Origin of the sequence: Pseudomonas sp. B21-035 (assembly GCF_024748945.1) — a bacterium.
In the GTDB taxonomy this organism is placed as follows: domain Bacteria; phylum Pseudomonadota; class Gammaproteobacteria; order Pseudomonadales; family Pseudomonadaceae; genus Aquipseudomonas.
Map to the genome: position 1 here is coordinate 5,731,616 of NZ_CP087179.1, position 112,587 is coordinate 5,844,202.

The following is a 112,587-nucleotide window of genomic DNA, read 5'->3' on the forward strand; positions in this document are numbered from 1 at the left end:
GCCCGGCTTTCGCCCAGGCGGCTGCGCTGAGTGTGTGCACCGAAGCCAGCCCCGAAGGCTTCGACGTGGTCCAGTACAACTCGCTGACCACCACCAATGCCTCGGCCGACGTACTGATGAACCGCCTGGTTGAGTTCGATGCGCGCCAGGGTCAGGTGGTGCCGAGCCTGGCCGAAAGCTGGACGGTTTCGCCAGACGGCCTGATCTATGAGTTCAAGTTGCGCCCGGGGGTAAAGTTCCATAGCACCGGCTACTTCAAGCCCGGGCGCACGCTGGATGCCGACGACGTGCTGTTCAGTTTTCAGCGCATGCTCTACCCCGCCCATTCCTGGCACAAGATCGCCCAGAGCGGCTATCCGCACGCCCAGTCGCTGCAGCTACCCAGCCTGATCAAGCAGATCGAGGCCGTCGACCCGCTGACCGTGCGCTTTACCCTCGACCATCCCGACGCCACGTTCCTGGCCACCCTGAGCATGGGCTTTGCCTCGATCTATTCTGCCGAGTATGCCGACCAGTTGCTCAAGGCCGGCACCCCGGAGAAACTCAACAGCCAGCCGATCGGCACCGGGCCGTTTGTGTTCAATCGTTTCCAGAAGGACGCGGTGATCCGCTACCGCGCTAACCCGGACTACTTTGCCGGCAAGCCGGGCGTCGACCCGCTGATCTTCGCCATCACCCCCGATGCCAACGTGCGCCTGCAAAAGCTCAAGCGCAATGAATGCCAGATCGCCCTGTCGCCGAAACCGCTGGATATCGCCGCGGCCAGCGAGGATCCGACCCTCAAGGTGGAAAAGACCGAAGCCTTCATGACCGCTTTCGTCGCCATCAATAGCCAGCACGCACCGCTGGACAAGCCGGAAGTACGCCAGGCCATCAACCTCGCCTTCGACAAGGCCAGCTACCTCAAGGCCGTGTTCGTAGGCACCGCCGTCGCCGCCAATGGCCCGTATCCGCCCAACACCTGGAGCTACGCCAAGGACCTGCCAGGCTATCCGGCCAACCTCGACAAGGCTCGGGCCCTGCTGGCCAAGGCCGGCCTCAAGGACGGCTTCAGCACCACCATCTGGACCCGCCCGCAAGGCAGCCTGCTCAACCCCAACCCCAGCCTCGGCGCGCAATTGCTGCAGGCCGACCTGGGCAAGATCGGCATCAAGGCTGAAATCCGCGTGATCGAATGGGGCGAGCTGATCCGCCGGGCCAAGGCTGGCGAGCACGACCTGCTGTTCATGGGCTGGGCCGGTGACAACGGCGATCCGGACAACTTCCTCAGCCCGCAGTTTTCCTGCGCGGCGGTCAAGTCCGGGACCAACTTCGCCCGTTACTGCGATCAGCGCCTCGACCAGTTGATCAGCGCCGGCAAGACCACCAATGACCAGAGCGTGCGCAGCCGTCTGTACCAACAGGCGCAGACGCTGATTCAGCAGCAGGCCTTGTGGCTGCCCCTGGCCCACCCGACCGCCGCCGTACTGGCGCGCCAGGATGTCCAGGGTTACCAGGTCAGCCCGTTCGGTCGCCAGGACTTCGCCGGGGTCAGCACCTCGCGCTAGAGCCAGCCGTGCTCGGCCATCGACAGTGGCTCGCCGTCGCCGATGACGAAGTGGTCGAGCACGCGCACTTCGATCATGTCCAGCGCCTTGGTCAGGCGCCGGGTCAGGACCAGGTCGGCATCGCTGGGCTCGCTCACGCCTGAAGGATGGTTGTGGCAGAGGATCAACGCCGCGGCGTTATGGGCCAGGGCGCGCTTGATCACCTGCCGCGGATAGACGCTGGCGCTGTTGATCGAGCCCTGGAACAGCGCCTCGAAGGCCAGCACCCGGTGCTTGCTGTCGAGAAACAGGCAACCGAAGACCTCATGCGGCTCGTGGCGCAGGCGCGCCTTGAGGTAGTCCTTGACCGCCTGCGGGCTCTGCAGGGCTGAATCGCGCCGCAGGCCCTCGGCCAGGTGGCGCCGGGACATTTCCAGCACGGCCTGCAACTGGGCGAACTTTGCCGGGCCCAGGCCGAGCTCGCCATTGAAGCTGCGGCTGTCTGCCTCCAGCAGCCCGCGCAGGCTGCCGAAGCGCCCGAGCAGATGCCTGGCCAGGTCGACCGCGCTACGCCCACGCACCCCGGTGCGCAAAAAAATCGCCAGCAGCTCGGCATCCGACAGGTTACCCGCCCCCGACTCCAGCAGTTTTTCCCGCGGGCGCTCCGCCGCAGGCCAATCCCTGATACTCATGACAATTCCCTCTGTCTTTCGGTTACTGCTCCCGGTTTGAGCCCTGTGCTACATTAGCCGCTCATTTTTACGCGACGAACCGGCCTGGGGAGGCGTCGTCGCCGCGTGCAATCACTGAGCAAAAGGCAAGCCTATGCAGCGGCTGTATCGGAAGCGCATCGTTCTCGGCGTCGGCGGCGGCATTGCCGCCTACAAGAGTGCCGAGCTGGTTCGCCGACTCCTGGAACACGGCGCCCAAGTGCGCGTCGTCATGACCCGTGGCGGGGCCGAATTCATCACCCCGCTGACCATGCAGGCCCTGTCCGGCCACCCGGTGCACATGGACCTATTGGACCCTGCTGCCGAAGCGGCGATGGGCCATATCGAGCTGGCCAAGTGGGCCGACCTGGTACTGATTGCCCCAGCCACCGCCGACCTGCTCGCGCGCCTGGCCCAGGGTGTCGCCGATGACCTGCTGACCACCCTGGTGCTGGCTACCGATGCCACCGTGGCCGTGGCCCCGGCGATGAACCAGGCAATGTGGCGCGACCCGGCCACCCAGGCCAACCTTGAGCTGCTGCAAAGCCGCAATATCCAGGTGTTCGGCCCGGCTTCCGGCAGCCAGGCCTGTGGCGACGTCGGCCTGGGCCGCATGCTCGAAGCCACCGACCTGGCCTGGTGCGCCGCCGAGACTTTCAAGCGCGAGTCGCTGACCGGCAAGCACGTGTTGATCACTGCCGGCCCGACCCAGGAAAACATCGACCCGGTGCGCTACATCACCAACCACAGCTCGGGGAAAATGGGCTTTGCCCTGGCTGAAGCCGCCGTGGAAGCTGGCGCCAAGGTGACCCTGGTGACCGGCCCGGTGAATCTGCCGACACCCGACCGCGTCACCCGCATCGACGTGGTCAGCGCCCGCGACATGCTTGCCGCCTGTGAAGCCGCCATCCCCTGCGATGTGTTCATCGCCTCGGCAGCAGTCGCAGACTACCGCCCAGAAGTGGTAGCCCCGCAAAAACTCAAGAAAGACCCTACGACAGGTGACGGCCTGCTGCTGCAGATGGTCCGCAACCCGGACATTCTTGCCAGCATCTCCACCCGTCCTGACCGCCCGTTCAGCGTCGGCTTTGCCGCCGAGACCGAACACTTGCTCGATTACGCCGCGCGCAAGCTCAAGGACAAGAACCTCGACCTGATTGTCGCCAACGATGTGGCCAACCCCAGCATCGGCTTCAACAGCGAGGAGAACGCCTGCAGCGTCATCGACCGTCAACTTCACGCAACAGTTTTCGCGCAGACCAGCAAGGGCAAGATCGCCCGCCAGCTGGTAGCCTTCATTGCCGAACGTCTCAACCAGGTTTAATTTCGCATGCACGCTCTACAAGCCAAGATTCTCGATCCACGCATCGGCAGCGAGTTCCCGCTGCCGCAGTACGCCACCCCGGGTTCGGCCGGCCTTGACCTGCGCGCCATGCTCAAGCAAGACACCGTCCTCGAGCCAGGCCAGACCCTGCTGATCCCTACCGGCCTGTCGGTGTACATCGGCGATCCGGGCCTGGCGGCGCTGATCCTGCCGCGCTCGGGCCTTGGCCATAAACATGGCATCGTCCTCGGCAACCTGGTCGGCCTGATCGACTCCGACTACCAGGGCGAGCTGATGGTCTCGTGCTGGAACCGCGGCCAGACCCCATTCACCATCGCCATCGGCGAGCGCATTGCGCAGCTGGTGCTGGTACCCGTGGTACAGGCGCACTTCGATATCGTCGAAACCTTCGACGAAAGCCAGCGTGGCGCTGGCGGCTTCGGTCATTCCGGTAGCCATTGAGGCGCTTCCAGCAGGTGCTGCCGGGGCTATTGATAGCCCTGGCTGGCCTGCTTGCGGGCGTACTACTGACTTGGTTCACCGCAGTACTGACTGGCCAGCGTGAGCACCGCAACAACCTGGCTTACGCCCAGGCCGGTGCACTCGTATCGCGCCTGGACGCCTCGATCATTGCCGTCAGCAACGAAGTGAACGCCCTGGCGAGAAGCCCGGCGGTACTGGCATTGGTTCAATCACCTGACCCAAAAAAGCTGCTTGGCGCATTCGCCCACCTCGACGGCCTGGTGGCGGCACAGTTGCTCAAACCTGGACAGGCCGCCTCGAGCCCACCCATGAGCGAGCCCGTGCTCGACATGATCCGGCGCGCCGAGCGCGGCGTTCCACCTGCCCTTGAAGCCTATCCTGAGGCTGGACAGCAACGGGTTTTCAGCGTCACCGCACTGCGTGAGTCTGCTGACGCCCCCGTACAGGCCATTCTGGTGCTCACATTCGCGCTCTCACGCTTCACTGACCCACTGCAGCGCGATGCGGGTACGATTGGTCAGATGCGACTGACACAATTGGTGTTCAACGACCCGCCCGTCGAGCTTTTCAGCCACGGCCACAGCCAGGCGCCGGCATTGCACCAGTTGGGCACTGCCAACGCCACCTGGGCCTTGGGGTTTCAGCCCGGCCCCTTGATCGAGAACGCCTCGGCATACAGGTTCAACCCCTGGCTGCTGCTCGCCGCCTTTCTAGCGTTGTCCGGCCTGTTCGGCGGCTTTTGGTTAACCGCCAGACGCTCCCAGAATGGGGCCGTAAACATCAGCTGAATGTAGACAGAACAGACTTTACCGGCGAACTCTGTCGCGAAAATGCCGTCAAAGGCGGACATATTGACTCGCGCAGTGGCTGCCGCTGACGCTCTCAGCAACCCTTTTAGATTGGAGTTTCCCAGGTGACCAGCATGGAACGAGTGACCCCGAACCTTCCCGCCAGCATCTTCCGCGCCTACGATATCCGTGGCGTGGTCGGTGACACCCTGACCGCCGAAACCGCTTATTGGATCGGCCGCGCCATCGGCGCCCAGACGCTGGCCCAGGGTGAGCCGAACATCTCGGTCGGCCGCGACGGGCGCCTGTCGGGGCCAATGCTGGTCGAGCAACTGATCAAGGGCCTGGTCGAAGCCGGCTGCAAGGTCAGTGACGTCGGCCTGGTGCCGACCCCAGCCCTCTACTACGCCGCCAACGTACTGGCCGGCAAGTCCGGAGTGATGCTCACCGGCAGCCACAACCCGCCGAACTACAACGGCTTCAAGATCGTCATCGCCGGCGACACCCTGGCCAACGAGCAGATCCAGGCTCTGTTGATCCGCCTGCAAACCAACGACCTGAGCCGCGGCGAAGGCAGCGTCGAGAAAGTCGAAATCCTCGAGCGCTATTTCAAACAGATCGCCGGCGATATCAAGCTGGCGAAGAAGCTCAAGGTGGTGGTGGACTGCGGCAACGGTGCGGCTGGCGTGATTGCCCCGCAGCTGATCGAAGCCCTGGGCTGCGAAATGATCCCGCTGTTCTGCGAGGTCGATGGCAACTTCCCCAACCACCACCCGGACCCGGGCAAGCCTGAGAACCTGGTCGACCTGATCGCCAAGGTCAAGGAAACCGGCGCCGACCTGGGCCTGGCCTTCGATGGCGATGGCGACCGCGTCGGCGTGGTCACCAACACCGGCAACATCGTCTACCCCGACCGCCTGCTGATGCTGTTCGCCCAGGACGTGCTGGAGCGCAATCCGGGCGCCGAGATCATCTTCGACGTCAAATGCACCCGCCGCCTGACCCCGCTGATCGAGCAGTACGGCGGCCGCGCGCTAATGTGGAAAACCGGTCACTCGTTGATCAAGAAGAAGATGAAACAGACCGGCGCCCTGCTCGCCGGTGAAATGAGCGGCCATATTTTCATCAAGGAACGCTGGTACGGTTTTGACGATGGTATTTACAGTGCCGCGCGCCTGCTGGAGATCCTCAGCAAGGCCAAAACCGATGCCGAACAGCTGTTCGCGGCGTTCCCGAACGATATTTCCACGCCGGAAATCAACATTGATGTGACCGACGAGGGTAAATTCAGCATCATTGATGCACTGCAACGCAACGCCGACTGGGGCAACGACGCCAACCTGACCACCATCGATGGTGTGCGGGTCGACTACCCACAAGGCTGGGGCCTGGTTCGCGCCTCCAACACCACGCCGGTGCTGGTATTGCGCTTCGAGGCCGACACTGACGCCGAACTGCAGCGTATCCAAGAGGTATTCCGCGCCCAGCTAAAGCGCGTTGCCCCTGACCTGCAACCCGAGTTCTGACCGACTATCTGTTCCAACTGGAGCCCTGCATGACCCTCGATCGCGATGCCGCCACCCATGTCGCCCAGGTTTTGTCCGAAGCGCTGCCTTATATCCGCCGCTTTGTCGGCAAGACCCTGGTGATCAAATACGGCGGCAACGCGATGGAGAGCGAAGAGCTCAAAACCGGTTTTGCCCGCGACGTGGTGCTGATGAAAGCGGTCGGCATCAACCCGGTGGTCGTGCACGGTGGCGGCCCGCAGATCGGTGACCTGCTCAAGCGCCTGTCGATCGAAAGCCACTTCATCGACGGCATGCGCGTTACCGACGCGCAAACCATGGACGTGGTGGAGATGGTCCTCGGCGGCCAGGTCAACAAGGACATCGTCAACCTGATCAACCGTCATGGCGGCAGCGCCATCGGCCTGACCGGCAAGGATGCCGAGCTGATTCGCGCGAAGAAGCTCACCGTCAGCCGCCAGACGCCAGAGATGACCACCCCGGAAATCATCGACATCGGTCATGTGGGCGAAGTGGTCGGGGTGAACACCGACCTGCTCAACATGCTGGTCAAAGGTGACTTCATTCCGGTGATCGCGCCGATCGGCGTGGGCGCCAACGGCGAGTCGTACAACATCAACGCCGACCTGGTGGCCGGTAAGGTTGCCGAAGCACTGAAAGCTGAAAAGCTGATGCTGCTGACCAACATCGCCGGCCTGATGGACAAGCAAGGCACCGTGCTCACCGGCCTGACCACCGAGCAGGTCAACGAACTGATCGCCGACGGCACCATTTACGGCGGCATGCTGCCGAAAATCCGCTGCGCCCTTGAAGCGGTGCAAGGCGGGGTCAACAGCTCGCACATCATCGATGGCCGGGTGCCGAACGCGGTACTGCTGGAGATCTTCACCGACAGCGGCGTAGGCACCCTGATTACCAACCACAAGCCGCGCTAAGGCACAAAAAAGGCGACCCTCGGGTCGCCTTTTTGTTTGCCTCAGATACCGTACTGAGCCCGGTAGGCCTCGACGGCCGGCAAGTGCTGCTTGAGCGCCGGGTCGTCGGCGAGGAACTCCAGCACCTGGGTCAGCGAGACGATGCTCACCACCGGAATGCCGAAGTCGCGCTCCACTTCCTGGATCGCCGACAGCTCGCCGTTGCCGCGCTCCTGGCGGTTCAGCGCGATCAACACGCCAGCAGCCTTGGCTTGCTGGCCCTGGATGATCTGCATGACTTCGCGGATGGCGGTACCGGCAGTGATCACGTCGTCGATGATCAGCACATCGCCGGTCAGCGGTGCGCCGACCAGGCTGCCGCCTTCACCGTGGGCCTTGGCCTCTTTGCGGTTGAAGCACCACGGCAGGTCGAGGTCATGGTGCTCGGCCAGGGCCACGGCAGTGGCTGCCGCCAGGGGGATACCCTTGTAGGCCGGGCCGAACAGCACGTCGAACGGGATCTTGCTGTCGACGATTGCCGCAGCATAGAAACGCCCGAGCTGAGCCAGGGCCGAACCGCTGTTGAACAGGCCGGCGTTGAAGAAGTACGGGCTGGTGCGCCCGGACTTGAGGGTGAACTCACCGAAGCGCAGAACCCCGCGGTCGATGGCAAAACGAATGAAGTCGCGCTGATACGGCTGCATGAAGAGTCCCGGATACCACGGATTTAGCTAATTGAGTACAGCTCGGGTATCATACACGCACGAGATTTTTGGGGCCATTTATGCGGATCATCAGTGTGAACGTTAATGGCATTCAGGCTGCCGTTGAGCGTGGTTTGCTCAGCTGGCTACAAGCCCAGAATGCTGACGTCATCTGCCTTCAGGATACCCGCGCCTCGGCCTTTGAACTCGACGACCCAGCTTTCCAGCTCGATGGCTACTTCCTTTATGCCTGCGACGCAGAAGTTCCCGCCCAAGGCGGCGTGGCACTTTATTCGCGGTTGCAGCCCAAGGCAGTCATCAGCGGCCTGGGCTTCGAGACAGCCGACCGCTACGGACGTTACCTGCAGGCCGATTTCGACAAGGTAAGTATTGCAACCCTGTTGCTACCTTCGGGAATGAACGGCGATGAAGACTTGAACCAGAAGTTCAAGTTGATGGACGACTTCGCCAAGTACCTGGACAAGCAGCGGCGCAAGCGTCGCGAGTACATCTATTGCGGCTCGTTGTACGTGGCGCAGCAGAAGCTCGACGTCAAGAACTGGCGCGATGGCCAGCAGTCTCCAGGCTTCCTGGCGCCGGAACGCGCCTGGATGGACGAGATTGTCGGCAACATGGGCTATGTCGATGCCCTGCGCGAAGTCAGCCGTGAAGGCGACCAGTACAGCTGGTGGCCAGACAACGAGCAGGCCGAGATGCTCAACCTGGGCTGGCGCTTCGACTACCAGTTGCTGACCCCGGGCCTGCGCCGCTTTGTTCGCAGCGCACGCCTGCCACGCCAGCCGCGCTTCTCCCAGCACGCGCCGCTGATCGTGGATTACGACTGGACGCTGACCATCTAAGTCGTGCAGCCACAAAAAAACCGACTTCATGTCGGTTTTTTTGTGGCTTCAGCTTTTATCAGATCATTATTTGATCGGCCGCCAGGTCAGCGGGTAGCGATAGGGCTGGCCTTCGTTGGCCTTGACCCCGGCAATGATGGTCAGGATCAGCACGGCGATCATCAGCATGCCAAACAGCACGATGCCGATCAGGACAAACATCAGCAGCCCACAGATGATTCCGGCGATGAATACTGTGATCTGGAAGTTCAGTGCCTCCTTGCCCTGGGCATCGACGAACGGGTCGACGTCCTTTTTCCAGATCCACATCGCCAGCGGCCCCAACAGGCTACCGAAGGGGAAGACCAGGCCGAGCAAGGCAGCCAGGTGACAGAACATCGCCCATTGCCGGACTTCGGCGTTGGGAGTGGGCAACTGCAAGGGCTGCTCGGTCATGCTCTGCTCCTGGGCTTGGGTGTATCAGTCAGCCAGCGAGGCCTGCTGCAGTTCGAACAGGTCAACCATGCCTTTTTGCGCCAGTGCCAACATGGCGTTGAGCTCTTGCGGCTGGAATGGCGCGCCTTCGGCAGTGCCTTGTACTTCGATGAAGCCGCCTGCGCTGGTCATCACCACGTTCAGGTCGGTCTCGGCGGCCGAGTCTTCGAGGTAGTCCAGATCGAGCACCGGCTCACCCTGGTACATGCCTACCGAGACGGCTGCGATCATGTGCTTGAGCGGGTCACCGCCCTTCAGGCCGCCGCGCTTCTTGACCACGCGCAGGGCATCAACCAGGGCAACCATGGCGCCGGTGATCGAAGCGGTGCGGGTGCCGCCGTCGGCCTGAATCACGTCGCAGTCGACGTACAGGGTGATGTCGCCCAGCTTGCTCATGTCCAGCGCAGCGCGCAGGGAGCGGCCAATCAGGCGCTGGATTTCGAGGGTGCGACCGCCTTGCTTGCCACGGCTGGCTTCGCGCTGGTTACGCTCGCCGGTAGAACGCGGCAGCATGCCGTATTCGGCCGTCAGCCAGCCCTGGCCCTGGCCTTTGAGGAAGCGCGGGACACCGTTCTCGACACTGACGGTACAGATGACTTTGGTGTCACCGAACTCGACCAGTACTGACCCCTCGGCGTGTTTGGTGTAGTTGCGGGTGATGCGGATCGAGCGGAGCTGATCGGCAGCGCGACCACTTGGACGTTTCATTTGGGATACCTGTACTGGACTTGAATCTGCCCAGCATTATAGAGCGCGCCGGGCGATGAGGACACGCCTATTGTCGCAGGCCCCGAAACAGACGGCCCAGGGCCGCAGGTCGGGTTTTTCCGGGAACCGCGTGAGGGTTTGTAACATCAGTTGATTGGGAGCCAGCGCCGCACTGCGCTACAATCCTGCGCCTTCAGCCGCTTGGCTTTCCTTCATCTTTTGCGCGAGGTACTTCCCATGGTGCACAGCATGACCGCTTTTGCTCGCGTCGAGCGCGCCGGTAGCCAGGGCACCCTGATCTGGGAACTGCGCTCAGTCAATCATCGTTACCTGGAGCCGCACCTGCGCCTGCCAGAAGCCTTCCGCGACCTCGAGGGCGCCGTGCGCGAAAGCCTGCGCCAGGGCCTGTCGCGCGGCAAGGTCGAATGCACCCTGCGCTTCAACGAAGAAAACAACGGCAAGGCCCTGCAGGTTGATCGCGAGCGCGCCGCGCAACTGGTTGCCGCCGCCGAGACAGTCGCCAGCCTGATCAAGCAGCCGGCGCCGCTCAACCCGCTCGAGGTTCTGGCCTGGCCCGGCGTGCTGGTGGCCGATGCCGCCGACCCGCAGGCGCTCAACAGCGAGGCCATGGCCCTGTTCGAAGAGGCCCTGAACGAGCTGAAGAACGGCCGCAACCGCGAAGGCGCAGAACTCGCGCGACTGATCAACGAGCGCCTGGACAACATGGCCAGCGAGGTCACCACCTTGCGCGCCCTGGTGCCGCAGATGCTCGCGGCGCAACGGCAGAAGATCCTCGACCGCTTCAGCGACATGCAGGCCGAGCTCGACCCGCAGCGCCTGGAGCAAGAGATGGTCATGCTCGCGCAAAAGAGCGACGTCGCCGAAGAACTCGACCGCTTGAGCACCCACGTCACCGAAGTGCGCCGCGTGCTCAAGTCCGGCGGTGCCGCCGGCCGGCGCCTGGACTTCCTGATGCAGGAGCTCAACCGCGAAGCCAATACCCTGGGCTCCAAAGCCTTCGACCCACGCAGCACCCAGTCCGCGGTCAACCTCAAGGTACTGATCGAGCAGATGCGTGAACAAGTACAGAACATTGAGTAAGGCCACCCCGACCATGAATCACAGCAGCGGCACCCTTTACATCGTTTCGGCCCCCTCCGGCGCCGGCAAGACCAGCCTGGTCAAAGCCCTGATCGATGCTGACAACAGCATCCAGGTGTCGGTCTCACACACCACCCGGGCCATGCGCCCGGGCGAAGTGCACGGCGTGAACTATCACTTCGTCGAGCACACCGAGTTCAAGCTGATGATCGAGCAAGGCGACTTCCTCGAGCAGGCCGAGGTCTTCGGTAACTTCTACGGGACTTCGCGCAGCGCGCTGCAACAGGCGCTCGACCAGGGCCAGGACCTGATCCTCGAGATCGACTGGCAAGGCGCCCAGCAGGTGCGCACGCTGATGCCCGAGGCGCGCTCGATCTTCATCCTGCCGCCGACCCAGGAAGCCCTGCGCCAGCGCCTGACCAACCGCGGCCAGGACAGCGACGAGATCATCGAAGGACGGATGCGTGAAGCAGTGAGCGAGATGAGTCACTACGACGAGTATGACTTTGTCATCATCAACGATGACTTCGCCACGGCACTGGAAGACCTCAAGGCGGTGTTCCGCGCCAATCGCCTGCTGCAAGCCAACCAGCAGCAGCGTCATGGCCAGTTGCTCAAGCAATTGCTTGCCTGAGCAACCTGCCGCTCCAGCCGCTTAGCGGCGGCTGGAGACCGTGGCGTGACGATGCAGGGTCATGCCCAGGAAGAACGCCGGCGCACGCAGACGCGACAGCATCATCAGCACCAGGCCGAGTACGGTGATGATCATTGCGATCACGAACACCAGGCCCAACCCGCCCACATGCGAACCGCTGCCGAACGACGGCGAAGCGCTGTCGATGGCTGTCTGCAGGAAAATCACCGAAAGGATGCCACCGCCAAGCAGCGGGCACAGGCCGCGCATCAGGAAATGCCGCACGCTGTCGAACAGGCTGTGGCGGAAGTACCAGACGCAAGCATAGGCAGTCAGCGAATAGTAGAAGCAGATCATCATGCCCAGGGCGGTGATGGTGTCTGCCAGGACGTTTTCGCTCAAGGTACGCATGGTCACGTAGAACACACCTGCCGCCATGCCGGCGCAGATGGTGGCGTAGCGCGGGGTTTTCGAGCGCGGGCAGATGCTGGCGAAACGCTCGGGCACAGCGCCGTAGTAACCCATGGCCAGCAACGTGCGCGCCGGCGATACGAAAGTGGACTGCAGCGAGGCGGCAGTGCTGGCCAGCACCGCGATCGACATCAGGATAGCCAGCGGCCCCATGACCGGGCCGGCCAGGTGAGCGAAGACGTTTTCCTGGATGCGCGGGTTGTTCAGGCCCAGGCCAATGTCACCGATACCGGCGAATTGCAGGGTAGCGATTGCTGTGACCAGGTACAGGCCAAGAATCAGCAGCACCGTCAGGGTCGCCGCACGGCCAGGGGTATCACCGCTGCCGACCGATTCTTCACTGATGCTCAGGCACACGTCCCAGCCCCAGAAAATGAAAATCGACAGCGACAGGCCGGCGGTAAAGGCCGAGAACGACTCAACGCCGAAGGGGTTGAACCAGTCCAGGTCGAACGCCAACGGTGGCGTCGCCGACGACTCGCCAAACGCAGCCATGGCAAAGCCCACCAGCACCACCAGTTGCAAGGCCACCAGGCCGTACTGCACGGTCATGGTCGTGGCGATGCCGCGACAGCAGATCCACACCGCCATGGCGATGAACACGCAACAGGTGACGACATTGACCAACAGGTTGTCGCTGAGCGCAGCCACCTCGTGGCTGCCGGTGATCTGCCCAAGGAATAGATAGAAGAAGTCGACGGCCACCCCGGCCAGGTTGGACAGCACGATGGTGGTTGCGGTAACCAGCCCCCAGCCGCCAATCCAGCCGATCATCGGGCCGAACGCCCGTGCCGACCAGGTAAAGGAAGTACCGCTGTCCGGCTCGGCCGCATTCAGTTCGCGGTAACCCAGGGCCACCAGCAGCATCGGCAGGAAGCCAACGATGAATACCGCCGGCAGATGAGCCCCGACTTCACGCACGGTCGGGCCCAACGCACCAGTCAGGGTGTAGACCGGAGCGATGGTGGAAATGCCCAGCACGATGCTGGCCAGCAGTCCGAGCCGGCCCTTGGCCAGCCCCTTGGATCGCCCGCCCTCACCTGGGGACAGGCCTGCTTTGTGTTCACTCATGAGTAGTTGCCGCCAATATTGGTATTGTTTTTCAGGACGCCCCGCGGGGTGTCCGCTTTCACTCATTGAAACCTGTTGCGTGGTACTTCAAGCCCGGATCAACCGGCTGACCTCATAGGATCTTCTCCCGGATCCGCTCGCCCATGGCACGGGTCAGGCATGCCTCACGAAACGCCTGGAACAGGCGCAGCGAGACCGGGTTGTCGGCAAAACGGTACTCGGGGTGCCATTGCACGCCGACCACAAAGCCTGGGGCGTCTTGCATCGACACCGCTTCGATCAGCCCGTCGGGGGCCAATGCCTCGGCGCGCAAGCCGCCAGCCAGGCGATCGATACCCTGGCTGTGCAGCGAATTGACCATGAAGCTGTGCTCCATCCCCAGGCGTTCGAACAACCCGCCGGGCTGGACAGTGACCAGGTGACGGGGGCTGTACTGTTCTTCCAGCGGGGCGTCCTGCGGCTCGCGATGATCCAGGTAACCCGGCAGTTCCTGCACCCGCTGGTGCAGGGTGCCACCGAGGGCCACGTTGAGTTCCTGGAAACCACGGCAGATGCAGAACACCGGCACGCCGTCGGCAATCGCCGCCTGCAGCAGCGGCAGGGTCAGTCGATCGCGAAACACGTCGTGCTGGGTCCCTTCCACGCTGGGGGCGCCATTGTAATGATGCGGCTCGACATTTGAAGGCGAACCGGTAAAAAGAATGCCATCGAGCCGCTCCAGTACGCGGCGCGGGTCGCTGGGCTCGGCCCTGGCCGGGAGGATCAGGGGGATCCCGGCAAAGCCTGCGGCCTCGACATATTTGTCGCCCACGGTGTGCGACGAGTTCTTGCCCAGTTGCTGGCGGCAAGCGGAAACGCCAATCAAAGGCGGCATTGCTGCGGTAGTTTGCATGGGTTCACCCTCCCTTACAGCTTGATCCAGGTCGCCTTGAGTTCGGTGTATTTGTCGAAAGCGTGCAACGATTTGTCCCGGCCATTACCCGACTGCTTGAAGCCGCCAAACGGTGCGGTCATGTCGCCGCCGTCGTACTGGTTGACCCAGACACTGCCAGCACGCAGGGCGCGAGCGGTGTTGTGGGCACGGGAAATGTTGCTGGTCCACACCGCCGCCGCCAGGCCGAAGGGCGAATCGTTGGCAATGTCGATGGCTTGTTCGGCGCTATCGAAGGTGATCACCGACAGCACCGGGCCGAAGATTTCTTCGCGGGCGATACGCATGGCATTGGTCACGCCATCGAAGATCGCTGGCTGCACGTAAACACCGCAGGTGTCTTCCAGCACCCGCTCGCCACCGGTGAGCAGGGTGGCGCCGTCTGCCTTGCCGGCTTCGATGTAACCGAGCACGGTGTCCAGTTGGGTGGTGTCGACCAGGGCGCCGACGCGGGTGTCCGGGTCCAGCGCATGGCCAGGCTTCCAGGCCTTGAGGGCCTCGACCACCATCGGCAGGAACTGGTCCTTGATCGAGCGTTCAACCAACAGGCGCGAACCGGCAATGCACACTTCGCCCTGGTTGAAGGCGATAGCGCTGGCCGCAGCTTCGGCGGCGGCCTGCAGGTCCGGGGCGTCGGCGAAGACGATATTCGGGCTCTTGCCACCGGCTTCGAGCCAGACGCGCTTCATGTTCGACTCGCCGGCGTAGACCATCAGCTGCTTGGCGATGCGGGTGGAACCGGTGAACACCAGGGTATCGACGTCCATGTGCAGGGCCAGGGCCTTGCCGACGGTGTGGCCGTAACCTGGCAGCACGTTGAGGACACCCGCCGGCAAACCGGCTTCGATCGCCAGTTGAGCGATACGAATGGCGGTCAGCGGCGATTTTTCGGACGGCTTGAGGATCACCGAGTTACCGGTGGCCAGGGCCGGGCCGAGCTTCCAGCAGGCCATCATCAGTGGAAAGTTCCACGGAACAATGGCCGCGACCACGCCGACCGGCGAGCGGGTGACCAAACCCAGCTGGTCGGACGGGGTCGCAGCAACTTCATCGTAAATCTTGTCGATGGCTTCAGCGTTCCAGCGGATGGCGTTGGCCGCCGCCGGAATGTCGATGCTCAGGGCATCGGCAATCGGCTTGCCCATGTCCAGGGTCTCGAGCAATGCCAGTTCTTCGGCATTGGCCAGAAGCAAATCTGCAAAAGCAATCAGCACCCGCTTGCGCTGGGCCGGCGCCTGGTTGGCCCAGACGCCACTGTCGAAACTGCGCCGGGCCGCAGCGACCGCGCGTTCGGCATCGGCGCTGTCACAGCTGGCGATCTGCGCCAGCTGGCGGCCGTCGACCGGGCTTGAACACTCGAAAGTCTCGTCGGACACACTGGCGCAGTACTGGCCGTCGATAAAGGCGCGGCCTTCGATGTTCAGGCCCTGGAAAAGCTGTTCCCAGTGTTGGCGTGGTGCTGTTGTCATTGTTGTTTTCTCCGGCGTCACACCGTGTGCAGGTACCAGTTGTATTCGAGGTCGGAAATCGACACTTCGAACTCGGCCATCTCGCTTTCCTTGCAGGCGACAAAAATATCGATGTAGTCGGGGCTGATGTACTTGTTCAGCACTTCACTGTCATCGAGCTCACGCAGCGCATCGCGCAGGTTGTTCGGCAGGCTCTGCTCCAACTGCTCGTAGGAGTTGCCCTCGATAGGCGCTCCCGGCTCGATCTGGTTGGTCAGGCCATGGTGGATGCCGGCGAGAATGGCCGCCATCATCAAGTACGGGTTGGCATCGGCGCCGGCAACCCGGTGCTCGATTCGCACGGCATCGCTGCTGCCGGTCGGCACGCGGACCGCTACGGTGCGGTTGTCCAGCCCCCAGCTCGGCGCGTTGGGCACGTAGAACTGAGCACCGAAACGCCGGTAGGAGTTGATGTTCGGGCACAGGAAGGCCATTGACGCTGGCATGGTCTCGAGCACGCCACCAATGGCGTGGCGCAGGGTTTCGCTTTGCTCGGGGTCTTCGCTGGTGAAGATGTTCTTGCCGGTTTTTTTGTCCAGCAACGAGATATGCACGTGCAGGCCGTTACCGGCCTGGCCCGGATAGGGCTTGGCCATGAAAGTGGAGTCCATTTCATGGTCGTAGGCGATGTTCTTGATCAGGCGCTTGAGCAACACCGCGTAGTCGCAGGCCTTCATCGGGTCGGCAACGTGGTGCAGGTTGACCTCGAACTGCGCCGGGGCGCTTTCCTTGACGATCGCATCCGCCGGGATGCCCTGCTCCTTGGCGGCTTCAAGCATGTCCTGCAGGCAATCGACGTATTCGTCGAGATCGTCGATCAGGTACACCTGGGTCGACTGCGGGCGCTTGCCGGAGATCGGCGAACGCGGCGGTTGCGGGCGGCCGTTGAGGTTGTCCTGGTCGATCAGGTAGAACTCAAGCTCAAACGCCGCGCAAATATCCAGGCCCAGCGCATCGAACTTCTCCACCACGCTGCGCAGCACTTCCCGCGGGTCGGCGAAGAATGGCGTGCCGTCCAGTTCATGCATGGTCATCAGCAATTGCGCGGTCGGACGCTTCTGCCACGGCTCGTAGGCCAAGGTACCGGGGATCGGGAAGCAGATGCGGTCGGCATCGCCGATGTCCAGGCCCAGGCCGGTGCTTTCGACGGTCGAGCCGTTGATGTCCAGGGCAAACAGCGAAGCCGGCAGGTTGATGCCTTTTTCGTAGACTTTAACCAGGCTTGCACGCTCGATGCGCTTGCCACGCACCACGCCGTTCATGTCTGCAATCAGCAGATCGACAAATTGCACCTCAGGGTGGGCCTGGAGAAATTCGCCCATCTCATCGAGAGGGATGGCGCACGGGGAGACCGACGTCATGGCTAGGCATCCTTTGATTTTTTATCGAACGACATGGAGGAGGTACTACTGCGCTATCGAGAGCGGCGATGGTTTCATTTGTTCTTTTTAAGTGGTCCCATCGTGGGGAACAGCTGAACGCCGTGGGTTCGCACGGACGTTCCAGATTTTTCTGACAACGTCGCGACTTGATTCACGACTGCCGCCTCACTATAGAATGGCCCCCACGCAACAGACATTGGCATTTAGGCAAGTAAAGAGTGCATCCATGCAATATCAGATCAGCCACGCCGACCTTTCCCTGGTGCTTGCACTGGTCCGCGGCCGCTCCCTGGCCAAGGCCGCCGAGCTGCTGAAGGTCGATGTATCGACTGTTTTTCGTTCGATCCGGCGCATGGAAGCCGCCCTGGGTACCGCGTTGTTCGTCAAAAGCCGCAAAGGCTACATCCCCACCGGTACCGCCCAGGCCCTGGCCGAGCAGGCCGAACGCGCCGAGCAGGCACTGGATGCCGCGCGGGTGGCGCTGGAACTCGGTGAGCAGGTGGTCAGCGGCACGGTGCGCCTGACCTGCACCGACGCCGTGCTGCACAGCCTGTTGCTGCCAGCGCTGGCCGAGTTCATGCCGGCGTATCCGGCGCTGTCGCTGGAGCTGGCGACCTCCAACACCTTTGCCAACCTCAGCCGGCGCGATGCCGACCTGGCCCTGCGCCTGACCAACACCCCGCCGGAGCACCTGGTCGGGCGCTGCCTGGGATCGGCGTCCTATGTGGTGTGCGGCCGCGAAGAGTTTCGCGACAAGCTCAAGGACGCGCCGGCGGCGCTGCCGTGGATAGCCCCGGACGACACCATGCAGGACCACCCCACCGTGGTCTGGCGCAGCGAACACCTGCCCGGGGTCACGCCGCGCTACCGTTGCAGCAGCATCTCGGCGATTGCCCAGCTGGTAACCGCCGGCCTGGGCGTGGCGGCCCTGCCAGACTACATGGCCCATACCCTGCCCGGCGTCGAATCGCTGAGCGCTGCCCTGCCCGGCTGCGACACCGAAGTCTGGCTGCTGACCCGCCCCGATTGCCGCGCCTTGCGTTCAGTGCAGACGCTGTTCGACGAATTGACCCCGCGCCTGCGCGATGCCTTGGGTCGCCAGTGAAATCGTCCTCGCGGGGCAAGCCCGCTGCCACAGAACCTCTGTAGGAGCGGGCTTGCCGCGCGATGCTATTGAATTGAGCACGCATACAAGACAGTTGTGCTAGAGCCCTGCAAGTAGGTATCGTCGAGGTATCAAGGGCTCGAAATGAAATCAGCGCTTCCCTAAAGGCTGGTGATTTTTTAAACTATCGAGTCCGCTCGCCCTTTCGGGCTGAACTCCGCATTTGCTACTTGAGGAAGACCATGGCCCGCGTAACCGTTGAAGACTGCCTAGAACACGTGGCTAACCGTTTTGAGCTGGTCATGCTCTCCACCAAACGTGCCCGTCAACTGGCCACCGGCGGCAAAGAGCCGAAGCTGCCATGGGAAAACGACAAACCTACCGTCATGGCCCTGCGCGAAATCGCTGAAGGCATCTGCACTGATGAGTTCATGGCTGCAGAGTCGATCCAGACTCAAGTTGAGCCAATGTTCGCGTTCGGCGAGGGTGACGAGACCAACGAGGCGGTCTAAGCCCATGCCTGGTCGACGTAGTACGGCACCGGTCATCGTCCCTTGGCAAGAGGTCATCCCATGCCGAGCATAGACGCCCTCGCCGATCGCTTGTCGACCTACCTCGGCGCCGACCAGGTCAACCTGGTGCGCCGGGCGTATTTCTACGCCGAACAAGCCCACGACGGCCAGCGCCGTCGCAGCGGCGAAGCCTACGTCACGCACCCGCTGGCGGTGGCAAGCATCCTTGCCGACATGCACATGGACCATCAGAGCCTGATGGCCGCCATGCTTCATGACGTGATCGAAGACACCGGCATCGCCAAGGAAGCACTCAGCTCGCAATTTGGCGAAACCGTGGCCGAACTGGTCGACGGCGTCAGCAAGCTGACCCAGATGAACTTCGAGACCAAGGCCGAAGCCCAGGCGGAAAACTTCCAGAAAATGGCCATGGCCATGGCCCGGGATATCCGCGTGATCCTGGTCAAGCTGGCCGACCGCCTGCACAACATGCGCACCCTCGAAGTGCTGTCCGGCGAAAAGCGCCGGCGCATCGCCAAAGAAACCCTGGAAATCTACGCCCCCATCGCCAACCGCCTGGGCATGCACAGTGTGCGCGTAGAGTTCGAAGACCTCGGCTTCAAGGCCATGCACCCGATGCGCTCGGCGCGCATCTACCAGGCGGTCAAGCGCGCCCGCGGCAACCGCAAGGAAATCGTCAACAAGATCGAAGAGTCGCTGGCCCACTGCCTGGCGGTCGACGGTATCGAAGGCGAAGTCAGCGGCCGGCAGAAGCACCTCTATGGCATCTACAAGAAGATGCGCGGCAAACGCCGGGCCTTCAACGAGATCATGGACGTCTACGCGTTCCGCATCATCGTCGACAAGGTCGACACCTGCTACCGCGTGCTGGGCGCCGTGCACAACCTGTACAAGCCGCTGCCGGGGCGCTTCAAGGATTACATCGCAATCCCCAAGGCCAACGGCTACCAGTCGCTGCATACCACGCTGTTCGGCATGCACGGGGTCCCGATCGAGATCCAGATCCGCACCCGCGAAATGGAAGAGATGGCCAACAACGGCATCGCCGCCCACTGGCTGTACAAGTCCAGTGACGACGAGCAGCCCAAGGGCACCCATGCCCGGGCGCGCCAATGGGTCAAAGGCGTGCTGGAAATGCAGCAACGCGCGGGCAACTCCCTTGAATTCATCGAGAGCGTGAAGATCGACCTGTTCCCGGACGAGGTCTATGTGTTCACGCCCAAGGGCCGGATCATGGAGCTGCCCAAAGGCTCCACGGCGGTCGACTTCGCCTACGCGGTGCACACCGACGTCGGCAACAGCTGCATTGCCTGCCGCATCAACCGCCGCCTGGCGCCGCTGTCCGAACCGCTGCAGAGCGGCTCGACGGTCGAGATCGTCAGCGCCCCGGGGGCGCGACCGAACCCGGCCTGGCTCAACTTCGTGGTGACCGGCAAGGCCCGTACGCACATCCGCCATGCGCTCAAACTGCAGCGCCGCTCGGAATCCATCAGCCTCGGCGAACGTCTGCTGAACAAGGTTCTCAACGGCTTCGACAGCGCCCTGGACAAGATCCCCCAGGAGCGCATCCAGGCCATGCTCGGCGAATACCGCCTGGAGCTGATCGAAGACCTGCTCGAAGACATCGGCTTGGGCAACCGCATGGCCTATGTGGTGGCCCGCCGCCTGCTGTCCACCGAGGGCGAGCAACTGCCAAGCCCGGAAGGCCCGCTGGCCATTCGCGGCACCGAAGGCCTGGTGTTGAGCTACGCCAAATGCTGCACGCCGATCCCGGGCGACCCGATTGTCGGTCACCTGTCGGCGGGCAAAGGCATGGTGGTACACCTGGAAAACTGCCGCAACATCAGCGAAATCCGCCACAACCCGGAAAAATGCATCCAGCTGTCCTGGGCCAAGGATGTCACCGGCGAATTCAACGTCGAGCTACGCGTCGAGCTTGAGCACCAGCGCGGCCTGATCGCGCTGCTGGCCAGCAGCGTCAACGCCGCCGACGGCAATATCGAGAAAATCAGCATGGATGAACGCGATGGTCGCATCAGCGTGGTCCAACTGGTGGTCAGCGTGCACGACCGTGTGCACCTGGCACGCGTGATCAAGAAACTGCGCGCCCTGACCGGGGTGATCCGAATCACCCGCATGCGTGCGTAGCCCAATAACAGCAAGGAGTCATCATGACCAAGACCGTCATCACCAGTGACAAGGCCCCAGCCGCCATCGGCACCTATTCCCAGGCGATCAAGGCCGGCAACACGGTGTACATGTCCGGGCAGATCCCGCTGGACCCGAAAACCATGGAACTGGTCGAAGGCTTCGAAGCCCAGACCGTCCAGGTCTTCGAAAACCTCAAAGCCGTTGCTGAAGCCGCTGGCGGTTCGTTCAAGGACATCGTCAAGCTGAACATCTTCCTCACCGACCTCAGCCACTTCGCCAAGGTCAACGAGATCATGGGCAAGTACTTCGACCAGCCGTACCCGGCCCGCGCCGCCATTGGCGTTGCTGCCCTGCCGAAAGGCTCGCAGGTTGAAATGGATGCCATCCTGGTCATCGAGTAACACCCCCGAGGGCGCGCCGCCCGGTGCGCCCTCATCCCCCGCCCCTGCAAGGACCCCCGCCATGCGCTACGCGCTCGCCCTGTCGCTGCTCGCCACCCTGTTGAGCGGCTGCGCCAGCCACAGCCCGGAAGACCTCAACGGTACCTGGATCAACCAGAACGCCATCGACGCTGCCGCCAAAGGCTCCAACCTGCGCCAGGCCCTGCTCGCCAACGGCCCGAACCTTGAGTGGAAGGTCAACGTTGCCGCCAGCCAGGCCACCTTCAGCAATGGCTTTGAAGCGGGCGACGGCAAGCTCAAGGCGCTCAAAGATGGCCAGTGGGAAGTCGATTTCTACGGTAACTACGCCGAGACGCTGAGCCTGGACGGCGACGAACTGGTTCAAGCGGCCAGTGACGCCAACCCGCAGCAGAGCTTCCAGCGCGCCGAAACCCCGGCACCCATTGATGCGCCAGCTGGCACCACCTTTGAAACCGAGCTGTACAAGGCTTACATGGGTGGCGACTGGAAGATTGTCGAGGGCCCGGGACAGGGTGCAGTGGCGCATTTTCGCGCCAACGGCAGCCTCGACGGCCTGCCCGGCCTGGATCGCTACGCGCTGTGCCTGGCTGGTGATTGCGCGGCCATGAGCGGCGAGCACGACAGCCTGTGGCTGGAACGCAACCAGCAGGGCAACCCGTGGATCTTCAAGCGTGACGGCAAACAGCTGGAAATCTTCCAGGCCGTCAACAAGGCCCAGGCCGACGAGATGCCCGATCTGCAACCTGGCCCTCGTCGCTGGCTGCTTGAGCGTCAGTAAGGGTTAATTGCTACCGGCAAGGATGGCCGCATAGCCTTCCTTGTAGCTTGGGTACTGTGGCGCCCAGCCCAGTGCCCGGGCCCGGGCGTTGCTGCAGCGCTTGCTGCCGGCACGGCGCACCCGCTCCTGTTCCGACCACTGGGTAACGCCCATGTACTCGCGCAGCCAGGCAACCACGTCAAACAGCGGCGCCGGCGCGTCATCGACACCGATGTAGCAGTCGTCCACAGCCTTGCCTTGCTGATCGCTCTTGAGCAAGAACGCCAGCAGCCCGGCGGCATCTTCAGCGTGAATGCGGTTGCCGTACAGCGGCGGCTCCTCGGTTACTCGATAACCCTGGCGGACCTGGCTGAGCAGCCATTCGCGACCCGGGCCGTAGATGCCCGTAAGGCGCACGATGGTCGCCGGGATGCCGCTGGCCAGGGCCAGTTGCTCGGCTTCGAGCATGACCTTGCCCGAATAGCCTTCAGGCGCCACGGCAGCAGTTTCGTCAATCCACTCGCCGTCCTTCTGCGCATACACGCTGCTGCTCGAGACAAACAGCAGGCGCCGCGGCTTTTGCCCGCGCTCGGCCAGCCAGGCCAGCACGTTGCGCAGGCCCTCGACATAAGCGGCCTGATAACCGGCTTCGTCATGCTGGCTGGCGGCAACGCTGTAGACCAGGTAATCCGGAGCGTCAACCGGCCAGTCGGCCGGGCAACGCGAGTCATTCAAGTCGGCAGCGATCGCCGTCACCCCCTCTGGCAATTGGCCAACACTGCGGCGCAAGCCGCTCACCGGCCAGCCAGAGGCCAGCAATTGCTTGGCCAGACGGCCACCGACATCGCCACAACCGACGATCAGAACTGAGGGCGCAGACATCCTGAAACTCCGCAAATCAAAGGCCCAGCCTATCCAAATAAATCGATAGGCGGCTAGCTATGATGGAAAAAAAGTAACTTTATTACTTCTGCTAACAAGAATTACTTGCAATAATGGCCACCCAATTTTGTTCTCGGCCTGTCTCGAGGCCTGGAAGGACAACCACCTCTTTCTTCTTCATCAGGTCAGGCCAGCATGACACGTATCCAACCTTCCGCTTCGCCAACCACGTCGCGCGCATGGCGCGCCGTTGCCGCGCTGATGCTCAGCCTGGTGATGGCACCCGCCGCCCTGGCCGATGAGCCGACCACCGCACCCGCCACTCCAGCCGCCGCCGTTGCACCGGCCGCACCGGGTGCCGAACAGGCTGCTGCGCCGACCGATCCGGCTGCCGCGCCTGCTGTTGCTCCGGTTGATGGCCAGGCCGCCAGCCCGGCTGACGAAAGCGTTGAAGCACTGGTTGAAGATACCAGCCTGGGCATGGCCCACGACCTGTCGCCATGGGGCATGTACAAGAACGCCGACATCGTGGTGAAGATCGTCATGATCGGCCTGGCCATCGCCTCGATCATTACCTGGACCATCTGGATCGCCAAAGGCTTCGAGCTGCTGGGCGCCAAGCGTCGCCTGCGTGGCGAGATCGCCGCCCTCAAGCGTGCCACCACCCTCAAGGAAGCCAGCGACAGCGCCAACAAAGAAGGCACCCTGGCCCACATCCTGGTCCACGATGCCCTGGATGAAATGCGCTTGTCGGCCAATACCCGTGAGAAAGAAGGCATCAAGGAGCGCGTCAGCTTCCGCCTTGAGCGCCTGGTAGCTGCCAGCGGCCGCAACATGAGCAGCGGCACCGGCGTCCTCGCCACCATCGGTTCCACCGCGCCGTTCGTCGGTCTGTTCGGTACCGTCTGGGGCATCATGAACAGCTTCATCGGCATCGCCAAGACCCAGACCACCAACCTCGCCGTGGTTGCCCCGGGTATCGCCGAAGCCCTGCTGGCCACCGCCCTGGGCCTGGTCGCAGCGATCCCTGCGGTGGTCATTTACAACGTCTTCGCCCGCTCCATTGCCGGTTACAAGGCGCAGGTGTCCGATGCCTCGGCCGAAGTCCTGCTGCTGGTCAGCCGCGACCTGGACCACCAGCCAGGCGATCGCGCCGCGGCACCTCACATGGTTAAAGTGGGCTAAGCCATGGGCCTGCATCTTAACGAAGGTGGCGACGACCTCGCCGAAAACCACGAAATCAACGTCACGCCGTTCATCGACGTCATGTTGGTCCTGCTGATCATCTTCATGGTGGCAGCGCCGCTGGCAACCGTCGACATCAAGGTCGACCTGCCAGCCTCGACCGCAAAACCTGCGCCGAGGCCCGAGAAGCCGGTGTTCCTCAGCGTCAAGGCTGACCAGAACCTGTACGTCGGTGACGAGCAGGTCCAGCGTGACCAGCTCGGCGCGATTCTCGACGCCAAGACCAAGGGCGACAAGGACACCACGATCTTCTTCCAGGCCGATAAAGGTGTCGATTACGGCGATCTGATGGAAGTCATGAACACGCTGCGCGCGGCCGGTTACCTGAAAGTCGGTCTGGTCGGCCTTGAGACGGCAGCCAAGAAATGATCAAGACGCGGCATAAGCTGGCGCGTTACAGCAGTAGTCTGGCGATTGTGCTGGGTATCCATGCCGTTGCCGTGTTGCTGACGCTCAATTGGTCGGTGCCCCAAGCGATCGAGTTGCCGCCTGCGGCAATGATGATCGAAATGGCCCCGATGCCCGAACCGGCCCCGCCACCTCCACCCAAGGTGGTCACCCCGCCACAGCCGCCAGCGCCGGTCGAAGAACCGCCGCTGCCGAAACTGGCCGAGGCGCCGAAACCGAAAATCGCCATTGCCAAGCAGGTCAAGCCAAAGGCCAAACCGCAGCCGCCCAAGCCCGAGAAAAAGCCTGAGCCGCCGCAGGAAAAGCCGGCCGACGAGGAAGTGGTCGATACACCGCCAACCACCGCACCGTCGCAGAAATCGGCGGCTCCGGCGCCGAGCATCGCCACCAACAGCAATGCCCTGCCGACCTGGCAGAGCGATCTGCTGCGACACCTGGCGAAGTACAAGCGCTACCCGGAAAACGCCCGGCGCATGCGTATGGAAGGCATCAACCGCCTGCGCTTCGTGGTCGATGGCGAGGGCAAGATCCTCTCCTATGCCCTGGCTGGTGGATCGGGCAGCGCGGCACTGGATCGGGCGACCCTGGAGATGATCCGTCGCGCGCAACCGGTGCCACCGCCGCCTAAAGAACTGCTCAACAACGGCAGCATTGAAGTGATCGCGCCTTTCGTCTACTCGCTGGACAAACGCTAACGCTTTGTTTCTGTCACAAACGAGCAAGTCTGATAACGTGCGTCTATCGATTGCAGCCGCTATGCTGGGGCCGCAACTTCATGGACGCACGTTATGACCCTCACAGAATTGCGCTACATCGTCACCCTCGCCCAGGAGCAGCACTTCGGCCACGCCGCCGAACGCTGCCACGTCAGCCAGCCGACCCTGTCGGTCGGCGTCAAGAAGCTTGAGGACGAGCTGGGTGTACTGATCTTCGAGCGCAGCAAAAGCGCGGTACGCCTGACCCCGGTCGGCGAAGGCATCGTTGCCCAGGCGCAAAAGGTACTCGAGCAGGCCCAGGGCATTCGCGAGCTGGCCCAGGCCGGCAAGAACCAGCTGACCGCCCCGCTGAAAGTCGGCGCGATCTACACCGTCGGCCCCTACCTGTTCCCGCACCTGATCCCGCAACTGCACCGGGTCGCCCCGCAGATGCCGTTGTACATCGAAGAGAACTTCACCCACATCCTGCGCGACAAGCTGCGCAATGGCGAGCTGGACGCAGTGATCATCGCCCTGCCGTTCAACGAAGCCGACGTACTGACCCTGCCGCTGTACGACGAGCCGTTCTACGTGCTGATGCCCAGCGAGCATCCATGGACCCAGAAAGAAACCATCGACGCCAGCCTGCTCAACGACAAGAGCCTGCTGCTGCTCGGTGAAGGCCACTGCTTCCGTGACCAGGTGCTCGAGGCATGCCCGACCCTGGCCAAAGGCAGCGACGGCGCCAAGCACACCACGGTCGAGTCCAGCTCGCTGGAAACCATTCGCCACATGGTCGCTTCGGGCCTGGGCGTATCGATCCTGCCGCTGTCGGCAGTGCACAGCCACCATTACGCCCCGGGCGTGATCGAAGTGCGCCCGCTGAGCCCACCGGCGCCGTTTCGCACCGTGGCCATCGCCTGGCGCGCCAGCTTCCCGCGGCCCAAGGCCATCGAGATCCTTGCTGACTCGATCCGCCTGTGCTCGGTCGCCAAACCCGCCGCGAGCCAGTAGGAAAGCACCATGCCGGAGTTGTCCCAGGTCTCGGTGACCGCGCTCAAGGGAGTCGGCGAGGCCATGGCCGAAAAACTCGCCAAGGTCGGCCTGGAGAACCTCCAGGACGTGCTGTTCCACCTGCCGCTGCGCTATCAGGACCGCACCCGCGTGGTGCCCATCGGCGCCCTGCGCCCGGGCCAGGATGCAGTGATCGAAGGCGTGGTCAGTGGCACCGACGTGGTCATGGGCAAGCGCCGCAGCCTGCTGGTGCGCCTGGGCGACGGCAGCGGCGTTCTGAGCCTGCGCTTCTACCACTTCAGCAACGCGCAGAAGGAAGGCCTCAAGCGCGGCACCCACCTGCGCTGCTACGGTGAAGCGCGCCCGGGTGCTTCCGGGCTGGAAATCTACCACCCGGAATACCGCGCGCTGACCGGCGACGAGCCGGCCCCGGTGGAGCAGACCCTGACCCCGATCTACCCGACCACCGAAGGCCTGACCCAGCAGCGCCTGCGCCAGCTGTGCCAGCAGAGCCTGGCCCTGCTCGGCCCGCGCAGCCTGCCGGACTGGCTACCGGACGAACTGGCCCGGGATTACCAACTGGCGCCGCTGGACGATGCGATCCGCTACCTGCACCACCCACCGGCCGATGCCGACGTCGATGAGCTCGCCGAAGGCCACCATTGGGCCCAGCACCGCCTGGCGTTCGAAGAGCTGCTGACCCACCAGCTGTCCCAGCAGCGCCTGCGCGAAAGCCTGCGCGCCCAGCGTGCGCCGGTATTGCCCAAGGCCAGCCGCTTGCCCCAGCAGTACCTGGCCAACCTCGGCTTTGCACCAACCGGTGCCCAGCAACGCGTGGGCAACGAGATCGCCTACGACCTCAGCCAGCCAGAGCCGATGCTGCGCCTGGTGCAAGGCGATGTCGGCGCCGGCAAGACCGTGGTCGCTGCCCTCGCTGCCCTGCAAGCGCTGGAAGCCGGTTACCAGGTGGCGCTGATGGCACCCACTGAGATCCTCGCCGAGCAGCATTTCATCACCTTCAAGCGCTGGCTGGAGCCGCTGGGCATCGAAGTCGCCTGGCTGGCCGGCAAGCTCAAGGGCAAGGCACGCAGCAGCGCCCTGGAACAGATCGCCGCCGGCGCCCCGATGGTGGTTGGCACCCATGCCCTGTTCCAGGAAGAAGTGAAGTTCAAGAACCTGGCCCTGGCGATCATCGACGAACAGCACCGCTTCGGCGTGCAGCAGCGCCTGGCCCTGCGCCAGAAAGGCGTGGGCGGTCAACTGTGCCCGCACCAGCTGATCATGACCGCCACGCCGATCCCGCGCACCCTGGCCATGAGCGCCTATGCCGACCTGGACACCTCGATCCTCGACGAATTGCCGCCAGGCCGCACCCCGGTCAACACCGTGCTGGTAACCGACAGCCGGCGCTTCGAAGTGGTCGAGCGGGTGCGCGCGGCCTGCGCCGAAGGGCGCCAGACCTACTGGGTCTGCACCCTGATCGAAGAATCTGAAGAGCTCACCTGCCAGGCCGCCGAAACCACTTACGAGGAACTTAGCAGCGCCTTGGGCGAGTTGCGTGTCGGCCTGATTCACGGGCGCATGAAACCTGCGGAGAAAGCCGCGGTGATGGCCGAATTCAAGCAGGGCAATTTGCAGCTGCTGGTGGCAACCACGGTGATCGAGGTTGGTGTCGACGTGCCCAATGCCAGCCTGATGATCATCGAGAACCCCGAGCGTCTGGGCCTGGCCCAATTGCACCAGCTGCGCGGCCGGGTTGGCCGGGGCAGCGCGGTGAGCCATTGCGTGCTGCTGTATCACCCGCCGCTCTCGCAGATCGGCCGCGAACGCCTGAGGATCATGCGCGAGACCAACGACGGCTTCATCATCGCCGAGAAAGACCTGGAGCTGCGCGGCCCGGGTGAAATGCTCGGCACCCGCCAGACCGGCCTGCTGCAATTCAAGGTCGCCGACCTGATGCGCGACGCTGACCTGCTGCCCGCCGTGCGCGACGCCGCCCAGGCCCTGCTAGCCCGCTGGCCGTCACACGTCAGCCCCTTGCTGGAACGCTGGCTGCGCCATGGCCAGCAATACGGCCAAGTGTGACGCCCGTCCCAGATTGCGGCCAGCCCGGGGTTCAAGCTGGTTATACTCATGCGATTGAAAAAATTTTGGATACAGACCATGACTGAAGTTGCTCTGGACACCGCAACCCCCCACGCTCCGTCTGTTATCCGGTTGCTGCTCGACAAGCTCGGCATCGCCTACCGCGAAGTGACCGACCATCCGCAGCTGCCGGCCGCCGCCAAAGTGCAGGCCGTACTGCTGGACGACGAAGTCGGCGCGTTGATGGTGCTGTTCCCGCAAAACCAGTTGCTCGACCTCAGCCGCCTGACCGAGCTGACCGGCCGCAAGCTGGCTGCGGTACCGCTGGAACGCCTGCGCCACATGCTGGAAAAGCACGGCCTGAAGATCCTCCCGGGGATTCCGGCGCTGACCAGCTCACCGTGCCTGTACGAAGAAAGCCTGCTGCGTCCCGAGCGCCTGCTGATTCATTCCGGTGAAGCCGGGCTGTTGCTGGAGATCGAGCGCGACGACTTCAAGAAGATGCTCAGCAAGGCCAGCGCCGGCAACTTCGGTGAACTGCTGACCAGCATCCGCCCAAATCTCGACCGCCCCCACGACGACCGCGAAGAAATTTCCCAGGCCGTCCAGGCATTCACCGCCCGGCGCATCCAGCAGCGCCTGGAAAGCACCATCGAGATCCCGCCGCTGGCGGAAACCGCGCAAAAAATCATCAAGCTGCGGGTCGACCCCAACGCCACCATCGATGACATCACCGGCGTGGTCGAAACCGACCCGGCCCTTGCTGCGCAAGTGGTCAGCTGGGCGGCTTCGCCCTACTACGCCTCACCGGGCAAGATCCGCTCGGTGGAAGACGCCATCGTTCGCGTACTCGGCTTTGACCTGGTGATCAACCTGGCCCTGGGCCTGGCGCTGGGCAAAACCCTGAGCTTGCCCAAGGACCACCCGCAACAGACCACGCCGTACTGGCAGCAATCGATCTACACCGCTGCGGTGATCGAGGGCCTGACCCGGGCCATGCCACGGGCCGAGCGCCCGGAATCGGGCCTGACCTACCTGGCCGGGCTGCTGCACAACTTCGGCTACCTGTTGCTGGCGCATGTGTTCCCGCCGCATTTCTCGCTGATCTGCCGGCACCTGGAGGTCAACCCGCACCTGTGCCACAGCTACGTCGAGCAACACCTGCTGGGCATCAGCCGCGAGCAGATCGGCGCCTGGCTGATGCGCTACTGGGACATGCCGGATGAGCTGTCCACCGCCCTGCGCTTCCAGCACGACCCGACCTATGCCGGCGACTGCGCCGCCTTCCCCAACCTGGTGTGCCTGGCGGTACGCCTGCTGCGCTCGCGCGGAATCGGCTCGGGGCCGCAGGAAAGCATCCCCGACGAGCTGCTCGAGCGTCTGAACCTGACCCGCGAAAAAGCCGAGGACGTGGTCAACAAGGTGCTGGAAGCCGAAGCCATGCTGCGTGAGCTGGCCTCGCAATTCAGCCAGCACTGAGGCGTAAGCCTGACCTTGGCGGTCAGGCCTTCTTTTTCGGTTTCAGGTACTTCATCAGGCCCTGGAACCAGATCACCAGCGCCGGGTTGCCCTTGATCTGGATGCTTTTGTCCTGAATCCCCTGCATGAAGGCCAGTTGCTTGTTCTTGGCCTGCAGGGTGGCAAAACCGAACGCGGCATCCTTGAAGGCGATAGCGAAAGCTGGCGCAGGGTGAGTGCCGGATTTGCTGCTGATTCGCAGATCCTTGACGATGAAATGGCGCGCCGCCTTGCCATCGAGGGTCTGCAGCTGGAACACCAGGTCCTTGTCGGCCAGTTGCTGCTGAAAGGCAGGGTTGTTGCGGCTGGCTTTGGCCATCAGCAGGCCCATGGCCCAAAGGAGAAAGCGAAACTTCATGTGCACGCCTCGGCTAAAAAGTGACTGGCGAAGCAGTTTATAGTCTCGCTACAAAAACGCCATAGTTCTCTACGCTTTACCCGATGATAGCCGCCGTTGGCCTTGTAACCGGGTTATTCACTGACGCCTGAACCTGCTCAACGCGTACAGAATCAACTGGTTCGCGCCGACAGCCGCCAGTGCCGTAGACAACCCCAGCACGCTGCAAAACATTGCGCGCAGCGGATGCTGGGGCAACAGGTAGAGCAGGATTGCGGCAGGAATGGCCGCCGCCAGCAGCAACCGCCACTTGAGCCGCGGCACCAGCGCGATCGCCAGGTTCATCAACACCACGAAGTAGAAGATCAGGTACATGCCCATGCCGATCGCGACGCCGCGCGACATCAGCCCGCCGGCCATCTGCCGGTACATTGTCATGCCAGTGTTGTGCAGCCACAGGTAAGTGACAATGGCCAACAGGTGCACAACCAGAGCGATTGCCAGGCGGTAAGGGCGAGTTACAAGCATTTCTGTGTCTCGTCTTCGACCACGCCTTTGTCGCTCAGGCGCTTGATACCGTCCACGGCGCTGTCGCGGTAACCGCTGGCCTCCAGTGCCGCTTGCTGGTAGCAAGCCATGGCGCGGTCATTGTCCTGCTGGCCAAGCTTGCCTGCCTCGTAGGCAAAGCCAAGCTCCACCAGCCCCCGCGGCGACTCCAGCTTCGCCGATTGGCGCAAGGCTTGAAGCGCTTTGCCCGGGTCCTGGCAGACCCGGTCCTCGGCATACTCTTCGCCGTAGCAAACGAAGTGCGCCAGCATGGCCCCAGCGTCCCGTTCAGTGACCATAGCCGCCTCCAGGAGCTGCACGATGGTCGAGTCCGGCAGTCGTTCGGCATCCCCTGAAAAAATCAGGATGACCGCCTGGACTGCGGCCTCGTTGTTGCCCTTGGTAGCGGCACTGAGCAGACTGTTGAGGGCGGCGTTCATCAGTTGCCCAGGGTTGTCGTAGAGCCCTGCCCTGCCCAGATTCTCATAGAGCCTGGCGCGCTCGACATCCAGCTCGCCGGCAACCTTCTCCTGGCGCCCGGTAAAGAAGCCCGCCAGCGACCAGTCATCGATCCGCTGTAACACCCAGCATTGGCCGCGGGTAAAGGTATAGACCTTGAGCAGTTCGCCCTTGGTGTCGTGCAACACCACTTGCCGGCTACCCTCCTGCTCGACCACCAGCCCCAGCGCGGCACGCTTGGCCGGCTGTAGCAAGGCCAGCGACGGGCGCTGCTCCGGGGCCAGCTTGCGGATCGCCACACGCGGTTGCTTGCGACCGGGGTAGATCCGCTGCTCGATCAGCGGGTCAGCCACCAGCGACTGCTGCAGCGCTTCGCTCTGGGCAAAAGCGGCGAAAAAGGCGCCAAAATCGTTGTCGGAGCAGTCCGGCATGTCCGCCGGGGCACCAGCGCAGGTTGTCGCCCCGGCCAGCAGCAGGAACGAGCAGAACCACTGCCGCCACGTCGTCGCAAAGCCTTTCATGGTTTGCCTCTGTCGATCAGCTGTTGAGTGGGAGTACACCAGTAGTCACTGAAACCCAGCCAGTAACCCAGCACATCGCGGATAAAGCGCAGGGCGTTTTCCGGCTTGCGGCAATCGGCCTGCTCGTCGGCCACGTCATAGGGCGTATTGCTGATGAAGTAGTTGAGCCAATGGGGCTTCCAGTTGGGTATGGCGATCTCGATATGCCCATCAGCCTTGTACAAGCTGATCCAGACGATGCCGACAGTGCCGTTGTCTTCGTAATCGCGCATGTCCAAAGAGGTCTGCGAGAACAGCGGCGTGCGGTAAACCTGCTTTTGATTGCTGCGGTCAATGAAACGCAGGTAGGCCAGGTCATCGAAAGGCACCAGCAAGCCACCAACCGGCACATTCTCCATGAGATAACGGCCCGATTCGCTGACCACCCTGACTTCGCCTGGCCGGTCGATCAATACCTGGATGTTGTGTCCCACCCAAAGTACCAATGCCCCAACCATCGCCAGGGCAAAATAGTGCCTACGTTTCAAGACTGATCCTTGTTGAATACATTCAGCCGGCCCAACCAGTGGGCAAGCATTATCGCCAGGAAAGTCAGACCACCGGCCAGCGGGCTGAAAAACATCGTACGCACCGGGTGATCCGGCATCAGCCAGTAGATGATCAACGCCACCAGCGCGCCATTGATCATGAGTTTGTGCTTGAGCCGCGGCACGAAAACGATCACCAGGCTGAAGATCACCATCACATCGAACACCAGCCAGAAAATGGCGCCAGACGCCACGCCGCGGGCGGTGAAGCCGCCGTAGATCTGCTTGTAGTAATGAACCCCGATGTCGTTGAGCACCAGGAACAGGAAGCAAGCCAGCGCATGCACGGCCAGGGCGATCAGCCAGCGTTTGATCATCGGGAGTTTCCTTGCAAAGCCTGGCACCAGCTGCGCACATCGTTCCTGTCGAAGCCCGGGCAGTTGTTGTCGCGGGGGATATAGCGATAGGGGTGCGCGGCTTCGTAGGTGAAGTGGTAGTAGTTGTGCTTGTCCTGGCCGTACAGCCAGTAGGACGAGGAGCCCTGGGAAATCTGGTAGGGCTCGAAGGTCAGCATTGAGGATTCGGCGGGGATGAAGTTGTCAGGCTCCATCCACAGCAGCAGCGCGTTCGAATACAACGGCGTGGTCACGCCTGGCAGCAGCAGGAGTACCAGCAACGCCAAGGCCAACCCTTTGCCTTTGCTCATGCCGGCGGCAGGTTCGCATAGTAGGAACCCACCAGTTCCATGACCACCACGGTGGTCAGGCAAATGAACGTCAGCAGGCGATGCCAGAGCTGGTCACGCCAGCGTCGGTGCAGGCTGGTGAGTATCAATATCAGGCAGACAAAGGCCAGGCTGCCGAACAGGTCGCTGTCGGCAACGCCCGCCAGGTAGTTGGGCAAGGTCAAGCCGTCATACATGGCGTTGCCCTGCGCTAGCGGTTAGTGCAAATCCTTCGGTCTTCATCACGGCCCTCCCTGGACACTTCCCCGTCCTTGCGACGGCGGCCGCGTATGCTAGCCAGATGCCAGGGCGGCGGCAATAAAAAACGGGCACCTTGTGCGGTGCCCGTTTTTCACTGCAATCGATCTGTGCGAGGCATCACGGATTGACGCTGTCCTTCAGGGATTTGCCTGGTTTGAAAGCAACGGTGTTGCTGGCCTTGATCTTGACCGGCTCGCCGGTTTGCGGGTTTTTGCCCGTGCGGGCACCGCGGTGGCGCTGCAGGAAGGTACCGAAGCCGACCAGGGTCACGCTGTCCTTGCGGTGCAGGGCGCCGGTGATTTCTTCGAGCACGGCGTTGAGCACGCGGTTGGCTTGCTCTTTGGTGAGATCAGCCTTTTCCGCAATGGCGGCGGCGAGTTCTGGTTTACGCATAGTGAAGCCTCTTTGACGGTTTTTTTGTTGTTATGCCGTGCTGCTCTTGAAGAACAGCGCCCAAGGCACCGCAGGCTCTAAACTGCGGCAGACGGAGTGAGAATGGCATGCCCTCAGGGGCCGCGCCAGTCTCTGGGCGGCCATTGTTGGGGCAAAGGCAGGGGAAATCCGACAGAACGCCGGTTATTTACGCCATCAGCGCCGGAAGTTGCCGATTTAGAGCCAGCTTGTCCATGACGGCGGTGCCGGTCAGGGCATAGCCCAGCAGTTGGCCGTCTGCGTCATGGCAGAGCACCTTGAGGTCGGCGCCCTGGCCTTCAACGCTCCACTGGCCCTCACGGCCATGGGGCACAGGCGACACCACCAGCGGGCAGGCCGGGGTTTTAACCGTAACCGGCATCGGCCCGTAGGCGACCGCTGTCGGGTTGCCGGCCAGGGTTTGCGCCAGCGCCCGGGCGCAACTCATCAACGGCATCACATACAGCAGATTGAGGCCATCGACTTCGGCGCAATCACCGAGGGCGAAGATGTTGGCGTGGGAGGTACGCAGCTGGCGATCAACCACTACGCCGCGATTGACCTGCAACCCCGCAGCCGAGGCCAGGTCGATGCGTGGGCGCAGGCCAACAGCCGAAACCACCAGGTCGCAAGCAATCACACTGCCGTCGGACAAGTGCGCTTCCAGGCCCTGCTCCAGCCGCTGCAGGCGGGTCAGTACCGGGCCCAGGTGGAAACGCACGCCCAGCTCTTGAAGGCCGGCCTGAACCGCGGCTGCCGCCATCGGGTGCAGCAAGGTCGGCATGACCTGCTCGCACGGCGCCACCAGCTCGACCTGATAGCCACCCAGGCTCATGTCGTTGGCGAACTCACAGCCGATCAGGCCGGCGCCGAGGATCAGCACCCGTTGCTTGCCAGCGGCGGCGGCACGGAAACGGGCGTAGTCTTCGAGGTCGTTGATCGGGAAGATCAGCTCGCCTGCATCGCCTTCGACCGGCACCCGCACGGTTTCGGCGCCCCAGGCCAGGATCAGGTCGCGGTAGTGAACCTGCTCTTCACCGATCCACAGGCGTTTGTGGCCCGGGTCGATGCCGCTGATGCGGGTGTGGGTGCGCACCTCGGCCTTGAGCTGCTCGGCCATGGCGCCGGGTGCGGCCATGCTCAGGCCGTCGGCGTCCTTGTTCTTGGCGAAACCGGTGGAAAGCATCGGCTTGGAGTAGGAGCGGCCGTCGTCGGCGGTAATCAGCAACAACGGCGTATCGCCGTCGAGCTTGCGAAACTCGCGAGCCAGGTTGTAACCCGCCAGACCTGTACCGACAATCACCACTGGAGCCGTCATGCGCTGCCTTCCTTGAAATCTGATTGAAATGTGATCAGTTGATTTCGATCATCTCGAAATCCATCTTGCCGACACCGCAGTCCGGGCACAGCCAGTCTTCGGGTACGTCTTCCCACCTGGTGCCTGGAGCGATGCCGTCGTCCGGCCAACCGTCAGCTTCGTTGTAGACCAGGCCACAGACAATACATTGCCACTTTTTCATAACGCACTTCCTCGAAAGACTCAGGCATTGGAGTGGCCGCTCTCGTGAAGATTACAGTGGCGGCCATCAAAGAAAGGGCTTTGTACTGGAGCCAGGTGCCAGCATGCAAGCCGGATCGGGCAATCATGCTAAGCTCGGCGTCTCTCTGGCCTGTTATTCGATACCGCCGTGCCGTACGAAACATTGCAAGCGCCCGCTGCACTCTGGCTGCAGCACCCTGACCTGGCAGACAGCACATCGCCCACGACTCGCGACTGGTTGTACGACCAGGGCTCCCTGACCCGCCGCCTGATTCAATTATCCGCCGATCACTTTTGCGTGACACCCCTTTGCGAGGGCTGGCAACGCCTGCGCGAAGACGAATGCCAGGCCCTTGACCTGCCGTTGGGCAGCGAAGGCTGGGTGCGCGAAGTGTACTTGCGCGGCCATGGCCAGCCCTGGGTGTTTGCCCGCAGCGTGGCCGCGCGCAGCTCGCTGGAAAGTGGCGGCCTGGACATGGAAGCGCTGGGCAGCCGCTCATTGGGCGAACTGCTGTTCTGCGAACAGGGCTTTGTCCGCCGGCCCATCGAGGTCTGCCACTATCCGCAGGCCTGGCTGCCGCTGGAGCAGTGCCATGCAGGCTTGTGGGGGCGCCGTTCGCGCTTTGATCGCGACGCCTTGAGCGTGCTGGTGGCCGAGGTGTTCTTGCCTACACTGTGGATTGCCGCCGACACCCCATCGGAGACCCGCTGATGTACCTGCAGTTGCTCAAGTCGTTCAATCGCCTGCACCCCCGGGCCTGGGACTTCATCCAGCTGAGCCGGATGGACCGTCCGATTGGCATCTACCTGCTGCTGTGGCCGACCCTTTCGGCCGTCTGGATTGCCGCCAAGGGCGCGCCGACCCTGGCCAACGTGCTGATATTCACCCTCGGCGTGGTGCTGATGCGCGCTGCCGGCTGCGCCATCAACGATTTCGCCGACCGCAAGGTCGATGGCCACGTCAAACGCACTGCCGACCGCCCGCTGGCCGCCGGACGGATCAATGCCCGCGAGGCGCTGACCCTGTTTGCGGTATTGGTCGGGGTGAGTTTCTTGCTGGTGCTGTGCACCAATGCCACCACGGTGTGGCTGTCGTTCGGCGCTGTGGCGCTGGCGGCCTGTTACCCGTTCATGAAGCGCTACACCTACTACCCGCAGGTGGTGCTGGGGGCGGCCTACTCCTGGGGCATCCCCATGGCCTTCACCGCCGCCACCGGCGAGCTGCCGGCCATCGCCTGGCTGCTGTACATCGCCAACCTGCTGTGGACCGTGGGCTACGACACGTACTACGCCATGGTCGACCGCGATGACGACCTGAAAATCGGGGTCAAATCCACCGCCATCCTGTTCGGCGAAGCCGATCGGGTGATCATCCTCACCTTGCAGGTATTGTCCCTTGGCTGCCTGTTACTGGCCGGCAACCGCTTCGAGCTGGGCGGCTGGTTCCACCTGGGACTGATGGCAGCCTTGCTGTGCTTTGCCTGGGAGTTCTGGTCGACGCGCAAGCTGGACCGCGAATCGTGCTTCAAGGCCTTCTTGCACAACCACTGGGCCGGGTTGCTGGTGTTTGTCGGCATCGTGCTGGATTACAGCTTCTGATTCATCGCGGGGCATGCCCGCTCCTACCTGTAGGAGCGGGCATGCCCCGCGAAAAAGCCATTACGGTTTGGCAACGTGCCAGACGTCCTTCATACCGTCGCCCACAGTGTCCCCGCCTTCTGGTCCTTGACGAAGGTGTACAGCGGCTTGCCATCATAGGCCCACTGCATGTTGCCGTCATCGCGCTTGATCTGTGTCCACTTGCCTTCGGCCTTCTCGCCATCCTTGACCATCAACGGCGGCCAGTTCTTGGCACAATCAGCGTTACACATGGATTTGCCGTCAGCGTCCTTGTCAAAGGTGTACAAGGTCATACCCTTATGGTCGACCCACATGCCGTCCTTCTCCATGGCATGATGAGCCGAGGCCACTCCCGGCAGCGCCAGGGCTACTGCAGCGAATAGACCCATCCAGTTCAGCGTATGTCGTGTCATTGGATTCACCGTAATTCTCGGGAGAGGGAATTTAAGCCTAGCCCAGTAACAGAATGTTGCTGCAATGGCCCACGAGCTGTCACACGACTGCAATAATTCCGTTATCTAATGCGGGCCAAGACACCTTTAATGGAAGAGGTTTAAGCATGGTTGGCAGAAACATTCTGATCGTTGACGACGAAGCGCCAATTCGCGAGATGATCGCCGTTGCATTGGAAATGGCCGGCTATGACTGCCTGGAAGCCGAAAACTCCCAGCAGGCCCACGCCATCATCGTCGACCGCAAGCCGGACCTGATCCTGCTCGACTGGATGCTCCCGGGCACCTCCGGTATCGAACTGGCCCGCCGCCTCAAGCGCGACGAGCTGACCGGCGACATCCCGATCATCATGCTCACCGCCAAGGGTGAGGAAGACAACAAGATCCAGGGCCTGGAAGTCGGCGCCGACGACTACATCACCAAGCCTTTCTCGCCGCGCGAGCTGGTGGCCCGGCTCAAGGCCGTGCTGCGCCGCGCCGGCCCGAGCGATGGCGAAGCGCCGATCGAAGTTGGCGGCCTGCTGCTCGATCCAATCAGCCACCGGGTGACCATCGACGGCAAGCCGGCCGAAATGGGCCCGACCGAATACCGCCTGCTGCAATTCTTCATGACCCACCAGGAGCGCGCCTACACCCGTGGCCAGCTGCTCGACCAGGTCTGGGGCGGCAACGTCTATGTCGAGGAACGCACCGTCGACGTGCATATCCGCCGCCTGCGCAAGGCGTTGGGCGATGCCTACGAAAATCTGGTACAAACCGTCCGCGGCACCGGTTACCGGTTCTCAACTAAAAGTTGAGAAAGCTGCAAGCTGTAAGCCCCAAGCTGCAAGAAAGAGCAAAAGCACACGCAGATCCGCTTCAACCTTGCAGCTTGTAGCTTGCAACGTGCAGCTGATCCGCTAAGGATCCCAATTGAACCAGAACTGGCATGGCACCCTGATTCGCCACATGCTGTTGCTGATCACCGTCTGCCTGCTGGCCGGCCTGATCAGCGGCTACTATGGCTGGAGCCTGGCCCTGGGCCTGGCGATCTACCTGGGCTGGACCCTCAAGCAACTGCTGCGCCTGCACGAATGGCTGCGCCTGCACAAACCCGATGAAGCACCGCCCGATGGCTATGGCTTGTGGGGCGAGGTGTTCGACAGCATCTACCATCTGCAACGCCGCGACCAGCGCGTGCGCGGGCGTCTGCAGGCGGTGATCGACCGGGTGCAGGAGTCCACCGCCGCCCTCAAGGATGCGGTGATCATGCTCGACAGCGATGGCAACCTGGAGTGGTGGAACCGCGCCGCGGAAACCCTGCTCGGCCTCAAGACCCCGCAGGACAGCGGCCAGCCGGTAACCAACCTGGTACGTCACCCACGCTTCAAGGAGTACTTCGAGCAGGAGAACTACCTCGAACCGCTGGAGATCCCCTCGCCGATCAACGACCGCATGCGCGTGCAACTGCACATCACCCGTTACGGCAACAACGAGCACCTGATGCTGGTACGCGATGTCACCCGCATCCATCAGCTGGAGCAGATGCGCAAGGATTTCGTCGCCAACGTCTCCCACGAACTGCGCACGCCGCTGACGGTGATCGCCGGCTACCTGGAAACCCTGCTCGATAACGTCGAAGAGGTGAACCCGCGCTGGGTTCGTGCCCTGCAGCAGATGCAGCAGCAAGGCGGGCGCATGCAAACGCTGCTCAACGACCTGCTGTTGCTGGCCAAGCTGGAAGCCACCGACTACCCCTCGGACAACCAGCCAGTAGCGGTCGAGAGCCTGCTGCAATCGATCAAGGGCGACGCCCAGGCATTGTCCGGGCAGCGTAACCAGCGCATCAGCCTGGAGGCGCAGCCGGGCATTCGCCTCAAGGGTAGCGAGGCGGAGCTGCGCAGCGCCTTTTCCAACCTGGTGTTCAATGCAGTCAAATACACCCAGGACGAAGGCCAGATCCGCATCCGCTGGTGGGCCGACGAGCAAGGCGCACACCTGAGCGTGCAGGACTCGGGCATCGGCATCGACCCCAAGCATCTGCCACGCCTGACCGAGCGCTTCTACCGCGTCGACTCCAGCCGTGCCTCCAATACCGGTGGCACCGGCCTGGGCCTGGCGATCGTCAAGCACGTGCTGCTGCGCCATCGCGCGCGCCTGGAAATCAGCAGCGTGCCAGGCCATGGCAGCACCTTTACCTGCCATTTCGCCCCGGTGCAGATAGCCTCGCGCCAGGCATCCTGAGCCGCCGCCCTTTAAATTTGCGCAGTCAGCCGCTACATTGGCTGACTCGCGCCAGCTCATGCTGGCATTGCTGTACTCCCTTTCTTAAAAGACGGACCCCGTAAAACTCCATCATGGACCCTTCCCCTGGTTTCAACCTCGCTGCACTTTTCGCCGATTTCGGCATGATTCTTTTTGCTCTGCTGCTGGTTCTGCTCAACGGCTTCTTCGTTGCCGCCGAGTTCGCCATGGTCAAATTGCGCTCGACCCGGGTCGAGTCGATTGCCGAGCAGCATGGCTGGCGCGGGCAGATCCTGCGCACCGTACACAGCCAGCTGGACGCCTACCTGTCCGCTTGCCAACTGGGCATCACCCTGGCCTCGCTGGGCCTGGGCTGGGTCGGTGAGCCGGCCTTCGCGCACCTGCTCGAACCCCTGCTGGCCGCCGTCGGCGTTGAATCGCCGGAAGTCATCAAGGGCATCTCGTTCTTCAGCGCCTTCTTCGTCATCTCCTACCTGCACATCGTTGTCGGTGAGCTGGCGCCCAAGTCCTGGGCGATCCGCAAGCCCGAGCTGCTGTCGCTGTGGACGGCGGTGCCGCTGTACCTGTTCTACTGGCTGATGTACCCGGCCATCTACCTGCTCAACGCCAGTGCCAACGCCATCTTGCGTATTGCCGGCCAGGGCGAGCCCGGGCCGCACCACGAACACCACTACAGCCGTGAAGAACTCAAGCTGATCCTGCACTCCAGCCGTGGCCAGGACCCTAGCGACCAAGGCATGCGGGTACTGGCCTCGGCGGTGGAAATGGGCGAGCTGGAAGTGGTCGACTGGGCTAACTCGCGGGAAGACATGGTCTGCCTCGATGCCAACGCGCCGCTCAAGGAAATCCTCGCGATGTTCCGTCGGCACAAGTTCAGTCGCTACCCGGTACTCGATGCCGAGCGCGGCGAATTCATCGGCCTGCTGCACATCAAGGACCTGCTGCTGGAGCTGGCCGATCTCGACCATATCCCCGAGTCTTTCAACCTGGCCGAGCTGACCCGGCCGCTGGAGCGCGTGTCGCGGCACATGCCGCTGGCGCACCTGCTCGAGCAGTTCCGCAAAGGCGGTGCGCACTTTGCGCTGGTCGAGGAAGCCGACGGCAAGGTCATCGGCTACCTGACCATGGAGGACGTGCTGGAAGTGCTGGTTGGCGACATCCAGGACGAACACCGCAAGGCCGAGCGCGGCATCCTCGCCTACCAGCCGGGCAAGCTGCTGGTACGCGGCGACACCCCGCTGTTCAAGGTCGAGCGCCTGCTTGGCGTGGATCTGGACCACATCGAGGCCGAAACCCTCGCCGGCCTGGTCTACGAGACCCTCAAGCGGGTTCCGGAAGAGGAAGAGCTACTGGAAGTCGAAGGCCTGCGCATTATCATCAAAAAGATGAAGGGGCCGAAGATCGTCCTGGCCAAGGTGCTCAAGCTCGATTGAGCCGCCTCAGGGGTTGCCGGCGGTAAAGTTCGGCAGCCCGCCGACGGGCTGGTTGAACTGGTAGGGTATCGACTCCAGCGCCAGCCCGACGTTGCGCTGCACCACAAAGTGCAAGTGCGGGCCGCTGCTGTTGCCGGTATTGCCGGATTTTGCCAGCGGCGTGCCGTACACCACCCGCTGCCCTTCCCTGACCACCACTGAGCCGCGCATCAGGTGCAGGTACACGCCCATGGTGCCGTCTTCGTGAAGGATGCGCACAAAGTTGCCTGACGGATGACTGCCACGGCCGCTCTGGCTGTTTTCGGTCTTGATCACCACCCCTGCCCGTGCGGCGATGATCGGCGTGCCTTCAGGCATGGCGATGTCCATGGCATAACGGCCCTTGGGCCCGAAGTGGCTGTAGCGGCCATTGGGCCCCTGGGTCAGGCGAAAGGGCCCGCCGCGCCAGGGCAATGGGTAACGGAACGCCTGTTGACGCTGGCCCGGGTTGCCCAGGGCAAAATCGAACTTGCTCTTGTAGCTCACCGGCTTGCCGGGCTGGCGGGCACTGAGCAGCGTCAGTGCCACCGTGCTGCGCGCCGGCACCACTCGCCGCACCAAACGCGACGCCCCACCCTGGACATTGCCCAGGCGCTCCAGGCGCAGCTCTACCTCGACCGGCGCGTAGGTGTCGTTACGCGCACTGAAGCGCACGCCTGCGGCAAAGCGGTTGGCCTGCAACTGCACCTGGGTTTCCAGTTGCTCAACCATCCTGTCGCCAAAGACAAACGCCCGGCCGCCGGGAATCGGTCGATCGGAATAGGACACCACGCCGTAGGCGTCGGTACTTTTGTAAAGGGTCATGGCCAGCACAGGGCCGCAGGCCATGAGCAAGGCGCAGAACAGCAGCGTGCGTGCAGGCATGAGTAGTGGCTTTTTGACAGTGAGTGGTCTGTCGAAGCCTAGCAGCGGATTTTGGCGGGGGTATGGCGAGAGTGTTTCAGGGGTGTACCAGGAGACGAACGGTGCATTGATCGCCGGCAAGGCCGGCTCCTGTAGGAACCGGCTTGCCCCGCGAAGAGGCCAGCCCAGTCAATACATCAGGTGTTGTCTGGATTGCGACCGCTGCGCGCTCGATCGCGGGCAAGGCCCGCTCCCACAGGGCCTTCAGGCCCCTGGCACGAAGTGCTTCTGCGCCGAACCGCGGGCGATCAGGCGCGACAGGTAGTCGAGCTTCTGCGCATCCTGGTCAACAAACTTGAAGGTCAGTTGCAACCAGTCGCTGTCGGGTTTCGGCTCCAGCGCGGCAACCGCATGCAGGTAGCCGTTGAGGCGGGCGATCTCGGCGTTCTCGCCCTGCTCCAGGTCGAGTACCGCGCCTTCCAGAACCTGTGGCAGGGTTTCGCCACGGCGCACCACCAGCAGCGCTTCCTTGAGGCTCAAGGCCTTGATCACACACGGCTGCACGCCGCTTGGCAGGCGCAGTTGGCCCTGGCCACGCCCTGCCGGCGCCGCAGCTGCAGGCTTGGGAGCGCTCACCAGGGGTTTGGCCGCGGCTACCGGGGCCACCGGGGCTGTCGGCTTGACCGTTTCGGCACGGCCGCCAGTCAGGGCGCTCAGCGAGTCGTTGGCAAACGCCGACGTCGCGCGGGTCGGCGCACTGGCCAGCAAGGTGTCGAGCTTGCCGACCTTGGTCAGGGCTTTTTTCACCTTGGTCAGCAGTTGCTCGTTGGTGAACGGCTTGCCGACGAAATCCGAGACCCCGGCCTGAATCGCCTGGACCACGTTCTCCTTGTCGCCACGACTGGTCACCATGATGAACGGCAGGGTCTTCATCGACTCTTGCTGACGGCACCAGGTCAGCAGCTCAAGGCCGGACATTTCCGGCATTTCCCAGTCGCACAGGACCAGGTCGAAAGCCTCACGGCTTAGCAAGGTCTGGGCCTTGCGGCCGTTGACCGCATCTTCGATGACGATACCGGGGAAGTAGTTACGCAGGCACTTCTTGACCAGGTCGCGAATGAACGGCGCATCATCCACAACCAACACACTGACTTTACTCATCGCCACTCCTATTGAATCCCGACTAGCATAACGCTGACTGATGGCCATTTGCCAAACATTGGGTCACGCCGGGACTCGTTGTTTCGTTCGCGGCTGCCTCACCCGCAAACGAAAACGCCCGGCCAAGGCCGGGCGTTCATTCTCGGGCAGTCTTAGTTATCGTCAGATTTGCCCGGAACATTAGCCTTTTCGCCGCTGCGCTGAACCTCTTCCTGCATACGCTTGAGGCCCAGGTGACGGACGTCGGTACCGCGCACCAGGTAGATCACCAGCTCGGAGATGTTGCGCGCGTGGTCGCCGATACGCTCCAGCGAACGCAGCGCCCAGATCACGCTGAGAACGCGCGAGATCGAGCGTGGATCTTCCATCATGTAGGTGACCAGCTCGCGCAGCGCGGTCTTGTACTCGCGGTCGATGGTCTTGTCGTACTGGGCCACCGACAGCGCCAGGTCGGCGTCGAAACGGGCAAAGGCATCCAGGGCATCACGGACCATGTTGCGCACCTGGTCGCCGATGTGACGCACTTCAACGTAACCGCGAGGCGATTCGCCTTCTTCGCACAGCTGGATGGCACGACGGGCAATCTTGGTCGACTCGTCGCCGATGCGCTCCAGGTCAATTACCGACTTGGAAATGCTGATGATCAGGCGTAGGTCAGACGCCGCCGGCTGACGTCGGGCCAGAATGCGCACGCACTCTTCGTCGATGTTGCGCTCCATCTGGTTGATCTGCTCGTCGACTTCGCGCACCTGCTGGGCCAGGCCCGAGTCGGCCTCGATCAGCGCGGTAACCGCATCGTTGACCTGCTTCTCGACCAGGCCGCCCATCGCCAGGAGGTGGCTGCGAACCTCTTCGAGTTCGGCGTTGAACTGCTGGGAGATATGGTGGGTAAGGCTGTCTTTATCGATCATGCTTTCGCTCCGCGAAAAAGCTTCAAGTAGCAAGCTTCAAGCTTCAAGTTTGTTCGTGTCGTTCCCGGGCTTCACGCTCGCCACTTTCTTGCAGCTTGCGGCTTGAAGCTTGCAACTGCCGCTAGCCATACCGGCCGGTGATGTAGTCTTCGGTCTGCTTCTTCGCCGGGTTGGTGAACAGCGTGTCGGTATCACCGAACTCCACCAGCTTGCCCATGTACATGAATGCGGTGTAGTCGGAGACCCGCGCCGCCTGCTGCATGTTATGGGTAACGATGACGATGGTGTACTTGGACTTGAGCTCGTAGATCAGCTCTTCGACCTTCAGCGTCGAGATCGGGTCGAGTGCCGAGCACGGCTCATCGAGCAGCAGTACCTCCGGCTCCACGGCAATGGTACGGGCAATCACCAGGCGCTGCTGCTGACCACCGGACAGGCCCAGCGCCGACTCGTGCAGGCGGTCCTTGACCTCCTCCCACAGCGCCGCACCCTTGAGCGCCCACTCCACGGCTTCGTCGAGCACGCGCTTCTTGTTGATACCCTGGATACGCAGGCCGTAGACCACGTTCTCGTAAATGGTCTTGGGGAACGGATTGGGCTTCTGGAACACCATGCCAACCCGGCGGCGCAGTTCGGCGACGTCTTCGCCCTTGCGGTAGATGTTGTTGCCGTAAAGGTTGATCGCGCCGTCCACGCGGCAGCCGTCAACCAGGTCGTTCATGCGGTTGAAGGTGCGCAGCAAGGTCGATTTACCGCAGCCGGACGGGCCGATGAAAGCGGTCACACGCTGCTTGGGGATGTTCATGCTGACATCGAACAGCGCTTGCTTGTCGCCGTAGTACAGGCTCAGGCCTGGCACTTCGATGGCTACGGTTTCTTCAGCCAGGCGCAGGCTCTGTTTGTCGCGACCCAGGGCCGACATGTCTATACCGTGAGAATGGGTTTCATGTTGCATGATTTCACTCCGTTTGTAGCTGCATGCTTCTAGCTGCAAGCTGCAAGTTTGAGCAAAAGCGGCGTGTAGCTTGCCGCTTATGGCTAATAGCTTTCAGTCAACTGTCCAGCGCCTTGTACTTCTCGCGCAGGTGGTTACGAATCCATACCGCCGAGAGGTTCAGGGTGGCGATTACCAGCACCAGCAGCAATGCCGTGGCGTACACCAGCGGCCGCGCGGCCTCGACGTTCGGGCTCTGGAAGCCGACGTCATAGATGTGGAAGCCCAGGTGCATGATCTTCTGGTCCAGGTGCAGGTACGGGTAATTGCCGTCCACCGGCAGCGACGGCGCCAGCTTCACCACACCTACCAGCATCAGCGGCGCCACTTCACCGGCGGCGCGGGCCACGGCGAGGATCATGCCGGTCATCATCGCCGGGCTGGCCATTGGCAGGACGATCTTCCACAGGGTCTCGGCCTTGGTGGCACCGAGCGCCAGCGAGCCTTCACGGACCGTACGCGGAATCCGCGCCAGACCTTCTTCAGTGGCCACGATCACCACCGGCACCGCCAGCAGCGCCAGGGTCAGCGAAGCCCAAAGCAGCCCCGGGGTACCCAGGGTCGGCGCCGGCAGCGCTTCGGGGAAGAACAGCCGGTCGAGCGAGCCACCCAGCACATAGACGAAGAAGCCCAGGCCGAACACGCCGTAGACGATCGCCGGAACACCGGCGAGGTTGTTCACCGCAATACGGATCAGGCGGGTCACCGGGCCCTGACGCGCATATTCACGCAGGTACACCGCCGCCAGCACGCCGAACGGGGTGACGATCACGGCCATGATCAGGGTCATCATCACGGTACCGAAGATCGCCGGGAAGATCCCGCCTTCGGTGTTGGCCTCACGCGGGTCGTCGCTGAGGAATTCCCAGACCTTGGCAAAATACACGCCCAGCTTGGTGAAGATACCCATGCCGTTCGGCTGGTAGGCATGCACCACCTTGCTCAGGTTGATTTCCACCTCACGACCATTACCGTCCTTGGCCACCAGGCTGTCGCGGCCGAAGTCCTGGTGCAGGCCGCCCAGACGCTCTTCGATGGCCTTGTAGCGGTTGTTCAGCTCGGCGCGCTCGGCTTCGATATCGGCCTGGGCAGCGGCGTCCAGCTTGCCGTCCAGCTCCAGCTTGCGGGTCTGCAGGCGCAGACGCTCAAGACCGTAGTTGATCGCACCGATGTCCTTCTTCTCGAGCTTCTGCAGCTCGCCGGCCAGCTTGTCGGCACGCTTGAGGCGATCTTGCAGCTCGCGCCAGGCCGCCTGGCCTTCGGCGACGACCTTGCCGTTTTCCTTGACGCTGACCAGGTAGCCATAGAAGTTGCCCCACTCGCGGCGCTCCAGGGCGATCAGGTCGACCGGCTTGTGCTGGTCGATCAGCCATTCGCCGACCACCCAGGTGAAGTCGCTACCGTTGAGGTCGCGGTTACCGACCTTGATCAGCTCGCGGGTCATGAACTCCGGGCCTTCATCAGGCACCGGCAGGCCGGCACCTTTCAAACGGGCACGGGGTACCTCTTCCTTCTGCACCACTTCGCCAACGACGATGTGGTTGGCCTGGCCAGGCACGTTGTAGCTGGCTTGCAGCAGGTCGGCCGGCCAGAAATGGCCCAGGCCGCGCACGGCGATCACGGCGAGCAGACCGATGGTCATGATCACCGCGATGGCGACCGCGCCACCGCTCATCCAGACGCCGGGGGCGCCGCTCTTGAACCAGCTTTTGAGGGAATCCTTTTTCACGGATCGCTACCTTTCTATCAAAGCGACGAGTATTTCTTGCGCAGACGCTGGCGAATCAGCTCGGCCAAGGTGTTCATCACGAAGGTGAACATCAGCAGCACCAGCGCGGCGAGGAACAGCACACGGTAGTGACTGCCACCGACTTCCGACTCGGGCATCTCCACCGCAACGTTGGCCGCCAGGGTGCGCATACCTTCGAACAGGTTCATTTCCATGACCGGGGTGTTGCCGGTGGCCATCAGCACGATCATGGTTTCACCCACCGCGCGGCCCATGCCGATCATCAGCGCCGAGAAGATCCCCGGGCTTGCGGTCAGGATGACCACGCGGGTCAAGGTCTGCCATGGCGTGGCACCGAGTGCCAGCGAACCCAGGGTCAGGCTGCGCGGCACGCTGAACACGGCGTCTTCAGCGATCGAGTAGATGTTCGGGATCACCGCAAAACCCATGGCGATACCGACCACCAGGGCGTTGCGCTGGTCGTAGGTGATACCCAGGTCGTTGGTAATCCACAGGCGCATGTCGCCGTCGAAGAACCAGGTCTCGATGAACGGGCTCATGTACAGGGCGAACCAGCCGGTGAAGAGGATCACCGGGATCAGGATCGCCGCTTCCCAGCCATCCGGAACCCGCAGGCGCAGCGACTCGGGCAGGCGGCTCCAGGCGAAGCCGGCGACCAGGATGCCCAGCGGCATCAACAGGAACAGGCTGAACACACCCGGCAGGTGGCCTTCAAGGAACGGCGCCAGGAACAGGCCGGCGAAGAAGCCGAGAATCACCGTCGGCATCGCCTCCATCAGTTCGATCACCGGCTTGACCTTGCGGCGCATGCCCGGGGCCATGAAGTAGGCGGTGTAGATGGCGGCGGCAATGGCCAGCGGCGCAGCGAGGATCATCGCGTAGAACGCGGCCTTCAAGGTACCGAAGGTCAGCGGCGACAGGCTCAGCTTGGGTTCGAAGTCGGTGTTCGAGGCGGTCGACTGCCAGACATACTTGGGCTCGTCGTAGTTCTCGTACCAGACCTTGCTCCACAGCGCGCTCCAGGACACTTCCGGGTGCGGGTTCTTCAGGGTCAGCGGCAGCAGCTTGCCGCCTTCTTCGATGATGATGCGGTTGGCCCGTGGCGACAGCGCCAGAATGCCCGCGCCTTCAGCGGCCGGCTCGACCAGCAGGGTACGGTGCGCGGTGCTGTGGAACACGCCGAGCTTGCCGTCAGCGTCGAGGGCAACGAAGCCCTTGCGGCGCTCTTCGGCATCGATCTGCACCACCGGCGCCTTGCCCATCTGGAACTCGCGAATGCGCTTGAAGCGCTGCTCGCCATCCGGGTCGCGGGCCATGAACCACTGGGCCAGGCCACCCTTGGAGTCACCGATGATCAGCGAGATACCACCCACCAGCTGAGTGCTGGCGGTGACTTCGGCATTGCCGTCGTCAAGCAGCTTGTAGCGGCCGTTGAGGCTCTTGTCGCGCAGGCTGAAAACGTCAGCCTGGGCACGACCGTTGATCACATACAACCACTGCTGGCGCGGGTCGATGAAAATGGCTTTGACCGCTTCGGTCATCTGCGGCAGCTCGATACGGCTCTGCTCGCTGGTGACTTCGCCGGTCATCATGTTCTCTTCGCGGCTCAGCGACACCACCTGCAGGTGCGCACCGGTGGAACCGGCCACCACCAGGGTCTCGCCATTGACGTTGAGGCTGACATGCTCCAGCGCCCGGCCCTGGTCATCCAGGGCGAAGGGCTCCTGGCCATAGGGGTAGTCGATGGCCGGAGTGATGGTTTTCTTGTTGTCCGGGTAGGTGATCTTGTAGCTGTGGCTGAACACCAGCGCCTGGCCATTGGACAGGCCCAGCACCACCAGCGGGTTACCCGGCTGATCGGCACCGATCGAGGTCACCTGGGTGCCAGCCGGCACCGGCAGTTCGACGCGCTTGAGCTCGGCACCGCTCTTGGTGTCGAAGAACAGTGCCTGGCCCTTGTCGGAAACCCGCATGCCGACCAGGTTCTGCTCTTCCAGGGCGATCATCAGCGGCTTGCCGGCGTCCTGCTGCAGCCAGGTCGGCTCCAGAGCCTTCTTGCTGGTCAGGGTAGCGCCCTGGAACAGCGGTACGACCACATAGGCCAGGTAGAAGAAGATCAGGGTAATGGCTGCCAGCACGGCAAGCCCGCCCACCAGTACATACCAGCGGGTCAGGCGATCCTTGAGCGCACGCATGCGCCGCTTGCGTTGCAGTTCGGGCGTATTGAAGTCAATCCGCACGGGGGGAGAATTTTGGGTCATGGTGGAGTTGGCCAGATCATTCATGCGCACACCCTAGCGGTCCCGTATGACAAAAACATGACAATGCAGTGACGCAAAAAAGCCCGCCGCGCAGATACCCCTGGCAGCGGACTCGCAATGAGTGGCGAGACCGGGACAAAACCCGCCCCCGCCGGTCCTTCAGTTACTTCTTCGCAACGTTGCCGTTGTGATTCAGGCCCAGGTCAGCCAGGGCTTTATCAACCACTTTGGCTGGCAGCGGGATGTAACCATCCTTCACCACCACTTGCTGGCCGGCTTGCGACAGCACCAGCTTGACGAACTCGGCTTCCAGCGGGGCCAGAGGCTTGTTCGGCGCCTTGTTGACGTAGACGTAGAGGAAGCGCGACAGCGGGTAGGTGCCGTTCAGGGCGTTGGCTTCGTTGTCTTCAACGAAGGCACCGCCTTCTTTCTTGGCCAGGGCTACAGTCTTGACGCTGGCGGTCTTGTAGCCGATGCCCGAGTAACCGATGCCGTTCAGCGAGCTGCTGATCGACTGCACGACCGAAGCCGAGCCAGGTTGTTCGTTGACGTTAGGCTTGAAGTCGCCTTTGCACAGGGCTTCTTCCTTGAAGTAGCCGTAGGTGCCGGACACCGAGTTACGGCCGAACAGCTGCACTGGCTTGTTGGCCAGGTCGCCGGTCACGCCCAGGTCACCCCAGGTTTTCACGTCGGCCTTGGCGCCGCACAGGCGGGTCGAAGAGAAGATTGCATCGACCTGGGCCATGGTCAGGCCTTTGATCGGGTTGTCCTTGTGTACGAATACGGCCAGGGCGTCGACGGCAACCGGGATGGCGGTTGGCTTGTAGCCGTACTTCTGTTCGAAGGCCTGCAGCTCGACGTCCTTCATCTTGCGGCTCATCGGGCCGAGGTTGGCGGTGCCTTCAGTCAGCGCGGGTGGCGCGGTGGAGGAGCCGGCAGCCTGAATCTGGATGTTGACGTTCGGATATTCCTTTTTGTAGGCCTCGGCCCACAGGGTCATGAGGTTGGCCAGGGTATCGGAACCGACGCTGGAGAGGTTGCCCGACACACCGGTGGTCTTGGTGTAGGTCGGAATAGCAGGGTCAACAGCGGCAACCGCATTGGCGGTGGCAACGCCAGCGGCGACGAAAGTCAGGGCCGCCATCAAACGCTTCAGTTTCATGCCTTGCTCCTAGCAGGAATTGGGGTGAGATGGATCGGGCCCAAGTATCTGCAGGCCGTATGACTACTCTATGAATCGAATGTGACAATTAGATGAAAGGCCATCACCGGCGAGCGGTGATGGCCTTTTCAAAATGTTGCGAGGTCTGATTTAGAGCGGTTTCAGCGCTTTTTCGCGGTCAGATAAATACCCACCAGCAGACCAATGGTGCAGATACCAGCAACGTAATAAGCCGGCGCCATCGGGCTGAACTTGAGCATCGCGGTGACGGCCATCGGCGTCAGGCCGCCGAAGATCGCGTAGGCCAGGTTGTAGGAAAACGACAGGCCACTGAACCGAACTACCGGCGGGAAGGCTTTAACCATGACATACGGCACGGCGCCGACGATGCCGACACACAAGCCGGTCAAGGCATACAACGGGAACAGCCACTCGGGGTGGGTAGGCAGCGTGTGATAAAAGGTCCAGGAGGTCACCAGCAGCGCCAGGCTGCCAACAATGAACACCCGCCCGGCGCCAAAACGGTCGGCCAGCGCGCCGGTGCCGATGCAACCGAGGCTGAGCAGGACGATGGCCAGGCTGTTGGCCTTCAGCGAATCGGTCGGACTGACCTGATAAAGGCTCTGCAGCAGCGCCGGGGTCATCAGGATCACCACGACAATGCCGGCCGACAGCAGCCAGGTCAGCAGCATCGACAGCACGATGGCGCCACGGTGGTCGCGCAATACCGCGCGCAGCGGCACTTCTTCGGCCAGCGCCTTGCGCGCCTGCATCTCGGCAAACACCGGGGTTTCGTGCAGCCAGCGGCGCAGATAGACCGCGAACAAGCCAAACACGCCGCCGAGCAGGAACGGAATACGCCAGGCGTAATCGGCCACTTCCTGCTGGCTGTAAACCGTGTTGATCAGCGTCGCCACCAGCGAACCGAGCAGAATCCCGGCAGTCAGCCCCGCCGTCAGCGTGCCGCAAGCGTACCCGGTGTTGCGCGCCGGCACGTGCTCGGAGACGAACACCCAGGCGCCCGGCACTTCACCGCCAATCGCCGCGCCCTGGATCACCCGCATCACCAGCAACAGGATCGGAGCCCACAGGCCGATCTGCGCGTAGGTCGGCAGCAAGCCCATGATCAGGGTCGGCACCGCCATCATGAAAATGCTCAGAGTGAACATCTTCTTGCGCCCCAGCAGGTCGCCGAAGTGGGCCATGACGATGCCGCCCAGCGGCCGCGCCAGGTAGCCGGCGGCAAAGATGCCAAACGTTTGCATCAAACGCAGCCATTCAGGCATTTCGGCGGGAAAGAACAGCTTGCCGACCACCGTGGCGAAGAACACGAAGATGATGAAATCGTAGAACTCCAGCGCACCGCCCAGGGCGGAAAGCGACAAGGTCTTGTAGTCACTGCGGGTCAGCGGCCTCGAAGGCTGCGCGATACTGCCGGGCACGGAGGTCATAGGTCTCTCTTGTTTGGCATTTCTTATTGGGGGTGCAGGCCGCCTGGCACGCGGGTTTGGGCCTGGGCAGCCTGGAAAGATAGCAAATTGGCAGAAAAAGCACATAGCAGTACAAATTCAATACAAGTATTCATGACTGCATGGTCGTCGCTGCGCTTTCGGCTCTATATACTGGCCGCTTGTAGGAAAGGGTTGCGCCTTCTGAAGGATGTTGTGCGAAAACGCCGCTAGGTATGCTTAGTCGGTTTCGCAGAGTTTCCCTTCGCCGCCTGGCAAAGCGAAAGCAGCGTAGAATAGTTGTGCTGAATCGTTTTTCGAGGCGTCTGTCATAGCGCCAACCAACGAAGCGTCATGGGTCAGAGGCACCCCCGGCATGATTGAACTCGAACAAGAAGATCCTATCCCGCAAGGCGACCTGGCCTTGCAGATCACCGCATTGCCCCGTGAAACCAACGGTTTCGGCGATATCTTCGGCGGCTGGCTGGTCGCCCAGATGGACCTGGCCGGTACCGCCATGGCCAGTCGCGTTGCCGGTGGCCGGGTAGCTACCGTGGCCATCGATCGCATGGCATTCCTGGTGCCGGTGGCAGTCGGCGCGCAATTGTCCTTCTATACCCAGACCCTGGAAATCGGCCGCAGCTCGATCCAGATGATGGTCGAGGTGTGGAGCGACGACCCGCTGTCCAGCGAGTGGCGCAAGGTGACCGAAGCGGTATTCGTGTTCGTCGCCATCGACGGCAGCGGGCGCACCCGCTCGGTTCCTCCTCGTCGCTGAGACCGCTGCGCGGTAAACTCGAAGGTATGCAAGCGGTCCAAGGCCGTACGGCAAACCTACGAGATAAAGCGCATGTCCACACCCAAGGTCGAATCCGAAAAGCACGGCGAGCTCAATTGCTGGCGCATCACCAGCGACACGGCTGAATTGCTGGTCGCCCAGCAAGGCGCGCAGGTGCTCAGCTATCAGCGGCTCGGCGAGCCACCTTTGCTGTGGCTCAGCGAACAGGCCATCTTCAGGCAGGGCAAGTCCGTGCGCGCCGGGGCTCCGGTGTGCTGGCCCTGGTTTGGCATTTTCAAGCGCAACCCCGATGCCGTGCAGGCCATGTATCGCGCTGAAGACGGCCCGGCCCATGGCCTGGTGCGCGGTCGTGACTGGCAATTGCTGGGCATCGCCGTGAAGGACGGCAATGTAACAATCGAATTCACCCTGCCAGAGGCCAAAGGCGACCTGCCCGGCTGGCCACACATCGTTGAGCTCAAGCTGACCATCGTCATGGGCGAACAGCTGAGCATCACCCTCTCCAGCTATAACCTCGACAACGTCCCGGTCACCCTCAGCCAGGCGCTGCACAGCTACTTCGCGGTCAGCGATGTGCGCGAGGTCCAGGTCGAAGGTGTCGATGGTCTGAACTACATCGAAACCCTGGCCAACTGGGAGCAGCGCCAGCAGCAAGGCGCGCTGGGCTTTGCCGGTGAAACCGACCGCATTTATCTGCAGGCGCCCGAGCAACTGAGCATCGTCGACCCGGCCTGGAATCGTCGCGTGGTGATAACGGCCCAGGGTTCGCGTACGGCTGTGATCTGGAACCCCTGGACCGAGCGTGCCGCTGAGTTGCCGGACATGGCCGACGATGGCTGGCAGCGCATGCTCTGCATCGAGACCGCGAACGTGTGGGACGATGTGGTGACACTGGCGCCTGGGGCAACCCATTCGCTGAGTCTGAAAATCGATAGCGAACAGCTCTAGATCACTATCGCGGGGCAAGCCCGCTCCCACAGTATCCGGTGGGAGCAGGCTTGCCCCGCGATCATTCAAAGATCGGCGTCTTCCACCACCCGCACCTTGGCTGCATCCATTGCATAGGCCGCATCCGCCAGGTCATTGCTGACCGTCTCCACCTTCAACGTACCGTTGACCCACAGCGGCGTGTAGATATCGTCGAGCTTCAAGCCCTTGGGATAGCGCACCAGCACCAGCTGGTTCGGTGGTGGCGGCGGTACGTGGATGCAGGCGCCGGGGTAAGGCACCAGGAAGAACAACGTGCTGTTGCCCTTGGCGTCGGTTTCCAGCGGCACCGGATACCCGCCCAGGCGGATGTGCTTGCCATTCATGGCGGCCACGGTCTTGGTCGAATACATCACTGCCGGCAAGCCCTTGCTCTGCTTGAGGCCACCCTTTTCGCTGAAGGTGCCCATGGCTTCCGGGGAGTTGTGGTCGATTTCGGGCATCTGCTCGAGGGCTTTCTGGTCCGACTTGGGCATCAGCTCCAGCCAGTCGGTTTCCGGCAACTCAGCCCGGGCCAGGCCGCTCAGCAGCAACAGAGAAAGCAGTAATACACGGCGCATGAAAAAGCTCGGCAACGAAGGAATTCGGTGCCGAGCATTCTAGCCTGCCGTCAGCTCTTTTTGACGACCAGCCCGTAGATCACCAACAGGATAATCGCGCCCACCAGCGCGCCGAGGAAACCTGCACCCTCTCCAGCCTGATAGATGCCCAGCGCCTGGCCGCCGTAGGTCGCGGCGAGCGAACCGGCAATGCCCAGCAGAATGGTCATGATCCAGCCCATGCTGTCGTCGCCAGGCTTTAGAAAGCGTGCCAGCAGACCGACGATCAGGCCGATGAAGATGGTTCCGATGATACCCATGGCAATCCCTCTGAGTTGAATGGCGCATGCCAAAGCCTAGTCAGCGCTTTGGCATCCTGCCATCAGAGGGACAGCGGGGCGGGAAGGTTCCCTTCAGCCCTTGATCAGGGCTTCGACTTGCTGGATTTTTTGCTCCAGGGTCGTCAGGTCGTCGCAGCGCAGGGTGGCGTGGCCAACCTTGCGACCGACCTTGAAGGCCTTGCCGTAGTGGTGCAGGTGGCATTCGTCGATGGCGATCACCTGGTCGACTGCCGGCACTTCGCCGATGAAGTTGAGCATGGCGCTTTCGCCGACCTTGGCGGTCGAACCCAGCGGCAGGCCGGCAACGGCGCGCAGGTGGTTCTCAAACTGGCTGCACTCGGCGCCTTCGATGGTCCAGTGCCCGGAATTGTGCACCCGCGGGGCGATCTCGTTGGCTTTAAGGCCGCCATCGACTTCGAAGAACTCAAAGGCCAGCACACCGACGTAGTCGAGCTGCTTGAGCACGCGACCGGCGTAGTCTTCGGCCAGGCCCTGCAGCAGGTGGTCTTCGCTGGCCACCGACAAACGCAGGATGCCGTTCTCGTGGGTGTTGTGCACCAGCGGGTAGAAGCGGGTTTCGCCATCGCGTGCACGCACGGCGATCAGCGACACTTCGCCGGTGAACGGCACGAAGCCTTCGAGCAGGCACGGCACGCTGCCCAGTTCGGCGAAAGTACCCACAACATCTGCGGCAGTTCGCAGCACTTTCTGACCTTTGCCGTCATAACCCAAGGTGCGGGTCTTGAGCACGGCAGGCAAGCCGATGCTGGCAACGGCGGCCTCCAGGTCGGCTTGCGACTGGATATCGGCGAAGGCCGGGGTGGGAATGCCCAGGTCCTTGAACATGCTCTTTTCGAACCAGCGATCGCGGGCGATACGCAGCGACTCGGCGCTCGGGTAGACCGGCACGAACTGCGAAAGGAAGGCCACTGTTTCTGCCGGGACGCTTTCGAACTCGAAGGTCACCAGGTCAACTTCGTCGGCCAACTGCCGCAGGTGGTCCTGGTCACCGTAATCGGCGCGCAGGTGCTCGCCCAGGGGCGCCGCGCAGGCGTCCGGAGCCGGGTCGAGGAAAGCGAAGTTCATGCCCAGCGGAGTACCTGCCAGGGCCAACATGCGGCCCAGCTGGCCGCCACCGATTACACCGATTTTCATGCTTTTGACCTCAAGCCTGGCGCGGATCTGGATTGTCCAGAACGTTGTCTGTCTGCTCAGCGCGGAACTGTTTGAGCACAGTGTGGAACTGCGGGTGCTTGGCGCCGAGGATGCTCGCCGAGAGCAGCGCGGCGTTGATCGCGCCAGCCTTGCCGATCGCCAGGGTGGCAACCGGAATGCCGGCCGGCATCTGCACGATCGACAGCAGCGAATCGACACCCGAGAGCATCGACGACTGCACCGGTACGCCCAGCACCGGCAGGTGGGTCTTGGCCGCGCACATGCCTGGCAGGTGGGCAGCGCCACCGGCGCCGGCGATGATCACCTCGATGCCACGGCCTTCGGCCTCTTCGGCATACTGGAACAGCAGGTCCGGGGTACGGTGGGCAGAGACCACCTTGACCTCGTAGGGAATGCCGAGTTTTTCCAGCATATCGGCGGTGTGGCTAAGGGTGGACCAATCGGACTTGGAGCCCATGATCACGCCAACCAGTGCACTCATCGTCGAGCCTCTTCTCTTGGGCGCCCGCAGGCGCGTCAAAAAACAACAAGCCACGCGGGGACAACCGGCGTGGCTTGTTATACGAATTAGGGCCGGGTGAAACCGACCGAAGGCCGCGCAGTATATCGCAAAGCGGTGCGCTTAATGCACTCCGACGACCAACTGTCGGCCTTATTTTTCGGGGCTTTGGCTGACTTTCGGGTCAAGCCGGCGTCGCCGGCCCACCCTCCAGCTTGCGCCACAGCAGGCGCACGTTGGCCTTGCGCACCAGGGCGCAGCGATACAGGCGGATTTCCAGCGGTACGTGCCACTGGCTACCGCCGCAAATCACCAGCTCACCGCGTTCAAGTTCGGCCCGCGCCGACAGCCTCGGCACCCAGGCGATGCCCAGGCCTTCGAGGGCCATGCTCTTGAGGCTGTCGGCCATCGCCGTTTCATAGACAGTGGTAAAGCGCAGGTTGCGCTGGCGCAGCAGCAGATTGACCGAACGCCCAAGGAACGCCCCGGCGCTGTAAGCCAGCAATGGCACACTGCCCTCGCCTTCCAGGTCGAACAGCGGCTTGCCGTCGGCATCGGCGGCGCACACGGGCAGCATTTCAGTGTGGCCCAGGTGCAACGAGGGGAAGATTTCCGCATCCATCTGCAAGGCGGCATCGGGGTCGTAGAACGCCAGCATCAGATCACAACCGCCTTCGCGCAGGGCATGCACAGCGTCGCCGACGTTGGTCGCGACCAAACGCGTGGCGATGTTCAGGCCGTCGTTGCGCAACTGCGCGATCCAGCGCGGAAAGAACCCCAGCGCCAGCGAGTGTGCCGCCGACACCTGGATCACCTCGCCCTGCCCGCCTTCCAGGTGATGCAGATGGCGCAGCACCTCGCCCAGCTGATCGACCACCGTACGCGCCGTCACCAAAAACAATTGCCCCGCCGCCGTCAGCTCGATCGGCGTGCGCGAGCGGTTGACCAGGGTCAGCCCCAATGCCGCTTCCAGGCTGCGAATGCGTCGGCTGAAGGCCGGCTGGGTGACAAAGCGGCGCTCGGCGGCCTGGGAAAAGCTGCGGGTGGCGGCCAGGGCACTGAAATCTTCCAGCCATTTGCTCTCAAGGTTCATGGGCTCTCCAGGCATGCACCAAAATTGAACACGCTCGATCGGCAGTTGGCGTCACATCAACCCGTATGCCGTTTGTGCATAGGTTAGCGTGCAACAGCATTGGCCGCAAAATCGGCGCGGGCCTAGGATTGGCGCCATTCCGGCATGTGCCGGGTCAAAATCGAGATGATATCCATCATGTCCGCTGCTGCATCGTTCCGTGTCGAAAAAGATCTGCTTGGCACCCTCGAAGTTCCTGCCGATGCCTACTACGGTATCCAGACTCTGCGTGCTGCCAACAACTTCCACCTCTCCGGCGTTCCGCTGTCGCACTACCCTAAACTGGTTGTGGCCCTGGCCATGGTCAAACAGGCTGCTGCTGACGCCAACCGCGAGCTGGGTCACCTGAGCGATGCCAAGCACGCTGCCATCAGCGAGGCTTGCGCCCGTCTGATCCGCGGCGACTACCACGAGCAGTTCGTGGTCGACATGATTCAAGGCGGTGCTGGTACTTCTACCAACATGAACGCCAACGAAGTGATCGCCAACATCGCGCTGGAGGCCATGGGCCACCAGAAGGGCGAGTACAAGTACCTGCACCCGAACAACGACGTGAACATGGCGCAGTCGACCAACGACGCCTACCCGACTGCGATCCGCCTGGGTCTGCTGCTGGGTCACGACGCCCTGCTGGCCAGCCTCGACAGCCTGATCCAGGCCTTCGCTGCCAAAGGCCAGGAATTCGACCACGTACTGAAGATGGGCCGTACCCAGCTGCAGGACGCCGTGCCGATGACCCTGGGCCAGGAATTCCGCGCCTTCGCCACCACCATGACCGAAGACCTCAACCGTCTGCGTTCGCTGGCGCCAGAGCTGCTGACTGAAATCAACCTGGGTGGTACCGCCATCGGTACCGGCATCAACGCCGACCCTGGCTACCAGCTCTTGGCCGTTCAGCGCCTGGCCACCATCAGCGGCCAGCCGCTGGTCCCGGCTGCCGACCTGATCGAAGCCACCTCGGACATGGGCGCCTTCGTCCTGTTCTCGGGCATGCTCAAGCGCACCGCGGTCAAGCTGTCGAAGATCTGCAACGACCTGCGCCTGCTGTCCAGCGGCCCACGTACCGGCATCAACGAAATCAACCTGCCAGCGCGTCAGCCAGGCAGCTCGATCATGCCAGGCAAGGTCAACCCGGTAATCCCGGAAGCGGTCAACCAGGTGGCCTTCGCCATCATGGGCAACGACCTGGCCCTGACCGTCGCCGCCGAAGGTGGCCAGCTGCAGCTGAACGTCATGGAGCCGCTGATCGCCTACAAGATCTTCGACTCGATCCGCCTGCTGCAACGCGCCATGGACATGCTGCGCGAGCACTGCATCGTCGGCATCACCGCCAACGAACAGCGCTGCCGTGAACTGGTCGAGCACTCGATCGGCCTGGTCACCGCCCTGAACCCGTACATCGGCTACGAAAACGCCACCCGTATCGCTGCCATCGCCCTGGAAAGTGGCCGTGGCGTGCTGGAGCTGGTACGCGAGGAAGGCCTGCTGGACGAAGAGATGCTCAACGACATCCTGCGTCCGGAAAACATGATTGCTCCGCGTCTGGTGCCGCTCAAGGCGTAACCGATGCTGTAACACGCTCACCAGGTCGAGGGACTAGACACCTCTCACCTTTTGAGGGCCCAGGGATCATTCCCCGGGCCCTTTTTTTATGCCCTTTCAGATGGCATATCCGCCACGCCAAGGCAGACGCGCGGCGCTCGCATCGGTATAGTGCCCGCCCTCTTGCGTGCCAGCCCCCTGGCGCTACACGCAGCAAAGTCATCAAAAGCGAGGAACACTCCATGCTTGAAGTCATCAACGACTTCCTCTCGGGCAAGGTACTGATCGTGCTCATTGTCGGTCTGGGCAGTTACTTCACGATCCGCTCGCGTTTCGTTCAGTTGCGGTACTTCACCCACATGTTCGCGGTGTTTCGCGACAGCCTGCGCAGCAGCAGCGAGCAACTGAGCTCGTTCCAGGCGCTGATGCTCAGCCTGGCCGGCCGGGTCGGTGCCGGTAACATTGCCGGGGTCGGTATCGCCGTGACCCTTGGCGGCCCCGGTGCGGTGTTCTGGATGTGGGTGACCGCGCTGGTCGGCATGTCCAGCAGCTTCATCGAATGCACCCTCGGCCAGCTGTACAAGCGTTGCGACAGCGAAGGCCAGTACCGCGGCGGCCCGTCGTATTACATCGAGCACGGCCTGGGCAAACGCTGGCTGGGCATGGTCATGGCCTTCCTGCTGCTGGTGACCTTCGGTTTCGCCTTCAACGGCCTGCAAGCCCACGCCGTGACCCACTCGCTGAACAACGCCTTCCAGTTCGACACCACCTACACCGGCATCGCCCTGGCGGTGCTGCTGGGCCTGGTGTTCATCGGCGGCATCAAGCGCATCGCCGCCGTTGCCGACCTGCTGGTACCGGTCAAGACCCTGGCCTACATTGCCGTGACCCTGTACGTGATCGTGCTGCAGTTCGACCAGGTGCCGGACATGCTGATGACCATCGTCAAGAGCGCCTTCGGCCTCGATCAGGCCTTCGGTGGCCTGGTTGGCAGCGCCATCATCATGGGCGTCAAACGTGGCGTGTTCGCCAACGAAGCCGGCCTTGGCAGCGCACCCAACGTCGCCGCCGTGGCCGAAGTCGACCACCCGATTGCCCAGGGCGTGGTCCAGGCGTTCTCGGTGTTCCTCGACACCTTCATTATCTGCACCTGCACCGCCTTGCTGATCCTGCTGTCGGGCTTCTACACCCCGGGCTTCGAAGGCGACGGCATTGCCCTGACCCAGAACTCGCTGGCGGCGGTGGTCGGTGACTGGGGGCGGATCTTCATCAGCGTCGCCCTGGCGCTGTTTGTGTTCACCTCGATCCTCTACAACTACTACCTGGGCGAGAGCAACCTGCGCTTTCTGGTCGGCGACAACCGCAAAGCCCTGATCGGCTACCGCGCCCTGGTGTTGCTGCTGATCTTCTGGGGCGCGGTGCAGAACCTGGGCACGGTGTTCGCGTTCGCCGACATCACCATGACCTGCCTGGCCTTCGTCAACCTGATCGCCCTGGCCCTGCTGTTCAAGGTGGCCATGCGCGTACTGCGCGATTACGACGACCAGCGCGCAGCCGGGATAAAAACGCCGGTGTTCGATTCGGCCAAGTTCGCCGACCTCGACCTGGACACCAACGCCTGGCCTGCCAAGGTCGAAGACACCAAGCGCTGACAGCCAGCCCGGTGTTCGCGTACTGTGGTCGGCTTAACCCAAGCCGACCACGGAGACAGGCGAATGGCAATTGCGCAACCGGCCCGCAACATCATGGTGCTGTACACCGGCGGCACCATCGGCATGCAAGCCAGCGCCAACGGCCTGGCTCCGGCGTCCGGCTTCGAACAGCGGATGCGCGCGCAACTGGCCGGCCAGGCCGGCATTCCCACCTGGCAGTTCCGTGAACTGCTGCCGCTGATCGACAGCGCCAACATGACCCCGCAGTACTGGCAGCGCCTGCGTGCGGCGATCATCGACGCCGTCGACAGCCAAGGTTGCGATGCCGTGCTGGTATTGCATGGCACCGATACCCTGGCCTACAGCGCCGCCGCCATGAGCTTCCAGCTGCTGGGCTTGCAGGCCCCAGTGCTGTTCACCGGCTCAATGCTGCCGGCCGGGGTCGCCGACAGCGATGCCTGGGAGAACCTCACCGGCGCATTACAAGCCCTGGCCACCGGCGTCGCGCCGGGTGTGCAGCTGTATTTTCACGGAGAGTTGCTAGCCCCGCACCGTACCGCCAAGGTCCGCAGCTTTGGCCGGCATCCGTTCGTTACCCTCAAGCGCTTTGCCGGCGCTGACGCAACGATGCCCGGGCCTGCAGCGCTCGATTATCGCCAGCCCAAGCAAGTCGCCAATGTCGCCGTTCTGCCTCTGGTGCCGGGGATCGGCGCGCCAATGGTGCAGGCCGCGCTCGCCAGCGGTGCCCAGGGCTTGATCCTGGAATGCTTTGGCAGTGGCACCGGCCCCTCCGACAACCCCGACTTTCTCGCCGCTCTGGGCGAGGCTCAGGCAAGCGGTATGGTCGTGGTCGCCATCACCCAGTGCCATGAAGGCGGGGTCGAACTGGATGTCTATGAGGCCGGCAGCCGCTTGCGTCAGGCCGGCGTGCTGTCGGGTGGCGGCATGACCCGCGAAGCGTTGCTTGGCAAGTTGCAGTTGCTGCTGGGCAGCGGCTTGCCGGTTGGCGAGGTAAGGCACCTGGTGGAGCAGGACCTTTGCGGGGAATTGCTGTAAGCGGCTCAAGGCATACAAATTGCTCGATTTGCTCGGCCAACCTGTCGAAAGAAGCCGAGCATGCTCCATTCACACCTCACCACCCTCAACGCTGTGTCGCTGGTTCTGCAAGCCTTTCAAGGCCAGGGCCCCGGCGCTGAAGCGCTGCTGGCCGGCAGCGGCATCAGCCCGGCAGACCTGGGCCGCGCCGACTCGCGCATCACCACCCGCCAAGAGATGCTGGTGTGTGCCAATGCGGTGGCCCGACGCCGCGAAGTAGGCCTGGAGCTGGGCCGGCGCATGCATGTTTCCTGCTACGGCATGCTCGGTTACGCCCTGCTCTCCAGTGCCACCTTAGGTGACGCTTTGCGCCTGGCGATGCAGTACCCGGCGCTACTGGGAACACTTTTTCAGCTGCGTCTGGTCGAGGATGGCGAGCGGGTCTGGTTCAGCGCCAGCGATTATCGCGAAGACCCGCAATTGGCTGCATTCAACGCCGAGTTCTGTCTGACCTCGCTGAAAGTCATCTGCGACGACCTGCTTGGCCAGCCATTGCCGCTGACGGCTGCACGCTTCGCCCACCCAATGCCGGATTACCATGCACTGTACGGCGACAGCTTTGCCTGCCCATTGCGATTCGAGGCCACCGACAATGCCTTCGCCTTCGCCCGCACATGGCTGGACCAGCCCCTGCCGCTGGCCGACCAGATCACTCACCAGGCCATGAGCGAGCGCTGCCGGCGGCTTAACCTGGAGTTCACCGGCCGCCAGGCCTGGCTCGGGCGGATCCGCCAACTGCTGCTCGAACAACTCGATGCGGCGCCCGGCCTCGAGGGCCTGGCGCGGCAAATGAACTGCTCGTCGCGCACCTTGCGCCGGCACCTGCAGGAGCTGGGCAGCAGTTATCAACAGCTGCTCGATGAACTGCGTTTCGAGCGCGCCAAGCAACTGTTGGCCGAAGATCAGTTGCCCATCTACCGCATCGCCGAACTACTCGGCTTCAGCGAGACCGCCAGCTTTCGCCACGCCTTCATGCGCTGGAGCGGGGTGGCGCCGAGTCACTTCCGCGCCTGAACATCGCGCTTGCACCGCCGGGGGGCGAAATCCGGACAGTCAGGTTGGCCATATCGATCCCCTTTTGGCCGTTTCCGTCGTTCTGCAGCAGGCCCGTGCCACCAACAATGGAGCGACGCCAGTGACCCGGAGAACAACAACATGCTGACGATCTATTCCGATGACCACCGCCTGCACCACGGCCGCTGCGAGCTGATCGACGGGCAACTGATGCCCTGCTTCGAAATGCCCTCGCGCGCCGACCATGTCCTGGATCGGGTAAAGACCCGTGAACTGGGGGCCATCAAGGGCCCTGCCGATTTTGGCCGCGCGCCCTTGCTGCGGGTGCACAGCGCCGATTACCTGAATTTCTTCGAAGGCGCCTGGCAGCGCTGGACCCAACTGGGCCACGAAGGCGACCTGCTGCCCTTCACCTGGCCGGCGCGCACCCTGCGCAGCGTCAAACCCAGCGGCCTGCATGGCGAGCTTGGCTACTACAGCTTCGACGCTGGCGCGCCCATCACCGCGGGTACCTGGCAAGCGGCCTACAGCGCCGCACAAGTAGCCCTTACCGCCCAGGCGGCAATCCAGACCGGCGCCCACAGCGCCTTCGCCCTCTGCCGGCCACCCGGGCACCACGCCGCCAGCGACGTCATGGGGGGTTATTGCTACCTGAACAACGCCGCCATCGCCGCCCAGGCGTTCCTCGACCAGGGCCGGCGCAAGGTGGCTATCCTCGATGTCGACTACCACCACGGCAACGGCACCCAGGAAATCTTCTACCAGCGCAGCGATGTGTTCTTCGCCTCGATCCATGGTGATCCGCAGGCCGAATTCCCGTTCTTTCTCGGCTATGCCGACGAGCGCGGCGAAGGCGAGGGTCTGGGCTACAACGTCAACTACCCGCTGCCAGCCGGGAGTGACTGGCCGACCTGGAGCAAGGCCCTGGACGAGGCCTGTGAGCGCATAGCCGCCTACGGCCCGGACGTGCTGGTAATTTCCTTGGGCGTGGATACCTTCAAGGACGATCCGATTTCCCAGTTCAAGCTCGACAGCCCCGACTACCTGCAGATGGGCGAACGCATTGCCCGCCTCGGCAAGCCGACGCTGTTCGTCATGGAAGGCGGTTATGCGGTCGAGGAAATCGGCATCAACGCGGTGAACGTACTCGAAGGTTTCGAACGCGCCCAACAGGAAGCTCAAGCATGACCCGACTCCAGCGCCTGCTCGCCCCGCTGCTGTGCAGCACCCTGCTCGCCGGTAGCCTGCAAGCTGCCGAACAACGCACCCTGCGGGTCTACAACTGGTTCGACTACATCACCCCGCAAACCCTGGTGGACTTCCAGAAAGACAGCCAGGTCAAACTCATCTACGACATCTTCGACACCAACGAAGCCCTGGAAGCCAAGCTGTTGACCGGCAACTCCGGCTACGACGTGGTGGTGCCGTCCAACGTGTTCCTGGCCAAGCAGATCGAAGCCGGGGTATTCCAGCCCCTGGACCGCAGCAAGTTGCCGAACTGGCAGCACCTGGACCCGAAGCTGATGAAGCTGATCGAGGCCAACGACCCCGGCAACCAGTTCGCCGTGCCCTACATGTACGGCACCGTGCTGATCGGCTTCAACCCGGCCAAGGTCAAGGCGGCGCTGGGCGACAACGCCCCGGTCGACAGCTGGGACCTGATCTTCAAGGAGGAGAACATCGCCAAGCTCAAGCAGTGCGGCGTGGCCTTGCTTGATTCACCCTCTGAAATCCTGCCACTGGCCCTGCAGTACCTCGGCCTGCCACCGAACAGCACGAAACCTGCTGATTACAAAAAGGCCGAAGAGCTACTGTTGAAAATCCGCCCGCACGTCACCTACTTCCATTCCTCCAAATACATGGCGGATATTGCCAATGGCGACATCTGCGTAGCGGTCGGCTACTCCGGCAGCTTCTCCCAGGCCGCCAACCGCGCCAGCGAGGCGAAGAACGGCGTGGTCGTCGACATGCGTCTGCCCAAGGAAGGTGCGCCAATCTGGTTCGACATGCTGGCAATCCCCAAAGGCGCGGCCAACCCGGAAGATGCCTACACCTTCATCAACTACCTGCTGCAGCCAAAGGTGATCGCGCCCATCAGCGACTTTGTCGGTTACCCCAACCCGAACAAGGACGCCACCGAACGGGTTGCCCCGGCCATCCGCAATAACCCCAATCTGTACCCCACCGAAGAAGCCATGGCCAAGCTTTATACCCTGCAACCGCTGCCGCGGGATGCCGAGCGCGCACGCACCCGCGCCTGGAGCAAGATAAAGTCCGGCAAATAACCGCAATACCTCCCGCCAACAATGGCGGGAGGTATGTCGAACCTATCCGTCAGGACAATTCGACAGTTTGACCGACCTTGAAACAGGCTTCGGTAATCGCCTTGTACGGCGAACTTTCGACCAGTGTTGCATTGAACTGCCCGGAAAATTCGGTATTTGCCGCACTCGACATGGCGATACAGCCCGTCTCTGCGGAGTATTCGTTATTACCCTCAGGGTTCTCGACGACATAACCGATGGTAACTTCTCCTTCAAGCGTTACATCATATTCGCCGGCCGCCAGGTAATCATCGGCTGCCACCGTGATGTAGCGGCGCTCACTACCTTCATCAATCAACCCGACGACAATTCTTACACCGAAGCTGTGGAAGCCACGGACGTCTGTTGCAACGAAGGGCTCACCATCGATCACCGCAGTGAAACTATCACCTGCAGGTATCGAAAAATTTCGTTTTCCAGGCTTGCTGAATTCCTTCAAGGCCGCTTTCATGCAGTGTTTATGGGATTCTTTCATTATTGACCCTATATACAGAGCAAAAACCATCAGGCGAGCTAACACGCCGCGCCACCAATAAAAGTGTGACTAATGATTTTCGAATTAAATGACGTAACAATCTTGAACTGAAATAGCACAGGCTTACCCTGAGCCCATGAAAGTTCTACCACGTGAGAAGGCAACGTCAATCAAGTTAAAAATTTAACTTGTAACCTAAAAATTTAGCCCAACAGGTATGTAACACCTGCCCAGCGAATGAACTCACTGTAAATCCCTTCAGCTCTTTGAGTGGCCCCAAACTTCAGCCAAATGCCGCACTGCGACCTCAATTGCAGCTTCCGGGACAGCGGCAAACCCCAGAACCAGCCCAGCATGCTCATCCTCCGGCGTATCCGAGCCTGGCAGCCAGAAATCACTCAAGCCGTTAATCTCGACGCCAACGCTTTCGGCTTGCCCGATCAACGCACGTTCGCGCGCAAGCGAATCCACCCGCACTGCCACATGTAGACCTGCAGCTACATGTGGCAGCGGGCCGATGCCGCTGATGCCCTGTGGCCATCCTGCCACCAACGTATTTCTTCGGCTGAGCGCCGCTTTGCGCATGCGCCGGATATGCCGTTGAAAATGCCCCTGGGCCATGAACTGCGCCATCACTGCCTGAGTGCCTATTTCAGAGTGGCGCACGGCCAGCGCACGGCAGCGGGAAAACACCTGCACCAGCTGCCTGGGCAGCACCAGGTAACCCAGGCGCAGCGCCGGAAAGGCTATCTTGCCGAAGGTGCCGACATACAACACCCGCCCACTGCGATCCAGCGCCGCCAGAGGCGCTAGCGGGTCGCCGCTGTAGCGGTACTCACCGTCGTAGTCATCTTCGATGATCCAGCCGTCCTTGCGCTCGGCCCAGGCCAGCAACTGCAGACGACGGGCCAGGCTCATGGTGACGCCGGTCGGATACTGGTGCGATGGCGTCACATAGCTGAGGCGACAATGTTCCACGGCATTGAGCGCAGCGCAGTCCAGGCCCTCATCGTCGACCGCCACGCCTTGCACTTTTGCCCCGGTCAAGGCGAAGGCGTTTCCAGCAGCGCGGTAACCGGGGTTTTCCACAGCCACCACTTCGCCAGGCTCCAATAACAGCTGTGCACAAAGGCTGATGGCCTGCTGTGCGCCACTGGTGATCACAATTTGTTCAGCCGTGCAGGAAAGTCCGCGAGATCGACGCAAATAGGTCGCGATCAATTGACGAAGTTGCGGCTCTCCAGCCGGATCGCCATAGCCCAAAGCAGCGCGATCGGGGTTGCGCCAGAAACCCGCCTGGAGCTTGGCCCAGACGTCGAACGGGAACAAATCGAACGCCGGCAAACCGACGCGAAAAGCCCGTGGCGGACCACTTTTCGGTGGCGGTAAATGGTGGCTTTCCAGACGGTTGCAAGGACCATTGTGGATAAGTTTGCTGGATGAATCCACAGTGTTATTTGCTGTTTTTGTGGATAACCCTGTGGAAAAACCCAGGGATAACCCTGTGGATACTTTTGTGGATAGTTTTGGCAGCTGGCTGACATAGGTGCCATCGCCGACCCGGCTTTCGATATAGCCTTCAGCGTACAACTGGTCGTAGGCACGCACCACGCTGTTGCGCGACAACGACAGCGCCGCAGCCATATCACGGCTGGCCGGCAAGCGCGTGCCACTGCTCAGGCGACCGTCCAGCACGCGCATGCGAAGCGCCTGGTAAAGCTGGCGGCTGAGCCCCTGGCGGCGATCAAGGACGATACCAGTCGGGTCGAACGGCAAGGTGAAGGGGCGCTCGCTCATGACAATGGACCTATAAAATTAGCTGGAAATGGCTCTTACCTTAGTCCAATAGCCTGCCTAGGATTGAGCCATTCGCCAAGGACAATCCACATGTTCACACCTTCGAGCTACAAGGAAACCGACCTCGAGCGTCTGCACCAGCAGATCGAGCAAACGCGCCTGGCCGTATTGGTCACCCACGGTGAACAGGGCTTGCAGGCCAGTCACCTGCCGCTGCTGCTGGATCGCAAACAGGGCAGCAACGGCACCCTGTACGGCCACTTCGCCCGCGCCAACAAGCAATGGCAGGATCTGGCCAACGGCGCCGAGGCGCTGCTGGTGTTTGCCGGCCCGGATGCGTATGTCAGCGCCGGCTACTACCCCAGCAAGGTCGACGATCCGCGCACGGTTCCGACCTGGAACTACGTGGCTGTGCACGCCTGGGGCAAGGCTGAGGTTTTCCATGACGCCGAGCGTCTGCTGGAGATCGTCCGCCGCCTGAGTGATCACCACGAACAACGCCAGGCCAAACCCTGGTCGGTGGACGAAGCGCCTGCCGACTACATGGCCGGCATGCTCAAGACAATCGTCGGCTTCGCCCTGCCCATCGAGCGCCTGCAAGGCACACGCAAACTCAGCCAGAACCGTTCGGCCATCGACATCGAAGGCGTGCGCACCGGCCTGGCCAACAGCAGCGATCCTCTGGACAACCAATTGGCAGCCCTGATGGGCCAACCTTGAAGGAACACACCTATGCCTAACGTCACCATCCGCCCTGTCACCGCCGACGATCACAGCGCCTGGCTACCGCTATGGCAGGCCTATCAACAATTCTACGAAACCCGTATCGATGACGAGGTCAGCGCCGTGGCTTGGGCGCGCATGCTCGACCCGGCCGAGCCGACCAACGCCGCCCTGGCCTGGGTCGACGGCAAGGCACTGGGCATGGTCCACTGGATCTATCACCGCTCCAACTGGAGCATCGAGAACTCCTGCTACCTGCAGGACCTCTACGTGCAAAGTGAGCAACGCGGCCTGGGTATCGGCCGCCAGCTGATCGAATACGTCTACGCTACGGCAAAGGCGGCAGGTTGCGCCAAGGTGCACTGGTTGACCCACGAAACCAACGCCACGGCCATCAGCCTGTACGAGCAGGTCGCCGAGCGGCCCGGCTTCATCCAGTTTCGCAAACCGCTGTAAGCCAGAGGAGCCACCCCATGAGCAGCCCATTGCACTGGCATCCGGCCAAGCGCCCGCAACCTGCAACATTGACCGGGCGCTTCGTGCGCCTGGAAAAACTCGACCCCAAGCGCGACACCGAAGACCTCTGGGAAGTGTTCCAGGGCTCCCAGGCCGACCGCACACTGTGGGACTACCTGGCCTACGGTCCGTTCACCGAGCGCGAAGACTTCGATCACTGGCTTGACACCAATGCCGCCAGCAGCGATCCGCTGTTCTACAGTGTCATTGACCTGGCCAGCGGCCAGACCCAGGGCATCCTCAGCCTGATGTCGATCGTGCCCGAACAGGGCCGCATCGAGATTGGCCATATCGCCTTTGGTGCTGCCATGCAGCGCACACCTAAAGGCACCGAAGCGGTGTACCTGCTTGGCAAACTGGCGTTCGAGCTGGGCAACCGCCGCCTGGAATGGAAATGCAACAACGACAACGCCCGCTCCAAGCGCGCCGCGCTGCGCTTTGGCTTCACCTTCGAGGGGGTGTTTCGCAAGCACATGGTGATCAAGGACCGAAACCGCGACACCGCCTGGTTCTCGATTACCGATGATGAATGGCCGGCGATTGCGGCGGGGTTCGAACGTTGGTTGGCGGCAGATAACCAGCGGCCCGAGGGACAGCTACAGACCTTGGAGGCGTGCCGGTAGGAGCAGGCAAAAAAAGGGAGGCATACGCCCCCCAGAGGTTAACCGCTTGTAGATGAGGGCCTGAAAATCAGCCCTCGATCTCGATCAGGATCTCGCCCGGGTTGACCCGGTCGCCCTTGGCCACGTGAATGGCGGTGACCTTGCCGGCGATTGCCGCCTGCACCTCGGTCTCCATCTTCATCGCCTCGGTGATCAGCACCGGCTGGCCGGCCTTGACCGTATCGCCTTCCTTGACCAGCACATCGACGATATTGCCCGGCATGGTGGTACTGACATGGCCAGGGGCGCTGGCCTGCTTGCGTTTGCTGCTGCCACCGCCGACAAATTCGTTGAGCGGCTCGAACACCACTTCTTCCGGCATGCCGTCGATGGACAGGTAGAAGTGACGCTTGCCTTCGGCCTTGACGCCGACACCGGTGATATCCACCCGGTAGGTCTCGCCGTGCACGTCGATGACGAATTCGGTCGGCACGCCTTCGCCGCCGGCCGAGGCCACGGCGCCGGCTTCCGGAATCGGCAGCAGCACTTCAGGGGTCAGGGTGCCGGCCTCACGCTCTTCGAGGAACTTGCGCCCGATGTCCGGGAACATGGCGTAGGTCAGTACGTCTTCTTCCGACTTGGCCAGGGCGCCGATGTCGTTGCGCAGCTTGGCCATTTCCGGCTTGAGCAAATCGGCCGGGCGCACGTCGATGACTTCTTCGCTACCGATGGCCTGGCGCCGCAGATTTTCGTCGACCACACCCGGAGCCTTGCCGTAACCGCCTTGCAGGTACAGCTTCACCTCGTTGGTGATGGTCTTGTAGCGCTCGCCGGCGAGCACGTTGAAGAACGCCTGGGTACCGACGATCTGCGAGGTCGGGGTCACCAGCGGCGGGAAGCCGAGGTCTTCGCGCACCCGCGGGATTTCCGCCAGCACTTCGTTCATGCGGTTGAGCGCGCCCTGCTCCTTGAGCTGGTTGGCCAGGTTGGAAATCATCCCGCCCGGTACCTGATTGACTTGCACGCGGGTGTCGACGGCGGTGAATTCGCTTTCGAACTGGTGGTACTTCTTGCGCACGGCATAGAAGTACAGGCCGATTTCCTGCAGCAATTCCAGGCTCAGGCCGGTGTCGAACTCGCTGCCCTTGAGGGCCGCGACCATCGACTCGGTGCCCGGGTGGCTAGTGCCCCAGGCGAAGCTGGAGATGGCGGTGTCGATATGGTCGGCGCCGTTCTCGATCGCCTTGAGCTGGCACATGGCAGCCAGGCCGGCGGTGTCGTGGGAATGGACGAACACCGGCAGCGACTGCTCGGCCTTCAGCGCCTTGACCAGCTCGCCGGTGGCGAAGGGAGTCAGCAGGCCGGCCATGTCCTTAATGGCCACCGAGTCGCAACCCATGGCTTCCATCTGCTTGGCCTGGGCGACGAAGGCGTCGATGGTGTGTACCGGGCTGGTGGTGTAGGCAATAGTGCCCTGGGCGTGCTTGCCAGCGGCCTTGACCGCTTCGATGGCCACGCGCAGGTTACGCACATCGTTCATGGCGTCGAAGATGCGGAACACGTCAATGCCGTTGACCGCCGCCTTGGCGACGAAGGCTTTGACCACGTCATCGCTGTAGTGGCGATAGCCCAGCAGGTTCTGCCCGCGCAGGAGCATCTGCAGGCGGGTGTTGGGCAGTGCCGCACGCAGTTTGCGCAGGCGCTCCCACGGGTCTTCCTTGAGGAAGCGCACGCAGGCGTCGAAGGTCGCCCCGCCCCAGACTTCCAGCGACCAGTAGCCGACCTTGTCGAGCTTGTCGCAGATCGGCAGCATGTCTTCGGTACGCATGCGGGTGGCCAGCAGGGACTGGTGGGCGTCGCGCAGGATTGTGTCAGTGACAAAGATCTTCTTGGACATTCTTATCTCCTCATAGCGGCAAGCTTCAAGCTACAAGCCGCAAGAAAAAGCCGATCGGCTCTGACTTGTCGCTTGCAGCTAACAACTTGCAGCTGGCTTATTCATAAGCCCGCATGTGCGGCGATGGCGGCGGCGATGGCCAGGGCCAGCTCTTCGGGTTTGCGCTTGATCGAGTAGTTGGTCAGTTCCGGATGGCTTTCAACGAAGCTGGTATTGAACTGACCACTGCGAAATTCCGGATTGCGCAGGATTTCCTGGTAATAGGCAGCCGTGGTCTTCACCCCCTGCACACGCATGTCGTCCAGGGCCCGCAGACCGCGGTCCATGGCTTCTTCCCAGGTCAGCGCCCAGACCACCAGTTTCAGGCACATCGAGTCGTAGAACGGTGGAATGGTGTAGCCGGTATAGATCGCCGTGTCGGTGCGCACGCCGGGGCCGCCGGGGGCGTAGTAACGGGTGATCTTGCCGAAGCTGGGCAGGAAGTTGTTCTTCGGGTCTTCGGCGTTGATCCGGAACTGCAGGGCAAAGCCGCGGTGCTGGATGTCTTCCTGCTTGACCGACAGCGGCAGGCCGGAGGCAATACGGATCTGCTCGCGAACAATGTCGATACCGGTGATTTCTTCGGTGATGGTGTGTTCCACCTGCACCCGGGTGTTCATCTCCATGAAGTACACTTCGCCATCGGCGAGCAGGAACTCCACGGTACCGGCGTTCTCGTAGCCCACGGCCTTGGCCGCGCGCACCGACAGGTCGCCGATATAGGCACGCTGTTCAGGGGTCAGTTGCGGGCTTGGGGCAATTTCAATGAGCTTCTGGTTGCGGCGCTGGATCGAGCAGTCGCGCTCGAACAGGTGGACGACGTTACCGAAGCTGTCACCGAGGATTTGCGCCTCGATGTGTTTCGGGTTGACGATGCATTTCTCCAGGAACACTTCCGCAGAACCGAAGGCCTTGGTCGCTTCGGAGATTACCCGCGGGAAGGCTTGCTCCAGCTCTTCACGGCTGTTGCAGCGGCGAATACCGCGGCCGCCACCGCCGGAAGTGGCCTTGAGCATCACCGGGTAACCGATGCGGTCGCCTTCGAGCAGCGCTTCGTGGATATCGGCGACGTTGCCTTCAGTGCCCGGGGTCACCGGCACACCGGCCTTGATCATGCTGCGGCGGGCTTCGGTCTTGTCACCCATGCGGCGAATGACTTCAGCCGCCGGGCCTATGAATTTGATACCGCGTTCGGCACAGATGTCCGCAAGTTCAGCGTTCTCAGACAGAAAACCATAACCGGGATGCAGCGCATCACAACCGGTTTCCACGGCCAGGTTCACCAGCTTGCGCGGGTTCAGGTAGCCGGCCAGGGGCTCGGCACCAATGCTGTGGGCCTCGTCGGCACGTTTGACGTGCAAGGCATGGCGGTCGGCGTCGGAGTAGATCGCCACGGAACGGATGCCCATCTCGGCGCAGGCACGCACGATTCGAACAGCAATTTCACCGCGGTTGGCGATCAGGATCTTTTTTATCACTGGAGTATTCCCAAGGCCGCTAGAACAAACGAGCCGGCAACGCCGGTCGGCGCGTGACCAATCGTCGCTGGCCAGTCGCATCTTTACCCTAGCGCTGTCTCTGGATAAACAAAAATCAATATTTATTAGGGTGTGCATAAGCAAAAGCTTATAGTGCTGTTACAAGGTTTTGCCGGGGCTTGAGAGAAATGCGTAAGTCATTGATGCGTATGACATTGCGTCAACTTCAGATCTTCAATGAGGTCTGTGATTTGCGTTCCTACAGCAGGGCAGCCGAGGAGATGAACCTGACGCAACCCGCCGTTAGTCTACAGATCCGCCAATTGGAAGAACTGGTCGGCCAGCCGCTGTTCGAGTATGTCGGCAAGAAGCTCTACCTGACCGAAGCCGCTGAAGCGCTGCAACGCGCCAGCCGCGATATCTTCGGGCGCCTGGAGAGCCTCGACATGCAGCTCTCCGACATGCAGGGCTCGCTGCAGGGGCAATTGAAGCTGGCGGTCGAATCCAGCGCCAAGTACTTCGTCCCGCATCTGTTCGCGGCCTTCAAGCGTTTGCACCCCGAGGTCAATCTTACCCTCACGGTGGTCAACCGCGCCCAGGCCATACGTCGCCTCTCGGACAACCGTGATGACCTGATCATTATGTCCATGGTGCCCCAGGACATGGGCCTGGAGTTCCTGCCGTTCCTCAACAATCCGATCGTTGCCGTGGCGCCGCCCGATCATCCGCTGTGCAAGCTCGACAGCCTGCGTTTGCAAGACCTTGAGCCGCACACGCTATTGGTACGCGAACAGGGCTCGGGCACACGCAAGGCTTGCGAAGAGTACTTCAAGGAAAAGCGCGTGCACTTCACTCAGACGCTGGAAGTGGCCTCGGCCGATGCCCAGCGCGAGTGCGTGATTGCCGGCCTGGGCATCGCCCTGCTGACCCGCCATGCATTGAACCTGGAACTGGCCACCGGCGTGCTGCGCGAGCTGCCGGTCGAAGAGCTGCCGCTGTACCGCAGCTGGTGTGTGGTGCAGTCCAAGGCCAAGCGGCAATCGCCGGTGGCCCTGGCCTTTCTAGCGTTCATTCGCAGCGAACGTGCACAGATCAGCGGGCTTGTTGAGCGTTTCTCGGGGATTCTGCCGCCGATACCTGCCACACGCTGACGGCCTGCAAGTCGGGGTAGTCGGTGATGTCCTGCAGCAGACGGCGCTGCTCGGAGTAGCTTTCGATCGCGCGGCGAAACTCCATGCGGCGCTGGTCTTTTTCCTGCTGTTTGCGGGATTTGGCGTTGGGTTGGTACGAGCCATCGAATTCACGAGCCATTGCATATCTCCCTTATCGAGTGCGGGAGCTTCAGCCTGACGTCGTGGCATTACGGTTTGGCGGCGGGCCAATGACAAATCAATGAACCCGCGCCTACAGGTCTCAGTCGTCCATCGCCTTGATCGACTTGGGCGACAGGCGCAGGCTGCGCAAGCTGCGCTTGACGCTCTTGAGGTGGTTGACCAGGCTCGGCCCGCGGGCCATGGCCACGCCCATGGCCAGCACGTCGATCACCACCAGGTGGGCAATGCGCGAGGTCAGCGGGGTGTAGATTTCGGTGTCTTCGTGCACATCGATGGCCAGGTTGACGGTCGACAGCTCCGCCAACGGCGTCTGGCTCGGGCACAGGGTGATCAGCGTGGCGCCGCTTTCACGCACCAGGTTGGCGGTGATCAGCAGGTCTTTGGAGCGCCCCGACTGGGAAATGCAGATGGCCACATCGCCCGGCTTGAGGGTGACCGCAGACATCGCCTGCATGTGCGGGTCGGAATACGCCGCCGCCGTCAGCAACAGGCGGAAGAACTTGTGCTGGGCATCGGCCGCTACCGCGCCGGAGGCACCAAAACCGTAGAACTCGACACGCTGGGCCTGGGCCATGGCGGATACCGCACGCTGCAAAGCCTGTGGATCGAGGTGCTCGCGCACTTCCATCAGGGTGTGCAGGGTGGTGTCGAAGATCTTCAGGCTGTAGTCGGCAACCGAGTCGTCTTCGTGAATGGCGAACTGGCCGAAACTCGCGCCCGCCGCCAGGCTCTGGGCCAGCTTGAGCTTGAGGTCCTGGAAACCGGAACAACCGATCGCACGGCAAAAACGCACGATGGTCGGCTCGCTGATGCCGACGCTGTGGGCAAGGTCGGCCATGGAGCTATGCATGACGGCCGCTGGATCAAGCAGCACGTGATCGGCAACCTTGAGTTCCGATTTGCGTAGCAGATGGCGCGACTGGGCGATGTGTTGCAACAGATTCAAGGGCAGGACTCGGTTATGATCGACTGACCGGGTTGTAGCTTTCTTGTAGTTATACTACATGACCGGCGACCCGCCCAGCTAAACGAACTAGGAGAGTGGTGGTATTGACTATCCCTTGCGACATCATGGTGTTCGGCGGCACCGGTGACCTGGCCCTGCATAAACTGCTTCCGGCGCTCTACCACCTGTATCGCGAGGCTCGCCTGCACCCCGCCGTGCGCATCATCGCCCTGGCCCGCAGCAATCTGCCACGTAATCAATTCCTCAAACTCGCCGAACGCCGTTGCCGGGCACAGATTGCCCGTGCCGACTTCGACGAGGATGTCTGGGCGCGGTTCTCGGCGCGCCTGGACTACTTCCCCATGGACGCCTCGCAAAGCGCCGATTTCGTCCGCCTGGCGCGCTTTCTTGGTGAAGCCGGCGGCCTGACCCGGATCTACTACCTGGCCACCGCACCGAACCTGTTCGTGCCGATTGCCAACCACCTGAAAATCGCCGGGCTTGCCGATCACGATGCGCGCATCGTCCTGGAAAAACCCATCGGCCACTCGCTGGAGTCGGCCACGGCGATCAACGAGGCCTTCGGCGCGGTGTTCGCCGAGTCGCAGGTGTTTCGTATCGATCACTACCTGGGCAAGGAAACGGTGCAGAACCTCATGGCCCTGCGCTTTGCCAATGCCCTGCTCGAGCCGGTGTGGCGCAACAACCAGGTCGATCATGTGCAGATCAGCGTCTGTGAAACCCTCGGCGTCGAAAACCGTGGCGCCTACTACGACCGCGCCGGCGCCACCCGCGACATGCTGCAGAACCACCTGCTGCAGCTGCTGTGCCTGGTGGCCATGGAGCCGCCGGCACAATTCGAGGCTGAAGCGGTTCGCGACGAGAAGGTGAAGATCCTCAAGGCCCTGCAACCGATCACCGGCCAGGACGTGCAGGACAAGACCGTGCGCGGCCAGTACAGCGCCGGCAAGATCGGCGGCCAGGAAGTACCGGCTTACTACTTCGAAAAAGATGTCGACAACGACAGCGATACCGAGACCTTTGTCGCCGTAGAAGCCCACATCAACAACTGGCGCTGGGCCGGCGTGCCCTTCTACTTGCGCACCGGCAAACGCCTGGCCAAGCGCTCGTCGCAGATCGTCATCCAGTTCAAGCCGGTGCCCCACCGCCTGTTCGACGGCGATCAGGCCAACCAGCTGCTGATCCAGCTACAACCCGACGAGCGCATCAGCCTGCAGATGATGACCAAGACACCCGGCAAGGGCATGCGCCTGGAGCCGGTGGAACTGAACCTCAACCTGGCCCAGGTATTCGGTCAGACCCGTCGCTGGGACGCCTATGAGCGGCTATTGCTGGATGTGCTCGAAGGCGACTCGACGCTGTTCATGCGCCGTGACGAGGTCGAGGCGGCCTGGGCCTGGATCGACCCGATCCTTAACGGCTGGCAGGAACACTTCCAGGCCCCGCGCCCCTACCACGCCGGTAGTAACGGCCCGGACCAGGCCCACAGCCTGCTGGCCCACCAGGGCCGCGCCTGGCACCTTTAAAAGCTGTAGCGGCTGGCCAGTAAACCGGCCAGTTCCTGCGCCGGCACCGGCCGGCTGATCAGGTAGCCCTGCACTTCGTTGCAGCCTTGCTTGCGCAGGAAGTCCAGCTGTTCAGCGGTCTCGACGCCCTCGGCAACCACCTGCAGGTCCAGGCTCTGGGCCATGGCGATGATTGCCCGGGTGATCGCCGCGTCCTCGCTGCCCTCGCGCAGGCCCCGGATAAAGGCCTGATCGATCTTCACGTAGTCCACCGGGAAACGCTTGAGGTAGCTGAGCGATGAATAGCCGGTGCCAAAGTCGTCGATCGCAAGCTTCACCCCCAGCTCATGCAATTGGCGGAAGGTGGCGATGATGTGCTCGACGCTGTCGAGCAACTGGCTCTCGGTCAGTTCCAGTTCCAGCAAGTGCGGGGCCAGGCCGCTTTCTTCCAAAACCTGGCGCACCAGGCTGACCAGCTTGCCCTGGCGCAACTGATATACCGACAGGTTCACCGACACGCGAATCGGCGCAAGGCCCATGCGCTGCCACTCGCAAGCCTGCCAGCAGGCCTGGCGCAGGACGAATTCGCCCATCGGCGCAATCAGCCCGGTTTCTTCGGCCAGGCCGATGAAGTCCGACGGCGGCACCATGCCCCACTGCGGATGCTGCCAGCGCACCAGCGCCTCGGCCGCATGCAGGCGGCCAGTGGCCAGGCACAGCTTGGGTTGGTAGTAGACCTGCAGTTGCCGCTCTTCGATGGCCTTGCGCAGGTGGTTTTCCAGCTGCAGGCGCTGCAGGGTGCTGGCCTGCAGGCTCTCGGTGTAGAACTGGAAGTTGTCGCCACCCAGGTGCTTGGCGTGCTGCATGGCGGTATTGGCCTGGCTGACCAGCACCGTGACATCCCGCGAGGTGTCGGCCAGCAGGCTAATGCCCACCGAAGCGCTGATCACCAGCTCGTGACCATCGACCCGCAGGGGCACGCGTAGCTTGTCGAGCAGGCGGCTAGCCACTCGCACCAAGCTCGACAGGTTGCTGTAGGCATCGAACAGCACGGCAAACTCGTCGCCGGAAAGCCGCGCCACGGTGTCGGCCTCGGGCATGGCATTACTGATGCGCTGGGCCATCTGCTTGAGCAAATGGTCGGCAACTTCATGGCCAAGGCTGTCGTTGAGCAGCTTGAAGCGGTCCAGGTCGATGTGCAGCAGGGCCAGGCCGCGACCGCTCTGACGCAGGCGCTCGCCGGCCTCGTGCAGGCGCAGGCGGAACAAGGCGCGGTTGGCCAGGCCCGTCAGTTCATCATAGTGGGCCAGGTAGCGCAGGCGCTCTTCAGACTCACGGCGCGCCGACAGGTCGGTAAAGAAGCCGACGATGCTGGTCAGGTTGCCGCGGGCATCACGTACACCGTTAAGCTGCAGCCACTGAGGATAAAGCTCACCGTTCTTGCGCGCCTCGACCAGTTCGCCTTGCCAGCTGCCCTGTTGCTCCAGGGCCAGTTCGATAGCCTGTGAATGCCGACGAGCATCAAGGCTGCACGCCAGCTCCAGCAACCGCCCTTGCAATAGTTCTTCGCGGCTGTAGCCGGTAACCCGGCAGAAGGCCTGATTGACGGCCAGCAGTACATAGTCAGGGTCAAGAATCACAATGCCTTCACTGGCGGCTTCAAACACCGTGGCGGCCAGACGCTGCTGTTCCTCCTGGGCTTTTTGCGCGCTGATTTCCCGGCGGGTGCCGAGCATGCGCAGCACCCGCCCGCTGGCATCACGTTCCACCGCCCGGCCACGGTCCTCAATCCAGCACCAATGGCCCTGGCGGTGACGCACCCGGTAGTCGATGCGGTAGTCCTCGCTGCGGCCCTTGAGGTGTTCGACCAGGGTACGCTTGAGCAGCGGCACGTCATCGGGATGCAAACGTGGCTTGAGGTGCGCGAGCATTTCCTGGACTTGTTCAGGCTCCAGGCCAAACAGCTCGCGCAATTGCGTGTGGTGGATCTCGTCGGTGTCCAGGTTCCAGTCCCAAAGCCCCAGCTCGCTGGCCTCTAGCGCCAGGGCCAGGCGCTGCTCGCTTTTGCTCAGGGCCTGGTTGGCGACATCGAGTTCCTGGCTGCGCTGGGCCACCCGCGACTCCAGCCCAACCTGCGCCTCACGCAGCTGTTCCTCGATCAACCGGCGCTGTTCGACCTCCTCGGCCAATGCCTGGTTGAGGCTCTCGCTGCGGCTTTGCGCCGCTTGCAGGTGTTCGATCAGCTCCTGATTCTGAAAGCGTCGCAGCAATCCGCGTTCGATCAGCCGGTTGACCTGCCAGGCCACCACCGACAGCGCAATCAACAGAATCAGCCCAAGCCAGCCCCAGCCGCGCTGCTGTTCGTCGCCACTCCAGAACAGGAAAGCAATCGGCGGCAGCAGGCAGGGCAAGGTAAAACTGAGAAACGCCGGCAGGCTGACGGCATAGGCAACGCTGGCCGATAGCGTCGCCGCCCCCAGCAGGCCAAACACCCAGGCCTGCTGGACGAAGTTGTCCACCGGCACCAGGGCAATCGCCGCGCTGGCCAGGGTCAGGCCGCTGAAGGCCGAACCGAGCAAAAACATCCGCCACCAGGTCGGCTGGGCTTGCCGATCGGGCATGGCAGCATCGAAAGCGGCCACCTGGATCACCCGCAACGCCACCAGCGCCATCAGCCAGACCACCCAGACGCTGACCAGCAGGTAACGCGCCGGGTTCCATAGCAGCCAGGCACAGACAAGGCCGTTGAGCAGCATGAACAGGGTCGGCAGCAACGAGCCTTGATACAGCAGGCGGGTGCGCTCGACAGCCAGTTGCGGTGCGAAGTGTTTGCGAATACTCCGGCGCGCTTGGGCTGGGGCGCTCAGGGAGTCGGAACCGAGTGTCATAGGCGGTGTTCTTGTAATGGTTAGCCTTAAACGTGCACGGAGCATACACAAGCAAGCCCCTGGGCCAAACTGCTCTGGATCATAATTATTTCATCGCATTTCCCGACGGCAGGTGCTCAAGCACGCAGGCCTTGGGCTGCAGCCGGTGACCGGCCGGTCGTCAGCGCCAAGTTTTTCTACTGTATATTTGCCCAAGGGTCGCCTGCGCCCCTAAAATGGCCGGATGCGCGATGATCTCTCTCTCCTGTTGAACTCTCTCAACGACGCCCAACGCCAGGCTGTAGCTGCGCCGGTCGGTCGTCAGTTGGTCCTGGCCGGTGCCGGCTCCGGCAAGACCCGTGTGCTGGTGCACCGCATCGCCTGGTTGATCCAGGTGGTGCAGGCCTCGCCGCACTCGATCCTGTCGGTGACCTTCACCAACAAGGCCGCTGCCGAGATGCGCCAGCGTATCGAACAGCTGATGGGCATCAACCCGGCCGGCATGTGGGTCGGCACCTTCCACGGCCTGGCGCACCGCCTGTTGCGCGCGCACTGGCAAGAGGCAGGGCTGAACCAGAACTTCCAGATCCTCGACAGCGACGACCAGCAGCGTCTGGTCAAACGCGTAATCCGCGAGCTGGGCCTGGATGAACAGCGCTGGCCGGCGCGCCAGGCACAGTGGTTCATCAACGGCCAGAAAGACGAAGGCCTGCGCCCGCAACATATCCAAGCCAGCGGCGACCTGTTCCTGGGCACCATGCGCAGCATTTATGAAGCCTACGAGGCAGCCTGCCAGCGCGCCGGCGTCATCGACTTCTCCGAGCTGCTGCTGCGCGCCCTGGACCTGTGGCGCGACCACCCCGGCCTGCTCGAGCACTACCAGCGGCGCTTCCGCCATGTGCTGGTCGACGAATTCCAGGATACCAACGCCGTGCAGTACGCCTGGCTGCGGCTGCTGGCCAAGGGCGGCGACAGCCTGATGGTGGTCGGCGATGACGACCAGTCGATTTACGGCTGGCGCGGTGCCAAGATCGAGAACATCCACCAGTACACCGCCGACTTCCCTGACGCCGAGCTGATCCGCCTGGAGCAGAACTACCGTTCCACCGCCGGCATCCTCAAGGCGGCCAACGCCCTGATCGCCAACAACAGCGGGCGCCTGGGCAAAGAGCTGTGGACCGATGGCGGCGATGGCGAACCGCTGAGCCTGTACGCTGCCTTCAACGAACACGACGAAGCCCGCTACGTGGTCGAGAGCATCGAAAGCGCACTCAAGACCGGCCTGGCACGCAGCGACATCGCCATCCTCTATCGCTCCAACGCCCAGTCACGGGTGCTTGAAGAAGCACTGCTGCGCGAACGCATTCCTTATCGCATCTATGGCGGCCAGCGCTTCTTCGAACGCGCCGAGATCAAGAACGCCATGGCCTACCTGCGCCTGCTCGAAGGCCGCGGCAACGATGCCGCCCTTGAGCGGGTGATCAACGTGCCGCCGCGCGGTATCGGCGAGAAAACCGTCGAAGCGATTCGCGAGCACGCGCGCCACGCCCAGGTTTCGATGTGGGAGTCGATGAGCCTGCTGATCGCCAACAAGGCGCTCAAAGGCCGTGCCGCCAGTGCCTTGGGCGCGTTCATGGAAATGATCGAGAACCTTGCCGCCAAAGTCCTGGAGATGCCCCTGCACCTGATGACCCAGACGGTTATCGAGCAGTCCGGGCTGATCGTCTATCACCAGGAAGAGAAAGGCGAAAAAGGCCAGGCCCGGGTGGAAAACCTTGAGGAACTGGTCAGCGCCGCGCGCAACTTCGAAAACAGCGAAGAAGACGCCGAATTGTCGCCACTGGCGGCCTTCCTCGGCCATGCCTCGCTGGAAGCCGGCGACGCCCAGGCCGACGAGCACGAAGACAGCATCCAGCTGATGACCCTGCACAGTGCCAAGGGCCTGGAATTCCCTCACGTCTTCCTGGTCGGCATGGAAGAAGGCTTGTTCCCACACAAGATGAGCCTGGAAGAGCCCGGCCGTCTTGAAGAAGAACGCCGCCTGGCCTATGTCGGCATCACCCGCGCCATGCAGCAGCTGGTGATGACCTACGCCGAAACCCGCAGGCTGTACGGCAGCGAGACCTACAACAAGGTCTCGCGCTTCGTACGCGAAATTCCGGCCGGCCTGGTGCAGGAAGTGCGCTTGTCCAACAGCGTCAGCCGCCCGTTCGGCTCCGGTCAGCAGCAGAACTCGAGCAGCCTGTTCGCCAACGCCAACATCCCGCAGACCGCCTTCAACCTTGGCCAGCGGGTGCAGCATGCGGTATTTGGCGAAGGTGTGATCCTCAACTTCGAAGGCTCCGGCGCCCAGGCCCGGGTCCAGGTCAACTTTGCCGAAGGCAGCAAGTGGCTGATGCTCGGTTACGCCAAGCTCGAAGCGCTGTAAAGCAGAAAATCCTGTAGGAGCGGGCTTGCCCCGCGATGCAATGTGACTTGCACGCCGCAATCGCGGGGCAAGCCCGCTCCTACAGCGTATTCAGATCATTCAGGCAAAAGCTGGAAACATTATGGCGCTGGTCATGTGTCCTACAACCTGTGCACCATGACGCGCGTGCAATCCACAAAACGGGAATACCCTTCTATGCAACGTTTTCTTAGCATCGCTTTGGCGCTGTGCATCGGCCTGACGATGAGTCTCGACGCCAACGCCAAACGCTTCGGCGGCGGCAAGAGCTCGGGCGCCGCGCCGACCCACCAGACCCGCCAGGCAGCCCCAGCTACCCCGGCTGCCTCGCCAACCGCGCCAGGTCGCGCACCTGCCGCCGCCAGCGGTGCTTCGCGCTGGCTCGGCCCGCTGGCCGGCCTCGCCGCCGGCGGCCTGCTGGCCTCCATGTTCATGGGCGACGGCTTCCAGGGCATGCAGATCTTCGACATCCTGATCATGGCGCTGATTGCCTTCCTGGCGTTCCGCTTTATCGCCGCCCGTCGCCGCAAGCAGCAGCCACAAATGGCCGCCGCCGGCCACGCGCCTTTCCAGCGTGAAGCGCACCAGCCTGCGCAGCCGTCGATCTTCGGTGGTTCGGCTGCACCTGCCGCCGCCCGTCCGGTAATCAACGCCCCGGCCTGGTTCAACGAGCAGAGCTTCCTGGCGGCTGCCCGCAACCACTTCCAGTCGCTGCAGCAGCACTGGGACGCCAACGAAATGGACAAGATCGCCGAGTTCGTCACCCCGCAGATGCTGCAGTTCCTCAAGCAGGAGCGTGCTGACCTGGGTGATGCCTTCCAGTCCACTTACATCGACGACCTAAATGTGCAGCTTGAAGGTGTCGACGACCGCGCCGACAAGACCATCGCCACCCTGACCTTCAGCGGTGTATCGAAGACTTCGCGCTTCGACCAGGGCGAACCGTTCAGCGAAAGCTGGAACATGGAACGCGCGCCGGGCGAGAACCAGCCTTGGCTGGTTGCCGGGATCCGTCAGAACGGCTGATCTTGAGGCATTGCACAAAAAACCCCGGGCTTGTCCCGGGGTTTTGCTTTTAGCGCAGCAGGCTACTAGGGTATAACGCGCAGCGTGTCGTAAAGGTTAGAGGATAGAACCGTGGAAGAAGTCATCGAACAGCTCCGAGAAGCCAATGAACCGGTACCGGTGCCGCTGGAGTTGCCGGACGAAGACCAACTGGTCGAAATCGAAGAAGAGTTGTTCATCAACATTCCGTTCGTCTTCAAGGAATTCCTGCTGACGGTCAGCGACGTGGTCTACGGCAGCCTGGAGCCGGTCACCGTCACCGACCCGCAGTCGCATACCTACTTGCCGGACGTGGCAGCCAATGCCTGGGATGCCGGCGTGCCGCGCGACCTGATCCCGATCTGCCAGGACGGCGACGACTTTTACTGCGTCGAAGAGGACGGCACCGTGGTGCTGTGGTCCGGCGAAGAAGAGATCGTTACCGAGGACAGCTGGGAATCGGTCTGGCACTGGGCGCGGGATGTCTGGCTGGAAAGCTGAATGAGAAAGACCCGCATAAAATAATGGCTCTTGGCTATTAATGCTCGTAGAATCGCCACGCCTTCCCGCGCGTGGCGCTTCGCTACCGCTCCATCCCCTCGGACATTCGAACCGCCCCGCGCAGGAAGCGCCTCTTAGTGGTGGTTTTCCTGGTTGTTTTCCAGGGTCTCCAGCAAGGCGATCTGCATGCGTGTATGCACACGGATGAACCAGCGCCACAGCACCGCCACCACCACTGCCGCGACTACCACGATCAGCAACAGCAGCTCGCTGGTGGGCAGAATGCTGGCCGACAGCGCCGACAGCAGCAAAAAGATCACCAACAGCGACAGCAACGGAATTACCTCGGCAATCACCCGTCGAACCCGCTGGGTGTGGCGCCCGGCCATCTCCGGCTTGACCCCCATCTCCGCCAGCAGCATCGACAGCGCCTTGAGCTTGCGGTACGCAGCGATCAGGAAAGGCAGCGACAGCATCAGCGCCACGCCCCAGATCAAGGCCTTCTGCTGGCCGACATCGCTGACCCATTCGCTCAGGTAGTCACCGATGCGCGCGGCGAAATAACCACCGCTGAAGAAGATCGCCACCACCAACGCCAGGTTCACCCCCACCTGCAGCAGAATCCGTCGGATCATCGACGCCAGCAATGCCCCTTGGCCATGGGGCTGGATGCTGCGCAGCCATTCGCCGTACAGCGACAGCACCCGCGACAGGCGCCCCGGCACGACCTTGGCGAGCTTCAGCGACAGCGGGTCGGCGGCGCGAATCAGATACGGGGTAAGCAGCGTGGTGATGGCCGAAACGGCTACCGCCACCGGGTACAGGAAGTCGCTGGTGACCTGCAGGGTCATGCCCAGTGCGGCGATGATGAACGAGAACTCGCCAATTTGTGAAAGCCCCATCCCGACCCGCAGAGAGGTACGTCCGTCGTTGCCGGCGATAAAGGCGCCCATGCCGCAGGACAGCATCTTGCCCAGCACCACGGCAATGGTGATGACCACGATCGGCCAGGCATACTCGACCAGGATCGACGGATCGATCATCAAGCCGATGGCGACAAAGAAGATGGCGCTGAACAGGTCGCGTACCGGTTCGATCAGGCGCTCGATCTTCAGCAACTGGCGCGACTCGGCCATGATCGCGCCAATCAGAAAGGCGCCCAGGACCATGCTGTATTCAAGCTTGACCACCAACAGGCAAAAACCGAAACACAAGCCCAGGACGGTAATCAGCAGCATCTCGTTGCTTTCGAAGCGGGCCACGTAAGCCAACAGGCGCGGCACCAGCAAAATGCCGATGACCAAGGCAACGATCATGAACAGCGACAGCTTGCCGACCGTGGAAAACACCTCGCCCGAGCTCACCGTGCCACTCACGGCAATACCCGAGAGCAAGGCGATGATGCCGATGCCAAGGATGTCTTCGACGATCAGCACGCCGAAGATCAGTTGGGCAAAACGCTCGTTCTTCATCTTCAGGTCGTTGAGCGCCTTGACGATGATGGTGGTCGAGGAAATCGCCAGGATGGCGCCGAGGAACAGTGAGTCCATGGTGTTCCAGCCGAACCAGCGGCCGATCTCGAAGCCGATCCAGATCATCAGCACGATTTCCAGGAACGCGGCGATAAACGCCGTGGCCCCGACCTTGAACAACTTGCGCAGGCTGAACTCCAGGCCCAGGCAGAACATCAGGAAGATCACGCCGAGCTCGGCCAGGGTCTTGATCGTCTCTTCGTCGTGAATCAGGCCGAACGGCGGGGTGTGCGGGCCGATGATGAAGCCGGCAACAATGTAGCCAAGCACTACCGGCTGTTTGAAACGGTGGAAGAGGATAGTGACCACCCCGGCAACCAGCATGATCACTGCCAAATCCTGGATAAAGCTGATGGCATGCACGGCGTGGGACTCCTTACCTGGTATCCAGAGACAAGCCGCAACTCACCCGATGAATTGTCTGATTGAGTTGCGGGTACATAGCGTTTTAAATGTAGGAATGCCCACCTTGCATGGGCTTCTTCAGGTTAACACCGCCGCTTGTCGCGAAAAGCCGGTGCAATATGAAGAAACAGATCGACCAAAGCATCGCCGCAAATGGCACAAATAGCGTGACGGCAAGGCCGCTGTCAGCGTCCCGTCTACTTAGATGGGAATCGTATTGGGGGAAAGAAGCGTGAACAGCAATCGCCACCCCGCCTCAGCGCAACCTTACCGTGAGCACACTATGGAACCTGGAAACGCCCAGCTGTCGATGACCGTCCTGATGACCCCGGACATGGCCAACTTTTCTGGCAACGTCCACGGCGGCACGCTGCTCAAATACCTCGACGAAGTGGCCTATGCCTGCGCCAGCCGCTACGCCGGTCGTTATGTGGTGACCCTGTCGGTCGACCAGGTGGTCTTTCGCGAGCCGGTGCATGTCGGCGAGCTGGTGACCTTCCTCGCTTCGGTCAACTACACCGGCAACACCTCGATGGAAGTCGGCATCAAGGTGGTCACTGAGAATATTCGCGAGCGTTCGGTGCGCCACAGCAACAGCTGCTTCTTCACCATGGTCGCCGTCGACGACGACCGCAAGCCGGTTGCGGTGCCGCCGCGCCAGCCTGAAAGCAGCGAAGAGAAGCGCCGTTTCCTCCAGGGTAAACAGCGCCGGCTGATACGTCAGGAGCTGGAGAAGCGTTACCAGGAGCTCAAGGGCGACGCCCTTTAAGACCGCCCGTTAAAAGGCCAGAGGCTGCGCCGCAAAGCGCAGCCGCGGGTGCACGATGCGATCTTGCGCCCGCACCAGTTCCAGCTCGTAGCTGGCACAGGCCTGGGTTTCCAGCAGCACTTCGTGCACCGCGGCGGCGGTGAATTCAAACGCCGCTAGCCAGTCATCGCCGAGCAGCAAGCGCGCCAGGAACAAGCCTGATGTCAGGTCACCAACGCCTACCGGCTGGCGGGCGAATGCCAGCAGCGGGCGGCGGATGTGCCAGCTCCCTTCGCCGGTCACCAGCAGCATCTCGAAATCTTCCGCGCCACGCCCCGGGTACGCCAGGTGCTTGACCAGCACCGCTTTCGGGCCGCGCTCCAGCAGGCTGCGGGCCATGTCGACACAGTCTTGCAACGACTCGGCACGGCGCCCGCAGAAGCTGTCCAGTTCCAGCTGGTTCGGGCACAGCACATCAGCACGGGCCAGCGCTTCTTCGAGCAGAAACTCGCTGACCTCGGCCGGAACGATACAGCCCTTCTCGGGATGGCCCATCACCGGGTCGCAGAGGTACAAGGCGCGCGGGTTGGCCGCCTTGATCCGGGCCACGCCGCTGAGGATCGCCCGCCCCTGCTCGGCACTGCCCAGGTAGCCGGACAACACCGCATCGCAGTTGCCCAGCTCACCGATCGTCGCAATCCCTTCTACCAGTGCAGGTATTTGCGCTGGAGCAAGCACTTCTCCGGTCCACTGGCCATACTGAGTATGGTTGGAGAACTGCACGGTATTGAGCGGCCAGACCTTCACCCCGACCCGCTGCATGGGAAACACTGCGGCGCTGTTGCCGGCATGGCCGAAAACCACGTGGGACTGGATGGCGAGCAGATGCGGTGTACGTTTCATGCAGGTCTTCCGAAAGCGTAGGAATGAAAAACAAGGCGCGCAGTATGGCGCTAAATGCCACCTGTACGACAGACCGGGGAGGCAGTTAAGCTGGGCATACCTCGTTGGAGCATATGTAAATGTTGACCCTGGGAAATCTCTTCGTGCTGATGCTGCTGGCCACGGCAGGCGCTTGGTTGTGGCATAACCACGGCTTGCGTGAAAAGGCTCTGGAGCGGGTCAAGCAGCACTGCGCCAAGCTCGACCTGGAGCTGCTCGATGGCAATGTCGCGCTCAAGCGCATCGGCTTTGTTCGCGATGCCAACGGCCGCAAACGCCTGGCCCGGGTGTACAACTTCGAATTCACCGTGACCGGCGAACAGCGCCACCCCGGTACCGTCACCCAGTTCGGCGCCCATACCATGCAGATCGAACTGGCGCCCTACCCGTTCGAGATCAAGACGCCGCCACACCACGATAACGTGGTCGAGATGAACCAGTGGCGTCAGGACCACAACCGCTGGCGTAACTAGACGCGGCAGGCCAGCATGGCCTGTTTTAGCGCTTCAGGAGCTTGCGGCTCGGCGAAAATCAGCTCCAGCCGCGAGTCACGCCGCCATTCGCTGCGGCTCCACAGCAAGGACGGCTGTCCAGCCAGGGCATTGAGCGCTTGCCAGCCGTCCAAGCTGTGGATAACTGCCTTGGCCCGGCGCCAGTCCAACTCCCGCAGAAATTGCTCGATGCGGGCACGATCAAACACCTGAGCCGGGTGCCAGCGCCAACCAATGCTCCAGCCCTCCGCCTCCTCCTGGATGCTGCAAATTGGCTCCTGCGGATTTGTCCACAGGCTGCCTATGACTGCGGAAACACTGGCTGATGCCAGTTTATCCACAGCCAGGGAATGGCTTGGCGGAGCACTTGCCATCGGCACTTCGGACAACGGCAGATGGCCGAAATCGGTCCAGTACAGGCGAGCATCCGCCAGCCGGGAAGTTATCCACAAGCGCTGTAGTTCGTCCAGACCAGCGGATTTGTTCAGCACCAGCAGCCCGGCGCTGGCCAGGGTCGAGTGCTGAGCTTGCGGCAAGGCAACACCCGCAGCCAGCTGCTCGGCATCGAGCACCAGTACCGCCGGTTGTACCGCCAGCACCCCCTGCCAGGGCGGTAAGCGCAGTTGCTGCAACAACTGCAACGGATGGCCCAACCCGGATGGTTCGATAAACAGCCTATGCGGCTTGGCCTTGCGCAACAGGCGACCCAGGCCGACCTGGAATGGCATGCCGTTGACGCAGCACAAGCAACCGCCGGCCACCTCTCCCAGGGCAATCCCATCGTCATCGGTTGCCAGCAGCGCTGCGTCCAGGCCGATCTGGCCGAACTCGTTGATCAGCACCGCCCAGCGCTCATCGGCGGGCCGCTGCGCCAGCAACTGGCGAATCAGGCTGGTCTTGCCGGCGCCGAGCGGGCCGGCAATCACGTGGGTAGGAATGTTCTGCAGCATGGGACGGAGAGTGCCTGAAATTTTCGTCACTATGCCGTTATATCAGGCCATCCAGTCAAGGCTGAGGATCAAACGCCGCTCACCATTGGCCAAGGCCGGCGAACGATGGACCAGCCCGCATCCCTGATTACCAAGCCATTTCTCGCCCTTGAGCAAGGCCACCTCACCCTCGGCCAATTGGCGGATTGCCTCGGCATGCGGTTGCTCCCGAGCCAGTTGCGTACGGTCGATTGCACCTTCTCCCAGCCATTCACTGCCCGGCCCGGCGTAGGTGCTCAGCAAACGCAGAGGGACGTGATCGACATGAAACCGCGGGCACATGGCGTTGCCCAGCGCCTGCAGGCGCAAGCCGACTCGTCGGGCGTCGAGCAAGCAGGCGTAGGCAGCCACCAGCCAGGCAACGTCGGTAACAAACGCCACATGGCCTTCCAGGTCGGCATACCCGCCCAGCAAGCCACTGAGGTCCGGCAACTGTTGTTGCTCATCCAGCTCGATGACCCGGCTTTCACCCAGTGGCTGGTTCAGCGACAGCAGCAAGCGGGCAAAGTCTTCGATCTGCACCGGCAAGCGGCGCTGCCATACCGCGAGATTGACGCCATCCTGCAACGCCTCGGTGAGCACTTGAGGCGTTTCGCCGAAGGCCTGGCGCATCACGCCGCGTCCTCGTCAAACCACGGGCCGAACGGGTCGGGCAGTTGCCGCCAACTGTTCACGCCTGCGGCCATTTCTGCATCGTCGAGCAGGCAGCTCGAGAGCTCGGCATCGAGCCGGGCGAAGTCGATATTCTGACCGATGAATACCAGCTCCTGGCGGCAATCACCACACTCTGCAGTCCAATTCTTGAAGATCTGCGCGCTGCTCTGTTCATCCTGCGGCCACTGCTCACGGGGTACGAAGCGCCACCAGCGCCCGGCAAAACCGTGGCGCATCATGCCGCCGGCCTGCGACCAACTGCCGGCATCCTGGTGCTTGCTGGCGAGCCAGAAGAAGCCCTTGGAGCGCAGCAACCGGCCGTTGTCCCAGGGCCTGTGGATAAAATCGTAAAAGCGCTGTGGATGCAGCGGCCGGCGCGCTTGCCAGGTGGTCGCGGCAATTCCGTATTCCTCGGTTTCCGGCACGTGTTCGCCGCGCAGTTCCTGCAGCCAGCCAGGCGCCTGGGCGGCGCGGTCGAAGTCGAACAGACCGGTGTTGAGGATCTGCTGCAGCTCTACCTGACCCATGACCATCGGCACGATCTGCGCCTGGGCGTTAAGGCTGTGCAAGATCGCGCTGAGCTCTTCGCGCTCGGCGCTGCTGATCAGATCGATCTTGCTCAACAGAATCACGTCAGCGAACTCCACCTGCTCAATCAAGAGGTCACTGATCGAGCGCTCGTCTTCGTCACCAAGGGTTTCGCCGCGGCTGGCCAGGCTCTCGGCCGCCTGATAATCACGCAGGAAGTTCAAGCCATCGACCACCGTGACCATGGTGTCCAGGCGCGCCTGATCGGCCAGGCTGCGGCCTTGCTCGTCACGAAAGGTAAAGGTTTCGGCGACCGGCAACGGCTCGGAGATGCCGGTGGACTCGATCAACAGATAATCAAAACGCCCCTCGCGGGCCAGGCGTGCGACCTCTTCAAGCAGGTCTTCGCGCAGGGTGCAGCAGATGCAGCCGTTGCTCATCTCCACCAGCTTTTCTTCGGCGCGGTTGAGACTGACGTTGCGCTGCACCTCGCTGGCATCGATGTTGATTTCGCTCATGTCGTTGACGATCACCGCGACCCGCAGGTTGTCGCGGTTTTTCAGCACGTGATTGAGCAGAGTACTTTTGCCGGCACCCAGAAAGCCGGAAAGCACAGTGACGGGAAGACGGTTGGGCATGGGGGCTATCCTCATCGGGGCGAGTGCATTCGAACGATGCATTGCGCAATGTTATATTATAACAATACAATCTCGCCAACCCACTTCGCTCAGAACATGACCAAAGGCCGACCTGGAAGATGAAATCACGTTGCCTTTTTGCCTTCGCTGCATTGCTGCTGTGCGAATCCGCCGTTGCAAACGGCGCGCCCCTCAGCAACGGCCTGGCACTTTGTACCCGCAGTGCAACCTTGCTTGCCTGCAGCGATGCCCAGGGCAATTACTACAGCGTGCAAACCCAGGGCAGCACCACCTACCTGCGCGGCTTCGAAATGGAGGGCCGCCGACTGTGGGCACAAACCAATAGCCGCTACGGCCAGCTGACCTTCTTCACAGGCGTGGCGAGCAACGGCGAAACCTGGGTCGGATACAGCCAGCGTGTGGGCTGGACCACCTTGAACAAGGTCTCCAGTTCCAGCGGGCAGCGTTTCAATCTGCGCTGCAATCGTCTGAGCGGCTGCCAATAGCCTTCTTGAAAAGTGAACCCCTGATGAGCGTTTTCACCCTTCCTGATATCGCTGCCCAAGCCACCACTTCCCAATTGCCATTGGATTGGGTCGGCATGTGTGGCATTGCCCTGCCGCTGCAGATCGATGGGCAGATATTGCCAGCAACAGCCGACGCGGGCGTCAGCCTTGATGATGGCGCCTCCCGGGGCATTCACATGTCACGCTTGTACCTGGCGCTGGAAGCCCTGGAGCATCAACCCTTGAGTCCGGCGCTGATCAATGAAGTTCTGCTGGGTTTTCTCGACAGCCACATAGGCCTTTCCGCCAGTGCGTTCCTGACCCTGCGATTCGAACTGATGCTCAAACGCCCTGCGCTAATCAGCCCCTTGGCAGGATGGAAAGCCTATCCGGTTACTCTGGATGCGCAGATAAAAGACGGAGTGTTCCACGTGGAACTATTTGTCGATGTGGCGTATTCCTCCACCTGCCCCTGCTCAGCCGCCTTGGCTCGGCAGCTGATTCAACAGCAATTCATCAGCGATTTTGGCAATCGCAGCTTGAGCCATGAAGCGGTCTTGAGTTGGCTGGGTAGTGCCGAGGGTATTGTGGCCACGCCCCATAGCCAACGCAGTGCGGCAAAGCTGCAGGTTCGTCTGCGCCCAGGGGTTAACGAACTGCCGATAGAAACGCTGATCAACCAGGCCGAGAGCGCCTTGGGCACCGCTGTTCAAACTGCGGTAAAGCGCGCCGATGAACAAGCCTTTGCCTTGGCCAACGGGCAGAATTTAATGTTCTGTGAAGATGCCGCCCGGCGCTTGAATGTGGCGCTGAAAACCCTGCCGTGGCTCAGCGGCTTCAACCTGCGTGTGGAGCATGCCGAAAGCTTGCATGCCCACGACGCAGTCGCTCACAGCCAATGGCGATGGTGAGGCGCTTCAGCTACGCGGTTTAACCATACCGCAGTCATTACCGAGCCACACTGCCCGGGTGTTCATACTGCCCTGCTGCTGCACACCGGACGCGTTGAAGGTACCGTTGACCTGGGTTGTGAACTCACGATCGCTGACGAACGTGGCTTCCCCATTGCCTTGGGCTTTCGGGCAGCTGAAGGTGAACTTCCAGACATTGCCGGTGCGCTCGGTGATCTTCTGGGTACAGCCAGACTTGGGATCCTGCAGCGGGATGTCATTGGTTTTTACCTGCTCCGGCGTCAGGCAAGAGCGCACACCTTGACCGGCGACGCTGATCCCTTGCTTGGCCAGGCCACCTTCGATCATCGCCCGTTGCTCCGGCGGCAGGTTCTTCAACTGACCGAGCATGAAGCCCATGTCTGGAAGCGGCTTGCCATCAACCTGCATGTTGCTGGTGGTCAGCTCCCAAAGGCCAGGTTGCAACATCTGCGCATGCACCAACGGGCTTGCCAGACCGAACATCAGTGCCAGCAGCGGCAGACGATTTTTCATGTAGTGACTCCTCGAAACTCCAGCCCCAAGCTGGAACACAGCTTAGACGTCAATTTGTGCTTTCGGTTGCAAGTGCTGCCATGAACATGCTCTGTTAGGGGTAGAGCCTTCGGACAGCAGGATGCGTATGGATTACCACAGCCCGTACTTCTTCGGTTACCTCATTGGCGTGATTCACTTGCTCGGGGCAATCGCCGCCTTGCACGCGGTGTTCACCGTACGCACCGCCCAGGGGGCAATTGCCTGGGCCTTATCGCTGCTGTTCATTCCCTACTTCACCCTTATTCCCTACCTGGTGTTTGGCAGCCGTACCTTCGACGCCTACATCCAGGCCCGGCGCCAGGCCAACCGTGAAATGCACGTGGCCATGGCCGATCTCAACTGGCGACCCTGGGTCGAAGAGGCCTTGGCAGCCCGCAATTCAGAATCCTATGGCGCGCTGCGGGCGATGCCCAAGCTGGGACGCATGCCGTGCCTGGCCAACAATCAGGTGCGTTTGCTGATCGACGGCAAGGCTACTTTCGACGCTATCTTTCACGCCATTGCCGGCGCACGCGACACGGTGCTGGTGCAGTTTTTCATTATTCACGACGATAAACTGGGGCGGCAGCTACAGGCCCTGCTGCTGAAAAAGGCCACCGAAGGCGTCAAGGTCTACGTGCTCTACGACAGCGTCGGCAGCCATGCCCTACCCTCTGCCTACAGCCATAAACTGCGTGCAGGCGGCGTCAATATCCGCGCTTTCGCCACTCGCCGCGGCTGGTTCAACCGCTTCCAGGTCAACTTTCGCAACCACCGCAAAATCGTCGTGGTCGATGGCCTGCAGGGTTTTCTGGGTGGCCACAACGTTGGCGATGAGTACCTGGGTGGCAATCCCAAGCTCTCCCCTTGGCGTGATACTCACGTCCAGGTCAGCGGGCCAGTGCTGGCCTGCCTGCAGGAATCGTTCGCCGAGGACTGGTTCTGGGCGTCGCGCCAACTGCCGCCCTTGATCCTGCCGGACACCTACCCGGAAGATGGCGTGCTCTGCCAGGTATTGGCCAGCGGGCCGGCCGATCCGCAAGAAACTTGCTCGCTATTCTTCGTCGAAGCCATCCACTCGGCGCGCGAACGCCTGTGGATCACCAGCCCCTACTTCATCCCTGACGAAGCGGTGTTCGCAGCCCTGCGCCTTGCAGTGTTGCGCGGGGTAGATGTGCGCATCCTGATTCCTTCGCGTGCAGACCACCGTATCGTCTACGCCGCCTCCAGCCTGTTCGCCTTTGAGGCGGTGCGCGCCGGGGTGCGGATGTTTCGTTTCGAACCTGGATTCCTGCATCAGAAGGTGGTGCTGATCGACAACGAGATCAGCGCCATCGGCAGCGCCAACCTCGACAACCGATCGTTTCGCCTCAACTTCGAGATCATGTTGCTGACCGTAGACCGCGCATTTGCCGATCAGGTCGAAGCGATGCTCAGCCATGACTTCGACCAATCCCGGGAAATCACCGCCGAAGACAGCCGCGATACACATCGCCTGCAGCAGCTGGGGATGCGTATCGCCCGGCTGATTTCGCCGATTCTGTAAGGTGCTTTAACGGTAGAAGTCTTCGCGGGTCAGCGGCAAATCGTGGCTGCCATCGGCAAAGGGTTTGACCGCAAGGATCTGGTGCAAATTGATCCAGCCCCTGGCAAAGGCATAGGAGCAACCAGCCAGGTACAGGCGCCAGATGCGCAGGGCTTTCTCTGGCACCAGCGCGCCAGCCTTGTCCAGCTGTGCTTCGAGGCGGTTGCTCCAGTGCTCGAGGGTGCGCGCGTAATGCAGGCGCAGGCTTTCGACGTCGACAATCTCCAGCCCCGCTTCACTGATGCGTGCACTGATCATCGACAGGTGCGGCAGCTCGCCATGGGGGAACACGTAGCGCTCGATGAAGCTGCCCGCGCCGCGCCCGACCGGTCGCCCGTCGGTGTGCCTGGCGGTGATGCCATGGTTCATCACCAGGCCACCTTCGCGCACGGCGCCAAACAAGCGCTGACAATACAGCGCCAGGTTGGCATGACCCACGTGTTCAAACATGCCGACACTCACCACCTTGTCGAAGCGACCGTCCTGGGGCAGGTCGCGATAATCGAGTATCTGCAGCTCAACCTGCCCTTCCAGGCCATCGGCCTTGACCCGCTCACGGCCGAGTTTGAGCTGCTCTTTGCTCAGAGTGATGCCGAACACCTTGGCACCGAACTCCCTGGCTGCGTAGCGCGCCAGCCCGCCCCAACCACAACCGACATCCAGCAGGTAGTCGCCCTTCTTCAAGCGCAGCTTGCGGCACAAGTGCTCGAACTTGTTCTGCTGGGCTTGCTCCAGGGTGTTGGTGGGCGATTTGAAATAGGCGCAGGAGTAGGCCATGTCGCTGTCCAGCCACAGCTGGTAGAAGGCGTTGGACAGGTCGTAGTGGTAGGAAATTGCTGCCGCATCGGTAGCCTTGTCATGCTCGGTGCGCACCGGCTGATCGTCTTCTTCATCCTTGAGCAAAGCCACGCTAAGTTCGTCACAGACGCGGATCACCTCACTGATGGAGCCCTCCAGTTCCAGCTTGCCTTCGACGAACGCTGCCCCCAACTCATCCAGGCTTGGATGGGTCAACTGAGTAATCAGCTGCGGGTCCTTGACCAGGATGGTCACCTGCGGCTTGGGCCCCAGATCGAACGCATTGCCATCCCAAAGTTTGAGTCGCAGTGGCAGTCGCAGGCTTTGCAGAACAGGTGGAAGTTGCGCAAGCATGAAATGAGCCTCCTTTTTTAATCGGACGTCTGCCCAAAAGGGTAGTTCATCTGCCGGAACTTTCAGCTTATGCCGACCATAGTCTGAGCCTATCTAGCCCGTTGCAGACCTTGCGCCGGGGGCTGGAACCTACGATTTATTGTATACAATCGAGCGATTTGCAGATTAGTCTTGGCGCCATTGTCGATTCTTCATCCTGGAGTACAACAATGAAAACCTATGATGTAGTAATCATTGGCGGCGGGCCTGGTGGGTACAACGCGGCTATTCGTGCCGGTCAACTGGGCTTGAGCGTGGCGTGCGTGGAAGGTCGTTCGACCCTCGGCGGCACTTGCCTTAACGTCGGCTGCATGCCGTCCAAGGCCCTGCTACATGCCTCCGAGTTGTATGAGGCGGCGGTTGGCAGCGAGTTCGCCAACCTCGGCATCGAGGTCAAACCGACCCTCAACCTTGCGCAGATGATGAAGCAGAAGGATGAGAGCGTCAGCGGCCTGACCAAGGGTATCGAGTTCCTGTTCCGCAAGAACAAGGTCGACTGGATCAAGGGCTGGGGCAAGCTCGATGGTGTTGGCCGGGTCAAGGTGACCGACGACCAGGGCGCGGTAACTGAGCTGGAGGCCAAGGACATCGTCATTGCCACTGGCTCCGAACCGACGCCGCTGCCTGGCGTGACCATCGACAACCAGCGCATCATCGACTCCACCGGCGCCCTGGCCCTGAGTGAAGTGCCCAAGCACCTGGTGGTAATCGGCGCCGGGGTCATCGGCCTGGAGCTGGGTTCGGTGTGGCGCCGGCTGGGCAGCCAGGTGACCGTGGTCGAGTACCTCGATCGCATCTGCCCCGGTACTGATGAAGAAGCGGCAAAAACCCTGCAACGCGCCCTGGCCAAGCAAGGCATGAAGTTCAAGCTCGGCAGCAAGGTCACCCAGGCCAGCGCTTCAGCGCAAGGGGTGAACCTGAGCCTGGAGCCTGCCGCAGGCGGCAGCGCCGAAACCCTCGAGGCCGACTACGTACTGGTTGCCATCGGCCGGCGCCCCTATACCCAGGGCCTTGGCCTGGAAAGCGTCGGCCTGGAAACCGACAAGCGCGGCATGCTCGCCAACCAGCACCACCGCACCAGCGTCCCGGGGGTGTGGGTAATTGGCGATGTCACCTCCGGGGCGATGCTCGCGCACAAGGCCGAGGACGAGGCTATCTCCTGCATCGAACAGATTGCCGGCAAGGCCCACGAGGTCAACTACAACCTGATTCCGGCGGTCATCTACACCCGTCCGGAACTGGCCAGCGTCGGCAAGACCGAAGAGCAGCTCAAGGCCGAAGGCCGCGAGTACAAGGTCGGCAAGTTCCCCTTCAGCGCCAACAGCCGGGCCAAGATCAACCACGAGACCGAAGGCTTCGCCAAGGTCCTCGCAGATGCCCGTACCGATGAAGTATTGGGCGTGCACCTGGTTGGCCCAAGCGTCAGCGAGATGATCGGTGAGTATTGCGTGGCCATGGAGTTCAGCGCCTCGGCTGAAGACATCGCCCTCACCTGCCACCCGCACCCGACGCGCTCCGAAGCCCTGCGCCAGGCGGCGATGAACGTCGACGGCAAGGCGATGCAGGTCTGATCAGTCAGTCCGGTCGAACGGATGAAGCCGGCCTTCAAGGCTGAAGGCCGGCTTATCCACAATCAGGCCAGGGCAGCCTGTTGGTTTTCCACAGCCAGCAGGTCAAAACGCGAGGCCAGGAACGGGGTGATATCCAGCGGCAGGGTTTCCTGGTTCACGACCTTGTCGATCAGCACGCCAGTGATGGCCGAGGTAAGGATGCCGGTGCGAAAGTGTCCACAGGCATTCACGTAGCCACTGACTTCGCTGACCGGCCCCAGGATCGGCAGCTCGTCCGGCGAGCCCGGGCGCAAGCCGGCCCAGGTGCGCTTGAGGTTGATCTGCGCCAGCTCCGGCACGCAGCGCACCGCGCCCTGAACCAGGCCGTTGATCTCCGGGAAGGTGTTGCTGACGTCGAAGCCTTTGTCTTCGGTGGTGCTGCCGATCAGGATCTCACCGTTGTCCTTCTGCGCCATGTAGCAGTCGCTGGTGGTCAGGCAGCCTTGCAGCAGCTTGGGCATGCGCTCGGTGAGGATGATCTGGCCTTTGACCGGCTTGACCGGAATCCGCAGGCCCGTGGCCCACTCGCTCAAGTCTGCGGCCCAGGCGCCGGCGGCGTTGATCAGGGTATCGCAGTGAAAGGTGCCCTCTTCGGCGGTTTGCACGCCGCTGACCCGCGAACCCTGATGCAGCACACCCGTAATGTTGGTGTTGTGGAACAGGTCGACACCGTTCTGGCGCGCCGCCTCCATATAGGAATCAGCCAGGCGGAACGGGCTGACCTGGTGATCGCAGAGAAACTCCAGGGCACCATGGGCCTCATGGCTCACCGCAGGTTCGGCCTGGCGCAGGGCATCGCGGTCGAGCCAGCGCACCTGGTCGGCCAGGTGCGGGATCTGCGCAACGATGTGCTCGGCGTAGAGGCGGTCTTCATCGTCGTAAATCACGTACTTGAGGCCCGTGCGCTCGAACTTGAAGTCCATGCCGTGGCGCTCGATCAGCTCGCGGTGCAGCTGTGGATAAAGTGCGTTGGACTGCAAGGCAAAGTCGAAGAACGACTGCGGCAGGATGTGCGGCGTGCTCGAATCCACCGCCACTGCCGCGCCATGGGCTTCACGCTTGTGCTTGGCCGACATCATGCGAAAGAAGATTACCCCGCAGCCCAGGCCCACGGACTCACCAATGGCCCACAGGCCGCCGGCAGACGCGCGGGTGGCATTGCCCGGGCGCTTGGCATCGATCAGGGCGATCTTCAGGTTCTTGCGTTTGGACAGCTGGTAGGCGCAGGACGCACCGATCACACCGCCACCGGCGATGACCACATCATAGGTTCTGTTCATGCTTCAGGCTTCCGTGCCGAGTTGCTGGAATGCAGAGAATGGAATCGGGTCGATCGGGAAACGCGGCCGCAGCCAGCCGACATCGGCGCGTCCGGTCGCTTCGCGCAGGCGATCGCTGCAATAGCCGACGCACATGCGCCCCTGGCAGTCGCCCATGCTCACCCGGGTGCGCATCTTCAACCCGGCCATGTCCTCGACGCCCTGCTCCAGGGCGCGATCGATGTCGCTGCGGGTGACATGCTCGCAACGACAGATCACCGTGTCCGCCTGCGGCAGCTCGATCTGCTTGGTGCCGCGGTGGGTGTAGCGCTCTACCCCGGCGCGAAAGCGTTTGATCGCTGCCAGCTGGCCGAGGTATTTCTCGCGCAGTTCGATCGCCTCTTCTGCGTTGAGTACCTCCTGCTGCAGCAGGATCGAAACAGCCGCGATGCGCCCGGTGAGCATTGCCGCCTCACCACCACGGATGCCGCCCATGTCACCGGCCAGGTGGATGTGCGGCTGGCTGCTTTGCTGCCAGACGTTGCTTTCTGGACGCAGGTAGCCGTCTTCGTTGAAGCCATGGTCCAGGCCCAGTTGCTGGCTGAGCTGGGTGCGCGGGATAAAACCGTAGCCCACCGCCAGGGTTTGCGCCGGCTCGCGCTGGGCGCGGGAAAGGTCCGGCTGCCAATCGTCACCGTAGGGCGCCACGGTCACTTCAGCCAGCTCACCCTCACCCTTGGCTTCGACAATCCCCCAGCCGTAGTACATGGGGATGCCGTTGAGCTTCATGTAGCCAAGCATGCTCAGGCCATCGAGGAACAGCTGCGGCTTGTTCATCAGCGCCAGACTTTCACGGGCAATCTTGCTGAACGGGCAGGCTTCATAGACGCCGGCAACCTTCGCCCCGGCCGCGTGCAACTGGCAGGCCACCAACGGCAACAACGGCCCGGTGCCAGCGATCACGGTACTGCCCAGGGGTTTGACCACACCGCTTTTGATCTGCAACTGAAGCCCGCCGAGCAACATCACACCCGGCAAGGTCCAGCCGGCAAACGGGACGTTGCGCTCGTGGCAACCGGCCGACAGCAACAGATGGGAAAAATCGATTTCGTGCAGGGTTTCTTCGCCATCGAGTACCATCAGGCGCTGCTCGTCCCCACCGACCACACGGCTGTTCAGGCGCAGGTCGATGCGATCGGCGCAGGCGGCGAAGTCCTTGTGCAGTTTTTTCAGCGCCTTACTGTAGCGGGCACCCAGGTAGCCCAGGTCGACGCCGCTGCGCAGCGGTCCGCGAAACACCACGCCACCCGGGCGTGAGGCTTCATCAAACAACAGGCTCGAGACACCGTGCCTGGCCAGCTCGATCGCCGCTGCCATACCTGCCGAACCACCACCGACAATAACTGGACGCAAGCTCATGGTGCCTCCTGCCCGGCAAAACGGTTAGTCCCGGTTTCGACCCGCATGCCCGGCTGTACCTCGGTTTGGCAGGCGCGGCGCTTGGGCCGGCCGTTGATCGACACCAGGCAGCAATGGCACACGCCCATGCCGCAGAAAGCGCCGGTCAATTGTTGGTGATCGTTAAGCGCCACCTGGCGCAGGCCCACGGCGTTAAGCACGCTGAGCACGGTTTCACCGGCAGCGACCGCCACCGCCTGGCCGTTGAGTTCGATGGTCATGTCCGCCCGCGACAGGGGCTGGATATCTAGCTTTCGCTCCAGAGTCTGCATAGCTTTTCGTCCGTGAAAAAGAAACATGGACTGCGCACACTAAGCCAAGCGCGCGTCAGGACTATTGATCCAGGCCAGCTAAAGGGTCCGATTGCCGGACAAACTGGCAGTACTGCGCTCAGGCAATCGTCATGGACGCTGTCATCCACACTCGTGGCACAGCTGTACATCAGGCACAACATTTGACCAGTTGCTCCCTGACAGTGACAGGATCGAGGGTCCAGGTGTCCATGTCGATCAGGCCCTCTTCGGTGAGGCGAACATGCAGCCGGTCCAGTACACGATCCAGGGTGCCATCGTCACGCCAGTCGCGAAAACGTTGATACACCGTCGACCAAGCGCCAAAGCGTTCCGGCAAGTCACGCCAGGCTGCGCCAGAGCAAAGAATCCAGAAGATGCCGTTGATCATCTGCCGGTCGTCATTACGAGGCCGGCCGGTCTTTTGTGTGGTTGAAACCAGATCCATGATCAATATCCACGCCGCATTGGGGAGTTCGTAGCGCCTAACCATTCGGGGCCTCCTGCCACTCGGGTTTACTTGTTGGTTACCAGGGAAGCTCTAATTGAATATCGTCCTGGATCTTTCTTTTGACCTTTACCGACAACCCGATCAAACGCACCGAGCGGCCCTCGCGCCTGGTGTCCCAGAGCAACCGGCACAGGGTGGTCACTGTCTCCTGACTGAGGGTGTTGGAAGCCGCCTCGGTCGACGAAATCGAGAAGTCCGAGAACTTGAGCTTTACCAGGTTTTTGATGATCAGGTAGTCATCGCCCATTTCGGAAATGCGTTCCCTCAGACCTTCCAGCAATCTGTCCAGCTCTTGCAGGCAGCTGGAAAAATCGTGGCAATCGAAGGGGAGTGTTCGTTCAATACCAATCGACTTGATGTGGGTTACTCGCTCTTCCTGCTCTTCTATTCCCTGACATCGCTCCCACACATAAAACCCATGCACGCCGAGGTAGCGCATGAGCAACGGGATTTTCTCTTCGGTGACGTGTTTGCATTGCCGACAGCCCAGGTTCTCAAGCACGGCGTAAGTTTTGGGACCAACGCCAGGAATCTTGCGTACATCAAGTTCATCGAGAAAGCCGCGGACATCCTTGGGCACGATGACAAACAGGCCATTGGGCTTTTGCACCTCGGAGGCGATTTTTGCCAAGTACTTCAACGGCGCGACTCCGGCAGAAGCCGTCAGCCCCAGCTCCTGCTCGATCGCAGCACGGATGTGCATGGCCATATGAGTTGCCGAGCCGTTGAATGCAGACTGACCGGTGACCTCGAGCGACGCCTCATCCAGTGACAGGAACTCAACCTTGTCGGTATAGCGTCGGAATATTGCATCGAGCCTTCGAGTCACGGCTTCATACACTTCAAACCGGGTCGGCAGCAGGACCAGATCCGGGCAGAGCCGTTGTGCCGTTGCAGTGGCGATACCACTTCTTACTCCATATTCCCTGGCCAGGTAGTTCGCAGTGCTGATCACCCCTCGCTCAGCCGCTGTCCCGCCCACGGCCACAGGGCGCCCAACCAGGTGCGGAGCATCCAGAAGTTCTACTGAGACAAAGAACGAGTCCATGTCGACATGGATGAATTTGCGCTCGTTCGTACCTTTGGTTGATTCCACCAATGGCGCCCTTGCACCTTTCAACATCAGCCAGTGGCCAGAACGTGAACCTGCAGGCTCACGCTGGCGTCATTGTTAAGGCATTGGTATACGCCTTGAATATGCGGAGCAAATTCCGGGTATTGGTTACTCAGTGCTTCAATGGCGCTCAGGTAGCGAATCAACGAGCTGTTCCAGCGTTCCCCAGGCGCGATGCACATAACCCCCGGCGGGTAAGGGATTACGCCTTCTGCGGCAATACAGCCTAAAGCTTGTTCGAGTGCGACCAATTGGTAGTTACCACGGATGAAAGCCTGCTGCGCCGCATAGGGCGTCAACTCGGCCTGCGCCGACGTCACCGAACTGAAAATGTCTGATTGCAGTTGCTCAATCTGATACTGCGAGAACAGGGTGTTGATGGCGCAGCACAATTCGCGCAGCGATAAATCGTTATAGCGAGCTTGGCCGCTTGCCAGTGAAGGTAACGCCTCAGCCACCGGGACTTCACCCTCAATCATCTGCTCAAGTTGCGCCAGCGTGTGCGCCAGGCGAGAGAGCTGCGCAGCCTCGGTAGAGGGCGAAACCAACAGGGTAACGTTGTAGAAGTCAGATTTCTCCGGAGTGAAATTCATCTCGCGCAGGTAGGCGGTGACGATACTCGCTGGAATAGCGGGCAACCCGCCCTGCTCGTCAGTGTGCAACTTGCGCGTTGTAAAGATGACCTTGCAAGGGTCCAGGTAGTGCAAGTCAGACTCGATCGGGCTGGCCCCCAGCGTCTCGTGGCGAACCGGTTGAAACACTTGGGCATACACCTCCAGCGATGTATCGCCCTGCCCCGCCGGCAACCGCCTGTCGCCATAGTAAGGCTGAATAACACGGCAACGCTGGGCAACCTCGCGCCTGAAACCCATGGCCATTGCCACTGCCGCACTCCACGCGCGCTTGCCGTTGCCATTGGCATGGATCGCGGCATTGACTTCCAATGACATCAACAATGGATAGAACGGGCTGGTCGAGGCGTGCAGCATGAACGCGCTGTTGAATACCGATCGTGAGCAGTAGCGTGGCTGGTTACGTATGTGACTGTCTTTTTTATGGATCTGCGAGGTCTGGGACAGGCCTGACATCTGCTTGTGGACCGATTGCGTGACGATGATCCCCGGGCAATCCGCCGTCAGGGCAATGTTCAACGGCGAGCGCTGCGCCAGTAGCTCAACAAAAGGTTCGTAGCCCAACCAGGCGGAATCGAAGAGTACGTAGTCACACAGGTGACCAATCCGTTGCAGCAGAGCAGCGGCGTCGACCACAACGCCATCGCAGGTTGCGTGCTGAACAACTGCCAGACGAAATGGGCGCTGCTGCCGCGCCTTGGACGGATCGATACGGGCCGCCTTCAGGCGTAGTTGTTGCTCATCCAGGGCATGTCTTTTGTAGCCACCCAGCACGCCACACCCATCGCGGAAATTATCGAGGTATACCGGCCTGGCGGCACTTTGTACCAATGCGCCCAGGTACACCGACTTGTGGTTGTTGCGATCCATCAATACCAGATCGCCCGCAGCCAGCAACGCGCTGGTGACGACTTTGTTTGCGGTGGAAGTACCATTGAGCACGAAGTAGGTTTCATCGGCGTTGAACACTTCTGCGGCCAGCCGTTCAGCCTGGGCCACCGGACCTTCATGGCTGAGTACGTCACCCAGCTCGGGAGCCGCGTGCGGCACATCGACCTTGAATACCTCGCTGCCAAGCAATTGCTTGAAGCGCAGCCCGGCCGGATGCAGGTCCAGGCACTGGCCGCCCTGATGCCCGGGGCAAGCAAAGGTAGGCCGTTTGCGCGAGACAAACTCTGCGACTGCCGAGGTAAAAGGTGGCAGTGAAGCCAGGTCAAATGCCTTGGCAGTTTCAACTACCCGCGCAATATCGTGCGCACTCAGCGGTACCTGGAGCAAGGTTGGTTGAAGATCCGCAAGCACTGCCGGAAGTGCAGCGTACCCGTTGCCATGGAGCACAAACAGTGGCGTGCCCCAGGCCGCGACGCAATCGACCACATCTGCCGACAGCGCATCCTCAACGCACAGCACCAACGCCGATGCTGACGCCAACTGACCGCGCCCTGCAAATGTCCCAAGCGCCACGCCGGGAAGTGCTTCAATCCCGACTGCCGCACTACAAACAATCCTTGTCTGTAACATCTTTTTTTGCGCTCCAACCTAGCGGTGCAATACACAGCATGAACGTCATGCCAACAAACGTAGCCGGCCCCACAAGCAGAAACATAAGGCTGGCGATCAGCCCGGACACTGCATCACCAATAACCGCCGTGAAGTAGTACAGGGAAAAATTCTTGCCGACTTCATTGGGACTGGACAGCGTCTGGATATTGGTAATGATGGCAATATCAACAAAGGCGCCGACAAAACCCACGCACAGCAACAGAACTATAAACAGGTACGTATTGAACTGCAGGGCGACGGCAGCCAGTAAAAATAGCCCGCCATACAGTAACCAATAAATAATCACCGAGCGGGCGGTGGTTGACTTGTTGAGTGTTACATACAGCATGCCACCGATAACCGTACCGAAAGCCAGCAGGGAAAAGATATACCCCACCGCAGCCTCGGACTGAAAATGGTCCATAACCGATGCCGGCAATATGAAGCGAATAACCGACGTGGCAAACATTGCACACACGGTGGTGCAACAGATCACGGTAAACAGGGGTGTATTGAGCTTGCGTAAACTACCCACGCTGCGTGTGGTGTCCTTGTAGATTGCCCAAACATCGAAGCGCCCCTTCGAAGTTGTCACGCTCGAGACCAGGGTGGCGCTACAGGCGGCCGACAGCAACAAACTGACCGAGAAAAACGCAAACGCATAACTGGCATCGAGCACGATCGAAATCAGTGAAAATATCAACGGTCCGATAATCGAAGACACATCTTCGATCACTTGCACCCCGCTGTTTACCGACGCCAGATGGCCGTCGTCCACTATATCGGGGAAATAGGCACGAAAGCTCGGCGTGTACAGGCAATCAAGTGCGGTCATCACCATCGAGGCGATAATAACCACCGCCACCGTGGCCTCGGCAAATTCAAACAACACAAACAGCAGTGCGGCCACTACGCTTTTTAAAAGTTCTGCCGAAATCAGTGTGTGTTTTTTCTGCCGATGGTCTGCTAGCCAGCCACCAATCGGCGAAAACAATGCACTGGGCAAGTAACGAAAAAAGTACACCAGGCCAATCAGCAAAAAGTCGGCCTCAGTCAAGGTCACCACGGCCACTGCAAAGGCTGTTTCGAAAGCAAACTCACCGCATTTTGAAAAAAAGTAGGCGGCTGACAGCCGTTGTGTACCGTGGTTTAACGCTAGTGCCTGCATATCCATTGCCTGCTGGGTGGTTCTAGCCTGCGGAGTAGATTAACTCGTCCCGAGTAATGTCGCGTCCGTTGGCATTAAGCTTCTCGAAGACTATCTTTTTCAAGATGTTTTGTTCACTTTCAGGAATTAAGTAAAACATAATGTTGCTGTACCATAACCAACCCAGCCTGGTCAGTTCGAAGGTCGCATCCGTTTCAACTATCAGGTCGGCCTTGACCAGTTCCTGAACCCTGTCCAGTAGCCCTTGCGGCATCTGGCTCATCGCCACTTTGGATTTTTCGATTTCGCCGTGATACGGCAGGCGCAGTACCAGTGGCTTGACCAGATCAAGCACCGGAGCATGCTGGCTGACCTGGCAGACATAGTCACCTTCGGTCATCTTGGCGATGTATTGCTCACGCAATGAGGTGTTGGTAATCACATTTTCAGCCACCGACGAGATGGCGCCGACGCCGAAGCCCAGCAGGTCATGGTTTGTATAGCCATAGACGTGCTCGTGGTAAATGAACGAGTAGTCGCGGGTGATCAGAGGCGACGCTGCGCTCGCCTGGCGCACGTAGCCATGGCCGTTATACGGGACAAAACCCTTGTGGCGCATATGCTCGTCAATCATCAGCTTCATGTTCAGCTTGCGCATGGCCGGGAACACTTCCGCCGTACGCTCCCTGATTTGCTTGTGCAGCTTTACCGAGGTGGCGACATTGTTGATCGGGTAAATGTCGATGTTGCTCAGGCCCAGTTCGACCGCTTTGTCGATGTCACACAGGGTCTGGTTTTCGTTACTGCCGTTCATCCCATACATGATGTCGCACAACACGTGCCTGAAGGTCGGCACCAGCAACGCGGCGGCGCGTTCGATTTCGCGGATGTCCTCATTCAGGTTAAACAGCTTGCGCCAGGTCGGGTCGATGGTCTGCAAACCGAAGCGGGCATGGGTCACGCCAATGTCCGCGAGTGCAAGGGTGCGTTCTCGGGTGACACTGGTGATATTGAACTCGAAGGAGAACTCTTCCACCGTCGACATATCGAAGTAGTGGTGTAATGCCTCACCGATGTCATAGATATTCCGCGGCGACAATAGCGACGGCGTTCCCCCGCCAAAGAAAATGGCCCTGACCGGTACTGCCTTGAAGTCGACCAAGCGCGATTTGTACTCAATTTCCTTGATCAGCGCCTTGGTGTAACGGTTAATATCCTCTTCGTTTTTGTACAAGCCGCGGGTAAACGGGCAGAACGAACAGATCGCTTCACAGAACGGAATATGAAAGTACAACGCCCGTGAGGTTGATTGGCTGTTGGCATGGTTCAGCAGCGTCGTCAGTTGTGTTTCACTGGGGCGAAACACGTCCAGTGATTGCGAAGGAAAAAAGAAATTGTACAAGGGGAACTGGTAATCGAACTTGACCATTCCGTTATTGACAAGTTTCATTCACCACCCCTTCTTCCACAAGCACATGACTGCCGCGCAGCAACGTGCGCGTCGTTATCTGCACTTCGTTGCCGAAGAAGCCTTGAATGCCTTCATTGATTGAGACATTGTTGGAACCGCAGGTATAAACGTCGATGCTGATGTAATGAGTTTCCGGGTAGGTGTGGTAGGACAGGTGCGACTCAGACAACAAGTACAGACCGGTAACGCCTTCACCTCCGGCACTGAACTTGTGCGTCAAATGGTCCAACACCGTGAAACGCGAACGTTGCAAGGTACCGAGGAAAAAGTTATGCAACGCCGGCGCGTCCTTCAACAAGCGTGCATCAGCACCGGTAATATCCCAAATAGTATGATAGCCAAAGTCGTCCATGAAGGTCGTTGCTCCTGTCCCTGAGAGGCCGAGTAAGTACAATTAAAAAGAGGGGGAAATTTCTTTCCCCCTCTTTTATCACGCTCTTACCACAAGCAAACACCCTTGGTGGTAACGCCAGTCACTTCAGTTTGAAACAGGTCAATTGCAGAGTTCATAATACATTCCTTGTTTACGATTTTGAGTTGGCCTGTAACAGCAGGCGTCACAAAACTAGCAGGAAGTATTTCGCGGAAAAGTCGAAATTTGTAAATAAATCTTTCTAAGCGAGTTACACTTTAAATATCGCCGACGTTTCCAAACAATTAGCTAACGTGCTGCCTTCAAGATGCTCCATGGAAATGGGCATTGGCTACCGCTCCACTCACAGTGAAGTAGTCCTTTTCGCACAAGCATAGGCGGGGAAGAAGATGCGAAAAAAAGTGTGTCTGACGCGAGGTCGAGTATTTTTCTGGCACGCCGAATCGCTCACGTAGCACAAAAAACCGAACGATTGGCTACGAACAAGCGAGTCGATTTCAGCACTGCTGATCAACAGGCAGCGTCCGGAATCAGCCGCTGCCTGAGAATCAGAAACCAGGCCCCTGCTCCCATCACTGTCAGGAAAAGGGACCAGGCACAGCACTCGTTACTCGACAGTTACCGATTTCGCCAGGTTACGCGGCTGGTCAACGTCGGTACCCTTGAGCACAGCGACGTAGTAAGACAGCAACTGCAGCGGAATGGTGTAGAGGATCGGCGCCAGGGCGTCGATGATGTGCGGCACGGCGATCACGTGGGTGCCTTCGCCATTGCTCATGCCTGCCTGTTCGTCGGCGAAGACGATCAGCTCGCCGCCACGGGCACGCACTTCCTGCAGGTTGGACTTGAGCTTTTCCAGCAGCTCGTTGTTCGGCGCCACGGTGACTACTGGCATGTCGCTGTCGACCAGCGCCAGCGGGCCATGCTTGAGCTCACCGGCCGGGTAGGCTTCGGCGTGGATGTAGGAGATCTCTTTGAGTTTGAGCGCACCTTCCATGGCTACCGGGAATTGCGCGCCGCGGCCCAGGAACAGAGTGTGGTGCTTGTCGGCGAACAGTTCGGCGGTCTTCTCGACGATCGCATCCATGGCCAGGGCTTCGCCCAGGCGAGTTGGCAGGCGACGCAGCTCTTCCACCAGCTCCGCTTCGACGCCTGCAGCCAGGGTGCCGCGCACCTGGCCCAGGGACAGGGTCAGCAGCATCAGCGAGACCAACTGGGTGGTGAAGGCCTTGGTCGAGGCCACGCCGATTTCCGGGCCGGCCTGGGTCAGCAGGGTCAGGTCCGACTCGCGCACCAGCGAGCTGATGCCGACGTTGCAGATCGCCAGGCTGCCGAGGAAGCCCAGCTCCTTGGCGTTGCGTAGGGCCGCGAGGGTGTCGGCGGTTTCACCCGACTGCGAGATCGAGACGAACAGGGTGTCCGGCTGCACCACAACCTTGCGGTAGCGGAACTCGCTGGCGACTTCGACCTGGCAAGGGATACCGGCCAGGCTTTCCAGCCAGTAACGGGCAACCATGCCGGCGTGGTAGCTGGTGCCGCAGGCAACGATCTGTACATTGCGCACCTTGGCGAACAGCTCGGCAGCTTGCGGGCCGAAGGCCTGGACCATGACGTGGTCCTTGCCCAGGCGGCCTTCCAGGGTGCGTTGCACCACGGTTGGTTGCTCGTGGATTTCCTTGAGCATGAAGTGACGGTAGGCGCCCTTGTCGGCAGCTTCGGCACCTTCGTGGTACTGCACGGTCTCGCGCTGCACTGCAGTGCCGGCGACGTCCCAGATGGTGACCTGGTCGCGGCGAATTTCGGCGATGTCGCCCTCTTCCAGGTACATGAAGCGGTCGGTAACCTGGCGCAGGGCCAACTGGTCGGAAGCCAGGAAGTTCTCACCGTGGCCCAGGCCGATTACCAGCGGGCTGCCGCTGCGAGCGGCCAGCAAACGGTCAGGCTGCTTGGCGCTGATCACGGCCAGGCCGTAGGCGCCATGCAGTTGCTTGACTGTAGCCTTGAGGGCATCGGCCAGGTCCGGCAAGGTTTTGAGGGTGTGCGCCAGCAGGTGAACGATCACCTCGGTGTCGGTCTCGGAGCTGAAGACGTAACCCAGGCCCTTGAGCTGTTCACGCAGTTCTTCGTGGTTCTCGATGATGCCGTTGTGCACCACTGCCAGTTCATGACCAGAGAAATGCGGGTGGGCATTGTGTTCGGTTGGCGCGCCGTGAGTCGCCCAACGGGTGTGGGCGATACCCAGGTTGCCAGCCAGCGGTTCGGCGGCAACGGCGGCTTCCAGCTCGCTGACCTTGCCGATACGGCGACGGCGCTCAAGGTTACCCTGCTGGGTGAAGACGGCCAGACCTGCGCTGTCATAGCCGCGGTACTCGAGGCGCTTGAGGCCTTCGATCAGAATGGTTGTGATGTTACGTTCGGCGACGGCACCAACGATTCCACACATTATTCATGCTCCTGGGTGATAGCGGCGCAAATCACGTTGATGCCGCGGGCTTCAATCTGTACGCGTGCCTCATGGGGCAGGCGCTCATCGGTAATCAGGGTGTTGACGCTGCTCCAGGGCAGCTCAAGGTTGGGAATCTTGCGCCCGACCTTGTCGGACTCGACCATGACGATCACTTCCCGGGCGACTTCAGCCATCACCCGGCTCAGGCCCAGCAGTTCGTTGAACGTGGTGGTGCCGCGCGCCAGGTCAATGCCGTCGGCGCCAATGAACAGTTGGTCGAAGTCGTATGAGCGTAGTACCTGCTCGGCCACCTGGCCCTGGAACGATTCGGAATGCGGGTCCCAGGTACCGCCGGTCATCAACAGTACCGGCTCATGCTCCAGCTCGCTAAGGGCGCGGGCCACATTCAACGAGTTGGTCATGACCACCAGGCCCGGTTGATGACCCAGCTGCGGGATCATCGCGGCGGTGGTGCTGCCGCTGTCGATGATGATGCGGGCATGTTCGCGGATACGGCCTACGGCAGCCTTGGCGATCGCTTGTTTATAAAGCGAAACCGGCTGGCCCTGTTCGGTAAACAGTTCCTGCGGCAGGGTCACTGCCCCACCGTAGCGGCGCAACAGCAGGCCATTGGCTTCGAGGGCTGCGAGGTCCTTGCGAATGGTCACTTCGGAGGTTTCGAAACGCTTGGCCAAGGCGTCGACGCTCACCTCGCCCTGCTCATTGAGCAAAGCCAGGATGTTATGACGTCGTTGGGGGGTGTTACGTTTCGACATGGCGCGCTTAAGTTTCGATTCGAAAGATAATGATGCCAATCAAAACCTATAGTGGCTGATGCGTCAAGAACAGCGGAGAAAAAATTTTCCTGTGAATAACTTGCATAGCAGCAAAATTTTATCCACAGAACGAAAAAGGCCGACTTATGCACAATGCAGTCGGCCCTTTCTATTAGCTGTGAGTAACTCAGCTCTTTTTGAGCTTCTCCGGCCGCTTCCAGCCATCAATGTTGCGCTGACGCGCACGACCGACTGCCAGCTGCGCCGCCTCGACGTTCTGAGTAATGGTCGAACCGGCGGCAGTGGTAGCGCCGTCGAGGATATCCACAGGCGCGACCAATGAGTTGTTCGAACCGATGAACACGTCTGCGCCAAGTACTGTCTTGAACTTGTTGGCGCCATCGTAGTTGCAGGTGATGGTACCGGCACCGATGTTGGTGCGTGCGCCGACCTCGGCATCGCCCAGATAAGTCAGGTGACCGGCCTTGGCGCCTTCACCGAGGTGGGCGTTCTTCAGTTCAACAAAGTTACCCACATGGGCGCGAGCGTCGAGAACGCTGCCAGGGCGCAGGCGGGCAAACGGGCCGGCATCGCTGCCCTCACCCATGATTGCGCCTTCCAGGTGGCTGTTGGCTTTGACCACCACGCCTTTGCGCAGGGTGCTGTTCTTGATCACGCAGTTCGGGCCGATGACCACGTCGTCTTCGATCACCACGCGGCCTTCAAGGATCACGTTGATATCGATGAGCACATCGCGACCAACGGTCACCTCACCGCGCACATCGAAGCGCGCCGGGTCACGCAGGGTCACACCCTGGGCCATCAGACTGCGGCCTGCGCGCAACTGGTAGTGACGCTCCAGCTCGGCAAGCTGACGACGGTCATTGGCGCCCTGCACTTCCATCGGGTCCAGCGGCTGCTCGGTCGCGACCACCAGGCCATCGGCTACAGCCATGGCGATGACGTCAGTGAGGTAGTACTCGCCCTGGGCGTTGTTGTTCGACAGACGGCCCAGCCAGTCAGCCAGGCGCGCGCCCGGGACGGCGAGAATACCGGTGTTGCCTTCCTTGATGGCTTTCTGTGCGTCGCTGGCATCTTTGTGCTCGACGATCGCTGCCACCTGGCCCTGCGCATCACGGACAATACGGCCATAACCGGTCGGATCATCGAGGGTCACAGTCAGCAGGCCGAGCTGCTGTGGGGTGACCTTGGCAAGCAGGCGCTTGAGGGTATCGACTTCGATCAGCGGAACGTCACCGTAAAGGATCAGTACGGTTTCGGCGCTCAACGCCGGCAGTGCCTGGGCGACGGCGTGGCCGGTACCCAGTTGCTTGTCCTGGAGGACAAAATTAAGGTCATCGGCGGCCAGGCGCTCACGTACCAGCTCCGCACCGTGCCCGATCACCACATGAATGCCCTGCGGCTGCAACTGGCGGGCGCTGTGGATAACATGGCCGAGCATGGAGTCGCCGGCGACCGGATGCAGTACCTTGGGCAGCGCCGAGCGCATGCGGGTACCTTGGCCGGCGGCGAGAATTACGATATCGAGAGACATTGACTGGCTACCAATCCTGGAAGGTCAGCGCTGTGACCAGAAGAAGAAATTCGGAAAAAGAAAAAGGGTAGCCGAGGCTACCCTTTAACTCAATCGCAACAGAAAGTGATCGGCGAGTGCCGGTTACTTCATTTTGCGAATTTGCTGGACGGTACGCAGCTGGGCTGCGGCCTCGGCCAGACGTGCGGCAGCGGCGCCGTAGTCGAACTCCGCGCCTTTTTCGTTCAGGGCGTTCTCGGCAGCCTTGAGGGCTTCCTGAGCCTGAGCTTCATCCAGGTCGCTGGCACGTTGCACGGTATCGGCAAGCACCTTGACCATGTTCGGCTGAACCTCGAGGAAACCACCAGAGATGTAGAACACCTCTTGGGCGCCACCCTGCTTGGTCAGCGTGATCGGACCTGGCTTCAGATTAGTGATCAGCGGGGCGTGGCCTGGAGCGATACCAAGATCACCCAGGTTGCCGTGCGCAATCACCATCTCGACCAGACCGGAGAAAATTTCCCCTTCCGCGCTGACGATATCGCAATGGACTGTCATAGCCATCTGCTTGCCTCAACCTGATTAGCGCCCCTTGCGGGGCGCCGGGATTACAGTTTCTTGGCTTTCTCGACGGCTTCTTCGATGCTGCCGACCATGTAGAACGCTTGTTCTGGCAGGTGGTCGTAGTCACCTTTGAGGATGCCGCTGAAGCCTGCAATGGTGTCTTTCAGGGAAACGTATTTGCCTGGAGAACCGGTGAAGACTTCGGCCACGAAGAACGGCTGGGACAGGAAGCGCTGGATCTTACGAGCGCGCGATACCAGCTGCTTGTCGGCTTCGGACAGTTCGTCCATACCGAGGATGGCGATGATGTCCTTCAGCTCTTTGTAGCGCTGCAGAACATACTGAACGCCACGAGCGGTGTCGTAGTGCTCGTTGCCGATCACGTTCGGGTCCAGCTGGCGCGAAGTCGAGTCCAGTGGATCGACCGCTGGGTAGATACCCAGGGAGGCGATGTCACGGGACAGTACGACGGTAGCGTCCAAGTGGGCGAAGGTGGTCGCTGGCGACGGGTCGGTCAGGTCGTCCGCAGGTACGTATACGGCCTGGATCGAGGTGATCGAACCTTCCTTGGTCGAAGTGATACGCTCTTGCAGAACGCCCATCTCTTCAGCCAGGGTCGGCTGGTAACCTACTGCCGAAGGCATACGGCCCAGCAGTGCGGATACTTCGGTACCGGCCAGGGTGTAACGATAGATGTTGTCGACGAACAGCAGAACGTCGTTACCTTCGTCACGGAACTTCTCAGCCATGGTCAGGCCGGTCAGCGCTACGCGCAGACGGTTTCCTGGTGGCTCGTTCATCTGACCGTAGACCAGCGCTACCTTGTCGAGAACGTTGGAGTCCTTCATCTCGTGGTAGAAGTCGTTACCCTCACGAGTACGCTCACCCACACCGGCGAACACGGAATAACCGCTGTGCTCGATGGCGATGTTACGGATCAGTTCCATCATGTTTACGGTTTTGCCTACACCGGCACCACCGAACAGACCGACTTTACCACCCTTGGCGAACGGGCAAACCAGGTCGATAACCTTGATGCCGGTTTCCAGCAGGTCGTTGCCGCCTGCCTGGTCAGCGAACGAAGGAGCGTCGCGGTGGATACCCCAGCGCTCTTCTTCACCAATCGGGCCAGCTTCGTCGATCGGGTTACCCAGTACGTCCATGATCCGGCCCAGGGTCGCTTTACCGACTGGTACGGAGATGGCTGCGCCGGTGTCTGTAACGTCCAGACCGCGCTTCAAGCCTTCGGTCGAGCCCATCGCAATGGTACGAACCACGCCGTCGCCCAGCTGCTGCTGAACTTCCAGGGTGGTTTCCGCG

105 protein-coding genes and 3 pseudogenes (2 of these 108 only partly in view) are annotated in these 112,587 nt (G+C 61.6%); 47 read left to right on the forward strand and 61 right to left on the reverse strand.

Annotated features, from left to right (window positions below):
• Positions 1-1,547, forward strand: the 3' portion of a protein-coding gene (locus LOY22_RS26280; RefSeq protein WP_258595508.1) for an ABC transporter substrate-binding protein. Its footprint begins 43 nt before the window's first position; 1,547 of the gene's 1,590 nt are visible here — the last part of the coding sequence; its start codon lies beyond the left edge, outside the window; it ends in the stop codon at positions 1,545-1,547.
• Here the strand turns inward: LOY22_RS26280 and radC are convergent.
• A complete protein-coding gene (radC, locus tag LOY22_RS26285) occupies positions 1,544-2,218 on the reverse strand; it encodes a RadC family protein (protein WP_010225870.1) in 675 nt (224 codons plus the stop codon). The two genes, LOY22_RS26280 and radC, sit on opposite strands and share 4 nt — an antisense overlap.
• Positions 2,219-2,351: 133 nt before the next feature.
• On the opposite strand from radC, the gene coaBC reads away from it, so the two are divergent.
• The 5 genes and pseudogenes from coaBC (at position 2,352) to argB (ending at position 7,292) form a co-directional block, all read left to right on the forward strand.
• Positions 2,352-3,560, forward strand: coding sequence for a bifunctional phosphopantothenoylcysteine decarboxylase/phosphopantothenate--cysteine ligase CoaBC (gene coaBC / locus LOY22_RS26290; RefSeq protein ID WP_045199598.1), 1,209 nt, complete (start codon positions 2,352-2,354; stop codon positions 3,558-3,560).
• Between the two features lie 6 nt (positions 3,561-3,566).
• Positions 3,567-4,022 (forward strand): dUTP diphosphatase, encoded by a 456-nt coding sequence (dut, locus tag LOY22_RS26295; RefSeq protein WP_010225872.1) that lies wholly within the window; start codon positions 3,567-3,569, stop codon positions 4,020-4,022.
• Positions 4,019-4,831: a hypothetical protein gene (locus tag LOY22_RS26300; protein ID WP_258595511.1), complete on the forward strand. Its 813-nt coding sequence runs from the start codon at positions 4,019-4,021 to the stop codon at positions 4,829-4,831. The genes dut and LOY22_RS26300 overlap by 4 nt, the downstream gene beginning before the upstream one ends.
• A gap of 149 nt (positions 4,832-4,980) precedes the next feature.
• Positions 4,981-6,357 (forward strand): annotated as a pseudogene (locus LOY22_RS26305) (phosphomannomutase/phosphoglucomutase); the annotation flags it as partial.
• 29 nt (positions 6,358-6,386) lie between these two features.
• Positions 6,387-7,292, forward strand: a complete 906-nt coding sequence (gene argB / locus LOY22_RS26310) for an acetylglutamate kinase (protein ID WP_045199591.1) — start codon at positions 6,387-6,389, stop codon at positions 7,290-7,292.
• A gap of 41 nt (positions 7,293-7,333) precedes the next feature.
• On the opposite strand, the gene pyrE is transcribed toward argB, so the two are convergent.
• Positions 7,334-7,975 carry an orotate phosphoribosyltransferase gene (gene pyrE, locus LOY22_RS26315; RefSeq protein ID WP_010225878.1) on the reverse strand — a complete coding sequence of 214 codons (642 nt, stop codon included), beginning with the start codon at positions 7,973-7,975 and terminating at the stop codon, positions 7,334-7,336.
• A gap of 80 nt (positions 7,976-8,055) precedes the next feature.
• On the opposite strand from pyrE, the gene LOY22_RS26320 reads away from it, so the two are divergent.
• Entirely contained in the window at positions 8,056-8,835 is a 780-nt protein-coding gene (locus LOY22_RS26320) for an exodeoxyribonuclease III (protein ID WP_010225880.1), read from the forward strand.
• Between the two features lie 66 nt (positions 8,836-8,901).
• Here the strand turns inward: LOY22_RS26320 and LOY22_RS26325 are convergent, their stop codons facing one another.
• Together LOY22_RS26325 and rph are read right to left on the reverse strand one after the other, a co-directional pair.
• Complete coding sequence (locus LOY22_RS26325) at positions 8,902-9,270, reverse strand: DUF4870 domain-containing protein (RefSeq protein WP_093378015.1); 369 nt, start codon at positions 9,268-9,270, stop codon at positions 8,902-8,904.
• Positions 9,271-9,294: 24 nt separating this feature from the next.
• Positions 9,295-10,017, reverse strand: coding sequence for a ribonuclease PH (gene rph, locus LOY22_RS26330; protein WP_045199585.1), 723 nt, complete (start codon positions 10,015-10,017; stop codon positions 9,295-9,297).
• A 237-nt stretch (positions 10,018-10,254) separates the two neighbouring features.
• Between rph and LOY22_RS26335 the strand changes: the two genes are divergently transcribed.
• Both LOY22_RS26335 and gmk read left to right on the forward strand, forming a co-directional pair.
• Positions 10,255-11,118: a YicC/YloC family endoribonuclease gene (locus LOY22_RS26335; RefSeq protein WP_045199583.1), complete on the forward strand. Its 864-nt coding sequence runs from the start codon at positions 10,255-10,257 to the stop codon at positions 11,116-11,118.
• A 13-nt stretch (positions 11,119-11,131) separates the two neighbouring features.
• A complete protein-coding gene (gmk, locus tag LOY22_RS26340; protein ID WP_045199581.1) occupies positions 11,132-11,752 on the forward strand; it encodes a guanylate kinase in 621 nt (206 codons plus the stop codon).
• A gap of 21 nt (positions 11,753-11,773) precedes the next feature.
• Here the strand turns inward: gmk and LOY22_RS26345 are convergent, their stop codons facing one another.
• The 4 genes from LOY22_RS26345 to LOY22_RS26360 all read right to left on the reverse strand — a co-directional run bounded on the left by LOY22_RS26345 (position 11,774) and on the right by LOY22_RS26360 (position 17,094).
• Positions 11,774-13,294, reverse strand: a complete 1,521-nt coding sequence (locus LOY22_RS26345) for an APC family permease (RefSeq protein ID WP_045199579.1) — start codon at positions 13,292-13,294, stop codon at positions 11,774-11,776.
• 112 nt (positions 13,295-13,406) lie between these two features.
• On the reverse strand, positions 13,407-14,186 hold the full coding sequence (locus LOY22_RS26350; RefSeq protein ID WP_045199578.1) for a gamma-glutamyl-gamma-aminobutyrate hydrolase family protein: 780 nt from the start codon (positions 14,184-14,186) through the stop codon (positions 13,407-13,409).
• A 14-nt stretch (positions 14,187-14,200) separates the two neighbouring features.
• The gene (locus tag LOY22_RS26355) at positions 14,201-15,694 is read right to left on the reverse strand and encodes an aldehyde dehydrogenase (RefSeq protein ID WP_258595517.1); all 1,494 of its coding nucleotides are present in this window, start codon (positions 15,692-15,694) and stop codon (positions 14,201-14,203) included.
• Positions 15,695-15,711: 17 nt separating this feature from the next.
• Positions 15,712-17,094 carry a glutamine synthetase family protein gene (locus LOY22_RS26360; RefSeq protein ID WP_045199574.1) on the reverse strand — a complete coding sequence of 461 codons (1,383 nt, stop codon included), beginning with the start codon at positions 17,092-17,094 and terminating at the stop codon, positions 15,712-15,714.
• Between the two features lie 247 nt (positions 17,095-17,341).
• Between LOY22_RS26360 and LOY22_RS26365 the strand changes: the two genes are divergently transcribed.
• From LOY22_RS26365 to LOY22_RS26385, 5 genes are all read left to right on the forward strand, one after another.
• On the forward strand, positions 17,342-18,220 hold the full coding sequence (locus LOY22_RS26365; protein WP_258595518.1) for a LysR family transcriptional regulator: 879 nt from the start codon (positions 17,342-17,344) through the stop codon (positions 18,218-18,220).
• 242 nt (positions 18,221-18,462) lie between these two features.
• The gene (gene rpoZ, locus LOY22_RS26370; protein ID WP_045199570.1) at positions 18,463-18,732 is read left to right on the forward strand and encodes a DNA-directed RNA polymerase subunit omega; all 270 of its coding nucleotides are present in this window, start codon (positions 18,463-18,465) and stop codon (positions 18,730-18,732) included.
• Positions 18,733-18,792: 60 nt separating this feature from the next.
• Complete coding sequence (gene spoT / locus LOY22_RS26375) at positions 18,793-20,901, forward strand: bifunctional GTP diphosphokinase/guanosine-3',5'-bis pyrophosphate 3'-pyrophosphohydrolase (RefSeq protein WP_045199568.1); 2,109 nt, start codon at positions 18,793-18,795, stop codon at positions 20,899-20,901.
• Positions 20,902-20,924: 23 nt separating this feature from the next.
• Positions 20,925-21,305, forward strand: coding sequence for a RidA family protein (locus LOY22_RS26380; RefSeq protein WP_003229509.1), 381 nt, complete (start codon positions 20,925-20,927; stop codon positions 21,303-21,305).
• Between the two features lie 61 nt (positions 21,306-21,366).
• Positions 21,367-22,104 (forward strand): hypothetical protein, encoded by a 738-nt coding sequence (locus LOY22_RS26385; protein WP_045199564.1) that lies wholly within the window; start codon positions 21,367-21,369, stop codon positions 22,102-22,104.
• Between the two features lie 3 nt (positions 22,105-22,107).
• Here LOY22_RS26385 and LOY22_RS26390 read toward each other — a convergent pair whose 3' ends face one another.
• The gene (locus tag LOY22_RS26390) at positions 22,108-22,965 is read right to left on the reverse strand and encodes an SDR family oxidoreductase (RefSeq protein WP_093377997.1); all 858 of its coding nucleotides are present in this window, start codon (positions 22,963-22,965) and stop codon (positions 22,108-22,110) included.
• Between the two features lie 195 nt (positions 22,966-23,160).
• Here LOY22_RS26390 and exbB point away from each other — a divergent pair, with 195 nt between their 5' ends.
• From exbB to LOY22_RS26420, 6 genes are all read left to right on the forward strand, one after another.
• Complete coding sequence (exbB, locus tag LOY22_RS26395; RefSeq protein WP_093377992.1) at positions 23,161-24,150, forward strand: tonB-system energizer ExbB; 990 nt, start codon at positions 23,161-23,163, stop codon at positions 24,148-24,150.
• 3 nt (positions 24,151-24,153) lie between these two features.
• Positions 24,154-24,579: a TonB system transport protein ExbD gene (gene exbD / locus LOY22_RS26400; RefSeq protein ID WP_045199557.1), complete on the forward strand. Its 426-nt coding sequence runs from the start codon at positions 24,154-24,156 to the stop codon at positions 24,577-24,579.
• Positions 24,576-25,313 carry an energy transducer TonB gene (locus LOY22_RS26405; RefSeq protein WP_045199555.1) on the forward strand — a complete coding sequence of 246 codons (738 nt, stop codon included), beginning with the start codon at positions 24,576-24,578 and terminating at the stop codon, positions 25,311-25,313. The genes exbD and LOY22_RS26405 overlap by 4 nt, the downstream gene beginning before the upstream one ends.
• A 93-nt stretch (positions 25,314-25,406) precedes the next feature.
• Positions 25,407-26,327: a hydrogen peroxide-inducible genes activator gene (locus tag LOY22_RS26410; protein WP_045199553.1), complete on the forward strand. Its 921-nt coding sequence runs from the start codon at positions 25,407-25,409 to the stop codon at positions 26,325-26,327.
• A gap of 9 nt (positions 26,328-26,336) precedes the next feature.
• Positions 26,337-28,412, forward strand: coding sequence for an ATP-dependent DNA helicase RecG (gene recG / locus LOY22_RS26415; protein ID WP_258595527.1), 2,076 nt, complete (start codon positions 26,337-26,339; stop codon positions 28,410-28,412).
• A 78-nt stretch (positions 28,413-28,490) separates the two neighbouring features.
• Positions 28,491-29,891, forward strand: coding sequence for an aminoacyl-tRNA deacylase and HDOD domain-containing protein (locus LOY22_RS26420; RefSeq protein ID WP_045199549.1), 1,401 nt, complete (start codon positions 28,491-28,493; stop codon positions 29,889-29,891).
• 22 nt (positions 29,892-29,913) lie between these two features.
• Here LOY22_RS26420 and LOY22_RS26425 read toward each other — a convergent pair whose 3' ends face one another.
• The 10 genes from LOY22_RS26425 to LOY22_RS26470 form a co-directional block, all read right to left on the reverse strand.
• Positions 29,914-30,288, reverse strand: coding sequence for a helicase (locus tag LOY22_RS26425; RefSeq protein ID WP_045199547.1), 375 nt, complete (start codon positions 30,286-30,288; stop codon positions 29,914-29,916).
• Positions 30,289-30,405: 117 nt separating this feature from the next.
• Positions 30,406-30,795, reverse strand: a complete 390-nt coding sequence (locus tag LOY22_RS26430; RefSeq protein WP_045199545.1) for a hypothetical protein — start codon at positions 30,793-30,795, stop codon at positions 30,406-30,408.
• The gene (locus tag LOY22_RS26435; RefSeq protein ID WP_093377984.1) at positions 30,786-31,793 is read right to left on the reverse strand and encodes a sel1 repeat family protein; all 1,008 of its coding nucleotides are present in this window, start codon (positions 31,791-31,793) and stop codon (positions 30,786-30,788) included. The genes LOY22_RS26430 and LOY22_RS26435 overlap by 10 nt, the downstream gene beginning before the upstream one ends.
• On the reverse strand, positions 31,790-32,320 hold the full coding sequence (locus LOY22_RS26440; RefSeq protein WP_093377979.1) for a hypothetical protein: 531 nt from the start codon (positions 32,318-32,320) through the stop codon (positions 31,790-31,792). The genes LOY22_RS26435 and LOY22_RS26440 overlap by 4 nt, the downstream gene beginning before the upstream one ends.
• Complete coding sequence (locus tag LOY22_RS26445; protein ID WP_093377974.1) at positions 32,317-32,697, reverse strand: hypothetical protein; 381 nt, start codon at positions 32,695-32,697, stop codon at positions 32,317-32,319. The genes LOY22_RS26440 and LOY22_RS26445 overlap by 4 nt, the downstream gene beginning before the upstream one ends.
• Positions 32,694-33,026 carry a hypothetical protein gene (locus LOY22_RS26450; protein WP_045199539.1) on the reverse strand — a complete coding sequence of 111 codons (333 nt, stop codon included), beginning with the start codon at positions 33,024-33,026 and terminating at the stop codon, positions 32,694-32,696. The genes LOY22_RS26445 and LOY22_RS26450 overlap by 4 nt, the downstream gene beginning before the upstream one ends.
• On the reverse strand, positions 33,023-33,241 hold the full coding sequence (locus tag LOY22_RS26455) for a hypothetical protein (protein WP_045199537.1): 219 nt from the start codon (positions 33,239-33,241) through the stop codon (positions 33,023-33,025). Before LOY22_RS26455 ends, LOY22_RS26450 begins: the two co-directional genes overlap by 4 nt.
• A gap of 181 nt (positions 33,242-33,422) precedes the next feature.
• Positions 33,423-33,698: an HU family DNA-binding protein gene (locus LOY22_RS26460; RefSeq protein WP_003213368.1), complete on the reverse strand. Its 276-nt coding sequence runs from the start codon at positions 33,696-33,698 to the stop codon at positions 33,423-33,425.
• A gap of 187 nt (positions 33,699-33,885) precedes the next feature.
• Entirely contained in the window at positions 33,886-35,034 is a 1,149-nt protein-coding gene (locus tag LOY22_RS26465) for an NAD(P)/FAD-dependent oxidoreductase (protein WP_093377970.1), read from the reverse strand.
• A 34-nt stretch (positions 35,035-35,068) separates the two neighbouring features.
• On the reverse strand, positions 35,069-35,236 hold the full coding sequence (locus tag LOY22_RS26470; protein ID WP_045199533.1) for a rubredoxin: 168 nt from the start codon (positions 35,234-35,236) through the stop codon (positions 35,069-35,071).
• A 168-nt stretch (positions 35,237-35,404) separates the two neighbouring features.
• Between LOY22_RS26470 and LOY22_RS26475 the strand changes: the two genes are divergently transcribed.
• Together LOY22_RS26475 and ubiA are read left to right on the forward strand one after the other, a co-directional pair.
• Positions 35,405-35,968, forward strand: coding sequence for a chorismate lyase (locus LOY22_RS26475; protein ID WP_045199531.1), 564 nt, complete (start codon positions 35,405-35,407; stop codon positions 35,966-35,968).
• Positions 35,968-36,855: a 4-hydroxybenzoate octaprenyltransferase gene (ubiA, locus tag LOY22_RS26480; RefSeq protein ID WP_093377965.1), complete on the forward strand. Its 888-nt coding sequence runs from the start codon at positions 35,968-35,970 to the stop codon at positions 36,853-36,855. Before LOY22_RS26475 ends, ubiA begins: the two co-directional genes overlap by 1 nt.
• 60 nt (positions 36,856-36,915) lie before the next feature.
• Here the strand turns inward: ubiA and LOY22_RS26485 are convergent.
• A pseudogene (locus LOY22_RS26485) lies at positions 36,916-37,289 on the reverse strand (hypothetical protein).
• A gap of 146 nt (positions 37,290-37,435) precedes the next feature.
• Here LOY22_RS26485 and phoB point away from each other — a divergent pair.
• From phoB to LOY22_RS26500, 3 genes are all read left to right on the forward strand, one after another.
• Positions 37,436-38,125, forward strand: coding sequence for a phosphate regulon transcriptional regulator PhoB (phoB, locus tag LOY22_RS26490; protein ID WP_010225936.1), 690 nt, complete (start codon positions 37,436-37,438; stop codon positions 38,123-38,125).
• A gap of 115 nt (positions 38,126-38,240) precedes the next feature.
• Positions 38,241-39,551: a phosphate regulon sensor histidine kinase PhoR gene (gene phoR / locus LOY22_RS26495; protein ID WP_045199526.1), complete on the forward strand. Its 1,311-nt coding sequence runs from the start codon at positions 38,241-38,243 to the stop codon at positions 39,549-39,551.
• A 113-nt stretch (positions 39,552-39,664) separates the two neighbouring features.
• Positions 39,665-41,005: a hemolysin family protein gene (locus tag LOY22_RS26500; protein ID WP_045199523.1), complete on the forward strand. Its 1,341-nt coding sequence runs from the start codon at positions 39,665-39,667 to the stop codon at positions 41,003-41,005.
• A gap of 6 nt (positions 41,006-41,011) precedes the next feature.
• Here the strand turns inward: LOY22_RS26500 and LOY22_RS26505 are convergent, their stop codons facing one another.
• From LOY22_RS26505 to LOY22_RS26540, 8 genes are all read right to left on the reverse strand, one after another.
• Positions 41,012-41,908: a peptidoglycan DD-metalloendopeptidase family protein gene (locus LOY22_RS26505; RefSeq protein ID WP_093377951.1), complete on the reverse strand. Its 897-nt coding sequence runs from the start codon at positions 41,906-41,908 to the stop codon at positions 41,012-41,014.
• A 243-nt stretch (positions 41,909-42,151) separates the two neighbouring features.
• Entirely contained in the window at positions 42,152-43,048 is an 897-nt protein-coding gene (locus tag LOY22_RS26510) for a response regulator (protein ID WP_045199519.1), read from the reverse strand.
• Between the two features lie 152 nt (positions 43,049-43,200).
• Positions 43,201-43,959, reverse strand: coding sequence for a phosphate signaling complex protein PhoU (gene phoU / locus LOY22_RS26515; protein ID WP_038997986.1), 759 nt, complete (start codon positions 43,957-43,959; stop codon positions 43,201-43,203).
• A 121-nt stretch (positions 43,960-44,080) separates the two neighbouring features.
• Positions 44,081-44,914 carry a phosphate ABC transporter ATP-binding protein PstB gene (gene pstB / locus LOY22_RS26520; protein ID WP_045199517.1) on the reverse strand — a complete coding sequence of 278 codons (834 nt, stop codon included), beginning with the start codon at positions 44,912-44,914 and terminating at the stop codon, positions 44,081-44,083.
• A gap of 97 nt (positions 44,915-45,011) precedes the next feature.
• Positions 45,012-46,628, reverse strand: coding sequence for a phosphate ABC transporter permease PstA (pstA, locus tag LOY22_RS26525; RefSeq protein WP_258597849.1), 1,617 nt, complete (start codon positions 46,626-46,628; stop codon positions 45,012-45,014).
• A gap of 71 nt (positions 46,629-46,699) precedes the next feature.
• Complete coding sequence (locus LOY22_RS26530; protein WP_045199513.1) at positions 46,700-48,988, reverse strand: ABC transporter permease subunit; 2,289 nt, start codon at positions 48,986-48,988, stop codon at positions 46,700-46,702.
• Between the two features lie 139 nt (positions 48,989-49,127).
• The gene (locus LOY22_RS26535) at positions 49,128-50,126 is read right to left on the reverse strand and encodes a phosphate ABC transporter substrate-binding protein PstS (protein WP_045199510.1); all 999 of its coding nucleotides are present in this window, start codon (positions 50,124-50,126) and stop codon (positions 49,128-49,130) included.
• Between the two features lie 161 nt (positions 50,127-50,287).
• Positions 50,288-51,577, reverse strand: a complete 1,290-nt coding sequence (locus LOY22_RS26540; protein WP_045199508.1) for an MFS transporter — start codon at positions 51,575-51,577, stop codon at positions 50,288-50,290.
• 373 nt (positions 51,578-51,950) lie between these two features.
• Here LOY22_RS26540 and LOY22_RS26545 point away from each other — a divergent pair, with 373 nt between their 5' ends.
• Together LOY22_RS26545 and LOY22_RS26550 are read left to right on the forward strand one after the other, a co-directional pair.
• Positions 51,951-52,352, forward strand: coding sequence for an acyl-CoA thioesterase (locus LOY22_RS26545; protein ID WP_009402429.1), 402 nt, complete (start codon positions 51,951-51,953; stop codon positions 52,350-52,352).
• A gap of 72 nt (positions 52,353-52,424) precedes the next feature.
• The gene (locus tag LOY22_RS26550) at positions 52,425-53,321 is read left to right on the forward strand and encodes a D-hexose-6-phosphate mutarotase (RefSeq protein WP_258595535.1); all 897 of its coding nucleotides are present in this window, start codon (positions 52,425-52,427) and stop codon (positions 53,319-53,321) included.
• 65 nt (positions 53,322-53,386) lie between these two features.
• Here the strand turns inward: LOY22_RS26550 and LOY22_RS26555 are convergent, their stop codons facing one another.
• The 5 genes from LOY22_RS26555 to LOY22_RS26575 all read right to left on the reverse strand — a co-directional run bounded on the left by LOY22_RS26555 (position 53,387) and on the right by LOY22_RS26575 (position 57,008).
• Positions 53,387-53,920 carry a DUF3299 domain-containing protein gene (locus LOY22_RS26555; protein WP_045199652.1) on the reverse strand — a complete coding sequence of 178 codons (534 nt, stop codon included), beginning with the start codon at positions 53,918-53,920 and terminating at the stop codon, positions 53,387-53,389.
• 50 nt (positions 53,921-53,970) lie between these two features.
• On the reverse strand, positions 53,971-54,219 hold the full coding sequence (locus LOY22_RS26560) for a GlsB/YeaQ/YmgE family stress response membrane protein (protein ID WP_045199503.1): 249 nt from the start codon (positions 54,217-54,219) through the stop codon (positions 53,971-53,973).
• A gap of 93 nt (positions 54,220-54,312) precedes the next feature.
• Positions 54,313-55,395: a 5-(carboxyamino)imidazole ribonucleotide synthase gene (locus tag LOY22_RS26565; protein WP_093377936.1), complete on the reverse strand. Its 1,083-nt coding sequence runs from the start codon at positions 55,393-55,395 to the stop codon at positions 54,313-54,315.
• Positions 55,396-55,405: 10 nt separating this feature from the next.
• Positions 55,406-55,897 (reverse strand): 5-(carboxyamino)imidazole ribonucleotide mutase, encoded by a 492-nt coding sequence (purE, locus tag LOY22_RS26570; protein ID WP_038615995.1) that lies wholly within the window; start codon positions 55,895-55,897, stop codon positions 55,406-55,408.
• A 202-nt stretch (positions 55,898-56,099) separates the two neighbouring features.
• Positions 56,100-57,008 carry a LysR substrate-binding domain-containing protein gene (locus LOY22_RS26575; RefSeq protein ID WP_045199499.1) on the reverse strand — a complete coding sequence of 303 codons (909 nt, stop codon included), beginning with the start codon at positions 57,006-57,008 and terminating at the stop codon, positions 56,100-56,102.
• A gap of 177 nt (positions 57,009-57,185) precedes the next feature.
• Here LOY22_RS26575 and aspA point away from each other — a divergent pair, with 177 nt between their 5' ends.
• From aspA to LOY22_RS26605, 6 genes are all read left to right on the forward strand, one after another.
• On the forward strand, positions 57,186-58,610 hold the full coding sequence (aspA, locus tag LOY22_RS26580) for an aspartate ammonia-lyase (protein ID WP_045199650.1): 1,425 nt from the start codon (positions 57,186-57,188) through the stop codon (positions 58,608-58,610).
• Between the two features lie 221 nt (positions 58,611-58,831).
• Positions 58,832-60,241, forward strand: coding sequence for a sodium:alanine symporter family protein (locus tag LOY22_RS26585; protein ID WP_045199497.1), 1,410 nt, complete (start codon positions 58,832-58,834; stop codon positions 60,239-60,241).
• 63 nt (positions 60,242-60,304) lie between these two features.
• Positions 60,305-61,297, forward strand: a complete 993-nt coding sequence (locus LOY22_RS26590; protein ID WP_258595539.1) for an asparaginase — start codon at positions 60,305-60,307, stop codon at positions 61,295-61,297.
• 60 nt (positions 61,298-61,357) lie between these two features.
• Positions 61,358-62,350 (forward strand): AraC family transcriptional regulator, encoded by a 993-nt coding sequence (locus LOY22_RS26595; RefSeq protein ID WP_045199493.1) that lies wholly within the window; start codon positions 61,358-61,360, stop codon positions 62,348-62,350.
• A 141-nt stretch (positions 62,351-62,491) separates the two neighbouring features.
• On the forward strand, positions 62,492-63,538 hold the full coding sequence (locus LOY22_RS26600; RefSeq protein ID WP_195885332.1) for a histone deacetylase family protein: 1,047 nt from the start codon (positions 62,492-62,494) through the stop codon (positions 63,536-63,538).
• Positions 63,535-64,635, forward strand: coding sequence for a polyamine ABC transporter substrate-binding protein (locus tag LOY22_RS26605; RefSeq protein ID WP_093377915.1), 1,101 nt, complete (start codon positions 63,535-63,537; stop codon positions 64,633-64,635). The genes LOY22_RS26600 and LOY22_RS26605 overlap by 4 nt, the downstream gene beginning before the upstream one ends.
• Before the next feature lie 49 nt (positions 64,636-64,684).
• On the opposite strand, the gene LOY22_RS26610 is transcribed toward LOY22_RS26605, so the two are convergent.
• The gene (locus tag LOY22_RS26610; protein WP_258595541.1) at positions 64,685-65,125 is read right to left on the reverse strand and encodes a hypothetical protein; all 441 of its coding nucleotides are present in this window, start codon (positions 65,123-65,125) and stop codon (positions 64,685-64,687) included.
• A gap of 282 nt (positions 65,126-65,407) precedes the next feature.
• The gene (locus LOY22_RS26615) at positions 65,408-66,946 is read right to left on the reverse strand and encodes a PLP-dependent aminotransferase family protein (protein ID WP_258595543.1); all 1,539 of its coding nucleotides are present in this window, start codon (positions 66,944-66,946) and stop codon (positions 65,408-65,410) included.
• A 90-nt stretch (positions 66,947-67,036) separates the two neighbouring features.
• Here LOY22_RS26615 and LOY22_RS26620 point away from each other — a divergent pair, with 90 nt between their 5' ends.
• The 3 genes from LOY22_RS26620 to LOY22_RS26630 are packed head-to-tail and all read left to right on the forward strand — an operon-like array spanning position 67,037 to position 68,808.
• On the forward strand, positions 67,037-67,666 hold the full coding sequence (locus LOY22_RS26620; RefSeq protein WP_258595545.1) for an FMN-binding negative transcriptional regulator: 630 nt from the start codon (positions 67,037-67,039) through the stop codon (positions 67,664-67,666).
• Positions 67,667-67,678: 12 nt separating this feature from the next.
• The gene (locus LOY22_RS26625; protein ID WP_093377901.1) at positions 67,679-68,125 is read left to right on the forward strand and encodes a GNAT family N-acetyltransferase; all 447 of its coding nucleotides are present in this window, start codon (positions 67,679-67,681) and stop codon (positions 68,123-68,125) included.
• A 17-nt stretch (positions 68,126-68,142) separates the two neighbouring features.
• Positions 68,143-68,808 (forward strand): GNAT family N-acetyltransferase, encoded by a 666-nt coding sequence (locus tag LOY22_RS26630; RefSeq protein ID WP_258595547.1) that lies wholly within the window; start codon positions 68,143-68,145, stop codon positions 68,806-68,808.
• 67 nt (positions 68,809-68,875) lie between these two features.
• Here LOY22_RS26630 and oadA read toward each other — a convergent pair whose 3' ends face one another.
• Entirely contained in the window at positions 68,876-70,684 is a 1,809-nt protein-coding gene (oadA, locus tag LOY22_RS26635) for a sodium-extruding oxaloacetate decarboxylase subunit alpha (RefSeq protein ID WP_045199477.1), read from the reverse strand.
• 101 nt (positions 70,685-70,785) lie between these two features.
• On the reverse strand, positions 70,786-72,201 hold the full coding sequence (locus LOY22_RS26640; RefSeq protein WP_045199475.1) for an acetyl-CoA carboxylase biotin carboxylase subunit: 1,416 nt from the start codon (positions 72,199-72,201) through the stop codon (positions 70,786-70,788).
• 203 nt (positions 72,202-72,404) lie between these two features.
• Here LOY22_RS26640 and LOY22_RS26645 point away from each other — a divergent pair, with 203 nt between their 5' ends.
• Positions 72,405-73,352, forward strand: coding sequence for a LysR family transcriptional regulator (locus tag LOY22_RS26645; RefSeq protein WP_162195917.1), 948 nt, complete (start codon positions 72,405-72,407; stop codon positions 73,350-73,352).
• Here the strand turns inward: LOY22_RS26645 and LOY22_RS26650 are convergent.
• Complete coding sequence (locus tag LOY22_RS26650; RefSeq protein ID WP_045199472.1) at positions 73,294-73,512, reverse strand: PA3496 family putative envelope integrity protein; 219 nt, start codon at positions 73,510-73,512, stop codon at positions 73,294-73,296. The two genes, LOY22_RS26645 and LOY22_RS26650, sit on opposite strands and share 59 nt — an antisense overlap.
• A gap of 102 nt (positions 73,513-73,614) precedes the next feature.
• Positions 73,615-74,481: a transcriptional regulator HexR gene (hexR, locus tag LOY22_RS26655; protein WP_038616018.1), complete on the reverse strand. Its 867-nt coding sequence runs from the start codon at positions 74,479-74,481 to the stop codon at positions 73,615-73,617.
• Positions 74,482-74,585: 104 nt separating this feature from the next.
• On the opposite strand from hexR, the gene zwf reads away from it, so the two are divergent.
• Positions 74,586-76,028 carry a glucose-6-phosphate dehydrogenase gene (gene zwf / locus LOY22_RS26660; RefSeq protein WP_045199468.1) on the forward strand — a complete coding sequence of 481 codons (1,443 nt, stop codon included), beginning with the start codon at positions 74,586-74,588 and terminating at the stop codon, positions 76,026-76,028.
• On the opposite strand, the gene LOY22_RS26665 is transcribed toward zwf, so the two are convergent.
• A complete protein-coding gene (locus LOY22_RS26665) occupies positions 76,025-78,895 on the reverse strand; it encodes an EAL domain-containing protein (protein WP_093377881.1) in 2,871 nt (956 codons plus the stop codon). The two genes, zwf and LOY22_RS26665, sit on opposite strands and share 4 nt — an antisense overlap.
• 223 nt (positions 78,896-79,118) lie before the next feature.
• On the opposite strand from LOY22_RS26665, the gene uvrD reads away from it, so the two are divergent.
• The 3 genes from uvrD to LOY22_RS26680 all read left to right on the forward strand — a co-directional run bounded on the left by uvrD (position 79,119) and on the right by LOY22_RS26680 (position 82,865).
• Complete coding sequence (gene uvrD, locus LOY22_RS26670) at positions 79,119-81,302, forward strand: DNA helicase II (protein ID WP_045199464.1); 2,184 nt, start codon at positions 79,119-79,121, stop codon at positions 81,300-81,302.
• 195 nt (positions 81,303-81,497) lie between these two features.
• Positions 81,498-82,346 carry a Tim44 domain-containing protein gene (locus tag LOY22_RS26675; protein ID WP_045199463.1) on the forward strand — a complete coding sequence of 283 codons (849 nt, stop codon included), beginning with the start codon at positions 81,498-81,500 and terminating at the stop codon, positions 82,344-82,346.
• A 111-nt stretch (positions 82,347-82,457) separates the two neighbouring features.
• Positions 82,458-82,865, forward strand: coding sequence for an SMI1/KNR4 family protein (locus tag LOY22_RS26680; RefSeq protein ID WP_258595553.1), 408 nt, complete (start codon positions 82,458-82,460; stop codon positions 82,863-82,865).
• 134 nt (positions 82,866-82,999) lie between these two features.
• Here the strand turns inward: LOY22_RS26680 and LOY22_RS26685 are convergent, their stop codons facing one another.
• Complete coding sequence (locus LOY22_RS26685; protein WP_258595560.1) at positions 83,000-84,760, reverse strand: cation:proton antiporter; 1,761 nt, start codon at positions 84,758-84,760, stop codon at positions 83,000-83,002.
• A 325-nt stretch (positions 84,761-85,085) separates the two neighbouring features.
• Here LOY22_RS26685 and LOY22_RS26690 point away from each other — a divergent pair, with 325 nt between their 5' ends.
• A complete protein-coding gene (locus tag LOY22_RS26690; RefSeq protein ID WP_045186257.1) occupies positions 85,086-85,571 on the forward strand; it encodes an acyl-CoA thioesterase in 486 nt (161 codons plus the stop codon).
• 9 nt (positions 85,572-85,580) lie between these two features.
• On the opposite strand, the gene pdxY is transcribed toward LOY22_RS26690, so the two are convergent.
• Positions 85,581-86,453, reverse strand: a complete 873-nt coding sequence (pdxY, locus tag LOY22_RS26695; protein ID WP_195885338.1) for a pyridoxal kinase PdxY — start codon at positions 86,451-86,453, stop codon at positions 85,581-85,583.
• Between the two features lie 119 nt (positions 86,454-86,572).
• On the opposite strand from pdxY, the gene LOY22_RS26700 reads away from it, so the two are divergent.
• Positions 86,573-86,965, forward strand: coding sequence for a DUF3301 domain-containing protein (locus tag LOY22_RS26700; protein ID WP_045199457.1), 393 nt, complete (start codon positions 86,573-86,575; stop codon positions 86,963-86,965).
• Here the strand turns inward: LOY22_RS26700 and LOY22_RS26705 are convergent.
• The 3 genes from LOY22_RS26705 to zigA are packed head-to-tail and all read right to left on the reverse strand — an operon-like array spanning position 86,962 to position 89,792.
• Positions 86,962-87,933 (reverse strand): GTP-binding protein, encoded by a 972-nt coding sequence (locus LOY22_RS26705; RefSeq protein ID WP_258595564.1) that lies wholly within the window; start codon positions 87,931-87,933, stop codon positions 86,962-86,964. The genes LOY22_RS26700 and LOY22_RS26705 overlap by 4 nt on opposite strands.
• A 42-nt stretch (positions 87,934-87,975) precedes the next feature.
• Positions 87,976-88,584: a DUF1826 domain-containing protein gene (locus LOY22_RS26710; protein WP_258595566.1), complete on the reverse strand. Its 609-nt coding sequence runs from the start codon at positions 88,582-88,584 to the stop codon at positions 87,976-87,978.
• Positions 88,584-89,792 (reverse strand): zinc metallochaperone GTPase ZigA, encoded by a 1,209-nt coding sequence (gene zigA, locus LOY22_RS26715; protein WP_045199451.1) that lies wholly within the window; start codon positions 89,790-89,792, stop codon positions 88,584-88,586. The genes LOY22_RS26710 and zigA overlap by 1 nt, the downstream gene beginning before the upstream one ends.
• A gap of 119 nt (positions 89,793-89,911) precedes the next feature.
• Between zigA and LOY22_RS26720 the strand changes: the two genes are divergently transcribed.
• Together LOY22_RS26720 and folE2 are read left to right on the forward strand one after the other, a co-directional pair.
• Complete coding sequence (locus tag LOY22_RS26720; protein ID WP_045199449.1) at positions 89,912-90,298, forward strand: hypothetical protein; 387 nt, start codon at positions 89,912-89,914, stop codon at positions 90,296-90,298.
• Positions 90,299-90,321: 23 nt separating this feature from the next.
• Complete coding sequence (folE2, locus tag LOY22_RS26725; RefSeq protein ID WP_213602850.1) at positions 90,322-91,209, forward strand: GTP cyclohydrolase FolE2; 888 nt, start codon at positions 90,322-90,324, stop codon at positions 91,207-91,209.
• A 6-nt stretch (positions 91,210-91,215) separates the two neighbouring features.
• On the opposite strand, the gene LOY22_RS26730 is transcribed toward folE2, so the two are convergent.
• On the reverse strand, positions 91,216-91,743 hold the full coding sequence (locus LOY22_RS26730) for a DUF3617 domain-containing protein (protein WP_258595568.1): 528 nt from the start codon (positions 91,741-91,743) through the stop codon (positions 91,216-91,218).
• Between the two features lie 127 nt (positions 91,744-91,870).
• On the opposite strand from LOY22_RS26730, the gene cls reads away from it, so the two are divergent.
• Entirely contained in the window at positions 91,871-93,310 is a 1,440-nt protein-coding gene (gene cls, locus LOY22_RS26735) for a cardiolipin synthase (protein ID WP_258595570.1), read from the forward strand.
• 6 nt (positions 93,311-93,316) lie between these two features.
• On the opposite strand, the gene cfaB is transcribed toward cls, so the two are convergent.
• Positions 93,317-94,501, reverse strand: a complete 1,185-nt coding sequence (gene cfaB / locus LOY22_RS26740) for a C17 cyclopropane fatty acid synthase CfaB (protein ID WP_093377830.1) — start codon at positions 94,499-94,501, stop codon at positions 93,317-93,319.
• A 209-nt stretch (positions 94,502-94,710) separates the two neighbouring features.
• On the opposite strand from cfaB, the gene lpdA reads away from it, so the two are divergent.
• A complete protein-coding gene (gene lpdA / locus LOY22_RS26745) occupies positions 94,711-96,111 on the forward strand; it encodes a dihydrolipoyl dehydrogenase (protein ID WP_258595572.1) in 1,401 nt (466 codons plus the stop codon).
• 62 nt (positions 96,112-96,173) lie between these two features.
• On the opposite strand, the gene hcnC is transcribed toward lpdA, so the two are convergent.
• The 14 genes and pseudogenes from hcnC to atpD form a co-directional block, all read right to left on the reverse strand.
• On the reverse strand, positions 96,174-97,430 hold the full coding sequence (hcnC, locus tag LOY22_RS26750) for a cyanide-forming glycine dehydrogenase subunit HcnC (RefSeq protein ID WP_093377819.1): 1,257 nt from the start codon (positions 97,428-97,430) through the stop codon (positions 96,174-96,176).
• A gap of 3 nt (positions 97,431-97,433) precedes the next feature.
• A complete protein-coding gene (gene hcnB, locus LOY22_RS26755) occupies positions 97,434-98,828 on the reverse strand; it encodes a cyanide-forming glycine dehydrogenase subunit HcnB (RefSeq protein WP_213602843.1) in 1,395 nt (464 codons plus the stop codon).
• The gene (hcnA, locus tag LOY22_RS26760; RefSeq protein WP_093377810.1) at positions 98,825-99,139 is read right to left on the reverse strand and encodes a cyanide-forming glycine dehydrogenase subunit HcnA; all 315 of its coding nucleotides are present in this window, start codon (positions 99,137-99,139) and stop codon (positions 98,825-98,827) included. Before hcnA ends, hcnB begins: the two co-directional genes overlap by 4 nt.
• A 196-nt stretch (positions 99,140-99,335) precedes the next feature.
• Positions 99,336-99,650 (reverse strand): annotated as a pseudogene (locus tag LOY22_RS26765) (transposase); the annotation flags it as partial.
• A gap of 34 nt (positions 99,651-99,684) precedes the next feature.
• Positions 99,685-100,764 (reverse strand): DNA polymerase IV, encoded by a 1,080-nt coding sequence (gene dinB, locus LOY22_RS26770; protein WP_249744387.1) that lies wholly within the window; start codon positions 100,762-100,764, stop codon positions 99,685-99,687.
• Between the two features lie 26 nt (positions 100,765-100,790).
• On the reverse strand, positions 100,791-102,935 hold the full coding sequence (locus LOY22_RS26775; RefSeq protein ID WP_213602841.1) for an ornithine decarboxylase: 2,145 nt from the start codon (positions 102,933-102,935) through the stop codon (positions 100,791-100,793).
• Complete coding sequence (locus LOY22_RS26780) at positions 102,910-104,124, reverse strand: MFS transporter (protein WP_093377795.1); 1,215 nt, start codon at positions 104,122-104,124, stop codon at positions 102,910-102,912. The genes LOY22_RS26775 and LOY22_RS26780 overlap by 26 nt, the downstream gene beginning before the upstream one ends.
• A 22-nt stretch (positions 104,125-104,146) precedes the next feature.
• A complete protein-coding gene (locus tag LOY22_RS26785) occupies positions 104,147-105,553 on the reverse strand; it encodes a coproporphyrinogen-III oxidase family protein (RefSeq protein ID WP_258595585.1) in 1,407 nt (468 codons plus the stop codon).
• Positions 105,537-105,926, reverse strand: a complete 390-nt coding sequence (speD, locus tag LOY22_RS26790) for an adenosylmethionine decarboxylase (protein WP_045199423.1) — start codon at positions 105,924-105,926, stop codon at positions 105,537-105,539. The genes LOY22_RS26785 and speD overlap by 17 nt, the downstream gene beginning before the upstream one ends.
• Positions 105,927-106,554: 628 nt before the next feature.
• Positions 106,555-108,390 carry a glutamine--fructose-6-phosphate transaminase (isomerizing) gene (gene glmS, locus LOY22_RS26795; RefSeq protein ID WP_093377784.1) on the reverse strand — a complete coding sequence of 612 codons (1,836 nt, stop codon included), beginning with the start codon at positions 108,388-108,390 and terminating at the stop codon, positions 106,555-106,557.
• Entirely contained in the window at positions 108,390-109,169 is a 780-nt protein-coding gene (locus LOY22_RS26800) for a DeoR/GlpR family DNA-binding transcription regulator (RefSeq protein ID WP_045199419.1), read from the reverse strand. The genes glmS and LOY22_RS26800 overlap by 1 nt, the downstream gene beginning before the upstream one ends.
• Before the next feature lie 187 nt (positions 109,170-109,356).
• Positions 109,357-110,724, reverse strand: coding sequence for a bifunctional UDP-N-acetylglucosamine diphosphorylase/glucosamine-1-phosphate N-acetyltransferase GlmU (gene glmU, locus LOY22_RS26805; protein ID WP_093377778.1), 1,368 nt, complete (start codon positions 110,722-110,724; stop codon positions 109,357-109,359).
• Positions 110,725-110,847: 123 nt separating this feature from the next.
• Positions 110,848-111,267 (reverse strand): F0F1 ATP synthase subunit epsilon, encoded by a 420-nt coding sequence (locus LOY22_RS26810; protein ID WP_045199415.1) that lies wholly within the window; start codon positions 111,265-111,267, stop codon positions 110,848-110,850.
• A 44-nt stretch (positions 111,268-111,311) separates the two neighbouring features.
• On the reverse strand, positions 111,312-112,587 hold the 3' portion of the coding sequence (gene atpD / locus LOY22_RS26815; protein ID WP_045199413.1) for a F0F1 ATP synthase subunit beta. It continues 101 nt past the right edge of the window; the window shows 1,276 of its 1,377 coding nt (coding positions 102-1,377); its start codon lies beyond the right edge, outside the window; it ends in the stop codon at positions 111,312-111,314.

Excerpts from the sequence above, each read along its gene's own strand:
- LOY22_RS26645 (WP_162195917.1), top strand. The coding sequence starts at position 72,405 with ATGCGTATGACATTGCGTCAACTTCAGATCTTCAATGAGGTCTGTGAT.
- folE2 (WP_213602850.1), top strand. The coding sequence starts at position 90,322 with ATGAGCGTTTTCACCCTTCCTGATATCGCTGCCCAAGCCACCACTTCC.
- LOY22_RS26325 (WP_093378015.1), bottom strand. The coding sequence starts at position 9,270 with ATGACCGAGCAGCCCTTGCAGTTGCCCACTCCCAACGCCGAAGTCCGG.
- LOY22_RS26350 (WP_045199578.1), bottom strand. The coding sequence starts at position 14,186 with ATGCAAACTACCGCAGCAATGCCGCCTTTGATTGGCGTTTCCGCTTGC.
- argB (WP_045199591.1), top strand. The coding sequence starts at position 6,387 with ATGACCCTCGATCGCGATGCCGCCACCCATGTCGCCCAGGTTTTGTCC.
- LOY22_RS26600 (WP_195885332.1), top strand. The coding sequence starts at position 62,492 with ATGCTGACGATCTATTCCGATGACCACCGCCTGCACCACGGCCGCTGC.
- uvrD (WP_045199464.1), top strand. The coding sequence starts at position 79,119 with ATGCGCGATGATCTCTCTCTCCTGTTGAACTCTCTCAACGACGCCCAA.
- cfaB (WP_093377830.1), bottom strand. The coding sequence starts at position 94,501 with ATGCTTGCGCAACTTCCACCTGTTCTGCAAAGCCTGCGACTGCCACTG.
- exbB (WP_093377992.1), top strand. The coding sequence starts at position 23,161 with ATGACACGTATCCAACCTTCCGCTTCGCCAACCACGTCGCGCGCATGG.
- recG (WP_258595527.1), top strand. The coding sequence starts at position 26,337 with ATGCCGGAGTTGTCCCAGGTCTCGGTGACCGCGCTCAAGGGAGTCGGC.
- LOY22_RS26565 (WP_093377936.1), bottom strand. The coding sequence starts at position 55,395 with ATGAAAATCGGTGTAATCGGTGGCGGCCAGCTGGGCCGCATGTTGGCC.
- LOY22_RS26665 (WP_093377881.1), bottom strand. The coding sequence starts at position 78,895 with ATGACACTCGGTTCCGACTCCCTGAGCGCCCCAGCCCAAGCGCGCCGG.
- LOY22_RS26575 (WP_045199499.1), bottom strand. The coding sequence starts at position 57,008 with ATGAACCTTGAGAGCAAATGGCTGGAAGATTTCAGTGCCCTGGCCGCC.
- cls (WP_258595570.1), top strand. The coding sequence starts at position 91,871 with ATGGATTACCACAGCCCGTACTTCTTCGGTTACCTCATTGGCGTGATT.
- LOY22_RS26365 (WP_258595518.1), top strand. The coding sequence starts at position 17,342 with ATGCAATATCAGATCAGCCACGCCGACCTTTCCCTGGTGCTTGCACTG.
- rph (WP_045199585.1), bottom strand. The coding sequence starts at position 10,017 with ATGAAACGTCCAAGTGGTCGCGCTGCCGATCAGCTCCGCTCGATCCGC.
- zigA (WP_045199451.1), bottom strand. The coding sequence starts at position 89,792 with ATGCCCAACCGTCTTCCCGTCACTGTGCTTTCCGGCTTTCTGGGTGCC.
- LOY22_RS26610 (WP_258595541.1), bottom strand. The coding sequence starts at position 65,125 with ATGAAAGCGGCCTTGAAGGAATTCAGCAAGCCTGGAAAACGAAATTTT.
- LOY22_RS26450 (WP_045199539.1), bottom strand. The coding sequence starts at position 33,026 with ATGAGCAAAGGCAAAGGGTTGGCCTTGGCGTTGCTGGTACTCCTGCTG.
- LOY22_RS26435 (WP_093377984.1), bottom strand. The coding sequence starts at position 31,793 with ATGAAAGGCTTTGCGACGACGTGGCGGCAGTGGTTCTGCTCGTTCCTG.
- LOY22_RS26555 (WP_045199652.1), bottom strand. The coding sequence starts at position 53,920 with ATGCGCCGTGTATTACTGCTTTCTCTGTTGCTGCTGAGCGGCCTGGCC.
- aspA (WP_045199650.1), top strand. The coding sequence starts at position 57,186 with ATGTCCGCTGCTGCATCGTTCCGTGTCGAAAAAGATCTGCTTGGCACC.
- phoB (WP_010225936.1), top strand. The coding sequence starts at position 37,436 with ATGGTTGGCAGAAACATTCTGATCGTTGACGACGAAGCGCCAATTCGC.
- glmS (WP_093377784.1), bottom strand. The coding sequence starts at position 108,390 with ATGTGTGGAATCGTTGGTGCCGTCGCCGAACGTAACATCACAACCATT.
- LOY22_RS26650 (WP_045199472.1), bottom strand. The coding sequence starts at position 73,512 with ATGGCTCGTGAATTCGATGGCTCGTACCAACCCAACGCCAAATCCCGC.
- LOY22_RS26335 (WP_045199583.1), top strand. The coding sequence starts at position 10,255 with ATGGTGCACAGCATGACCGCTTTTGCTCGCGTCGAGCGCGCCGGTAGC.
- LOY22_RS26420 (WP_045199549.1), top strand. The coding sequence starts at position 28,491 with ATGACTGAAGTTGCTCTGGACACCGCAACCCCCCACGCTCCGTCTGTT.
- LOY22_RS26530 (WP_045199513.1), bottom strand. The coding sequence starts at position 48,988 with ATGAATGATCTGGCCAACTCCACCATGACCCAAAATTCTCCCCCCGTG.
- LOY22_RS26380 (WP_003229509.1), top strand. The coding sequence starts at position 20,925 with ATGACCAAGACCGTCATCACCAGTGACAAGGCCCCAGCCGCCATCGGC.
- LOY22_RS26625 (WP_093377901.1), top strand. The coding sequence starts at position 67,679 with ATGCCTAACGTCACCATCCGCCCTGTCACCGCCGACGATCACAGCGCC.
- oadA (WP_045199477.1), bottom strand. The coding sequence starts at position 70,684 with ATGTCCAAGAAGATCTTTGTCACTGACACAATCCTGCGCGACGCCCAC.
- LOY22_RS26800 (WP_045199419.1), bottom strand. The coding sequence starts at position 109,169 with ATGTCGAAACGTAACACCCCCCAACGACGTCATAACATCCTGGCTTTG.
- hcnA (WP_093377810.1), bottom strand. The coding sequence starts at position 99,139 with ATGCAGACTCTGGAGCGAAAGCTAGATATCCAGCCCCTGTCGCGGGCG.
- ubiA (WP_093377965.1), top strand. The coding sequence starts at position 35,968 with ATGTACCTGCAGTTGCTCAAGTCGTTCAATCGCCTGCACCCCCGGGCC.
- LOY22_RS26410 (WP_045199553.1), top strand. The coding sequence starts at position 25,407 with ATGACCCTCACAGAATTGCGCTACATCGTCACCCTCGCCCAGGAGCAG.
- phoU (WP_038997986.1), bottom strand. The coding sequence starts at position 43,959 with ATGATCGATAAAGACAGCCTTACCCACCATATCTCCCAGCAGTTCAAC.
- LOY22_RS26690 (WP_045186257.1), top strand. The coding sequence starts at position 85,086 with ATGGAACCTGGAAACGCCCAGCTGTCGATGACCGTCCTGATGACCCCG.
- LOY22_RS26360 (WP_045199574.1), bottom strand. The coding sequence starts at position 17,094 with ATGACGTCGGTCTCCCCGTGCGCCATCCCTCTCGATGAGATGGGCGAA.
- LOY22_RS26535 (WP_045199510.1), bottom strand. The coding sequence starts at position 50,126 with ATGAAACTGAAGCGTTTGATGGCGGCCCTGACTTTCGTCGCCGCTGGC.
- LOY22_RS26675 (WP_045199463.1), top strand. The coding sequence starts at position 81,498 with ATGCAACGTTTTCTTAGCATCGCTTTGGCGCTGTGCATCGGCCTGACG.
- LOY22_RS26545 (WP_009402429.1), top strand. The coding sequence starts at position 51,951 with ATGATTGAACTCGAACAAGAAGATCCTATCCCGCAAGGCGACCTGGCC.
- LOY22_RS26720 (WP_045199449.1), top strand. The coding sequence starts at position 89,912 with ATGAAATCACGTTGCCTTTTTGCCTTCGCTGCATTGCTGCTGTGCGAA.
- LOY22_RS26630 (WP_258595547.1), top strand. The coding sequence starts at position 68,143 with ATGAGCAGCCCATTGCACTGGCATCCGGCCAAGCGCCCGCAACCTGCA.
- exbD (WP_045199557.1), top strand. The coding sequence starts at position 24,154 with ATGGGCCTGCATCTTAACGAAGGTGGCGACGACCTCGCCGAAAACCAC.
- LOY22_RS26425 (WP_045199547.1), bottom strand. The coding sequence starts at position 30,288 with ATGAAGTTTCGCTTTCTCCTTTGGGCCATGGGCCTGCTGATGGCCAAA.
- LOY22_RS26785 (WP_258595585.1), bottom strand. The coding sequence starts at position 105,553 with ATGAAACTTGTCAATAACGGAATGGTCAAGTTCGATTACCAGTTCCCC.
- LOY22_RS26620 (WP_258595545.1), top strand. The coding sequence starts at position 67,037 with ATGTTCACACCTTCGAGCTACAAGGAAACCGACCTCGAGCGTCTGCAC.
- lpdA (WP_258595572.1), top strand. The coding sequence starts at position 94,711 with ATGAAAACCTATGATGTAGTAATCATTGGCGGCGGGCCTGGTGGGTAC.
- LOY22_RS26320 (WP_010225880.1), top strand. The coding sequence starts at position 8,056 with ATGCGGATCATCAGTGTGAACGTTAATGGCATTCAGGCTGCCGTTGAG.
- pstB (WP_045199517.1), bottom strand. The coding sequence starts at position 44,914 with ATGCAACATGAAACCCATTCTCACGGTATAGACATGTCGGCCCTGGGT.
- pstA (WP_258597849.1), bottom strand. The coding sequence starts at position 46,628 with ATGAGCGGTGGCGCGGTCGCCATCGCGGTGATCATGACCATCGGTCTG.
- LOY22_RS26810 (WP_045199415.1), bottom strand. The coding sequence starts at position 111,267 with ATGGCTATGACAGTCCATTGCGATATCGTCAGCGCGGAAGGGGAAATT.
- spoT (WP_045199568.1), top strand. The coding sequence starts at position 18,793 with ATGCCGAGCATAGACGCCCTCGCCGATCGCTTGTCGACCTACCTCGGC.
- speD (WP_045199423.1), bottom strand. The coding sequence starts at position 105,926 with ATGGACGACTTTGGCTATCATACTATTTGGGATATTACCGGTGCTGAT.
- LOY22_RS26505 (WP_093377951.1), bottom strand. The coding sequence starts at position 41,908 with ATGCCTGCACGCACGCTGCTGTTCTGCGCCTTGCTCATGGCCTGCGGC.
- pdxY (WP_195885338.1), bottom strand. The coding sequence starts at position 86,453 with ATGAAACGTACACCGCATCTGCTCGCCATCCAGTCCCACGTGGTTTTC.
- LOY22_RS26510 (WP_045199519.1), bottom strand. The coding sequence starts at position 43,048 with ATGAGTAAAGTCAGTGTGTTGGTTGTGGATGATGCGCCGTTCATTCGC.
- LOY22_RS26700 (WP_045199457.1), top strand. The coding sequence starts at position 86,573 with ATGTTGACCCTGGGAAATCTCTTCGTGCTGATGCTGCTGGCCACGGCA.
- LOY22_RS26470 (WP_045199533.1), bottom strand. The coding sequence starts at position 35,236 with ATGAAAAAGTGGCAATGTATTGTCTGTGGCCTGGTCTACAACGAAGCT.
- LOY22_RS26730 (WP_258595568.1), bottom strand. The coding sequence starts at position 91,743 with ATGAAAAATCGTCTGCCGCTGCTGGCACTGATGTTCGGTCTGGCAAGC.
- LOY22_RS26585 (WP_045199497.1), top strand. The coding sequence starts at position 58,832 with ATGCTTGAAGTCATCAACGACTTCCTCTCGGGCAAGGTACTGATCGTG.
- pyrE (WP_010225878.1), bottom strand. The coding sequence starts at position 7,975 with ATGCAGCCGTATCAGCGCGACTTCATTCGTTTTGCCATCGACCGCGGG.
- LOY22_RS26345 (WP_045199579.1), bottom strand. The coding sequence starts at position 13,294 with ATGAGTGAACACAAAGCAGGCCTGTCCCCAGGTGAGGGCGGGCGATCC.
- LOY22_RS26550 (WP_258595535.1), top strand. The coding sequence starts at position 52,425 with ATGTCCACACCCAAGGTCGAATCCGAAAAGCACGGCGAGCTCAATTGC.
- LOY22_RS26430 (WP_045199545.1), bottom strand. The coding sequence starts at position 30,795 with ATGCTTGTAACTCGCCCTTACCGCCTGGCAATCGCTCTGGTTGTGCAC.
- hcnB (WP_213602843.1), bottom strand. The coding sequence starts at position 98,828 with ATGAGCTTGCGTCCAGTTATTGTCGGTGGTGGTTCGGCAGGTATGGCA.
- LOY22_RS26445 (WP_093377974.1), bottom strand. The coding sequence starts at position 32,697 with ATGATCAAACGCTGGCTGATCGCCCTGGCCGTGCATGCGCTGGCTTGC.
- LOY22_RS26775 (WP_213602841.1), bottom strand. The coding sequence starts at position 102,935 with ATGTTACAGACAAGGATTGTTTGTAGTGCGGCAGTCGGGATTGAAGCA.
- glmU (WP_093377778.1), bottom strand. The coding sequence starts at position 110,724 with ATGTCTCTCGATATCGTAATTCTCGCCGCCGGCCAAGGTACCCGCATG.
- LOY22_RS26540 (WP_045199508.1), bottom strand. The coding sequence starts at position 51,577 with ATGACCTCCGTGCCCGGCAGTATCGCGCAGCCTTCGAGGCCGCTGACC.
- LOY22_RS26390 (WP_093377997.1), bottom strand. The coding sequence starts at position 22,965 with ATGTCTGCGCCCTCAGTTCTGATCGTCGGTTGTGGCGATGTCGGTGGC.
- LOY22_RS26455 (WP_045199537.1), bottom strand. The coding sequence starts at position 33,241 with ATGTATGACGGCTTGACCTTGCCCAACTACCTGGCGGGCGTTGCCGAC.
- dut (WP_010225872.1), top strand. The coding sequence starts at position 3,567 with ATGCACGCTCTACAAGCCAAGATTCTCGATCCACGCATCGGCAGCGAG.
- LOY22_RS26595 (WP_045199493.1), top strand. The coding sequence starts at position 61,358 with ATGCTCCATTCACACCTCACCACCCTCAACGCTGTGTCGCTGGTTCTG.
- LOY22_RS26465 (WP_093377970.1), bottom strand. The coding sequence starts at position 35,034 with ATGACGGCTCCAGTGGTGATTGTCGGTACAGGTCTGGCGGGTTACAAC.
- LOY22_RS26405 (WP_045199555.1), top strand. The coding sequence starts at position 24,576 with ATGATCAAGACGCGGCATAAGCTGGCGCGTTACAGCAGTAGTCTGGCG.
- LOY22_RS26780 (WP_093377795.1), bottom strand. The coding sequence starts at position 104,124 with ATGCAGGCACTAGCGTTAAACCACGGTACACAACGGCTGTCAGCCGCC.
- gmk (WP_045199581.1), top strand. The coding sequence starts at position 11,132 with ATGAATCACAGCAGCGGCACCCTTTACATCGTTTCGGCCCCCTCCGGC.
- LOY22_RS26590 (WP_258595539.1), top strand. The coding sequence starts at position 60,305 with ATGGCAATTGCGCAACCGGCCCGCAACATCATGGTGCTGTACACCGGC.
- LOY22_RS26500 (WP_045199523.1), top strand. The coding sequence starts at position 39,665 with ATGGACCCTTCCCCTGGTTTCAACCTCGCTGCACTTTTCGCCGATTTC.
- LOY22_RS26615 (WP_258595543.1), bottom strand. The coding sequence starts at position 66,946 with ATGAGCGAGCGCCCCTTCACCTTGCCGTTCGACCCGACTGGTATCGTC.
- purE (WP_038615995.1), bottom strand. The coding sequence starts at position 55,897 with ATGAGTGCACTGGTTGGCGTGATCATGGGCTCCAAGTCCGATTGGTCC.
- LOY22_RS26460 (WP_003213368.1), bottom strand. The coding sequence starts at position 33,698 with ATGCGTAAACCAGAACTCGCCGCCGCCATTGCGGAAAAGGCTGATCTC.
- hcnC (WP_093377819.1), bottom strand. The coding sequence starts at position 97,430 with ATGAACAGAACCTATGATGTGGTCATCGCCGGTGGCGGTGTGATCGGT.
- LOY22_RS26705 (WP_258595564.1), bottom strand. The coding sequence starts at position 87,933 with ATGCTGCAGAACATTCCTACCCACGTGATTGCCGGCCCGCTCGGCGCC.
- LOY22_RS26710 (WP_258595566.1), bottom strand. The coding sequence starts at position 88,584 with ATGCGCCAGGCCTTCGGCGAAACGCCTCAAGTGCTCACCGAGGCGTTG.
- LOY22_RS26385 (WP_045199564.1), top strand. The coding sequence starts at position 21,367 with ATGCGCTACGCGCTCGCCCTGTCGCTGCTCGCCACCCTGTTGAGCGGC.
- LOY22_RS26560 (WP_045199503.1), bottom strand. The coding sequence starts at position 54,219 with ATGGGTATCATCGGAACCATCTTCATCGGCCTGATCGTCGGTCTGCTG.
- coaBC (WP_045199598.1), top strand. The coding sequence starts at position 2,352 with ATGCAGCGGCTGTATCGGAAGCGCATCGTTCTCGGCGTCGGCGGCGGC.
- LOY22_RS26355 (WP_258595517.1), bottom strand. The coding sequence starts at position 15,694 with ATGACAACAGCACCACGCCAACACTGGGAACAGCTTTTCCAGGGCCTG.
- LOY22_RS26605 (WP_093377915.1), top strand. The coding sequence starts at position 63,535 with ATGACCCGACTCCAGCGCCTGCTCGCCCCGCTGCTGTGCAGCACCCTG.
- rpoZ (WP_045199570.1), top strand. The coding sequence starts at position 18,463 with ATGGCCCGCGTAACCGTTGAAGACTGCCTAGAACACGTGGCTAACCGT.
- radC (WP_010225870.1), bottom strand. The coding sequence starts at position 2,218 with ATGAGTATCAGGGATTGGCCTGCGGCGGAGCGCCCGCGGGAAAAACTG.